The sequence below is a fragment of the Metabacillus herbersteinensis genome, from assembly GCF_042433335.1.
Lineage (GTDB): Bacteria > Bacillota > Bacilli > Bacillales > Bacillaceae > Metabacillus > Metabacillus herbersteinensis.
On the sequence record NZ_JBHLVO010000014.1, the window covers coordinates 1 to 115,343 of the forward strand.

At 36.9% G+C, this 115,343-nt stretch carries 100 protein-coding genes, 3 pseudogenes and 1 riboswitch; of the genes and pseudogenes, 29 read left to right on the forward strand and 74 right to left on the reverse strand.

The genetic code is table 11. The annotated features are described in order from the left end of the window. The 10 genes from sstT to ACFFIX_RS15765 form a co-directional block, all read right to left on the reverse strand. Positions 1-1,055: serine/threonine transporter SstT (gene sstT / locus ACFFIX_RS15720; RefSeq protein ID WP_378935607.1), on the reverse strand; the 1,055-nt coding region annotated here is incomplete at its 3' end. A gap of 638 nt (positions 1,056-1,693) precedes the next feature. Beyond that, a complete protein-coding gene (locus ACFFIX_RS15725; RefSeq protein WP_378935608.1) occupies positions 1,694-3,919 on the reverse strand; it encodes an alpha-galactosidase in 2,226 nt (741 codons plus the stop codon). 86 nt (positions 3,920-4,005) lie between these two features. After that, on the reverse strand, positions 4,006-7,050 hold the full coding sequence (gene lacZ / locus ACFFIX_RS15730) for a beta-galactosidase, LacZ type (RefSeq protein WP_378935790.1): 3,045 nt from the start codon (positions 7,048-7,050) through the stop codon (positions 4,006-4,008). Between the two features lie 279 nt (positions 7,051-7,329). Further along, positions 7,330-8,154, reverse strand: a complete 825-nt coding sequence (locus ACFFIX_RS15735; protein ID WP_378935610.1) for a carbohydrate ABC transporter permease — start codon at positions 8,152-8,154, stop codon at positions 7,330-7,332. Further along, a complete protein-coding gene (locus ACFFIX_RS15740) occupies positions 8,147-9,070 on the reverse strand; it encodes a carbohydrate ABC transporter permease (protein WP_378935612.1) in 924 nt (307 codons plus the stop codon). The genes ACFFIX_RS15735 and ACFFIX_RS15740 overlap by 8 nt, the downstream gene beginning before the upstream one ends. Before the next feature lie 152 nt (positions 9,071-9,222). Continuing rightward, positions 9,223-10,518 (reverse strand): ABC transporter substrate-binding protein, encoded by a 1,296-nt coding sequence (locus ACFFIX_RS15745; RefSeq protein WP_378935614.1) that lies wholly within the window; start codon positions 10,516-10,518, stop codon positions 9,223-9,225. 420 nt (positions 10,519-10,938) lie between these two features. Beyond that, complete coding sequence (locus tag ACFFIX_RS15750; protein ID WP_378935616.1) at positions 10,939-12,705, reverse strand: sensor histidine kinase; 1,767 nt, start codon at positions 12,703-12,705, stop codon at positions 10,939-10,941. 15 nt (positions 12,706-12,720) lie between these two features. Then, the gene (locus ACFFIX_RS15755) at positions 12,721-14,280 is read right to left on the reverse strand and encodes a response regulator transcription factor (RefSeq protein ID WP_378935618.1); all 1,560 of its coding nucleotides are present in this window, start codon (positions 14,278-14,280) and stop codon (positions 12,721-12,723) included. 404 nt (positions 14,281-14,684) lie between these two features. Then, a complete protein-coding gene (locus ACFFIX_RS15760) occupies positions 14,685-15,251 on the reverse strand; it encodes a DUF4256 domain-containing protein (RefSeq protein ID WP_378935620.1) in 567 nt (188 codons plus the stop codon). A gap of 53 nt (positions 15,252-15,304) precedes the next feature. Then, positions 15,305-16,288, reverse strand: a complete 984-nt coding sequence (locus tag ACFFIX_RS15765) for a tRNA dihydrouridine synthase (protein WP_378935622.1) — start codon at positions 16,286-16,288, stop codon at positions 15,305-15,307. A gap of 122 nt (positions 16,289-16,410) precedes the next feature. Between ACFFIX_RS15765 and ACFFIX_RS15770 the strand changes: the two genes are divergently transcribed. Together ACFFIX_RS15770 and ACFFIX_RS15775 are read left to right on the forward strand one after the other, a co-directional pair. Then, complete coding sequence (locus tag ACFFIX_RS15770) at positions 16,411-16,647, forward strand: IS3 family transposase (RefSeq protein ID WP_378935624.1); 237 nt, start codon at positions 16,411-16,413, stop codon at positions 16,645-16,647. Continuing rightward, positions 16,647-16,958 carry a DDE-type integrase/transposase/recombinase gene (locus ACFFIX_RS15775; protein ID WP_378935626.1) on the forward strand — a complete coding sequence of 104 codons (312 nt, stop codon included), beginning with the start codon at positions 16,647-16,649 and terminating at the stop codon, positions 16,956-16,958. Before ACFFIX_RS15770 ends, ACFFIX_RS15775 begins: the two co-directional genes overlap by 1 nt. A 143-nt stretch (positions 16,959-17,101) precedes the next feature. Here the strand turns inward: ACFFIX_RS15775 and ACFFIX_RS15780 are convergent, their stop codons facing one another. From ACFFIX_RS15780 to ACFFIX_RS15815, 8 genes are all read right to left on the reverse strand, one after another. Continuing rightward, positions 17,102-18,586: a glutamate synthase subunit beta gene (locus ACFFIX_RS15780; protein WP_378935628.1), complete on the reverse strand. Its 1,485-nt coding sequence runs from the start codon at positions 18,584-18,586 to the stop codon at positions 17,102-17,104. A gap of 3 nt (positions 18,587-18,589) precedes the next feature. Then, the gene (gene gltB, locus ACFFIX_RS15785) at positions 18,590-23,185 is read right to left on the reverse strand and encodes a glutamate synthase large subunit (RefSeq protein WP_378935630.1); all 4,596 of its coding nucleotides are present in this window, start codon (positions 23,183-23,185) and stop codon (positions 18,590-18,592) included. Between the two features lie 381 nt (positions 23,186-23,566). Beyond that, complete coding sequence (gene rlmD, locus ACFFIX_RS15790; RefSeq protein WP_378935632.1) at positions 23,567-24,964, reverse strand: 23S rRNA (uracil(1939)-C(5))-methyltransferase RlmD; 1,398 nt, start codon at positions 24,962-24,964, stop codon at positions 23,567-23,569. A gap of 15 nt (positions 24,965-24,979) precedes the next feature. Next, positions 24,980-25,849, reverse strand: coding sequence for a DNA-3-methyladenine glycosylase family protein (locus ACFFIX_RS15795; RefSeq protein WP_378935634.1), 870 nt, complete (start codon positions 25,847-25,849; stop codon positions 24,980-24,982). Between the two features lie 183 nt (positions 25,850-26,032). Next, the gene (locus ACFFIX_RS15800) at positions 26,033-26,212 is read right to left on the reverse strand and encodes a hypothetical protein (RefSeq protein WP_378935636.1); all 180 of its coding nucleotides are present in this window, start codon (positions 26,210-26,212) and stop codon (positions 26,033-26,035) included. A gap of 22 nt (positions 26,213-26,234) precedes the next feature. Further along, positions 26,235-27,035, reverse strand: coding sequence for a delta-lactam-biosynthetic de-N-acetylase (gene pdaA / locus ACFFIX_RS15805; protein ID WP_378935638.1), 801 nt, complete (start codon positions 27,033-27,035; stop codon positions 26,235-26,237). Between the two features lie 109 nt (positions 27,036-27,144). Beyond that, positions 27,145-28,680 carry a fumarate hydratase gene (locus ACFFIX_RS15810; RefSeq protein ID WP_378935640.1) on the reverse strand — a complete coding sequence of 512 codons (1,536 nt, stop codon included), beginning with the start codon at positions 28,678-28,680 and terminating at the stop codon, positions 27,145-27,147. A gap of 156 nt (positions 28,681-28,836) precedes the next feature. Further along, complete coding sequence (locus tag ACFFIX_RS15815) at positions 28,837-29,022, reverse strand: SE1561 family protein (protein ID WP_378935642.1); 186 nt, start codon at positions 29,020-29,022, stop codon at positions 28,837-28,839. 140 nt (positions 29,023-29,162) lie between these two features. Here ACFFIX_RS15815 and yfkAB point away from each other — a divergent pair, with 140 nt between their 5' ends. Both yfkAB and ACFFIX_RS15825 read left to right on the forward strand, forming a co-directional pair. Then, a complete protein-coding gene (yfkAB, locus tag ACFFIX_RS15820) occupies positions 29,163-30,284 on the forward strand; it encodes a radical SAM/CxCxxxxC motif protein YfkAB (protein WP_378935644.1) in 1,122 nt (373 codons plus the stop codon). A 15-nt stretch (positions 30,285-30,299) separates the two neighbouring features. Further along, positions 30,300-31,151 carry a mechanosensitive ion channel family protein gene (locus ACFFIX_RS15825; RefSeq protein ID WP_378935646.1) on the forward strand — a complete coding sequence of 284 codons (852 nt, stop codon included), beginning with the start codon at positions 30,300-30,302 and terminating at the stop codon, positions 31,149-31,151. Between the two features lie 18 nt (positions 31,152-31,169). On the opposite strand, the gene ACFFIX_RS15830 is transcribed toward ACFFIX_RS15825, so the two are convergent. The 3 genes from ACFFIX_RS15830 to cax all read right to left on the reverse strand — a co-directional run bounded on the left by ACFFIX_RS15830 (position 31,170) and on the right by cax (position 34,030). Beyond that, positions 31,170-31,964 (reverse strand): YfkD famly protein, encoded by a 795-nt coding sequence (locus ACFFIX_RS15830; protein ID WP_378935648.1) that lies wholly within the window; start codon positions 31,962-31,964, stop codon positions 31,170-31,172. Positions 31,965-32,035: 71 nt separating this feature from the next. Beyond that, entirely contained in the window at positions 32,036-32,641 is a 606-nt protein-coding gene (locus tag ACFFIX_RS15835; RefSeq protein ID WP_378935650.1) for a YczE/YyaS/YitT family protein, read from the reverse strand. Between the two features lie 285 nt (positions 32,642-32,926). After that, positions 32,927-34,030 (reverse strand): calcium/proton exchanger, encoded by a 1,104-nt coding sequence (cax, locus tag ACFFIX_RS15840; protein WP_378935652.1) that lies wholly within the window; start codon positions 34,028-34,030, stop codon positions 32,927-32,929. A gap of 139 nt (positions 34,031-34,169) precedes the next feature. On the opposite strand from cax, the gene ACFFIX_RS15845 reads away from it, so the two are divergent. Beyond that, on the forward strand, positions 34,170-34,598 hold the full coding sequence (locus ACFFIX_RS15845) for a pyridoxamine 5'-phosphate oxidase family protein (RefSeq protein WP_378935792.1): 429 nt from the start codon (positions 34,170-34,172) through the stop codon (positions 34,596-34,598). 43 nt (positions 34,599-34,641) lie between these two features. On the opposite strand, the gene ACFFIX_RS15850 is transcribed toward ACFFIX_RS15845, so the two are convergent. After that, positions 34,642-35,025, reverse strand: coding sequence for an OsmC family protein (locus ACFFIX_RS15850; protein ID WP_378935653.1), 384 nt, complete (start codon positions 35,023-35,025; stop codon positions 34,642-34,644). 178 nt (positions 35,026-35,203) lie between these two features. On the opposite strand from ACFFIX_RS15850, the gene ACFFIX_RS15855 reads away from it, so the two are divergent. Both ACFFIX_RS15855 and ACFFIX_RS15860 read left to right on the forward strand, forming a co-directional pair. Then, positions 35,204-36,394 (forward strand): MFS transporter, encoded by a 1,191-nt coding sequence (locus tag ACFFIX_RS15855; RefSeq protein WP_378935794.1) that lies wholly within the window; start codon positions 35,204-35,206, stop codon positions 36,392-36,394. A gap of 152 nt (positions 36,395-36,546) precedes the next feature. Beyond that, positions 36,547-36,696: a BH0509 family protein gene (locus ACFFIX_RS15860; RefSeq protein WP_378935654.1), complete on the forward strand. Its 150-nt coding sequence runs from the start codon at positions 36,547-36,549 to the stop codon at positions 36,694-36,696. 346 nt (positions 36,697-37,042) lie between these two features. On the opposite strand, the gene ACFFIX_RS15865 is transcribed toward ACFFIX_RS15860, so the two are convergent. Together ACFFIX_RS15865 and ACFFIX_RS15870 are read right to left on the reverse strand one after the other, a co-directional pair. Continuing rightward, the gene (locus tag ACFFIX_RS15865; RefSeq protein ID WP_378935656.1) at positions 37,043-37,900 is read right to left on the reverse strand and encodes a YihY/virulence factor BrkB family protein; all 858 of its coding nucleotides are present in this window, start codon (positions 37,898-37,900) and stop codon (positions 37,043-37,045) included. Positions 37,901-38,071: 171 nt separating this feature from the next. Then, positions 38,072-38,440, reverse strand: coding sequence for a YtxH domain-containing protein (locus tag ACFFIX_RS15870; RefSeq protein ID WP_378935658.1), 369 nt, complete (start codon positions 38,438-38,440; stop codon positions 38,072-38,074). A 255-nt stretch (positions 38,441-38,695) separates the two neighbouring features. Here ACFFIX_RS15870 and ACFFIX_RS15875 point away from each other — a divergent pair, with 255 nt between their 5' ends. Both ACFFIX_RS15875 and ACFFIX_RS15880 read left to right on the forward strand, forming a co-directional pair. Beyond that, positions 38,696-38,923 (forward strand): DUF1128 domain-containing protein, encoded by a 228-nt coding sequence (locus tag ACFFIX_RS15875; protein WP_378935660.1) that lies wholly within the window; start codon positions 38,696-38,698, stop codon positions 38,921-38,923. A 64-nt stretch (positions 38,924-38,987) separates the two neighbouring features. Next, a complete protein-coding gene (locus ACFFIX_RS15880; RefSeq protein WP_378935662.1) occupies positions 38,988-39,131 on the forward strand; it encodes a hypothetical protein in 144 nt (47 codons plus the stop codon). A gap of 88 nt (positions 39,132-39,219) precedes the next feature. Here ACFFIX_RS15880 and ACFFIX_RS15885 read toward each other — a convergent pair. Continuing rightward, a pseudogene (locus ACFFIX_RS15885) lies at positions 39,220-39,528 on the reverse strand (DJ-1/PfpI family protein); the annotation flags it as partial. A 208-nt stretch (positions 39,529-39,736) separates the two neighbouring features. Further along, positions 39,737-40,687, reverse strand: coding sequence for an alpha/beta hydrolase (locus ACFFIX_RS15890; RefSeq protein WP_378935664.1), 951 nt, complete (start codon positions 40,685-40,687; stop codon positions 39,737-39,739). A 292-nt stretch (positions 40,688-40,979) separates the two neighbouring features. Here ACFFIX_RS15890 and ACFFIX_RS15895 point away from each other — a divergent pair, with 292 nt between their 5' ends. Further along, complete coding sequence (locus ACFFIX_RS15895; RefSeq protein ID WP_512700170.1) at positions 40,980-45,146, forward strand: bifunctional 2',3'-cyclic-nucleotide 2'-phosphodiesterase/3'-nucleotidase; 4,167 nt, start codon at positions 40,980-40,982, stop codon at positions 45,144-45,146. A 38-nt stretch (positions 45,147-45,184) separates the two neighbouring features. Here the strand turns inward: ACFFIX_RS15895 and treR are convergent, their stop codons facing one another. The 5 genes from treR to nagE form a co-directional block, all read right to left on the reverse strand. Next, positions 45,185-45,901, reverse strand: a complete 717-nt coding sequence (gene treR / locus ACFFIX_RS15900; RefSeq protein WP_378935666.1) for a trehalose operon repressor — start codon at positions 45,899-45,901, stop codon at positions 45,185-45,187. Between the two features lie 21 nt (positions 45,902-45,922). Continuing rightward, a complete protein-coding gene (treC, locus tag ACFFIX_RS15905; protein ID WP_378935668.1) occupies positions 45,923-47,617 on the reverse strand; it encodes an alpha,alpha-phosphotrehalase in 1,695 nt (564 codons plus the stop codon). A gap of 95 nt (positions 47,618-47,712) precedes the next feature. Then, entirely contained in the window at positions 47,713-49,119 is a 1,407-nt protein-coding gene (gene treP / locus ACFFIX_RS15910) for a PTS system trehalose-specific EIIBC component (RefSeq protein ID WP_378935670.1), read from the reverse strand. A 750-nt stretch (positions 49,120-49,869) separates the two neighbouring features. Beyond that, positions 49,870-50,241 carry a DnaJ family domain-containing protein gene (locus ACFFIX_RS15915; RefSeq protein WP_378935672.1) on the reverse strand — a complete coding sequence of 124 codons (372 nt, stop codon included), beginning with the start codon at positions 50,239-50,241 and terminating at the stop codon, positions 49,870-49,872. A 125-nt stretch (positions 50,242-50,366) separates the two neighbouring features. Continuing rightward, positions 50,367-51,719: an N-acetylglucosamine-specific PTS transporter subunit IIBC gene (nagE, locus tag ACFFIX_RS15920; protein WP_378935674.1), complete on the reverse strand. Its 1,353-nt coding sequence runs from the start codon at positions 51,717-51,719 to the stop codon at positions 50,367-50,369. A 237-nt stretch (positions 51,720-51,956) separates the two neighbouring features. Here nagE and ACFFIX_RS15925 point away from each other — a divergent pair, with 237 nt between their 5' ends. The 4 genes from ACFFIX_RS15925 (at position 51,957) to ACFFIX_RS15940 (ending at position 55,845) form a co-directional block, all read left to right on the forward strand. Next, positions 51,957-52,370: a hypothetical protein gene (locus ACFFIX_RS15925; protein ID WP_378935676.1), complete on the forward strand. Its 414-nt coding sequence runs from the start codon at positions 51,957-51,959 to the stop codon at positions 52,368-52,370. 116 nt (positions 52,371-52,486) lie between these two features. Continuing rightward, on the forward strand, positions 52,487-53,767 hold the full coding sequence (locus tag ACFFIX_RS15930; RefSeq protein WP_378935678.1) for an MDR family MFS transporter: 1,281 nt from the start codon (positions 52,487-52,489) through the stop codon (positions 53,765-53,767). A 323-nt stretch (positions 53,768-54,090) separates the two neighbouring features. Further along, positions 54,091-55,116 (forward strand): NADPH-dependent curcumin/dihydrocurcumin reductase, encoded by a 1,026-nt coding sequence (gene curA / locus ACFFIX_RS15935; RefSeq protein ID WP_378935680.1) that lies wholly within the window; start codon positions 54,091-54,093, stop codon positions 55,114-55,116. 228 nt (positions 55,117-55,344) lie between these two features. Next, positions 55,345-55,845: a hypothetical protein gene (locus ACFFIX_RS15940; RefSeq protein WP_378935682.1), complete on the forward strand. Its 501-nt coding sequence runs from the start codon at positions 55,345-55,347 to the stop codon at positions 55,843-55,845. 101 nt (positions 55,846-55,946) lie between these two features. Here ACFFIX_RS15940 and ACFFIX_RS15945 read toward each other — a convergent pair whose 3' ends face one another. Beyond that, positions 55,947-57,848 (reverse strand): ABC-F family ATP-binding cassette domain-containing protein, encoded by a 1,902-nt coding sequence (locus ACFFIX_RS15945; RefSeq protein ID WP_378935684.1) that lies wholly within the window; start codon positions 57,846-57,848, stop codon positions 55,947-55,949. A 151-nt stretch (positions 57,849-57,999) separates the two neighbouring features. On the opposite strand from ACFFIX_RS15945, the gene ACFFIX_RS15950 reads away from it, so the two are divergent. Continuing rightward, the gene (locus tag ACFFIX_RS15950; protein ID WP_378935686.1) at positions 58,000-58,206 is read left to right on the forward strand and encodes a YczO family protein; all 207 of its coding nucleotides are present in this window, start codon (positions 58,000-58,002) and stop codon (positions 58,204-58,206) included. A gap of 396 nt (positions 58,207-58,602) precedes the next feature. On the opposite strand, the pseudogene ACFFIX_RS15955 reads toward ACFFIX_RS15950, so the two are convergent. Next, positions 58,603-58,869 (reverse strand): annotated as a pseudogene (locus tag ACFFIX_RS15955) (flavodoxin family protein); the annotation flags it as partial. 105 nt (positions 58,870-58,974) lie between these two features. Here ACFFIX_RS15955 and ACFFIX_RS15960 point away from each other — a divergent pair. The 3 genes from ACFFIX_RS15960 to ACFFIX_RS15970 are packed head-to-tail and all read left to right on the forward strand — an operon-like array spanning position 58,975 to position 62,193. Then, a complete protein-coding gene (locus ACFFIX_RS15960; protein WP_378935688.1) occupies positions 58,975-59,358 on the forward strand; it encodes a GntR family transcriptional regulator in 384 nt (127 codons plus the stop codon). Beyond that, the gene (locus ACFFIX_RS15965) at positions 59,355-60,257 is read left to right on the forward strand and encodes an ABC transporter ATP-binding protein (protein WP_378935690.1); all 903 of its coding nucleotides are present in this window, start codon (positions 59,355-59,357) and stop codon (positions 60,255-60,257) included. Before ACFFIX_RS15960 ends, ACFFIX_RS15965 begins: the two co-directional genes overlap by 4 nt. After that, positions 60,232-62,193 (forward strand): DUF6449 domain-containing protein, encoded by a 1,962-nt coding sequence (locus ACFFIX_RS15970; protein ID WP_378935692.1) that lies wholly within the window; start codon positions 60,232-60,234, stop codon positions 62,191-62,193. Before ACFFIX_RS15965 ends, ACFFIX_RS15970 begins: the two co-directional genes overlap by 26 nt. A 232-nt stretch (positions 62,194-62,425) precedes the next feature. Here the strand turns inward: ACFFIX_RS15970 and ACFFIX_RS15975 are convergent, their stop codons facing one another. From ACFFIX_RS15975 to ACFFIX_RS15990, 4 genes are all read right to left on the reverse strand, one after another. Then, positions 62,426-63,688, reverse strand: a complete 1,263-nt coding sequence (locus ACFFIX_RS15975; protein WP_378935694.1) for an ATP-binding protein — start codon at positions 63,686-63,688, stop codon at positions 62,426-62,428. A gap of 321 nt (positions 63,689-64,009) precedes the next feature. Next, positions 64,010-65,206 (reverse strand): class I SAM-dependent rRNA methyltransferase, encoded by a 1,197-nt coding sequence (locus ACFFIX_RS15980; RefSeq protein WP_378935696.1) that lies wholly within the window; start codon positions 65,204-65,206, stop codon positions 64,010-64,012. Positions 65,207-65,583: 377 nt separating this feature from the next. Then, positions 65,584-67,038, reverse strand: coding sequence for an alanine/glycine:cation symporter family protein (locus ACFFIX_RS15985; RefSeq protein ID WP_378935698.1), 1,455 nt, complete (start codon positions 67,036-67,038; stop codon positions 65,584-65,586). 203 nt (positions 67,039-67,241) lie between these two features. Continuing rightward, positions 67,242-68,633, reverse strand: a complete 1,392-nt coding sequence (locus ACFFIX_RS15990) for a tetratricopeptide repeat protein (RefSeq protein WP_378935700.1) — start codon at positions 68,631-68,633, stop codon at positions 67,242-67,244. 281 nt (positions 68,634-68,914) lie between these two features. Here ACFFIX_RS15990 and ACFFIX_RS15995 point away from each other — a divergent pair, with 281 nt between their 5' ends. Continuing rightward, the gene (locus ACFFIX_RS15995) at positions 68,915-69,286 is read left to right on the forward strand and encodes a DUF5367 family protein (RefSeq protein WP_378935702.1); all 372 of its coding nucleotides are present in this window, start codon (positions 68,915-68,917) and stop codon (positions 69,284-69,286) included. Positions 69,287-69,394: 108 nt separating this feature from the next. Here ACFFIX_RS15995 and ACFFIX_RS16000 read toward each other — a convergent pair whose 3' ends face one another. The 15 genes and pseudogenes from ACFFIX_RS16000 to ACFFIX_RS16065 form a co-directional block, all read right to left on the reverse strand. After that, positions 69,395-71,179, reverse strand: a complete 1,785-nt coding sequence (locus ACFFIX_RS16000) for a sensor histidine kinase (protein ID WP_378935704.1) — start codon at positions 71,177-71,179, stop codon at positions 69,395-69,397. Positions 71,180-71,214: 35 nt separating this feature from the next. Continuing rightward, a complete protein-coding gene (locus ACFFIX_RS16005; protein ID WP_378935706.1) occupies positions 71,215-72,216 on the reverse strand; it encodes a BMP family ABC transporter substrate-binding protein in 1,002 nt (333 codons plus the stop codon). A gap of 523 nt (positions 72,217-72,739) precedes the next feature. Beyond that, a complete protein-coding gene (locus ACFFIX_RS16010; protein WP_378935708.1) occupies positions 72,740-73,408 on the reverse strand; it encodes a DUF4352 domain-containing protein in 669 nt (222 codons plus the stop codon). Positions 73,409-73,489: 81 nt separating this feature from the next. After that, positions 73,490-74,878 carry an alkaline phosphatase gene (locus ACFFIX_RS16015; RefSeq protein WP_378935710.1) on the reverse strand — a complete coding sequence of 463 codons (1,389 nt, stop codon included), beginning with the start codon at positions 74,876-74,878 and terminating at the stop codon, positions 73,490-73,492. Positions 74,879-75,173: 295 nt separating this feature from the next. Continuing rightward, the gene (locus ACFFIX_RS16020; RefSeq protein WP_378935712.1) at positions 75,174-75,413 is read right to left on the reverse strand and encodes an excisionase family DNA-binding protein; all 240 of its coding nucleotides are present in this window, start codon (positions 75,411-75,413) and stop codon (positions 75,174-75,176) included. A gap of 194 nt (positions 75,414-75,607) precedes the next feature. Next, positions 75,608-77,077 (reverse strand): glycoside hydrolase family 32 protein, encoded by a 1,470-nt coding sequence (locus ACFFIX_RS16025; protein WP_378935714.1) that lies wholly within the window; start codon positions 77,075-77,077, stop codon positions 75,608-75,610. A gap of 69 nt (positions 77,078-77,146) precedes the next feature. Next, a complete protein-coding gene (locus ACFFIX_RS16030) occupies positions 77,147-78,577 on the reverse strand; it encodes a sucrose-specific PTS transporter subunit IIBC (protein ID WP_378935716.1) in 1,431 nt (476 codons plus the stop codon). A gap of 119 nt (positions 78,578-78,696) precedes the next feature. Next, the gene (locus ACFFIX_RS16035) at positions 78,697-79,680 is read right to left on the reverse strand and encodes a LacI family DNA-binding transcriptional regulator (RefSeq protein ID WP_378935718.1); all 984 of its coding nucleotides are present in this window, start codon (positions 79,678-79,680) and stop codon (positions 78,697-78,699) included. Between the two features lie 63 nt (positions 79,681-79,743). Next, complete coding sequence (locus ACFFIX_RS16040) at positions 79,744-80,250, reverse strand: ferritin (protein WP_378935720.1); 507 nt, start codon at positions 80,248-80,250, stop codon at positions 79,744-79,746. 327 nt (positions 80,251-80,577) lie between these two features. Further along, the gene (gene kynA / locus ACFFIX_RS16045) at positions 80,578-81,423 is read right to left on the reverse strand and encodes a tryptophan 2,3-dioxygenase (protein WP_378935722.1); all 846 of its coding nucleotides are present in this window, start codon (positions 81,421-81,423) and stop codon (positions 80,578-80,580) included. Between the two features lie 31 nt (positions 81,424-81,454). After that, a complete protein-coding gene (gene kynB, locus ACFFIX_RS16050; RefSeq protein WP_378935724.1) occupies positions 81,455-82,093 on the reverse strand; it encodes an arylformamidase in 639 nt (212 codons plus the stop codon). Positions 82,094-82,096: 3 nt separating this feature from the next. Continuing rightward, positions 82,097-83,382 (reverse strand): annotated as a pseudogene (kynU, locus tag ACFFIX_RS16055) (kynureninase). 166 nt (positions 83,383-83,548) lie between these two features. Further along, positions 83,549-83,698, reverse strand: a complete 150-nt coding sequence (locus ACFFIX_RS28005) for an LPxTATN C-terminal sorting signal domain (protein ID WP_512700171.1) — start codon at positions 83,696-83,698, stop codon at positions 83,549-83,551. A gap of 246 nt (positions 83,699-83,944) precedes the next feature. Continuing rightward, a complete protein-coding gene (locus ACFFIX_RS16060; RefSeq protein WP_378935726.1) occupies positions 83,945-84,541 on the reverse strand; it encodes a DNA-3-methyladenine glycosylase in 597 nt (198 codons plus the stop codon). Then, on the reverse strand, positions 84,538-85,668 hold the full coding sequence (locus tag ACFFIX_RS16065; protein WP_378935728.1) for an NAD(P)/FAD-dependent oxidoreductase: 1,131 nt from the start codon (positions 85,666-85,668) through the stop codon (positions 84,538-84,540). The genes ACFFIX_RS16060 and ACFFIX_RS16065 overlap by 4 nt, the downstream gene beginning before the upstream one ends. A 143-nt stretch (positions 85,669-85,811) precedes the next feature. Here ACFFIX_RS16065 and ACFFIX_RS16070 point away from each other — a divergent pair, with 143 nt between their 5' ends. From ACFFIX_RS16070 to ACFFIX_RS16100, 7 genes are all read left to right on the forward strand, one after another. Next, positions 85,812-86,135 (forward strand): MGMT family protein, encoded by a 324-nt coding sequence (locus tag ACFFIX_RS16070; RefSeq protein ID WP_378935730.1) that lies wholly within the window; start codon positions 85,812-85,814, stop codon positions 86,133-86,135. 198 nt (positions 86,136-86,333) lie between these two features. Beyond that, on the forward strand, positions 86,334-87,056 hold the full coding sequence (locus ACFFIX_RS16075) for an ABC transporter ATP-binding protein (RefSeq protein WP_378935732.1): 723 nt from the start codon (positions 86,334-86,336) through the stop codon (positions 87,054-87,056). Then, positions 87,053-88,081 (forward strand): ABC transporter permease, encoded by a 1,029-nt coding sequence (locus ACFFIX_RS16080; protein ID WP_378935734.1) that lies wholly within the window; start codon positions 87,053-87,055, stop codon positions 88,079-88,081. Before ACFFIX_RS16075 ends, ACFFIX_RS16080 begins: the two co-directional genes overlap by 4 nt. A 33-nt stretch (positions 88,082-88,114) precedes the next feature. Next, positions 88,115-88,771 carry a TetR/AcrR family transcriptional regulator gene (locus ACFFIX_RS16085; protein WP_378935736.1) on the forward strand — a complete coding sequence of 219 codons (657 nt, stop codon included), beginning with the start codon at positions 88,115-88,117 and terminating at the stop codon, positions 88,769-88,771. Positions 88,772-89,023: 252 nt separating this feature from the next. Then, the gene (locus ACFFIX_RS16090; RefSeq protein WP_378935738.1) at positions 89,024-89,740 is read left to right on the forward strand and encodes a pseudouridine synthase; all 717 of its coding nucleotides are present in this window, start codon (positions 89,024-89,026) and stop codon (positions 89,738-89,740) included. Between the two features lie 123 nt (positions 89,741-89,863). Then, on the forward strand, positions 89,864-90,037 hold the full coding sequence (locus tag ACFFIX_RS16095) for a DUF3934 family protein (RefSeq protein WP_378935740.1): 174 nt from the start codon (positions 89,864-89,866) through the stop codon (positions 90,035-90,037). A 622-nt stretch (positions 90,038-90,659) separates the two neighbouring features. Beyond that, positions 90,660-92,096, forward strand: coding sequence for a carbon starvation CstA family protein (locus ACFFIX_RS16100; protein WP_378935742.1), 1,437 nt, complete (start codon positions 90,660-90,662; stop codon positions 92,094-92,096). Positions 92,097-92,196: 100 nt separating this feature from the next. On the opposite strand, the gene ACFFIX_RS16105 is transcribed toward ACFFIX_RS16100, so the two are convergent. The 8 genes from ACFFIX_RS16105 to ACFFIX_RS16140 form a co-directional block, all read right to left on the reverse strand. Beyond that, a complete protein-coding gene (locus ACFFIX_RS16105; protein WP_378935744.1) occupies positions 92,197-92,517 on the reverse strand; it encodes a hypothetical protein in 321 nt (106 codons plus the stop codon). Between the two features lie 184 nt (positions 92,518-92,701). Further along, entirely contained in the window at positions 92,702-93,745 is a 1,044-nt protein-coding gene (gene mnmH, locus ACFFIX_RS16110) for a tRNA 2-selenouridine(34) synthase MnmH (RefSeq protein WP_378935746.1), read from the reverse strand. A 501-nt stretch (positions 93,746-94,246) separates the two neighbouring features. Further along, entirely contained in the window at positions 94,247-94,966 is a 720-nt protein-coding gene (locus ACFFIX_RS16115; RefSeq protein ID WP_378935748.1) for a sulfite exporter TauE/SafE family protein, read from the reverse strand. A gap of 97 nt (positions 94,967-95,063) precedes the next feature. Next, positions 95,064-95,849 (reverse strand): 2-keto-4-pentenoate hydratase, encoded by a 786-nt coding sequence (locus ACFFIX_RS16120; protein ID WP_378935801.1) that lies wholly within the window; start codon positions 95,847-95,849, stop codon positions 95,064-95,066. A gap of 16 nt (positions 95,850-95,865) precedes the next feature. Next, complete coding sequence (gene thmT, locus ACFFIX_RS16125) at positions 95,866-96,051, reverse strand: 2-hydroxymuconate tautomerase (RefSeq protein WP_378935750.1); 186 nt, start codon at positions 96,049-96,051, stop codon at positions 95,866-95,868. Between the two features lie 91 nt (positions 96,052-96,142). After that, positions 96,143-96,571, reverse strand: coding sequence for a DoxX family protein (locus ACFFIX_RS16130; RefSeq protein WP_378935752.1), 429 nt, complete (start codon positions 96,569-96,571; stop codon positions 96,143-96,145). Between the two features lie 66 nt (positions 96,572-96,637). After that, positions 96,638-97,420, reverse strand: coding sequence for a dioxygenase family protein (locus ACFFIX_RS16135; RefSeq protein ID WP_378935754.1), 783 nt, complete (start codon positions 97,418-97,420; stop codon positions 96,638-96,640). A gap of 28 nt (positions 97,421-97,448) precedes the next feature. Further along, the gene (locus ACFFIX_RS16140) at positions 97,449-98,081 is read right to left on the reverse strand and encodes an alpha/beta hydrolase (protein ID WP_378935756.1); all 633 of its coding nucleotides are present in this window, start codon (positions 98,079-98,081) and stop codon (positions 97,449-97,451) included. Positions 98,082-98,384: 303 nt separating this feature from the next. On the opposite strand from ACFFIX_RS16140, the gene ACFFIX_RS16145 reads away from it, so the two are divergent. Then, on the forward strand, positions 98,385-98,924 hold the full coding sequence (locus ACFFIX_RS16145) for a cupin domain-containing protein (RefSeq protein WP_378935803.1): 540 nt from the start codon (positions 98,385-98,387) through the stop codon (positions 98,922-98,924). 539 nt (positions 98,925-99,463) lie between these two features. Here ACFFIX_RS16145 and ACFFIX_RS16150 read toward each other — a convergent pair. From ACFFIX_RS16150 to ACFFIX_RS16215, 14 genes are all read right to left on the reverse strand, one after another. After that, positions 99,464-100,159 carry an ankyrin repeat domain-containing protein gene (locus ACFFIX_RS16150; RefSeq protein WP_378935758.1) on the reverse strand — a complete coding sequence of 232 codons (696 nt, stop codon included), beginning with the start codon at positions 100,157-100,159 and terminating at the stop codon, positions 99,464-99,466. A 39-nt stretch (positions 100,160-100,198) separates the two neighbouring features. Further along, on the reverse strand, positions 100,199-100,888 hold the full coding sequence (locus ACFFIX_RS16155; RefSeq protein WP_378935805.1) for a response regulator transcription factor: 690 nt from the start codon (positions 100,886-100,888) through the stop codon (positions 100,199-100,201). Between the two features lie 10 nt (positions 100,889-100,898). After that, positions 100,899-102,359: a sensor histidine kinase gene (locus ACFFIX_RS16160; RefSeq protein ID WP_378935760.1), complete on the reverse strand. Its 1,461-nt coding sequence runs from the start codon at positions 102,357-102,359 to the stop codon at positions 100,899-100,901. A 229-nt stretch (positions 102,360-102,588) separates the two neighbouring features. After that, positions 102,589-103,566, reverse strand: coding sequence for a DUF4822 domain-containing protein (locus tag ACFFIX_RS16165; protein WP_378935762.1), 978 nt, complete (start codon positions 103,564-103,566; stop codon positions 102,589-102,591). A 385-nt stretch (positions 103,567-103,951) separates the two neighbouring features. Next, positions 103,952-104,827: a MetQ/NlpA family ABC transporter substrate-binding protein gene (locus ACFFIX_RS16170; RefSeq protein WP_378935764.1), complete on the reverse strand. Its 876-nt coding sequence runs from the start codon at positions 104,825-104,827 to the stop codon at positions 103,952-103,954. A 21-nt stretch (positions 104,828-104,848) separates the two neighbouring features. After that, positions 104,849-105,499, reverse strand: coding sequence for a methionine ABC transporter permease (locus ACFFIX_RS16175; RefSeq protein WP_378935807.1), 651 nt, complete (start codon positions 105,497-105,499; stop codon positions 104,849-104,851). 13 nt (positions 105,500-105,512) lie between these two features. Further along, positions 105,513-106,535, reverse strand: a complete 1,023-nt coding sequence (locus ACFFIX_RS16180) for a methionine ABC transporter ATP-binding protein (RefSeq protein ID WP_378935766.1) — start codon at positions 106,533-106,535, stop codon at positions 105,513-105,515. 224 nt (positions 106,536-106,759) lie between these two features. Next, positions 106,760-106,872, reverse strand: a riboswitch (SAM riboswitch). 399 nt (positions 106,873-107,271) lie between these two features. Then, a complete protein-coding gene (csaA, locus tag ACFFIX_RS16185; RefSeq protein ID WP_378935768.1) occupies positions 107,272-107,604 on the reverse strand; it encodes a chaperone CsaA in 333 nt (110 codons plus the stop codon). 36 nt (positions 107,605-107,640) lie between these two features. Beyond that, on the reverse strand, positions 107,641-108,537 hold the full coding sequence (locus tag ACFFIX_RS16190) for an EamA family transporter (protein ID WP_378935770.1): 897 nt from the start codon (positions 108,535-108,537) through the stop codon (positions 107,641-107,643). Between the two features lie 93 nt (positions 108,538-108,630). Next, positions 108,631-109,332: an AraC family transcriptional regulator gene (locus tag ACFFIX_RS16195; RefSeq protein ID WP_378935772.1), complete on the reverse strand. Its 702-nt coding sequence runs from the start codon at positions 109,330-109,332 to the stop codon at positions 108,631-108,633. 279 nt (positions 109,333-109,611) lie between these two features. Further along, positions 109,612-110,580: a DnaD domain protein gene (locus tag ACFFIX_RS16200; protein ID WP_378935774.1), complete on the reverse strand. Its 969-nt coding sequence runs from the start codon at positions 110,578-110,580 to the stop codon at positions 109,612-109,614. A 432-nt stretch (positions 110,581-111,012) separates the two neighbouring features. After that, complete coding sequence (locus ACFFIX_RS16205) at positions 111,013-111,897, reverse strand: DMT family transporter (RefSeq protein WP_378935776.1); 885 nt, start codon at positions 111,895-111,897, stop codon at positions 111,013-111,015. 515 nt (positions 111,898-112,412) lie between these two features. Then, complete coding sequence (locus tag ACFFIX_RS16210) at positions 112,413-112,934, reverse strand: NUDIX hydrolase (RefSeq protein ID WP_378935778.1); 522 nt, start codon at positions 112,932-112,934, stop codon at positions 112,413-112,415. A 338-nt stretch (positions 112,935-113,272) separates the two neighbouring features. Further along, positions 113,273-114,235 carry a helix-turn-helix transcriptional regulator gene (locus ACFFIX_RS16215; protein ID WP_378935780.1) on the reverse strand — a complete coding sequence of 321 codons (963 nt, stop codon included), beginning with the start codon at positions 114,233-114,235 and terminating at the stop codon, positions 113,273-113,275. 111 nt (positions 114,236-114,346) lie between these two features. Here ACFFIX_RS16215 and ACFFIX_RS16220 point away from each other — a divergent pair, with 111 nt between their 5' ends. After that, the gene (locus ACFFIX_RS16220; protein ID WP_378935782.1) at positions 114,347-114,826 is read left to right on the forward strand and encodes a GyrI-like domain-containing protein; all 480 of its coding nucleotides are present in this window, start codon (positions 114,347-114,349) and stop codon (positions 114,824-114,826) included. Between the two features lie 88 nt (positions 114,827-114,914). Continuing rightward, positions 114,915-115,337, forward strand: coding sequence for a DoxX family protein (locus ACFFIX_RS16225; protein WP_378935784.1), 423 nt, complete (start codon positions 114,915-114,917; stop codon positions 115,335-115,337). Positions 115,338-115,343: the final 6 nt, after the last annotated feature.

Genomic DNA, 115,343 nt, shown 5'->3' on the forward strand with positions numbered 1-115,343 from the left:
CTGCATGCTAGAGGAATCAATAATAGTGAGCCACCAGCAACCCCTGAGGCACCGCAAGCGCATATAGCTGACAATACGCTGAGAATTATGGCTGTAGGGATGTCCACTTGAATGCCTAGTGTATGAACCGCGGCAAGCGTCAAAATAGAAATAGTAACCGCAGCACCAGCCATATTGACGGTTGCGCCTAATGGAATAGATACAGAATAGGTATCTTTATCTAAACCTAGTTTTTCGCATAATTTCATATTTACAGGAATGTTTGCAGCGGAGCTACGTGTAAAGAATGCTGTAATACCGCTTTCCTTTATGCACTTGAATACAAGTGGGTATGGGTTCTGACGTAAGCTTGAGAACACAATGATTGGGTTGACAACAAGAGCCACAAAGAGCATACATCCAATCAAAACGGCAAGTAATTTTCCATAACTTAGTAAAGACTCAATTCCATTTGTTGTAATAGACTCGATCACTAGACCCATAATACCTAATGGCGCGAACTTTATTACCCATGTAACCATTTTGTTTATTGCATCTGAAAAATTGGAAATCAACGTTTTTGTCGTATCAGATGCATTTCTTAAAGCCAAACCAAGGAGTATTGCCCAAGCTAAAATACCAATATAGTTAGCATTATTAATTGCATTAACAGGGTTATCGACAACGTTCAACAGTAATGTTTTAAGAACATCAACAACACCGCCAGGAGCCGCCAAATCCTCAACACCCTTGGTAAGTGTGATACTTACAGGAAAAATAAAGCTTACAATTACGGCAATTAATCCAGCTAAAAACGTTCCTAAAAGGTATAGGAAGATAATGGATTTCATATTCGTTTGGTGACCACTTTTGTGCTGCGCGATGGCCGACATAACCAAGAAGAATACCAAAACAGGTGCAATTGCTTTTAAAGCACCTACAAATAAAGAGCCTAAAATGGTAACAGATTTGGCAGCTTCCGGAATCGATACAGCCATGATAATACCAATAATCAAACCAATAGATATTTGTTTTACCAGACTTATTTGATTCCACTTTTTCATTAGATTTTTCATAGATATTTCCCCACTAGTTTAAGATAAAATTGCAACATTGCTAATATCGGGCTATTCATTTCTCATAACCCTGCAATAGAATTAAGTCTATTACAAATAGATAAGATCGAAGTTAAATAATTAATAATAAATCATCCATCGGAGAAATAAATTATCCAGAAACTATTTAATTAGAACTGACCGCTATTAGATGAACCTTTGGAGAGACTCTGAAAGAGCATCGAAGGAGAGAATCGAAACCAAACTGGGGTTGGGTAACATAACTAATAAACCACCTTCATCACATTCCACTCTATAAACACAACTGTCTTCCGATTAATAGTATTATAATGATTTTTTTGATATTTTACAATATTATTATTACTATTAAGAAATATCGGAATTATTAAAATATTAACATATATCATAGGACAATCACAATACATATCGACAATCTCTTCGTGAGCGATTACTATTTCAAATAAATTTATTCCCAGGAACATAGGAGTTTAATGAATTCATGTACATCTCCATGAATCATGCTTGCTTAACTAAAAGGAAAAAGCAGTGCTTTGATTTCTCAAAAACACTGCCCGTTTTCTTACTCGAATTTTTCGACAAATATCGGGTGGCACCACTAACACGGGATCATCGATTCACTAAGCTTTTCCTATTAAATGAAATACAACAGATTGATAGTCTCCCCCACGCTCTGCAAGGGAGGCGTTTACTCCGTTAAACTCAGTTGGCAATGGTAATCCACGGTATACTAACTCATCACCGTAATATATTCCTTCACCATTCACTTCATAAAGTTGGTCTTCATTTAGCCCTTTTAATTGAAGAACTTGTTGTTTCTTTGGATTAGCTGTCGCTAGTACTTTATACCAGCCTACTAATGCTTCTTTTTTGTCCTTTGACACAATCATCCATGCGGTTTCATTACTTTCAAAAGGACTCTGAAGTCGATAAAACTCTCCATCTCGAACTAAATGACGGATATTTTTATAAAACTGAACTTGTAATTTTATTACCTCTCGCTCATCTTCACTTAATTCAAGTGGGTTAAGTTCATAACCAAATGTCCCAAAATAAGCTGTATTTGCTCTTGTTTCAATTGGCGTTTTTCTTAGTGTTTGATGATTTGGAACAGCAGATACGTGTGAACCCATACTATAAATCGGATACACTAGTGACGTGCCATACTGAATCTTCAAACGCTCTACCGCATCGGTGTCATCACTTGTCCATGCTTGCGCTGCATAATAGAACATGCCTGGGTCGAATCTACCACCACCACCTGCACAAGATTCAAATAATACATTGGGAAATTCATGTGTGAGTCTCTCATATAAATCATAAACACCTAAAATGTAGCGATGGTAAAATTCACCTTGCTGATCCATTGGAAGTGCTGCTGAATAAGCGTCAGTAATATTACGATTCATATCCCACTTAATATAAGAAAGCTTTGTTTTACGGATAATCCCAGCCATTTTTTCATACATATAATCCACAACTTCTCGTCGTGAGAAATCAAGTACTAATTGGTTTCGACCATATACTAGGTGTTCTCCTTGTCTTCCAACAGCCCATTCAGGATATTTATTATATAGTTCACTCACAGGATTAATCATTTCTGGTTCAAACCATAAACCAAATTTCATGTCTAGTTGTTTTAATTTTTCTGCTAATGATTCTAAACCATTTGGAAGCTTTTCTTCATCTTCAAACCAATCTCCTAAAGAAGACGTATCATCATTTCTTTTCCCAAACCAACCATCGTCTAACACGAATAACTCAATACCTAGTTCCTTCGCACTTTTCGCGATGTTTACAAGCTTTTCTTCATTAAAATCAAAATACGTTGCTTCCCAGTTGTTTATTAATATTGGACGATCTTCTTTTTTCCAAGGATCACGAATTAAATGGTGACGATATAACTCATGATAAGCTTGACTCATTCCATTCAAGCCCTCATTTGAATAAACCATGACAACCTCTGGAGTTTGAAAGCTTTCTAGATTTGATAGTTTCCAATGAAAGTGATGGGGGTGAATTCCCATCATCACTCTCGATGTTTCGTAGTGATCGACTTGGACTTGCGCTAGAAAATTGCTACTATAAACAAAATTAAATCCGTACACCTCGTTTTCGTGCTCTGTTGTATCTTTTCTTTTTAAAGCGATAAAAGGATTATCATGATGTGAACTTGCTCCTCTAATACTAGAAATAGAAGAGATACCCTGAACAAGCTGTCGTTCTTTTATATGCCTTTCCCTCGACCATGTTCCAGATAAGTGAACCATTTTATAGTCAGCATTAGGGAGATCGATAGATGCGCTCATTAATTTTTTAATAGAAAGTGTGTTGTCACCAACATTTTTTATCGATACATTACGTGAAATAACTGGATAATGATGAAAGATTGTATAAGATAACACGATGTTTGCACCAATCTTGCTATCTTCTAACGTAATGAGAATGGTAGTTGCTTCTTCCTCATTTGCATATGTTGCTGGAAGTCCCTTCAGCTTCGGCTTACCTTTTATTACATCATATCCTTGATAGGTAAATTCATTTCCTATCCTTCCCTCACTTGTTTCAACTTCAATCGCCGCTTCACGGAAATCCCCTTTTCCTGCTACTGGAAACTCTTGTCGTGTAGTTTCTAATGAGAAGGCCGGATCATCTTGATAGTAGTGACAGCTTGCTGCTGTAGGAATATCATTTACTTGAAAATGCGAAAAATCTTCACGGTGCCGAATCGCCTTACCAAAATAAAGTTGCCCTAGATTACCGTTTTTTAAAACTTGAAAAATATAACTGATCTTGCCATTTGTTAAGTGAAATTGTTTGTTTTGATCATTTATATGAATAGTCAATGTATCCAACTCCTTAAACATGTATTAAGTATTGTTTAAAAAAGCAAAGAGCTTGAATAGATTTCAAGCTCTTTTCTCCTTATCAATTAACAGCCCTCACGTTGAATGATGAACTCAAATTCCATATCCGTATTAGCTTTTAGTAAATGTTCATCATGAACAGGTGCACCCCAACTGTCATCACCACCAACACCCATTTGCTTTCCAGCTACTGTTATAACTGAATAATGAACATTTGGTAGCTCATAATGATGATAAGCATTTTCGAGTTCAAAAGCAGTGTATGGAGAAACATTACACTCGATCGGTTTATCTTTAGATGAAATCGTTAATCCTTGGGCATTTGTGCTTGTTATAGTCACACGGCGTACTCCTGTGCGATTACCAGATTCTTGAGGGTTTAAATAGCCTGATAGATTTTCTTTTACCGTGTTCTTAAAGATACCGAGTCGAGCTCCCATCGATCGATCGGAATAGTTCTCTTCTGGTCCCATTGCATACCATTTCAGTTGATCATATGTTGCTGGAACCTTGAAAGATATAGCGAATATTGGCAATTGTGGTAATCCTTCTGCTCCATGATATAACGACTTAACATGGATACTTCCATTAGGATAAACAGTATAGCTCGTTTTCACTTCAACCTTTTCATTAATTGAAAACTTGTAGGAGAATGCTACTTTTACAGAATCTGTGTCTTCTGTTATCTCAATAGCCGTACACTTACGGGCTAAACTCGCTGATAACCAACAACCTGATTGAAATGCTTGTGCATAGCCTCGATCATTATCGGTTGTCGCTCTCCAAAACAACGGTGCAGGCGGAAAAGCGATCATTTCTTTCCCAGAGTAGTTTAGAGATACTAGACTACCTACTTGCTTTGAGAACATGATACTAAAGTCTCTACCATGTACACCAATATTCACATCACCTTTTACTACCCTTAACTCGCAATTAGCAGTAAACGGCGTTAATTCACCTAACTTTTTTTCATATACATATTGTCCAAAAGCAACTTCATGTCCTGCATCTGCCCACATTGTCTTTTCTTTTAGAAGATAAGCAACATGCACACAATACTCACCTGATTTGTTCATATCATCAGGTGACCAATCAAATTCAATTCGTTGTTCACTTTGTGGTGAAACATCTACTTGTAATGTTTTTTGATTACACTCTTCACCTTCTAGGAAAAGGGTGTATCTTAACTCATACTCAGATGTATCTTTAAACAAGTGATTGTTTTTTATTGTTACTCCTGCTTGATCCGCTTCCAGCTTAATATTTTGATATAAATATTTCACTTCCTGCATTTTCGGTGAAAGCTTACGATCTGCATAGACAATTCCATTCGTACAAAAACCATAATCTGTTGGTCGATCGCCGAAATCTCCACCATACGCTAAAAACTCATTTCCGTAACTGTCCTCTTTTACAAGAGACTGATCAATATAGTCCCAAATAAATCCACCTTGATACATCGGGTATTTATCTTCTAACTCTGTATAATAATTCATTCCACCTAAAGAATTCCCCATTGCATGCATGTACTCACAGCTAATATACGGTTTTTCAGGATTATTCGTTAAATATTCCTCTATATCTGCCGGTTTTGCATACATTCGACTTTCCATATCACTCGTGTCATTATAATGACGGTCATAGAAAACACCTTCATAATGAACAAGTCTACTAGTATCAACAGATTTGAAGTATTTCGTAACATTTAAAATGACTTCACCTGCATAGGATTCATTTCCGCAAGACCAAATCAAGATTGATGGATGATTTTTATCTCTTTCAAACATCGACTTCGCACGGTCTAAAACAATTTCTTGCCATTCTGGTTTGTTACCTGGAATATTCCAAGACGGGTCAACAGCACCCATTTTCTGCCAAGAACCATGTGTTTCTAAATTCATTTCATCAATTACATATATTCCATATTCATCACATAATTCATACCAATAGCTTTGGTTAGGATAATGTGATGTACGAACTGCATTAATATTATGTTGCTTTAATGTTTCGATATCCCAAAGCATATCTTCCTTCGAAATTGCACGACCTGTTCGACAGTTAAATTCATGGCGATTTACACCTTTGAAGATAATCCGTTCACCATTTAATTTCATCACTTTATCCACTAGCTCAAATCGTCTAAATCCAACTTTCTGTGGAACAACCTCAACGATATCCCCTGATTCATTAATAAGCTGAATATATAGTTTGTATAAATAAGGGTTTTCTGAACTCCATAATTCAGGGTTTTCCACTTTCATCGTAAATGTTGGCTTGTTATCATCAATTACAACACTTGTTGTTTCTACAACTTGATGAGTACCGTCTACCAATTCTGCGATTACTTTTGATCCGCTGGAAACAGCAGATAGGAGTTTAAGATCAACTTTAAGTGTTCCCTTTGTATATGTTTCATCCAATTCTGCATGAACATATGTATCATACACATGCATCTTAGGCACTGTATAAAGATATACATCACGGAAGATGCCTGAGAAGCGCCAGAAATCCTGATCTTCTAACCAGCTACCAGTACTTCTTTGATACACTTCAACTGCTAACTTATTTTCCCCTTCTTGCAAAAACGGAGTAAGCTCAAACTCAGCCGGTGTAAAGCTGTCTTCGCTATATCCAACGAACTTGCCATTTAACCACACATAAAAAGCTGATTCAACACCTTGAAAAGAAAGATAAACAGGGTTTTCTTTCATATTGTCAGGAACGTGAAAGAACTTCACATAGCTTCCCACAGGGTTATGATCCGTAGGGATTTCCGGAGGACGAATGTCGTTATGACCATCCCAAGGATACATTGTGTTCACATACTGAGGCTTTCCATATCCTTGCAATTGAATATGACCTGGAACGATAATATCATTCCAACTATCACATTCATAATCTAGTTGGTAAAAAGGTTCCGGTCGATTAGTAGGATTAATCGCATAATGAAACTTCCAATTTCCGTTCAAATTATGTCTCATTTTCATAGGAGCGGCTTTTTTTGCCTCTTCCATTGTCTCGTAATATACGTGACTAGAGTGTGCAAGAAGTCGATTTACTGCAAATACATTTACGTCTGTTAGCCAATTTATATTAGGATTCAGTGTCATCATTATCACCCTTCCTCTCTAACTATTTTAAAATTTAAGCTCTATTCTAAATGATTGTTGTTTCTTAAATAGGAGTTTTGTGAAAGCAACCCGCTGACTATTTAGTTGATTGGAGCGTAAGGTGCGAGCCTCCTGCGGGAGGAGCGGGACAGGTGAGACCCCGCAGGCGCAGAGCGCCGAGGAGGCTCACCGCCCGCCCCGCGGAAAGCGAGCAACCTGGAGCGCAAATCAACCAACCATTCCTCACTTTGTTAAATAGAAACAAAGTTCACGAATTTATTACTTTACAGAACCCATCATACCTGCAACGAAATGCTTCTGCATAATGAAGAAAATAAGTGCAGCTGGTAAAGTAGCAATGACGATTGCAGTCATAATGACTCCAAAGTCAGGTGCATAGCTTGAGCCTAGGTTTGAAATAAGCAATGGAATCGTCTGATTTTCTGGAGATTGCAAGACAACTAGTGGCCATAAATAGTTGTTCCAGCTAGCCATAAATGTAATGATCGCCGCTGCTGCGTATGTTGTTTTCATTGTAGGTACGTAAATTCTAAAGAATACACCTAATTCACTTAATCCATCAATTCGACCAGCTTCTAGAATATCCTTTGGAAACATCTTAGTGCTCTGACGGAAGAAAAAGATAAGAAAAGCTGTAGTTAGAGTTGGTAAAACAGCTGATGTTAACGTATCAATCCCTAAAAACGGAACTGTTTGTGAAATCGTTCCAAACATACGGAATAAAGGAACCATTAACGCTGCAAATGGAATCATCATTGAAAGAAGTAGGATATTAAATACAACATCTTTTGTTTTACTTTTGAAAATCTCAAAACCATAACCTGCTAATGAAGCGATTAACAACGATAAAACAGTTGTTGAGAGTGAAATCTTTGCTGAATTAATTAAGGCCGGTACAATGTCTACTGTATTTAATAGATTTTTAAGATTCTCTACAAAATGACTCCCTGGTAATAGTCTTCCCTGTGTCACATCAACCGACTTATTTGTTGCAGAAACAATCATCCACAAGAACGGGAAGATGGAAATAATGCTAGCGATAATTAATACACCGTAACTGAACAAGCCTTTAAAATTAAGCATTTCGATCACCTGCCACTTTGAACTGAATAATAGAGAAGATGACAATCATAATTACAATTGCATACGACACGGTTGCAGCATACCCAAAGTCTGGTGTGTATTTAAATGAAAGGTTATAAATATATTGCGAAATTGTCATGGTTGAATTTCCAGGACCACCTTTTGTAATATTCATAACTTCATCAAACAACTGAAGCGTTCCAATTGTAGATGTAATTGACGTAAAAAGAATAATCGGTTTTAACATTGGAATCGTAATCTTAAAAAATTGTTGAACTGGTGACGCTCCATCCATTTTCGCAGCTTCATAAATTGAATGATCAATATTTTGAAGTGCAGATAGATAGAAGATCATATTATATCCAGTCCACCTCCATGTAATCGCAATAACGATCGTCAACTTTGCCCAGAATGGATCTGTCAGCCATTGAATAGGTTCAGCAATAAAAGAAAGTTTCATTAACATCATATTAATAATGCCGTCTGCACCGAATAAATACTTAAAAATAACTGAATATGCAACAAGAGATGTCACACACGGTAAGAAGATTGCCGTACGGAAAAATCCTTTAAACTTTAATCGTTTGTCATTTAATAATACAGATAAGAATAAAGCTAATAGAATCATCACCGGTACTTGGATGATTAAATAAATAACTGTATTCTTCACTACTGTAATAAAAGTAGGGTCCTTGAATAATCGTGCGTAATTATCTAATCCAGTAAACGTCAAATTAGTACCGGTACCGGATTGGAAAGACATGATCAGCGCTTGGACCATTGGAAAAAAGTAAAACAAGCAGATTAATACCGAAGCTAATGTTATAAACGACCAGCCGATTAACGTCGCTTTATTAAAAGGTTTCTTATTCGTATAAGAAACCGGTATGTTCTCATTCGTTTTTGCTGATATCATATCAAGTCAACTCCTTAACTTGTCAGAATAAGATAAGAGCCTTGAAATCTCAGTTCTGCTTCTAATAAGTTATCCTTATATACAGAAGCAGATGAGTTTCCAAGGCTTAGCTTCTCATATTAAATAGATGAGAAGCTTGTTAGGAAAGGCTCTTATTGAAGTTGTGCTTCCGCTTGTTGTTGAGCATCTTCTAGCACTTGATCCAGATCCTTACCATTAAGGTAGTTTTGCATCTCAACAATCAAAATATCTTCAATAGCATAAGTATGCAAACCGTAATTGACTTGTGGAATTTCCGTTACCCATTGTGAGAAATCAGAGATAATTTCTTGCCCTGCAAAGAACTCATCGGCTGCTTTATATGCTTCTCCTTCAGCTGCAGGAATGTACGTGCCAATTGCTCCAATCTCCGTTACTAAATCTTGATAGAAATCAACGTTTGATCCGTATGTTTTTGCTAAGAAGTCTGTAGCTTCTTCTTTTCCATCAACATCAAGAACATACCATGAGCTTCCACCTAAGTTAGAATAATTTACAGAATTCTCTACATCCGGAAGTTTAGGTTGTGGTACAACCGCCCATTTTCCTGATTGTGACGCTTCTGCCTTAATTGATGGAGTAATCCAGTTTCCAGTTGGAGCGGATGCTACATCTCCACTATTAAATCCTGCTAAAAATTGACTCCAGTCAGAGATTGGCTTCACAAGATCAGCGTCCAACAATGATTTATATATTTCAAAAGACTTCTTAAGCGCTTCATTACCAGCAATAAATGGTGTGACTCCATCTTCTTCTAAGTACCAAGCACCACTAGATTGAATCATCATACGAATTAGACCTAGATCATTTGGATCAAGCGACAACATTTGCTTTCCAGTTGCTTCTTTTACTTTCTTTCCAATTTCAATGTATTCATTCCAGTCAATACCTTCTAAATCATCAAGTGTATAGCCTGCTTCTTCTAAATAATCCGTTCTTACGTAAAAGCCTGTTACGCCTGTATCAAACGGTAAACCATAGTTTTTACCATCTAAGCTAGTTGGTGCAATTTTATATGGAGCAAATTCTTCAGCGTTAAAAGATCCTGTAATTTCGTGGAAAGAATCCGGATAAGCTTGAAGGAAACTTTGTGCACGATAGTCTTCAATTAACACGATATTTGGTAATCCCTTTGTAGTCCCAGAGCTTAAACTTGTATTTAATTTTTGGATAATATCTGCTTGAGCATTTTCTACTATCTTAATTTCTAAATCTGGATTTTCAGCTTGATAAGCCTCTTTCGCTAAATTCATTGCTTTAATATTAAAGTTAGGGTCCCATGCCCAAATTGTAATTTCTTTTGAACCTGATGATTCATTTGAATCTGATTCTACTGTCTCATTAGATCCAGAAGAACATGCAGCCAAAATCACCATGCAAGCCATCATTAGTGCGAGTAGCTTTTTCATAAAAATACCCCCATATTTTTGTTTTTTTGTAAGCGTTATCTTCCTGCAACTTCTATGTTAGCATCTATATTCAGCTTTTCTTTAGGACAATATTTTTATAAACTTGTGATATTTTTATAAAATGTATTCGCTTACAATTAACTTGGGTTGTATTTTCTTTAGATACTTGTAATTTTTTTAGGGTGTTTTCGTAAACTTTGTTGCTATTTAACCAAAAGAGGAGTGGTTGATTTGCGCTCCAGGATGCTCGCTTTCCGCGGAGCGGGCGGTGAGCATCCTCGGCGCACTGCGCCTGCGGGGTCTCACCTGTCCCGCTTCTCCCGCAAGAGTCTCGCACCTTCCGCTCCAATCAACTACTTAGTCAGCGGGTTGCATTCACAAAACTCCTATTTAAGAAACAACAATCATTTAGAATATTTATCATTCAGTGATTGGGAGTATAATTTTCACCTTAGTACCTTCACCTAATCCACTATGAATGGTGACACCGTATTGATTCCCGTACAATATTTGAATTCTCTCATCCACATTTCTCACACCAATTCCGGTAAAATGCTGGTGCTTACGTTTTGTTTTTGGAAGTTTACTAGAGGATACCTCCATACCATCGCCATTATCCATTACTTCACATATTAATGTTCCTTTTTCTTTCCAAACCATGACATTGATAAACCCGGACGTTTTATTATTAAATCCATGAAAAAAAGAATTCTCAATAAAGGGCTGTAAAATAAGTTTAGGAATTTGCTCTTGTAAACAATCTGGTGCAAGTAAATAATTTACCTTGATTCTGTCACCGTATCTTTTTTGATTAATTAAGACGTAGTTTTTCAAGTTGTTTATTTCTTGTTCAACTGAAATTGTTTCACTAACATTTCCAATTGTATTCTGTAACAAAGAGATCAAGGAGTTGATTGTTTCTTCCGCCTCCCCTTTTCCACCTTGTTGAATCATAAACTTAATAGATGTAAGTGTATTGTATAGAAAATGTGGATTGATTTGCTGTTGCAAGGCTGCAAGTTCCGCATTTCGTTTTTGTTTTTGAGAAAGAACAAGTTTCTCTAAATAATCATGTAGCTCGTCAAGCATCGAATTAAACGCTTTGCCGATTTGCCTTGTCTCATAAGTGCCAGTTACCAAGACATATTGATCGAAATTATATTTTGAGGCATCCGAAATCTGCTTTACTAATGTAGATAATGAATTTGTCATTCGTCTAGAAATCAGAAACACAATAATAAGTGCAACAACGACTATGCCAATACAAATCAAAACAATTTGCTTTTTATTAATTAAGTCACCAATTGCCGACTTTTTATCGATTAGATTAAAGAGATAGATATCAAGGGAAGGAATATATTCCATTAAAATGATGTTCTCTGTTCCCATGAAGTCTTCAATAATATAGTTATCATCTGTTTTCTCATTTTCTTTTGCATAGTGCAAAAGATCCTCAGCTTCTTCCCCAATTAGTTCCACTTTATTACTTGAAACAATCGTGCCTGTTTTGTTGAGAATGAAGACATTGTTACCCGTACTCGTATAACTGCTATAAAATTTTCTGAACTCACTCTCATGAATAGCAAAATACATCATTCCGTAAATACTCCCTGAAATCCTTTCCATTAATGGTTTTGAAGCGACAATAAACCCGGCATCTCCAGCCATTTCTGTAAATTGATTTCGTTGGTCGTATTGATAAATCAACCTTTTAGGCTCTGTTAATGAATTTTCAGTGATGACATGCTCCTTTAACTCTTCATCAGAAATAGGCCAGTATGTCCGATTTGTAGCATAGCTCATTCCATTAACACCGGTAACAATTATTTCCGTCTCAAACGCATTCACAAATGATTTCGTTCGTTTCATTTGCTCACTCAATTGATAATATGATCGCATTTTTTGCGCATTTGTTTGTTCCTCAGTCATGATTCTCCTAATCGTTCCACTTTGTAAAATGTTATTTGATGCCAGAACAATAGAGTAATTATATGATTCAAAACTATCTTTAATTTGATTCATTACTTTGGCATTTGTAATGCTGAACTTATCAATAAAAAAATTCTCAGACATACGAAATGTTGTCCATGTAATAATGACTGAGACGGTAATAATACTTATCACACTTATAAGAAACATAATCGCGAACAACCCATTATGCTTAAAATGATTTTGAAAACATTTCATTCTGAATCACACCGCTTATTTCAATTTTTGTTTTCTTCTATACTGACTAGGAGATAATCCTTTTAGCTTTTTAAAGACCTTGCAAAAATAACTATGATCAGAGTAACCTACGATCTCACTTATTTCAGCTATAGGAATAGAACGATTAATTAAAAGCTTCGCAGCTTCTTCAATACGAATTTTATTCAAATATTCATTAAATCCACCTTGGTTATGTGAAGCAAAATAACTAGATAAGTAGGAAGGATTAAAATGAAAATGGTTTGCCACTCCCGTCAAGTTTAAGGCTTCAGCATAATTCTCTTCAATATAATCAAGCATCAATTGGAAGTTAGAATGTCCTGTATGAGTTTTCTTCGTTAAAATAATCTGCTGAGCTTTCTCTATAAAGCGATGCAATTGTTCAACAACATCATTTGCCGTTTTAGAGAGGTCGATTGAATTGAAATAATTGAATTTCTCATTCTCTAATTTCTTAACATCATACTCCATATTGCTTAACAGAATGGTGATATTAAAAATCACATTTCCAAAAAAAGATTTATATTCAAAGATATCAGTTGTAAAAGATTTTGATAAAGCCGTTATATGATCCTCTAAATAACCGAATGCTGACTCAAAACGCTCATGTTTAAAATCATTTGTAAACTTGTCCAAATTAAAGGAAGCAATTGGTGGTACATCAATTGCTAAATTCTCTTCTGTCATGATTTTAGATTGTGGGTGATAAAAACGATACTGCAGCATTTTCTTAATCACTTCATTGTATTTAATGCCTATTTGAGAAAAGCTTGAAAATTCATCACAAATAAGCGCAGCAATATGATGATCCAGTTTCAATAATTCATGAGCCAGACTATAACACTTTACTAGTTCATCGCCCTTTCCATTAACTAGGAATACGCTTACATTGTCTTCGATTTTAAAACTTTGTAAGACTAAATCCTCCAACTCCAAATGAGCACCAAACAAGGTTTCCATTCTCTTACCTAAAGAATCCATTACTTTTGCATCAATTATCGGAAGGTATCTTGCATCAACAGCTACTAAGCAGAAAGCATCATAAGGAAAAGTGTGTGAAATTAAATCTTCATCATAGTTCACGTCATATCCTGATACAAACTTTTCAATCATATGACCAATATTTATTGTAAGGCTAGCTTCTGCATTAGTTGATTGTAATGACGGTATTCTACTTGCTGCAGTCGTTAACACATTAAGTAGCGTTTCAGCATCAAGTTTCGGTTTTAGAATATAATCCACAGCCCCACTTTGGAATGTTGATCTCACATATTCAAATTCTCCGAAACTACTTAAGATAATGATTTGAATATGTGGATACTTGCTTTTCACAATCCGCGTTAGTTCTTCACCGTCCATTATTGGCATCACAATATCGGTTAAAACAATATGTGGCTTTGTTAACTCGATTAATTCAAGAGCCTCTTGACCATTCGATGCTTCTCCAACAATTTGAAAACCTTCTTGCTCCCATTGCACATAGTGTTTAATCCCTTGCCTTATTAATTGCTCATCATCCACAATTAAAATTCTACATCCTTCACCAGATTTCAAAACAATCCCCCCCAGGTGTTTTGTAAACTTGACACGTACCGATTAATCTTTTATCTTTCATTATACACTTCAATAATAAGTGAATACTAGTGCCTGGTGTACCTTGGGAAATTCCACTCTTTCTATTCTGAATCTTTTATAACGACTAAAAGATTTAGTTTTATTTCTTAAAAAAAATGCTGTCACCACCGAGTTATGTCGATTCGTTTTCGACAAAGATCGGGTGGTGACAGCGGGTTAATTGGGATGCTATCTTGCTTTACGCTAATGTTAAATTCAAGTAATGTTTATATGCCTAAACTCCAATATTTATTCTGTTAAAACTCGATAGTTGAAGAATGAAAATAAAGCCTTTCCCAAAGGTGATCCGTTCTCAAATTCAAATTTAGCTGTCTGTGCAAAATTTAGACCCTTAGCGAGCCACGGAAACCTCTGGCAGCATAGTAGGATTCTGCTCCATTGTGGTACACAAAGACAGTGTCGTAGCGACGATCACAAAAGATTGCCCCGCCATGTCTTCTAATATTAGCAGGTGTTTTCACCCAGCTCGATGTTTTCATATCGAAATTTCCAAGGTTCTGCAACTCCCGGTATTGTTCTTCCGTTAAAAGCTCAATACCCATGTCAGCAGCCATATCAATAGCGTTATTTTCTGGTTTATGTTTTTTCCTTGACTCAAGCGCTTCACGGTCGTAACAAACACTTCTGCGACCTTTAGGACTCTCCGCTGAACAGTCATAAAAAATGTATTCGTCCTTCTTCTCGTCATGACCAACAACATCCGGTTCACCCTCAGTTCTTTCCATTTCACCTAGCGACCACAGTTTTTCAGGATTAGCTTTCAGCTTTGCTTGGACTTTAGCCCATTCAATCCCTTTATGGCGGTTCATGTTTTTCTCAAAACGGGCTTTCAATGCTCTTAGTAACTCTTCACTTTGTTCTAGTGATAACTCCTTGTTACTGTTTGTCATATTTGTTACCTCCTACTTTTTACTGGTGAAATAAAGTGCTTGTCCCCGTCCCATCAACATTCTTTTCCAAACCTATCAAGCAATGCACGCACTTCATCTGTTGATTTCGTGTTCATCAATTGATTTCTTAATTCACTAGCTCCACGGAATCCTTTGACATAAATTTTGAAAAAGCGATGAAGCCCTGTGATTGAACGTGGTAGTGCTTCCGCATATTGATCTTGAAGATCAAGCTGCAGTCTTAAAAGATCAAGGTATTCTTTACTGCTATGCTCTTTTGGCTCTTTTTCAAAAGCAAAGGGATTTTTAAAAATACCTCGACCGATCATAACGCCATCAATACCATACTGTTCAGCAAGTTGCAGCCCAGTTTGACGGTCAGGAATGTCTCCATTGATTGTTAGTAGCGTATTTGGTGCGATACGGTCACGTAATTTTTTGATTTCCGGAATTAGCTCCCAATGCGCATCTACTTGGCTCATTTCCTTTCTTGTCCGTAAATGAATAGAAAGGTTCGCAATATCCTGTTTTAAAATATGCGTTAGCCACTCCTCCCACTCATTTACATCCTTATCGCCAAGTCGTGTTTTCACGCTGACAGGCAGTCCGCCCGCTTTTGCTGCTTGAATAAGTTCTGCCGCAACGTCTGGACGTAGAATAAGACCACTACCTTTCCCTCTCGATGCCACATTCGGTACAGGGCAGCCCATATTAATATCGATGCCTTTAAATCCTAGCTCTGCCATGCCAATACTCATTTGACGGAAATATTCGGGATTATCCCCCCAAATATGTGCCACCATTGGCTGTTCATCTTCTGTAAAAATCAAACGGCCACGCACACTTTTCATGCCCTCTGGATGACAATAGCTATCCGAGTTTGTAAACTCTGTGAAAAATACATCCGGTCGACCGGCTTCACTTACTACGTGACGAAAAACAACATCTGTCACATCTTCCATTGGTGCAAGCACAAAAAATGGTCGTGGTAAATCACGCCAAAAGTTATCTATCATTTCAAACTCAAATCCTCTCACTATGGATACAACTTTAAACTCTCGGTCAAAAAATATAAAGCCAAATGTTCCAATTCTTATACACTTATATCATGCTTAATAACTTATTATCAAACACAAGTATATTTAGACATTTATAATTTGTGCAAAACTATTTTTTGAGAAAGGAGTACTCAATAGTTCTTTTATGCCGTGTACTAAGAGTATCCAAAAGTGGATACTATGCTCATTATAAGCGTCCAACACACCAGGCACCCAAGCAAGACCGCAAGCTTTTAACGCAGATTAAACGGATTTATTCTCTTCATAAAGGAACCTATGGCGCTAAAAGAATTTCTCAAAAGCTAAAAGCGAAGGGACAGATCGTAAAAAATAAATAATGAGTGAAGCCAATATAAAGACAGTAGTAAGACGCCCAAAAACAACAAAAGAATCTAAAGGACAATCTGCCAGTTATGTTTATGAAAATCTGTTAAAACGCAATTTTTTCGCCAGCAAACCGAACCAAAAATGGGTTACGGATATGACTGAAATTCAGATTGGCCAAGATAAATTCTATCTATCTGTGATAATGGACTTATTTAACCGTGAAATTATTGCTTTTAAATTAAGCTCCAGCCCAAATTTAGAGTTAATTAAGGCAACTCTTGAAGCTGCACGAAAAAAGAAAAAGTTGAAAACACTCAAGTAAGTTACCAAAGTGCAGTTTAAACTGTCGTATTTTAACCGTGTCTAATCTTTTGGGGCTTGACCACAGGCACTTTTTTAATTTAACAGTTACATTCTTGCATACTAAAAACCTCACACAGCTAAACTGTATGAGGTGCTATTGCCTTAAGGTAAATTAGTTTCACCCATTAAATATCTGTCACATTCCCTTGCAGCCTCTCGACCTTCATTAATGGCCCAGACAATCAGACTTTGGCCTCTACGCATATCCCCTGCAGCAAAAACACCTTCGATGTTTGTTTTATATTTTCCATACTCAGCCTTCACATTTGAGCGTTCATCTGTTTCAACATTAATTTTTTGAAGGAAACTTTGCTCTGGACCACTAAATCCGATCGCAAGTAATACTAACTGAGCGGGCCATATTTTTTTGGTTCCTTGAATTTCTTTTCGAATTCGGTGACCATTTTCATCAGTTGTGGTTTCCACGTTAATAGTATGAACCTCTTTGACATGACCATTTTCATCACCAACAAACTTTTTCGTCATCACTGCATAGGCACGAGGGTCCTTTCCAAAGACAGCAGCCGCTTCTTTTTGACCATATTCGACTCGATGAATTACCGGCCATTGTGGCCAAGGATTATCATCAGCTCGAAGGTCATCCTTTTTCCCATAAATATCAAACTGTGTTAAGCTTTTGCATTTATGTCTAACGGAAGTTGCCAAACAATCGACACCTGTATCCCCACCACCAATAACAACAACATCTTTATCTGTTGCTGATATATAATTGCCATTCTCAAGGTTAGAGTCTAATAAACTTTTTGTATTAGCATGAAGAAAGTCCATTGCGTAGTGGACCCCCTTTAACTCTCTCCCTTCTACGTTTAAATCACGATGCTTCGTTGCACCACCACAAAGAACGACCGCATCAAATTGTGATTGTAGCTTAGAAATTGGATAATCCTTGCCCACTTCTGTACTCGTGATAAACGTAATACCTTCTGCTTTAAGAAGATTTACTCGTCGTTCAACAGTAGCATAAGGAAGCTTCATTTCAGGTATCCCATACGTTAAAAGACCTCCAGCACGATCATGACGTTCAAAAACAGTAACATGATGTCCTGCTTTATTAAGTTGGGCAGCGCAAGCCAAACCTGCTGGACCAGAGCCAACAACTGCCACCTTTTTATCAGTTCGGATTTCTGGAAGCTCCGGTTTCACCCACCCTTCTTTAAAGCCTTTCCTAATTATTTCTAACTCTATTGACCGGATTGCAACCGGTGGCTCATTAATCCCAAGAACGCAAGCTCCTTCACATGGAGCCGGACAAGCCAATCCTGTAAATTCAGGAAAGTTATTCATTTTATGTTCTCGTTTCAGAGCTTCTTCCCATTGCCCTTGAAAAACTAAATCATTCCACTCCGGTATTAAGTGATAGACGGGGCAACCAGAAGTCATCCCCTTTATTATCGTACCTGTATGACAGGTTGGAATCCCACAATCCATGCAACGAGCACCTTGTTGTTTTAATTCATTTTCATCAAGAGGTAACGTATAAACGTCCCAATCATCCGTTCGTGTTACAGGGTCACGTTCGGGCCTTGGTTGACGTTCATAGTCCATAAAACCAGTTGGTTTTCCCATCGTTCACCCTCCATCTTTCATCAAATTCACAGCTTTTTTGCTTTCTTCAAATGCAAGAAGTGCTGCTTTATGTTCACTTAACCCACTTGCCTGTAAGTGTTTTATTCTCTCTTGCATTTCTGAATAGTCTTTTGGAATTACTCGTACAAATTTCTTGCTCATTTCTGTCCAGCTATCTATCACGACTTTCCCATATGGACTATTCGTGTAATAAACATGTTTTTCAATCAATTGATAGACTGCTTGGAGTTCTGCCTTATCTTGAATTGAATCGAGATACACTTGTTCTTGATTACATTTCGCTAAGAAATTCTTTGTCTTTGTTACATCCAATACATACGAAACTCCACCTGACATACCAGCTGCGAAGTTTTTCCCTGTTTGTCCTAATACAATGACTGTCCCACCTGTCATGTATTCACAACCATGGTCTCCAACACCTTCTACAACAACATTTGCACCACTGTTTCTCACACAAAATCGTTCTCCTGCAATTCCATTAATATATGCTTCTCCTGCAGTTGCTCCGTAAAATGAAACGTTTCCGACAATGATATTCTTTTCTGGGATAAACGTACTTTTTCGAGAAGGGTGAACGATGATTTTCCCACCTGATAATCCCTTACCGATAAAATCATTTGCATCTCCAACAAGCGTCATTGTTAATCCAGGTGGAATAAACGCACCAAAGCTTTGCCCAGCCGAGCCTTTAAAAGTAAGGCGAATGGTATCCTCGGGTAATCCCTTTGCACCATACCGTTTCGTAATTTCACTTCCAAGCATCGTCCCTGCAACTCGATTAATGTTCCGTATCGATAAAGTTGCCTCTACTGGTTCCTGCTTTTCAATTGCCTCTTTACATAACGGGATTAACTCTTGTTTGTCTAATGTTTTATCGAGTCCGTGAACTTGTTCAACTGTTGCATAACGACTGACATTTTCAGGTACATCTGGTTGATAGAGAAGCGCTGATAAGTCAATACCCTTTGTTTTCCAATGAGTAATGGCTTTATTTACCTCTAGAACATCAGTCCTTCCAATCATGTCATTTATTGTCCGGAACCCGAGTTCTGCCATGAATTCTCTCACTTCCATTGCAATGAATCTCATAAAATTGGCAACATGCTCAGGTTCACCAGTAAACTTTTTTCGTAACTCTGGGTTTTGTGTTGCAATCCCCACTGGACACGTATCAAGGTGACAAACTCGCATTAAAATACATCCCAATACAACTAACGGTGCTGTCGAAAATCCAAATTCCTCAGCACCGAGTAATGAAGCAATTACAACATCTCGACCTGTCATCATTTTCCCATCTGTTTCCACTACGATCCGATCACGCAAACGATTAAGGAGCAATGTTTGATGTGTTTCTGCCAGACCAATTTCCCATGGTAACCCAGCATGTTTCAAGCTTGTCCTAGGTGCTGCTCCAGTTCCTCCGTCATATCCACTGATAAGAACAAGATCTGCTCTCCCTTTGGCCACACCCGCTGCAATTGTTCCTACACCAACTTCTGATACGAGTTTGACACTAACTCGGGCAGATGGATTTGCATTTTTTAAGTTAAAAATTAATTCAGCTAAATCTTCAATTGAATAGATATCATGGTGTGGCGGCGGAGAAATCAAACCAACACCTGGTGTTGATCCTCTTACCTCTGCAATCCATGGATACACTTTTTTCCCTGGAAGATGCCCCCCTTCTCCTGGTTTTGCACCTTGAGCAACTTTAATTTGGATCTCATCGGCGTTAACAAGATAATGACTATTAACTCCGAATCGACCAGAAGCAACTTGTTTAATGGCACTACGCCGTAAATGACCATTTGGATCAGGTGTAAATCTGTTAGGGTCTTCTCCCCCTTCTCCAGAGTTACTTTTTGCACCAATTTTATTCATTGCAATGGCAAGTGATTCGTGGGCTTCACTACTTATTGAGCCGTAAGACATAGCGCCAGTTTTAAACCTTTTACAAATTTCTTCAATTGACTCCACTTCATCTATCGGTATCGCATCTCGTTTTTTAAAGGATAGCAAGCCACGAATGGATTGAAGATTGTGCTTAGTATCTGTCAGTAATCTCGAATAGTCTTTAAAAAGCTGATAGTTATTTGTTCGGCAAGCTTGTTGCAACAAATGAATAGTCCGAGGATTGTATTGATGATCTTCCCCATCATGGCGCCACTGAAAATCATCACCAGATTCTAATGTCTTCTCCACACCTCTCGCCCGGACAAATGCTCTTTTATGCCTCATCATAACCTCTTCGGCAATAATACCTAACCCTATTCCGCCTATTCGCGACGCAGTTTGAGTAAAGTATTTCTCAATCACGTCCTTATCAATCCCGATCGCCTCAAAGATTTGTGCACCACGATAACTTTGAATGGTCGAAATACCCATTTTCGACATTACCTTAATGATTCCATCTGTTGCTGCCTTTCGGTATACTTCAATAGCATCTATGACCTGCATCTCACGTATATCATCACTTTCAATCAAACCACTAAGTGATTCAAATGCCAAATAAGGATGAATCGCTTCTGCTCCAAAACCAAGTAATGCTGCGAAATGATGGACCTCCCTAGCTTCTGCAGATTCAATTATGATGCTTACCTTCGACCGCGTTCCATTTCGAATAAGGTGATGATGCAAACCTGAAACTGCTAGTAAGGCTGGTAACGCTGCATACTCGGCATTGACTCCACGATCAGATAAAACGAGTAATGAAGACCCATTATCAATCGCGATATCAGCTTTTGAAAATAGGTCGTCTAAAATCTGTTCAAAATTAGGCGTTTCAATGGAAAATTTTATAGATAGTGTTTCGCACTTAAAGCTAGATCGATAAAGCTTGTCTAGCTGACTATTCGTTAAAATCGGAGTATGAATTTGAATTTGTTTACAGCTCTCAGGCTCGGGTTTAATAAGGTTTTTTTCTGGTCCAATTGTTGTTACAACTGAAGTAATGATTTCCTCTCGAATCGCATCAATTGGTGGATTTGTTACTTGCGCAAAAAGCTGTTTGAAATAATTGTAAAGTAGCTGTGGTTTTTTAGATAAAAAAGCAAGTGGCGAATCATACCCCATAGAACCAACAGGATCTTTCCCGTCCGTTACCATAGGCTTCAATATTTTATTGAGCTCTTCGTTTGTATACCCAAATGCGAGTTGTTGTTTCATTCGTTCATCTGCTTTTAAAATTTGGTTGCGACTGCTTGTTTCTGGTAGGTCATCTATACGAACTAAATGCTCAGTTAACCAATCTTTATACGGATGTTCAGACGAGATTCCCCTTTTTATTTCTTCATCTGGAATAATTTCACCCTTCTCTAAATCGATAAGGAGCATTTTCCCAGGGTGAAGCCTTTCTTTATATTCAATATCATCAGCAAAAATATCTAAAGCGCCAACTTCAGAACCCAATATGATCATTCCGTCTTTTGTTACATAGTATCTTGCAGGCCGTAGTCCATTTCTGTCAAGACATGCCCCTATTTGTTTACCATCAGTAAATACAACGGCTGCAGGCCCATCCCATGGTTCCATTAAACAGCTATGGAATTCATAGAATGATTTCTTTTCTTCATCCATTGTCACATCATTAGCCCATGGCTCGGGGATCATCATCATTGCTGTATGAGCTAGTGAACGTCCAGAAAGGTGTAGAAATTCAAAACAATTATCAAACATCGATGAATCACTGCCATCCGTATCGATTACCGGAAATAGCTTTTGATAATCCTCATTAGAAAATAATTCAGATTCACACTGTGGCTCTCTAGTTTGCATCCATTTAACATTTCCTTTTATTGTATTAAATTCCCCATTATGTATCGTAAATCGATTTGGATGGGATCTTTCCCAACTAGGAAATGTATTCGTACTAAAGCGTGAGTGAACAAGAGCTAACGCTGACTTAAAGTCGCGATGATTCAAGTCAATATAAAAGGAATCGAGTTGTTCTGGAATTAACATACCTTTATACACAATTGTTCTTGTTGATAAACTACAAATATAAATACCTTCTTGATGTTCATTATCAGAATGGGGCACATCATTTTCTAATCGCTTTCTGATCACAAATAATTTTCTTTCAAAATCATTCTGGTCAATGAGATCATTGGAAGGGGCAACAAACATTTGGCGAATAAAGGGTTTTGATTTTTTTGCCATGTCACCGACAAAAGAATCATTGACTGGAACGGTCCTCCAGCCTAGAAAGGTCTGTCCTTCTTCTTCAATTATGAACTTGACTAGTTTTTGGGTTTCTTTTCTAATTTCTGGGTCCTTAGGTAAAAAGACCATACCAATCCCGTATCCCCCTGCTTCAGGGAGTTCAATATTTTCCTTTTCACATTGTTTCTGAAAAAAGGTATGTGGAATTTGCGTCAAAATACCTGCTCCATCCCCGGTACTCGTGTCTGCTGATTGTCCACCTCTGTGTTCTAAATTGCATAAAATCGTAATAGCATGTTCAACTATGTCATGTGACTTTTTCCCATTAATATTAGCGACCATGCCGATCCCGCAGGCTTCATGTTCATATTCAGGCAGATATAAACCTTGTGCAATCGGATATCCGTGCTTTTTCATGACAACATCCCTTCTTATAAAATTAGGCCTTTTCCATGATGAGGTAGTACCAGTTATATACAACTGCTCCAATACCAATAATATACTCATATATCCCCATCAATACTGAAATCATGTTGGTAATGTTAATACCTTTTCATAAAAATAGTGTATACATTCCACTTCCATTTAATCCTAATTCAAATAAAAGTCGTGCATGTCAAAACCCGAGTTACACCCGAAACTTTTTTCTACCCATTTTGGAAGATGAAGAATAATTAATAGAAGAAAACCACTATACCAGCACATTTGGTATAGTGGTTTCTTATTTTTTGTAATTCAACTAACTCTTCAAAAAAAGAGCATTCCTAGACGAAAAGACTCACTCACTGTTACATCCTATTATTTATCTTTTCTTACAAGTAGTGAACAGCACTCAACATGTGCAGTATGCGGAAACATATCCACCGGCTGAATATACTCTACCTTATATTCTTTAGACAAATAATCAATATCCTTCGCTAGAGTAGAAGGATTACATGAAACATAAATAAATTTCTTAGGCTTCACCTTTTTAATCGTGTCTAGCAAAGTGCTGTCACACCCCGTTCGTGGCGGATCGACAACAACTACATCTGGGCGCCAACCTTCTTTGACCCATTTAGGTAGCCACTTCTCAGCGGTTCCGGTTACATAGGTTGCGTTTTTGAATCCGTGCTTTTTGGCATTTTTTTGAGCGTCTTTGATTGCTGCTTCAATTGTGTCCATGCCCCGGAGTTCGCTTGCTCCTTTTGAGAGCCATAAACCGATTGTACCGACGCCACAATAGGCATCGACTACTTTTTCAGATCCTGTTAAGTTGGCTGCTTTTTTTACTTCATCATAAAGCTTCACCGTTTGAACAGGATTGAGTTGGAAAAAGGCTCTTGCTGATAGCTCAAATTCTAAGTCGCCAAGCGTTTCTTGAATGACTTCCTCTCCCTCTAAATGAATGGTTTTTTCACCAAAGATTAGCGAGGTGTTGTTGCCATTGATGTTTTGAACGAGTGATTTCACTTCTGGTAAACGTTTTTGGATTTCTGCTATGATAAGTTTTTTCCTTGGCAGTTCTTCTTGAGTTGTAATGAGTACAACTTGGACTTCGCCAGATTGAAAGCCAGCTCGCGTTACGATTGTACGAACGATTCCCTTTCTTTTTCGCTCATTATAGACGGACACCTTGAAGTCTTCGAGAATTTGTTTAACTGTTTCTGTTACTTTATTTGTTAGTGGGTGTTGAACGAGACAGTTTTGGATTGGTATCAGCTGATGAGAGTCTAATCCATATAGCCCAGCTATTACACTTCCATTTTTCACGCCGACCTGGAACTGACTTTTGTTCCGGTAATTCCATGGATCTTCCATTCCGATTGTGTCTCGAATGTCGAGTTGATCAATCTTCAGTTTCGTGTGTCTTTCAAGTGATTGAATGACGATGTCTCTCTTTTCCTTTAGCTGTTGGTCATAGGATAAATGCTGCAGCTGACAGCCACCACATTGCTCATAAATTGGACAAGGTGCTTTGACTCGAAAAGGCGATGCTTTACGAACCTTTTTAACTTTTCCTTCTGCAAATTTCGGTGATATTTTTGTCGCTTCAACGACCACTTCTTCCCCTGGTAATGCACCCGGGACAAAGACTACTTGTCTTTTGAAATAGCCTACTCCCTCTCCATTAATTCCTAGCCTTTTTATTGTAAGGGGGAAAGTTTGTCCCGCTGTAATTGTCACTGAGTTACTTTGGTTATTTTGTTGCTTCACGTAAAACGCTCCATTCTATTCAATGCTTCTCCATAAGTACAGAGATGCGTAGCTCAAATAAGGTTCCCATTCTTTGCTGTAGTCCGCCATCTCATCTTGGGTTGGTTTTTTTTCTAAGTTAAAATGTTTCTTCAGTGCATTTTGGATGCCTATGTCTGCCTTTGGAAAAAGATTAGGACGACCTAATCCAAATAAAAGCAGGTTCTGAACAGTCCAAGGTCCGACGCCTCGTATCTTGATGAGCTTTTTTAAAATTTCTTCATCAGAGAGACTCGGAAGCTCGTTAAAATTAAGTGTTCCTTCTACAATCATTTTTGATGTATCAATAGCATACTCTGCTTTTCGACCACTAAATTGTAGGGCACGTAAATCATCATAGCTCAATGCAGCGACGATTTCCGGTTTCGGATAAAACCACACGCCATCTAGCTCAAAACCGTATGTTTGCACAAACCGCTTTGTTAACGTATGAGCAAATGACAGATTCAATTGCTGATGAACAATACACTTCATTAAACAGCTGTAAAGATCAAAATCCAATACAAGCGGAGTACCTTCGTGTTCTTTAAAAACCTCCGCAATGTTGCTCAGTTCAAAGTGATTGCTAATCACAGATAGAGAAAAGTCCCACTGGAAAATTCGTCTGATTTCACCTAGCCCGAACTCTTTTTGAGTATCAGCTTTTCCTGAGATCTCAAAGGTAGGCTTAGCTTTTGTTCCTGTTGCCTTAACTGTTACCACAAACGGTTGGTTCTCTTTATCATACAAGGGGACAGCAATCTCTCTCGCTTCCATATTGATAGCATTTAATGGATCATTGCTTAACCGATCTAATATCCGATCAAAGTCATAAGGAGGTTCAACTTCTACCGTTTCTCTCCACATTCTTCTCATCCTTTAGTGTTTGTTTATCTTTTTATTATAGCATGTAGGGTTTTGAATATAAAAAATGAGGAATTGAGTGGTGTTGAAAAGTGATTAATTAAAATTTGCTGTTTTTGAACAACATTACTTAGCATTAGTTTCGTAAACTTGTTCGAATTCACTAAATTAACAGAAATTACTTCCTTAAATGATGCTTAAACTCCTCTTTTTCATTTTTATAAGCGAATTCTCCATTTCTATAAGCCAATTTTCTACCTCTAAATTCACCAATTCAATAATCCAATTTCCCACTTCTATAAGCCAATCGACAAAAAACGACACATTTCCGCAAGGAAACTTTGCTTTCTTCCATACCTCTGCCACACAAAAAAACCCTTTGATCCAGTCAAAGGGAAATTAAATAGGGATGATCCAACATTCTTTCAACCATTAGATCATCTAAGCTTTTAAACACATAGCCTTGTTTCTGCAGCTCGACAATTGCATGATCAAGGGCTTCGGCATTGTCTTTAGAAACAGTGTGTAGCAACATAATCGAGCCAGGGTGGATTTGCTTCATAATATTTTCGTACGAGTAGCTCCATCCCCTTTGTGCGTCGATTTTCCAATCCACAAAGGCTAGTGACCAAAAGACAGTTGTATAGCCCAGTTCCTTTGATTTAGCCAGAACACGTTCACTGAAAATCCCTCTAGGTGGTCGCAGATAACTCATGCCTTTTTGTCCTGTTAACTCTTCAACCTTTATGCGGACAGATTCTAGCTCCTCTTTTAAGTCCTCGTCACTTTGTTTTGTTAAATCTGGGTGATACCAAGAGTGATTACCAACAATATGGCCCTCTTTCACCATTCTTTTTACCAAATCAGCTTGAGAGTTTAAATAATGACCAGTCACGAAAAATGTAGCAGGGACTTTTCTATTTTTCAAGACATCTAGGACCTGAGGTGTATAGCCATTTTCATAACCATTATCAAATGTTAAATAAATTTCCTTTTTTGAGGTGTCTCCTAAATAAAATGAACCATGCTTCGCCAGTATTTCATCAAGCTTTTCCCCTGCTGATGCTGGCTCATGATTTCTGCTTTTTTTAAATCCCCAGCTCAATGGTTGATTGGATTCAGCCTGCACAGTTCCAATCGAAATAAAAAAAAGACAAAAAAGACTCAGGTAAATGGACCATTTTTTCATCGTATACTCTCCTCATGACATTCATTGTACTTAGTGTTTATTTTGAGAGAATTTCCATACTGAGAAAAAATACCAAAAAGCCAGCACAACTAGATGTGCCGGCTTTTCTTTATTTAAAAACTGGTTCTTTAAATTGTGCAAGCTTTTCAAGGGAAGACTGTTCTACATCTGCATGCAAGCTGTTTCCATGAGAATCCATTGTCACGACTGCAGTAAAGCCTTCAACCTTTAAGTGCCACATTGCTTCTGGAATACCAAATTGCATAAGATCTACACCTTCAACTGATTTGATGCAGTCAGCATAGTATTGAGCAGCTCCACCAATTGCATTTAGGTAAACGCCACCATGCTCTTTAAGGGCTTGTAACGTTTTTGGACCCATGCCGCCTTTCCCAATAACAGCACGAATTCCGAAGCGCTTCATGATATCCCCTTGATATGGCTCCTCACGTATACTTGTGGTTGGACCGGCCGCTTTAACATGCCAATTTCCATCCTCGTCTTTTAACATAACTGGACCACAATGGTAGATGACTTGACCATTTAAGTCAATTGGCGCTTCATTTTCTGATAAATATTTATGAATTGCATCACGACCTGTATAGATCATACCGTTAATTCTAACGACGTCCCCTACTTTTAAGTCGCGGATTTTTTCCTCCGTAATTGGTGCTTCAAGGATGATTTCTCTTGGTGCAGCAGTTTCAGTTGTTGCTGCTACCTCGTCCTCAGGGAATACGACTGTTTCTCCATCCTTGTATAACCATTCGTTAATTGCGCCACTTGCTGAATCAATTTTAATCCCAAGACGGCGATACGCCCAGCAGTTATAAGCAACAGACACGAAGAAGCTTGCTGGGATACGGTTGATTACTCCAACTTTACAACCTAGTAAAGTTGTCTCGCCGCCAAAACCCATTGTTCCGATTCCAAGCTCATTGGCATGCTTCATTACATAGTCCTCAAGCTGACGTAACTCCTCGCGTTCATTCACGTCGTCAACTGTTCTAAATAGCTGATCCTTGGCGACTTCATAGCCACTTGTCCGGTCTCCACCTATGCCAACCCCGATAAAACCTGCACTACAGCCTTGTCCTTGCGCTTGGTAGACAGAATGCATAATGCACTTTCTTATGCCATCAAGATCACGCCCAGCTTTTCCTATACCATCAAGCTCACACGGTAGGCTATATTGGATGTTTTTATTTTCACAGCCGCCGCCTTTTAAAATGAGACGAACATCAATGTAGTCATTTTCCCATTGTTCAAATTTGATAACAGGAGTACCGTCCCCTAGGTTATCTCCACTGTTATCTCCTGATAATGAATCAACTGAGTTTGGACGGAGTTTTCCGTCTTTTGTTGCTTGTGCGATTGCACGTTTAATTTCTTTTTTCATATATAGCTGATTTGCTCCTACTGGAACCTTGAGCTTAAATGTTGGTAGTCCCGTATCCTGACAGATTGGTGAAATATTTTCATCGGCCATTTTTATATTCTCTGTAATCGTTGCAAGTGATAATGCAGAACGTGTTCCAGCGTTTTCTTTTAATTTTGCAGCTGCAATTGCTCGACGTACATCGTTTGGTAGCTTTGTTGATGTTTCTACGATTAAGTCATACATGCTCTGAAAGAATTTCTCCAATTTGTTTCTCCCCTTTATAATAAGAACTTTCCGGCTTTTTCCTCAAATTTCATTATACTCTCTTGATTTTTACTTGAAAAGAAGTTTCTAAGCGCTTTCAGATTCTACGAAAAAAAACCACTGCCCCAAAAGGTTGGCAATGGCCTACATATATTCTTAATGTTTATCTTTCTTAAATTGTTCTTGTTTCATTTCTAAATCATCTAGCATTTGGATGAGTCGATCAACGTCTTCAACGTCTGTGGATTCAGGGTCAATTGAATCGATCACCTCTAGAAACATATTTAGTCTAGCTTTTAAATAAGTTAATTGTGAGTCTTTATCATGAACGGCATTACCCATTGTAATTCTCTCCTCTTGTTAAAAATATGTGTGTATTTATAGTAGCGGATTCTTCATTTTTTGACAACATTCTACAAAGTCATGATAACATGGGTTGTTGGTGTTAGAATATCTTCTATGTTAATAAAGGAGTTTTTTTTATGAATTCTACAAAAGTAAAACAGCCTATAAGCACGGCATATGATCCGTGGGAAGCTTACTTAGATATAAAACAGTACGGGAAAATGACGTTAACAAACGTGGAGTTTACGACAACCACATTGTGTAATATGCGTTGTGAGCATTGTGCTGTCGGGTATACACTTCAGCCAAAGGATCCAAATGCGTTGCCACTCACTCTATTACTAAACAGATTAGATGAAGTTCCTACTCTACGTTCATTGAGTATTACGGGTGGAGAACCGATGCTTTCATTAAAATCGGTAGAACAATACGTGGTCCCTCTTTTAAAGTATGCCCATGAACGGGGTGTACGTACACAAATCAATTCGAATTTAACACTAGATCTTAACCGCTATGAAAAAATCATTCCTTACTTAGATGTTTTACATATTTCTCACAACTGGGGAACGCTAGAGGAATTTGTGGGAACAGGATTTGCGATGATGGAGAGGAAGCCTACTGAAAAACAGCGTTCTGTTCTTTTTGAACGAATGATAGAGAATAGCCGAGCACTAGTCGATGCGGGTGTAATGGTTTCAGCGGAAACGATGTTAAATAAACGCACACTTCCTTATATTGAATCGATTCATAAACAGATTGTAAACGAGATGAAGTGTCAACGTCACGAGATTCACCCAATGTACTCCAGTGATTTTGCAAGTAGTTTAGAGACGCTAACTTTGAGTGAGATCCGTGAAGCCATTGATCATTTGTTAACAATTAGAGATGAAGATGTTTGGATGCTGTTTGGAACGCTACCCTTTTATGCTTGTACGGATTCGAAGGAAGACCTAGAGCTAATTAAACGCTTAAGAGCGAGCAAAAACGTGACTGTGCGCAATGACCCAGATGGTCGCTCGAGATTGAATGTAAATATTTTTAATGGAGAAATCATTGTCACTGATTTTGGTGACGCACCTTCTTTAGGAAATATTCAACAACATTCCCTTCAATCAGCTTACGAAAAATGGAACGAGTCCAAGCTGGCTAAGCAGTTAAATTGTCATTGTTCTTCTGTACAATGTCTAGGACCGAACATTCTCGTTAAAAATAGTTATTATCCAAGTACTGACTTTACAACTCGGAAAGCAAATCTGTAATAAAAGGTGACGTTTATGGAACAATTGACTAAACTAATGGACACTAAAGCTTTCGATATCATACTAGTCGCAATCGTATTGTGGTTAAGTATCATGCTAATTAATAAGCTTCTCCAGAAATTTTTTCAACGAACCGATTTCATTGAAGATCGCAAAGAAAAAACGATCCAAAGTATGTTACGTTCCTTGCTAAGATATGTGGCCACAATTGGATTTATTTTATATGTAATTTCGCTTTTTGTTGATGACTTTGGAAGAATACTTGCTGGAGCTGGTGTTGCTGGAATTATCATTGGTTTTGGTGCCCAAAGCCTCATTCGGGATATTTTAGCAGGGATGTTCTTAATTTATGAAAGGCAAATTCATCAAGGAGATTTTATCACGATTAATAATATATTTAACGGTACCGTTGAAGAAATTGGACTGCGTTCTTTGAAGGTTCGTGAGTGGAGCGGCAAGCTATTAACGATCAGCAACGGGGAAATTAAACAAATTCAAAACTATAATATTGATCGAATGCGGGTAATTGAACGAGTTGTCATCAGCTTTAGAGAAAATCCTGAGAGAGTATGGGCTGCACTTCAAAAAGTCTGTGATAACCTTAATGAACAATATGGTCAATGTTTAAAAAAAGATTCTGCCGATTGTGTAATTGAGCCTTTTCAGATTTTCGGGATGACGTCGTTAAATGCTGGTTTTCGTGGCTATGAGTATACGATAACAGCTCTGGTTGACGATCTTTTGTATTGGGATACGGGAAAAGAGGCTAGAAGAGTTATTGCACAGGTTCTTTATGATGAGGGAATTGGACTTGCTGAAGAGTTGGTGTATTTCAATGGAAATGAAAAAAGCGAAACCGTTAGATAACCCGGGTTCGCTTCTTTGTTACCTCGGTCGATCCGATGTATGAAAGCCAAACGAAGCGTGGTCTTGAACCGGAATCCATGCACCAATTCCTTGCGAAGTAACATTTTTAACCACGATTTTCTTTTTGTTGCCTTTTAATACGAGGTAAACCTCACCATATGTGACCTTCCCTTTTTCACTTACAGCAGGAGCATACGCATATAAGTAGCCCAATTTTGTTGCTGGGATGTTATACACTTGATCTTTTTTCGTTCCTGCACCGATAATTGTTTCAAAAGACAATGGTAAATTGGTTTTTTTCATTGCTGTTAGTAGCATCAACTTTTTGACATGATCTGAGTAAGCAATGTCTGCTGTTAATCCACCTTTTACCTGCTTTTGAGATTCTTGCTTGTAAGAGATCTGTAGAGGTGCTTTCCCACCACGGTTATCCTGATAATTTGTATTAATTTTTTGATATTCCCAGTTTGTTGATGTTTCGCTTGATTCATAATTCAGAGCCCACTGTCCCAAAAAGATCGTTGCTCGATAGCCTAGTGCTAATGGCGATTCTGATACAGATGATTCGTTTAACAAACGGATCAAATCAGGATTTTCTATTGGCACGTCAGAAGCGTCTAGCAATTCCTGTGCTAATTCACTCGGCTGTAAGTACGGAAGATCTTGAGTAGGATTTGGGTAGGTGTTGTCTTTTGAGATTTCCATGACTGAGCTTGGGATCTTCGGTTGAATGTCTTTTGTATTTGCAAAAGCTGACCCTGAAAAACTAATTGATAAAAGCAAAACGAGAGAAATGAGCAAACCTTTTTTCATTCTCTATACCCCTTTCACATGCTTTATGAATAGTGTTTTCAAGTGGTATAGAGTTTATCCAAACTTTTTTATTATTTACTGCTCCATCTTTCAAGCAATTTTGCAACAGGTACATGAAACAACTGAATTAGTGGGCCAATTGAAAATGTGATAAGAATTGTCCCCACTCCAATCGGACCTTTCAGTAAAAAAGCAAATAGTAAAGCGCTTAGCTCTCCAATGGTTTTTGCCGTCATTAATTTAATTGAAAAGCGTTCATGTAAAACAATCATTAATTGATCAATAGGATTTGCAGGGAATTTTGTTTGCAAATACATTGCAACACCCACTGCAATTGCTAAAATGCCAACAACAAGGACTAAGAATTTCATAGATAATGAATCGAGAACAAGGTTTTTAAAGATGAATAGTAACCAAAAGTCAACCGAAAAACCGATTAATACAATCGTGATTACTGCAAAATAGATCGGTCTGTGTTTCGAAATAAATGCATTCACAAATATGAGGGTAAGTCCGATTAAGATGACCCAGCTACCTACTGTTAGTCCAAATGATTCTGCTAATCCCACGTTCAAAGCATCCCACGCACCAGCCCCGATGTCTGCTTTAATTGTAAGCGTGGCACCAAATCCAATAAAAAATAAACCCACCATATAAAATAAAAGTCTTATTTTCATTATGTAATGTATTCCCCTCTTAGTTTGTCCTACTCATTATATGATTGTTTGGACAGTTAAAAAACACTATTTTTGATAAGAGGTGGATTTAAGCTTAATTTTTTTTAAAAAATAAACTAACTGAATATTTACATTTATCAAAAAACAAGCTATGATAAGTATATCAAAAGAGTAATTCCTACTCCCTGATAGCTTGTCATTTTGCTTATAAATGACTGTTTCGTCCTACTCAAATATGTAAAGACTCTGTGGTGGTGCGCAGAGTCTATTTTTTTTAAACAATTGTTAAAGTAAATAAAAACCAATTCCCATAATTAAATAGGCAGCTAACAGGATAGCACCCTCAAACCAATTGGTATCACCATCATTGGTAATCGAGATTGTTAGTAACACAGCTGTAACCATGGCAATCAGTTCTGGAATTGTAAATACCAAAGGCATCTTTTCTGTAAACATTAATGAAATAAGTACTAAGACTGGTGCTACAAACATAGCTATTTGTAGCGTTGACCCCACTGCGATTTCGACCGCGATATTCATTTTATTTTTGTATGCCATAACAATTGCCGATGCATGCTCTGCGGCATTACCCACGATGGCAACAATAATAACCCCAATAAATAGCTCACTCCATCCAAATCTCTCCCCAACACTTTCAAAGGTATGAACGAGATTCTCAGAAACATAAGCAACTGCTATAGTAGCAAGGATTAAAACAATCATAGCGAATTTTGCAGACCATTCAGGTTTTTCATGTTCATCCACTACATCTGTTTCGTGCTGGTATACACCACGATGGGTAACAAGTCTAAAGAAAAGAGCTGCTAAATAAAGAGCAATTAATATAACCGAAATCCCAATACTGAGTGACAATGTCTGTTCCTCTGCCATTTCCATTGAAAATACTTCGGGGATAACGAATCCAACAATGACCGCAAACATAAGTAAACCCGAGTTATGCCTCGCATCATAAACGTTAAATTCCTGTCGTTTAAATTTAAGTCCACCAACAAAGAAGCTTAGACCCGCTACTAGGAGAAGGTTGCCTAACACAGAACCGGTTAATGAAGCTAGAACGACTCCGACTAATCCAGCCTTTAATGCAAAAATGGAGATAATTAGTTCAACTGCATTTCCAAATGTAGCATTTAAAAGGCCCCCAACCCTTGGACCAGCCACAATTGCTAAACTTTCTGTTGCTCTACCCATAAATCCTGCTAAGGCAACAATGGTGATACAGTAAATAACAAACATTAAAACATATGGCCAGTGCATTAGGCTACCAATAACCGAGAGTGGAACTCCAATTACAACTACAAGAAAAAATAAACGATTGAGCAAATGATTCACCAATCCTTTCAAGTTAATTACCAGTTTAATCCATTCCATTATAATCCTCTTACGTTTAAGTGGGAAGTATATCCATACCATTTCCTTAAAAATCACGTATGAAACTAGCTGTTTAATACCAAATTAACTTTGATAAAGCGTAAGCCTAAGGGAGAAAGGCTAGGTGCGAAGGAAAGGAGTGTCCACTTTGACTGATTCAATCAAAAACACGGTAATAAAGATGTTAAATGAGCACAAAATTGGAACCTTATCGACGATTAGACAAAATAAACCCTACTCCCGATTTATGTTATTCTTCCACGTTGATTTGATTTTATATACCGCAACAAATAAACAAACTCACAAAGTAGAAGACATTAAAGAAAATCCAAACGTTCACATTTTATTAGGATATGAAGGTAAAGGCTGGCAGGATGCATATGTAGAAATAGAGGGAACTTCCTCTATAGAAGAATCTAAGGAATTAAAAGAACGTTTTTGGAGCCAACAATTAAAAGAATGGATAAATGGCGCAGACGATTCAAATTACTTACTATTAAAAATTACTCCAGACTCAATTCGTTATTATGAGAAAGCTGGCAGTGAGCCACAAGTTTTAAATTTATAGAAAAAATCCTGTTCATGACTCTAAAATGAACAGGATTTTTCACTTATAAAACTAATTCAAACGTTTCGGCAATCTCGATGCTATCTTTTACAGACTGCACCATCGGACAGTTTTTACGGGCAATCTCAATCGATTGTTCAATTTTTCTCTCGTCTAAATTTGCACCTTTTATAAGATAATGAATGTAGATTTTCTCAATCCGATTCGCCTCTTGCTCATTGCGATCGACTTTCGTTTGAATCGTAAGGTCCTCAATTTCAATCCTTTTCTTTGCTAGTATTTTTCTTAATACACCTCCACTGCATACTGCAATAGAAGAAACCATTAATTGATACGGTCGAAATCCATACTCTTCATCACCCGCTATATGAAGTTCACCGTATTCAACTGTCGTTTGAAATCCTACTTCTTTCATCTTAAATTCCATAAACCTTCACCCACCTTTTTTTCATTGTAATGGAACATGAAACGACTGAAAAGAATATCTACTTTGTTTTTCTTGTTTTCATATAGAAATCGTTGTAACATTCAGAGTGGAAAATGGAATAAAAATATGAAGTTGTCTTTTTATAATGTCAGAAAATGAACCGAGGTTAAATACTCAAATGAAAAAAGAAAATGGACGATTTTGGATACTAGTTAGCATCGTTGCGATCTCCGGCTTTAGCCAAGGTATGTTACTCCCTCTAATTGCAATTATTTTTGAGAATGACGGGCTTTCTTCTTCATTAAATGGATTAAATGCAACAGCATTATATATTGGAATATTACTTGTTTCACCCTTTATGGAGCAACCCCTTCGGAAGTATGGCTACAAACCTGTTATCATTTTTGGAGGTTTACTTGTTCTTTTATCATTAGGATTATTTCCGCTTTGGAAGTCATTTTGGTTTTGGTTTGTACTGCGTCTATTAATTGGAATTGGCGATCACGCCTTACACTTTGGTACACAAACTTGGATTACCTCGTTTTCTCCTGAAAATAAACGCGGTCGTAATATATCGTTGTATGGCTTATTTTTCGGAATCGGCTTTGCAGCAGGGCCTTTAATGACCCCTTTAGTCACAATTAACGAAGCCCTTCCATTCCTTTTATCATCCGTGCTTTGCCTAATTGGCTGGGTATTTCTATTTTTATTAAAAAATGACTTTCCAGAACAAACCATTGAAATGAATTCGTTTAAACAGACATTGAAACGGTTTTCAACTGCATGGAAATATGCCTGGGTCGCATTTTTACCTCCGTTAGGCTATGGTTTTTTAGAATCTTCAATAAACGGGAGCTTTCCAGTTTACGGCTTAAGAATAGGAATGGATGTAACAAGTGTATCTATTTTGTTATCCTCATTTGCAGTAGGCGGCATCGTAACCCAGCTTCCACTCGGAATAATGAGTGATAAATTCGGTCGAAAAAACATTCTTATAATTATTTTAACGTTAGGATTTTTCAGTTTTTCAGTCGCAAGCTTGCTTGAAGACTTTTTCTTTGCATTAACACTGTGTTTGTTCCTAGCTGGAATGTCCGTTGGCTCTACCTTCTCACTAGGAATAAGCTATATGACTGATTTGATGCCAAGGAATCTGCTTCCTACTGGAAATCTTTTATGTGGAATTGCCTTTAGCATCGGGAGCTTAGCAGGGCCATATCTTGGTGGATTGTTCATTGAATACGTTGAACATGTAAGCTACTTTATCGTCATAAGTGTAATTTTGTTTATGATTTTAGTCGCAGTTGTTTCCTTCCGAAGTCAACCAGTTTCATCCTCATCAAAGACATCCTATGATCAGAGCTTTTGATACATTAAAATGTGCGCTGAAAAAATTTCAGCGCACATTTTTATATTTTCAAAAAAAAGTTTAAAAATAGATTGAACATTTTGTATTATCTGTTATATAATACAATTAATAAAAATAAACTGTACCATAACAAAAAAAGGGAGCTGGCTAAAATGATGAACAGACAAGAACGGAAAAACATGATTGAATTTATTGAAATGACGAAAGAGATTGACAAAGAAACACTCATGTATATGACAGATGCTGATGTAGAACATATTTATGTAAGTGCTTATAATCACTACATTCAGTTAGCGGAATGATAAAAAACAAAGGCTGACTTCATTGAAGTCAGCCTTTGTTAATAACAAATTTATATAATCTTTAAACCAAGTGTGCATTTCTGAATCCAGCTTCGACGCACAGAACTGCTAGTGCAGTCATGGTGATTGACGTCGCTGTTTTTATTAATGGTACCCGTTTTGTCCATTTGCACTGCCGCTCGTTTTATGTTTAGGCTTGCTTTTAGAGTTTTGCTTGTTATGGCTTCCGCCTTTTTTCGTGTTTTTTGACATATTATATTCCCCCGCTTTCATCCAATTGAAGACATTGCCTTCACTATTACTTTTCCACATTTGCAGGGTCACTATGAGGAAAATTACTGGTAAATCATTTCGCTACTTTTCTTTTGTACAACAGTGCATTTAATTCTCCACCAAGCATAATTACCATACCTGAAATATAGAACCAAATCATTAACACAATAATACCGCCTAAGCTTCCGTACGTTGCAGTATAATTTCCGAAGCTACTTACGTAATAAGAAAAGGCTAGAGACACAGCAATCCAACCAACAGTTGCAAAGATTGAGCCGGCTAAGCAATCTTTTATATGTAATCTTTTATTAGGTGCTACAAAATAAAGAGAAGTAAATACGATAAACAAAATAATCCCACTTACTAACCAACGAGCTGTATTCCAAGCCGTTAGAAACTGTTCTGACAAACCGAACGTTGAAAAAATAAACAAACCGATTTCTTTACCAAATACAGGTAGTAACAGCGCAACTAAAATAACAAAAACCATAGCAACTGTTAACAAGATCGCCATTCCTCTTGCCACGATAAACGATCGACTTTCTTCTACTTCATATGCACGGTTAAACGATCGAACAATCGCATTGATTCCATTTGATGCTGACCAAAGGGTGGCAATAATACCGAACGATAACAAACCACCGTTATGATGGTTTAATATTTGAGCTAGATTTGATTCAATCAGTTGACTTGATTCCCCTGGGGCATATTGCCTAATTACGCCTAGCACAGCATCCTGGGAGAGGGGTAAATATCCAATTAATGTGATCAAGAAGATAAGAAATGGAAAAAGCGATAGTAGAAAAAAGTAAGCCAAACCCGCAGATAGCCCTGCCACTTCATCATCCGCAAAACGATGCAACAATTCTTTTAAAAAGGACCCTTTTTTATAATAATTTTTTTCATATGCTTCGTGGTTTTTTCCTAGCATAGCATTGCAACACCTCACGATTTTGTTCTACACCAGAATTTATATAATTCTTCCAGCGCCTAGCCCCGACGCACAGGACGTGCTAGTGCAGTCATGGCGATTGACGTCGCGTTCTTGGCTGCCTCGAGGTCATAAGTCAATTCTAAATTGAAGGCAAAGACCACCTTCTATTTAGAATCGCCTTATGCTTGTCGGGGCTGAACAAGGCGCTTGCGCTTTTTTTTTTGGTAGAAATCTTTCTTTTGTTTCTTGAATCATGTCAATTACTTGAGGAGTAGTTTCTTTCAATTCATTCATTTTTTCATTTAAGAATGATAGATCTTCTGAGATTTCTTGTACTGTTTCTTTCGTAGCATCCACCTTTTTCTTAAGATCATCAGATAGTTTTGATGGATGCTGACAGTAATCCTTCACCCGATCTGTCACGCATTTCCCTTGTTCAAGAACTTCCTGGCGAGTTTGCTTATGAAACATAGAGACTACAGCTCCTACAGCGGCTCCAATTAACATCCCTTGTAAAAGTTTATTCTCATTATCCATTACAGCTTGCCCCCTTAAATTTTATGTTGTTTTTATTCACTTAATTAAAATTTTATAAGCTACCCTAATAGTTATTACTGTTAGCATATTCTCCTCATTGAATTGTTACCCTTTTTTTATAAGGAAAAAACTATAATGAATAACAATTTATTTCCATTTAATAATTTTTCACATCAACATATAAGCCAATTCATATCATAGGTAAAAAAAGTGGTACAATATTAAAAAGTGCATTTATGAAAGGATGAGCCCTAGATGAATTTAACGGAGAAATCTACTGAAAACGTTGAATACATGATTGAACAAATAAAAGAAAAGCTACGAGTATTGAACTTCGGTGCAATCAAGGCTTCACACTTTGATGAAGAAATGTATGAAGAGCTCAAGGAACTTTATGAGCTTGTTATGAAAAAAAAATCCTTCAGTCCAAATGAAATGCAAGCCATTGCTGAAGAACTCGGGAACCTTCGAAAAGGGAAGTAAACAAATACATTCTGTCACCCTTCTTTTCTGCATATATGTGTAGTAAAGGAGGGTGATTTTTTTAATGTTAGCATGGTGGTTAACAACGTTCGTTCTATTTTCATTCCTAATAGCCATGATTGTTTTCGTTTACTTTACCATTAAAGGAGCAGTTAACACAGAGGATGCTTACAGAATTGACCCGTTGCCTGATGATGAACAAAAATAAAAAGCGCTAGCGCCTTGTTCAGCCCCGACAAGCATAAGACGATTATAAATAGAAGGTGTTCTTTGCCTTCAATTTATAATCGTCTTATGACCTCGAGGGCAGTCTTTTTATCATCCATAAATCGTTTTGCAAAAGAAACAAATTTTTCATCTACTCTTAATTGATCGGGTGAAAAACCTCCCGGGATAAACAATGCGTCATAGTCATCTGCATTAGCTTCATCGATTGCTAAATCAACAGTAACAGTAGCTTGTCCTTGTTTCCCTTTTACTGTATTCCCTTTTTCCTTTTCAATGACCGTTAAGGTATGTCCAGCTTCCTCAAAAGACTTTGCCGGGTCTGTGTACTCGGAATCCTCCAATAAATCCGTAACAACAACTGCTATTTTCTTTGACATAACTGTTCAAAACCTCCTAGACAATTTGCTTACACAGTTGTTGTACCCGGAATGTGGTTAATTAAACAATGTAGGAGGTTGCGAACGATGCAATTATCTCAGTTCTCGTGCAATTAACTCGATTCTCGTGCAATTATCTTGATTCTCGTGCATATATCACAATTATCGTGCATAAAACTCAATTCCCGTGCAATTACCTCCCCTAATCTCATCCTCCAAGCTCAATCTTCCTTCCATCTCCATCTCCTCTAACGATTAGTTCAATTTCTTTTATAAATTCAATGACTTTTGTTTCATATCCTTTCGGGTCAGCTAAGAAAGCTTGGGCATGACCTGCTTTTGGAACAAGATAGAGTTCCTTCTGACCTTTTTTTCGTTTAAACATATCTACTGTCATTTGAAGAGGAATAAAGTCATCCTCTTGACCGTGGATGAACAGGATTGGAGTTCGCGTTTTCTCTAAACCTCTTATTGGGGATATCTCAGTAAAGTCCCAACCAAAGCGGAGTCGTGTAATAAAGCTAGTTAAGTAGATGAGCGGATAAATATTTAATTTAAAATCAAGCAATAAGCGCAGCTTTAAGAGTGATGTTAAATCACTAAATGCACAATCTGCAATGCAGAATGAAACACGGCTATCTTTGTTGACGTACTGCAATGCTGAGGCCGCACCTAACGATTCCCCCAATAGTCCGATAAACATACCGGATCCGAATCTTTCTTCTATATAATCGACCCAGGCCTTTAGATCATCTTTTTCGTAGAAGCCAAAAGATGTATGACTCCCTCCACTTAATCCATGAAACCTATGGTCACATAATAAAACGCTGAATCCTCTTTTTTGGAACATTTCAACATATTTAAAACTACCGAACAATGACCATGTAATTCCATGTGCAATAATCATGATCTTTTTACTACCATCTTGAGGGAAAAACATTCCATGAATTTTATATCCATGATAAGAGTCGATGAACCACTCTTGTTTTTCCTTTTGCTCGAATACATGTGCATCAATTTCACCGCTTTCAATACTACGCCTGTATGTTTCTTCATATTGTACTTTTCTGGGGAAAAGGATGAGATTACTGAAGAAATAAGCAATAGCAATACACAGCAAAAGAATAATAATTGAGACAATCAGAAGCAGAAATAACATATATTCACCTTCTTATCTGGGCTTTTGAAATATTATATTGCGAACCCAATCAAAACGTGAACCACATCTAAAAACGCATCCTAAAAAACTCATTTACTAGGGGTGCTTTTTGTTTTTCCGCCCATTTTAGAAGATGCATTTATAATGCAATCGCTGTCGATAATAGTCACATACAAGCACAATCGGTGAAAAAATTTACATAATTTTAACAATATCCCCTAAATCTGTCGAAGATAATTTACAAAATAGTTATACTATTAAAAAGTATCTAAAAATAGAAAGGTGGATTTTTGTGAGGAGAAAAACAACCAAAACTGTTCAAAAGGCCTTAAACATTCTTACTGCATTACTCATCTTAGTAACCTTACTTCCTATGTCATCCACAACAGCAGCTGAGCCTGCAATCATTGATCTTAAACTTCTAGAAACAACAGACCTGCACGCACACATTATGGATTACGACTACTACAGTGACGCATCTACAACAAATTATGGACTTGTCAGAACAGCAGAGCTTATAAACAAACATAGAGCAGAATCAAAGAATACTCTTCTGGTTGATAACGGTGATACGATTCAAGGGAACCCGCTTGGTGAATTTATATCCAAAAACATGGCAACTGAGCAGAGCCCAATTATTAAAGCAATGAACACACTAAATTATGATGCTGGTACCGTTGGAAATCATGAGTTTAATTATGGACTTGATTTCTTAGCTAACACAACAGCAGGTGCTAACTTTCCTTTTTTGAATGCAAACGTCCTTAATATGGATGGAAGCTATTATTTTGAGCCTTATAAGATTGTCGACAAGGTATTTATTGATAAAAATGGAAAAGAGCATACTGTAAAGGTTGGTTTCACAGGCTTTGTAACACCGCAGATCAACATCTGGGACAAAAAGCATCTCGAAGGAAAAGTTAAAACAGAAGACATCGTCGAGTCTGCTCAAAAAGTGATTCCTGAAATGAAGGAAAACGGAGCAGATCTAATTATTGTTCTTTCTCATAGTGGAATTGAAACTTCCTCACAGCCTAAGGGCGCTGAAAATATGGTTTACGACTTGGCATTGAACGTACCTAACATTGATGCAATTGTTTCGGGTCATCAGCACGGAATTTTCCCTGGTGATGCTCGCTTTAACAATGTAGATAAAATTGACAATGTTAACGGGACAATCAATGGGGTACCTGTTGTCATGGCGAAAAACTGGGGTAGTCACCTTGGTGTCATTGACATGGATTTAACAAATGAGAGTGGCGATTGGGAAGTAAAATCGTCTAAATCGACGGTAGAATCAATTAGTACAGTTACAACTAGGAACACAGTAATAGAAAATGCAATCTCTCAAACACATAATTCAACAGTAAATTACGTCAGAAAGCCAGTTGGGAAAACAGAAGCTCCAATTAATAGCTTTTTTGCGTTAGTTAAGGATGATCCATCCATACAAATTGTTACAGATGCACAGAAATGGTACGCAGAAAATGCAATGAAGGACACGGAATACAAAGATCTACCGATTCTATCAGCGGGTGCTCCCTTTAAAGCTGGCGGACGAAATGGATCGGACTACTACACGAATATTCCAAAAGGTGATCTTGCCATTAAAAATATAGGTGACCTCTACCTTTACGACAATACCGTACAAATTGTAAAGCTTACGGGATCTCAGGTAAAAGATTGGCTTGAAATGTCTGCAGGACAGTTTAATACCATGAATCCTAGCAGCTCAGAAAAACAACCAATCATTAACAGTGAATTCCCATCTTATAATTTTGATGTGATTGATGGAGTCACTTATGAAATTGATTTAACACAGCCTCCTAAGTACGACACAAAAGGTACCATTAAAAACGAAGCGGCTAGCCGAATTAAAAATCTTCAGTTTGAAGGAAAAGCGATTAACTCAAATCAAGAGTTTTTAGTTGCAACGAACAACTACAGAGCTTCTGGTGGTGGGAATTTCCCACATATGAAGCCAGAGAATATTGTTTTTATGGCTCCTGATGAAAACAGACAAGCCCTTATGCAGTATATTTTAGATAAAAAAACAATCAATCCTTCTGCAGATAATAACTGGGCATTTACTTCAATTAACGCTGACGTGAAAGCAACATTTATGACGTCTCAAAAAGCGAAGGAATTTGCTGATGACTCTGTTCAATTTAGCGAAGATGCTGCAGATGGCTACGCTGAATATCTTGTCTCATTTGGCGATGCACAGCCAGTGCAACCCTCAGACAGCTGGGAACTAACAATCATGCATACGAATGACACGCACGCCCACTTAGACGACGTTGCACGGAGAGTTACAGCAGTAAAGGATGTAAGAGCAGATGCAGAAAACAGCCTTTTACTAGATGCTGGAGATGTCTTTTCAGGAGATCTATATTTTACACGTTGGAATGGACAAGCTGATCTTGAATTCATGAACATGATGGGCTATGACGCCATGACACTAGGAAATCATGAATTTGATAAAGGCCCTTCTGTTCTGAAAGAATTCATTGAAAAGGCATCGTTCCCTATCGTAAGCTCGAATATTACCTTTAGTAAAGATAAAGATTTAAGTGGACTTGTAAAAGAACCGATGACTTTTAGTCAGGACACTACAAATCAACCTGGGATTTACCCATATATCTTAAAAGAGATTAACGGGGAAAAAGTAGCAATCTTCGGTTTAACTACTGAAGACACAGTTGAGGCATCAAGCCCTGGTAAAGATGTTGTTTTTAATAGTGCAGTGGAATCTGCACGCAAGACAGTTGATATGATTACTAAACAAGAAAATGTTAATAAAATTATTGCTTTAACACACTTAGGTTATGACCGTGATCTAGAGCTTGCAGAAGCTGTTGAAGGTATTGATATTATTGTTGGTGGTCATTCTCATACTACTGTCGACCAGCTTAAAGTAGTAGAAGCTGACCCAACACCTACAATCGTTGCACAAGCAAAAGAATATGGAGAATTCCTTGGTCGATTGGATATTGTATTTGATAAAAATGGTTTAATTATTCCTAGTCAATCTACAAGCATGCTGTTGCCAATCAATGAGGACGTTCCCGAAGACCCACAAGCAAAAATAATACTAGACGATTACAAAGCTGAAATTGAATCATTCAAAAACATCGTTGTTGGAAAAACAGAAGTGGCTTTAAATGGAGAGCGTGACGATGTTCGTACAAAAGAAACGAATTTAGGAAACTTAATTGCGGATGGTATGCTAGCTAAAGCAAAAGAAACAAAAGGAGCTACACTAGCTATAACTAATGGCGGTGGAATACGTACTTCAATTGACCAAGGTGATATCACGCTTGGTGAAGTTTTAGAAGTTATGCCTTTTGGAAACACATTGTTTGTTCTTGATCTTACCGGTGAACAGATTGTGAGAGCACTAGAAAATGGTGTGAAGGAGGTTGAGAGCGTGAAAGGTGCCTTCCCACAGGTAGCTGGTATGAAGTATAGCTTCTCTTCATCAAGGCAGCCTGGAGAACGTATTCTTAACGTAACCGTACAAAATGAGGATGGAACCTACTCACCAATTGACTCAGGCAAAACCTACCGCGTTGCAACGAACGGTTTTATGGGTAGTGGTGGCGATGGCTACGACGTCTTTACAGAGGCAAGCTATGCAGAAGATTTATACATTGTCGATTATGACGTTTTCACTGAATACTTAACAGAAAATGGTCCAGTAAACCCTAAAGTAGAGGGTAGAATTACGCACGTTTTCGAACCAACTATTACAATTGATGAAGATAATAAAGCTAATGTAACATTTGATGAGACTTTTGAAAGCTATCTTCAACATACAAATGAAGTGATTGTTGATTTATCAAAAGCAGTAGATGCTAATGAAACTGAAATTCATTTAACCAAAGAACAAATTCAACTTTTGAAAAATCACAAAAATCCGTACATCACTCTTTATAATGGTAAGGTAGGAATGAAGTTACCTCTTTCAAACCTTGAAGAGCTAGACACCGTAATTAACATGGCTAGAACTGAAGCCATTCAAGGTGCATTAACAGATGTTTATGACTTCACGATTACACAAGATGAAAAAGCGGTCACAACCTTTAAAGATCAAGTAACGCTAATGTTTGCATACGTTGCAGAAAATGAAACAACTCCATCTGTTTACTTTGTAAACCGAGAGAATGCAGAATACACAAAAGTAGAAGGCAGCTATGAAGCGAACATCGTGTATGGCTCAGTTGATCATTTTAGTGAGTATACTGTAATGGAAGATAAGGAAATTGCCGTTCCAGAAGAACAGGAAAAAGAACTGCCTGTTTCAGGTGACGGAGGAAATACATCTGGTAATAATGGACTATCGTTACCAGACACTGCTACTGGAATGTACAACCTCTTACTAATTGGTCTCCTCTTATTAATTGTTGGACTTTCAGTTTATATTTACCAACGCTTTAAAATGTATAAGCAAGCATAAAGAAAAGCGTGCTCACTTGGGCACGCTTTTCTTATAAATTAATGTCCTCTTCTAGCAAAATCAACAAAGCGAAACTTATCTAATCGATGGCGTGATTCTGTATATTGAAAAAGACTTGTGTCGTCTAAGTACACATAGTTTTTTACGACGACGATATGTTGAAAGTCTTCAAGATCTAAATATTGCTGATCTTCTTCGGTACAGTTTTCAACAACGATTTCTTTTTTTGCAAAACTAATCTTTAAGTTTAAGTCGTTTTCTAAATATTGGAAGATGGAATCCTCGCAAATTTCCTTTGTGAGTAATGGAACATGCTTTTTCAAAAGGAAATCCTTGTCTAGAATAATCTTTTCTCCTTCAATTTGCCTAGCACGAATCACTCTCCAAATCTCATCCTTGGAAGAGATATTTAGCTGCTTTTTTATAAAAGAGTCAGGTCGTACTAAGCCAAATTCATGAACAATTGTCTGTGAAGGTTGTCCCATAGTTTTAGATAATTCCTTAAAACTAACTAGACCCGATACTGGGAAACTAAATTTACGAACATCTAAAACAATCGAGCCCTTCCCTTTTACCTTTTGAATAAATCCATTTTGGGAAAGGAGATTTAATGCTTTTCGAATCGTTTCTCTGGATGTTTCATATTGTTCAGAAAGGACATTTTCCGATGGGATTTTCTCGTGAGGCTTTAACTCCCCACTTTTTATTTGTTTACATAGTTCATTATATATTGCTAAAAATTTATTAGATTTCAACTGTCATCACCATCATATATTTTACCATGTTTTGTTCAAGTGATAAACGACTGATTCATATGGACGTAATTGTGAGGACTTAAAATCTGCCTCCGAGTCACTATAGTTTGATAATATTATGCTGCTTGTGTAGCCTTCTACCTCAATACTTTCTGGCAATTGGAACTGTGTTTCTCTTCCATAAAAATTATTGACCACTAGCAATTTCTCATTGTCACCATTTCGGATGTACGCGAATAGCTCCGGGTGATCGTCGAGGATCAATTGGTAATCACCTGTTGTAATGATTTCGTATTCTTTGCGGAGTTTAATTAATTGTTGATAATGATTAAAGACAGAATCCTTTTCCGCTAGAGCTTGCTTCGCATTGATATCATTATAGTTTGATGCAACAGGTATCCAAGGTGTACCTTCTGTAAACCCAGCATGTACCGAATTATCCCATTGGACTGGTGTACGAGAATTATCACGAGATTTACTTTTTAAAATCTCAATAATTTCTTCCTCGCTTTTCCCGTTTTCTTTTAAGATAGTGTACATGTTTAATGACTCTACGTCTCGATATTGGTCAATGGACTCAAATTTAGGATTAGTCATCCCAAACTCTTCGCCTTGATAAATATAAGGAGTTCCTTGCATCATATGAACGGTTGTTGCAAGCATTTTAGCAGATTCATGGTGATATTCCTCGTCATTTCCATATCGAGAAACAATTCGCGGCTGATCGTGATTACACCAAAACAGTGCATTCCAGCCTCCACCCTTGTGCATTTCAACCTGCCACTTAGTCAAAATTTGCTTTAACGCTTGAAAGTCAAAATCAGCAAGTGCCCATTTCTCTCCATTTGGATAATCAACTTTTAAGTGATGAAAGTTGAACGTCATGCTTAACTCATTACGTTCTGGATGTGTGTATTTTATACAATGATCAATTGTTGTTGAAGACATCTCTCCAACCGTCATGATGTCATACTTTGAAAAGACTTCGTTGTTTATTTCATTCATATATTCATGGACGCGTGGTCCGTCTGTGTAAAACTTGCGTCCATCTCCTGGTGCAACAGAGCCATCATCATCAGGAAAGCGTTGATCTTTTGATATTAAATTAATAACATCTAAACGGAATCCATCGACTCCTTTTGTGAACCAATAGTGCATCATATCGTAGATTTCATTGCGTACTTGTTCATTTTCCCAGTTTAAATCAGCTTGTGTGACATCAAAAAGATGTAAATAATATTGACCTGTCTTCTCATCTAATTGCCATGCAGAACCACCAAATTTTGAATCCCAATTCGTCGGCTCAGATCCATCTTCTTTCGGGTCTTTCCAAATGTAGTAATCGCGATAAGAGTTATCCTTTGATTTCAGGGCTTCTTGAAACCATTGATGTTCTGTTGATGTATGATTCACTACAATGTCCATGATGATTTTCAGATCACGTTTGTGGGCTTCTTCTAACAGTCTGTCGAAGTCCTCCATTGTGCCATACTCTTCATGTACTTTTAGATAATTACTTATGTCATAGCCATTGTCCTTTTGTGGAGATTGATAGATCGGTGTCAACCAGATAACATCGACACCTAGATTCTTTAAATAATCTAGTTTCTCAATAATCCCTTGAATATCACCGACACCATTTCCTGTTGTATCATTAAAGCTCTTCGGATAGATTTGATAAACTGCTGACTTTTTCCACCAAGATTGTTGACTCAATTAAAAAACACCACCCATGTTAAATTTAAAAATTAGCAGCAATAGGGACTGCGCTGGCATGTCCCTATTGCTACAGGCATACTCTGCCCTTTTATTTATTGTTGTTTTTTCATTTTCGCAAACACGTATGTTAATACAAACGGAACAACGATAACGATTGCCATCCCAATGAAGAATGCTGGCCAGAACTCTGAGCTAATTGACAAGAATCCTGGTAAGCCACCAACACCAATTGAGAAGGCTTTAACACCTTGCGTCATGATGAATAATCCAGCAATCGCTGAACTAATAATTGCTGCGATAAACGGATATCTAAAGCGCAAATTAACTCCAAACATCGCTGGCTCTGTAATACCTAAGTAAGCAGAGATAGCAGATGTTAAGGAAAGGCCCTTTTGCTTTTCATCTTTTAAGATAAACATCATCGCTAGAGCTGCAGATCCTTGTGCAATGTTAGAGAGTGCAAGCATCGGCCATAAGAACGTACCCCCTGCATTTGCAAGCTGCAAATCAACTGCAAGGAATGTGTGATGCATACCTGTTACAACAAGTAATGCATACAATCCACCATATAAAAATCCACCAAGTGCAGCGAAGTTAGCAAAAAGAGTAATAACTCCGTCTGTTAAAAGATTTCCTAAGAAAAACGTGACAGGTCCAATTAAGATAAATGATGCAAAACCAGTAACTAGTAGCGTTACTGGTGGAACGATTAACAACTGAATTCCATCTGGAACACGTTTTGTTAAAAACTTTTCAATCACGGCTAGCAAATATGAAGCAACAAGGATTGGTAGTACTTGTCCTTGATACCCAATTTTCTCAATCTCAAGTCCAAATAAATTCCATACCGGCACTTCTCCCGCTGCCTGTGCAGCTCCGTATCCCCAAGCATTCAATAAATCCGGATGCACAAGCATTAAACCTAAAACAATCCCGAGGAGTGGACTTCCGCCAAAGCGATTAACCGCAGACCAACCAATCAAGCCTGGAAGGAAAACGAAGGCGGTATTGGCAATTAAGTTTATAATATTTGCTAAATCAGCCCACTGTGGATAAGCCGTAACAATTGAATCTTCCATGAAGATTCCTGGACCTGTTAAAATGTTGTTGATTCCCATTAGTAAACCAGCGGTAACAATTGCAGGTAGGATTGGAATGAAGATGTCAGCTAATGTTTTAATTGCACGTTGCAATGGATTAAGATTACTTTCTGATGCTTTTTTCACATCATCTTTCGAAGACTCACCAATTCCAGTTTGCTCGACCATTTCTTTGTAAACCTTATTAACAGTTCCTTGGCCAATAACAACTTGGAATTGTCCATTTGTTGCAAAAGATCCCTTAACAAGATCAATGCTTTCTAACTTTTCCTTGTCTACTTTGCTTTCATCATGTAGCGCAAAACGTAAACGAGTCACACAGTGTGTCGCAGCAGAGATATTTTCTTTTCCCCCAACCGCTTCCACAATCTGACGTGCAGCTTCTTTATTTGTACTCATAAATAACCCTCCCGTAATCGTTTTCATTTATAACGTAAGATTAGAATAAAGACCAGTAAGTTTACTATTTGTATAACTGGACATCTTATCCAATTAATATTTTTAAAAATACGCTTACATTCTGGACGTATTCAGAACCTGTATATACATGTTATAGATACATAGTAAACCTGTATATACAAGATGTCAACAGAAATGTTTTCGCTTACATTTTTTTCATATAACAAGATAACTGCTCAGAAAATTAAACAATACGTCTGTTTAAATACAACCATAGCTTGCCTACAGCAGGACAAGCGAAATAATCTAAGGAATAGATCTGTTACGAATTCGTGGCAGGTCTGTTTTTTTGTGGAGACTGATAAATTTGTGCTTGACTGATAAATTGGAAATTTAGACTGATAAAATGTTGTATTAGACCGATAAAATGTTCACTCGCACTGATAAATCTGCAGATTAGACAGATAAGTTGCCATTAGCAAAGTAATTAGAAAAATTCACAGTAATTTGCAAAAAGAATGGCGGGTTTTGAACGTAGCAAGCAATTGTTTATCCTCTAAGTTTTCTTGCTCAAAAGGATACCTCCTCATTTTAGGACCTCAGACTTTTTAATCAAGATCACCGAACTTTTAGGCCAATTTATAAAAGCGAATCCCTAGACAACATTTTAGGAACATTAACTCATTAAAAAAATAGACAACCCTTTTCAGAGTTGCCGTAAATTTTATATTGTTAAATTCAATGTTAGAATTATTTCAGTCGATCAAGTGCCCTTTCCTTATAAAAAGAAGATGCGGGTGAACTAAATGCTTTTCGTTTACTAAAAAATGTTTCTAGACGAAGTTGCTTTTCGCTTCTTACCTTTTTCAAGCGTTCTTTTTCCCCTTCATCATAACAAGCTTCAATTAGGTCATCAATTGTCATTAATTCTTTTTTCAATTGGACATCTTCATTTGCCATACCAGCATTTTTCAACACTTTGTATGCGATACGGAGCTCCTCTGGGATGTGAGACAAATCCTCAAGTTGGAGTGGTTTTCCTTGACCAGGCAGATTGTTCAATTCTCCATCCTCAATTGCTTTGCGAATTTTATTCTCTGAAACGATTGATACAAAATCCATAGAAACACCATCCTCTCTTATATACCTATTATATAGCCACTTCTTAGAGGGAATCGGAGTATATATAACAATTTATGGAACAAAAAAAAGAAGAGGAATAGTCTCCTACTCCTCTTCTCAACGTATTATAGTAGCCTTTTTATATCATCTGCGACAAATTCAACATTTGTTCCTACAATAACTTGAACTGCAGTGCCACCGACTTTTATTACTCCTTTGGCTCCAGCTCGTTTTAATGCTGCTTCATTAACTTGGGATGAATCTTTTAAGTTTAAGCGTAAACGAGTTGCGCAGTTGTCAACACCTGTAATATTTTCTTTTCCACCTAATGCTGAGATATAAGCTTCAGCGACTCCATCGCCTGTTGGTGCAACTTGATCTTCTAACAGTTCATCATCTTCTCGACCCGGTGTTTTAAGTTTTAAGGCTTTAATTAAGAAATAGAAGATAATGAAGTATAGAACACCATATATTAAACCCACAAGTAACAATAACAATGGCTTTTCTGCGATGTTAAAGTTTAATAGATAATCAATTCCCCCTGCAGAGAAGGTGAAGCCATCTCGGATTCCTAAGGTTGTAGTAAGCCACATTGAAAAACCAGTTAGAAATGCGTGAACCACATATAATAATGGTGACAAGAACATAAATGAAAACTCAATTGGTTCTGTGATTCCAGTTACAAATGATGTTAAAGCAAGACCTGCAAGCATCCCGGTAACTGCTTTTCTTTTTTCCGGCTTTGCAGCAGCGATCATTGCAAAAGCGGCCGCCGGTAAACCAAACATCATAACCGGGAAGAAACCAGTCATGTAAAGCCCAGCTGATGGATCTCCTGCAAAGAAACGAGCAATATCTCCAGTTTTTCCTCCAAACTCACCGAATTGGAACCAGAATAAATTATTTAATACATGGTGTAGTCCTAAAGGAATGAGTAATCGGTTAAAGAAACCGAATAGTCCTGAACCGAATGCACCTAGACCAATAATCCATTCACCCAAATTGTTAATAGCACTTTGAATTGGTGGCCAACCGAAGCCTGCTATTCCTGCAAGAATAACCATTACTACTGCTGTAATAATTGGCACGAAGCGACGACCACTGAAAAACCCAAGCCATTCTGGTAATTTTATATTATGGAATCGATTATAAAGCAATCCTGCAATAATACCTGCAATAATTCCACCGAGAGCACCCATATTAATATCTGCATTGATCGCTTTGGCACCCTCTGTTAATACAAAGTACCCAATCGCACCTGATAACGCTGCAGCTCCATTGTTATCCTTCGCAAATCCCATTGCTACACCGATTGCGAAAATGATCGCAAGGTTTGCGAATACTGCATTACCCGCAGCAGCTATAAAAGGAATATCTAATAAGTCCGGCTGACCAAAACGAAGCAATAAACCTGCAGCAGGTAGTACGGCAATTGGAAGCATTAATGCTTTTCCAATTCGTTGTAAAAATGCTAGCATACAAAATCCCCCATTTCTATTTTATCAATTTTAATATATGAGTAACCGCTTTCATATATACTAAAATAGCACAAATTGGTCTAGTTGTATAGTTATCTATAGTTTCTTTTTTATCTTTAGTTTATAAGTCCTTGATTATAAAACATAAGACAGGAACGTACATTCTTTTTTTGGAGTTCTATTTATCTACCCCGCTCCATAAAATTTATTGATGATAATGCGAAATGGGGAGATTAAATGGTAAACAGGGAATCTAATTTGAATGAGTTTTCTGAAAGAACAATAGCTCGCTATCACCAAGTTAATAAACTTGTTAAGGAGCTTGAAAATGAGTTAAATGAATTAAAGAATAGTATCCATGCTCATTTTGATTTAGTGTGTGGAAAAAATGAAAAAGGTGAATTACAACTAGGACAATTTAAGATTCAAAGACAAATTCGTCGATCCGAATCCTATCATGACGAGAAAATGATTCCTAAACTCGAAGAATTAAACTTAACTGATTGTATTGAATTAGTGAAAAAACCTGATAAGCAAAAGATAGAGGCAGCCGTTACCCTTGGATTGCTCAAAAATGAAGATATTGAAGAATGTATTGTTAAGAGGATTTCACAAGCAATTATTGTAAAAGAAACATCAAATAAGTCATGACATCCCCTCTTTAACGGCGACGTTATTATGGAAATCTATTGAACTATCATTCTTGTATTTCTCTTTTTCCAATTGTATGATGGATACGGTAGAATACTTGAATTGGGGTAGACAACATGAGGATACGGGATTGGGATCATAATTTAAAAATTCGCTTATTTGGCGAAGCAATGATGAATATTACTTTTTGGATGTTTTTTCCGTTTTTAACGATATATTTTGCAGATGCCTTTGGAAAGGGAAAAGCTGGCTTGCTACTCGTTTTTTCCCAAGTTTTTTCTGTATTAGCAAACTTAATGGGTGGATATTGTGCGGACCGTTTTGGAAGAAAAAAGATGATGGTCTTGTCATCACTAGGACAAGGTCTTGCTTTTATCGTTTTTGCATTTTCTGATTCGCAGTGGATGCAATTACCTGTCCTTGGCTTTATCTGCTTTACTTTAGCAGGTGTTTTCGGGTCCTTTTATTGGCCGGCGAGTCAAGCGATGGTAGCAGATGTTGTTGATGAAAAAGACAGAAGTAGTGTATTTGCTGTTTTTTATACCTCAATAAACATTGCAGTCGTATTCGGACCAATACTTGGGGCTATTTTTTATGTTCATTATCGTTTTCAATTGCTACTTGTTGCTGGACTTATATGTATGGTATTAGCGCTTATTTTAGCAGTGTGGACACGCGAAACCGCTCCTGTTTTTAAGGCAATGGAGACAAACGGTACAGAAAAGTGGTACGACTTCTTAATTACCCAGGTTCGAGAATACCGAATTATCTTTAAGGACTTAACCTTTTTACTGTATATCATAGCTGGAGTACTCGCAGCTCAAACCTTCATGCAGCTAGATATGCTTTTTCCAGTTTATATTACTGAAGTCATTCATAACCAAACTGTGCTTGCATTGGGAGATTGGTCGTTTTCTGTTTCTGGAGAGCAGGCATTTGGACTAATACTTTCTGAAAATGGTTTACTTGTTGCACTGTTTACAATTGTTGTGACAAAATGGATGACAACGTATAAAGAACGAAATGTATTTGTTCTATCTTCTGGATTATATGCAATTGCAATCGTACTATTTGGTCTAACAGGTTCGATTTGGGGATTGATTTTTGCAATGGCGTTGTTCACTTTTGCTGAATTAATGACTGCCGGAATTTCTCAAAACTTTGTTTCAAAAATTGCACCTGAACACATGCGTGGTCAATACTTTGCAGCAGCAAGTCTTCGCTTCACTATTGGTCGGACGATTGCACCGTTTGCGATTCCTATGTCTTTATGGTTCGGGTATACTTGGACGTTTATCATATTAGGGCTATTAGCTGTTTTGAGTGCTGTGCTTTATTATGTCATGTTTCAGATGTACGAGAAGAAGCAAGTTGTTCAGGGAGCTCAAGTTGGCTAACGTAACTAGATAAAATAATAGAGAGAGCTGATTTCACGATGTCGGCTCTCTCTTTTTCGTTAAACAAACGTTTAATTAAATAAGATATATTAAATATTTTCAGTGAAACACTTTTATGGGACTCTTAATTTCCTGGCCATTTCTTCACCTACAGCTGTTCACGATAAAAAGGCACTTTAGAGACGTGGTCTTCTTAGAATAGTTATCTATCTTTAATTCTCTTCAATCTTTGACCATCACTAAGTGACGTGTTACGTTTAATAGAGTACGATTTACCACCAATATTTAACAGAATCTCATTTTAATTTTAAGGAGGATTTTTCATGAAAAAAGAGACAAACAAACAAATTTCACTTGCAAAAAGACCACAAGGACTACCAAATTTAGAGGACTTTAACTTTAAAGAAGGAGTGTTTCCGACACCAGTTTCTGGTGAAGTAGTAGTTAAAACGTTGTATTTGTCAGTGGATCCTTATATGCGTGGCCGTATGCAGGACGCAAAATCATACGTTGCTCCTTATCAATTAAATGAAGTGATTACTGGTGGTGTCATTGGTGAAGTTGTTGAATCTCGTTCAACTGAATTTCAAGAAGGAGATGTTGTCATCGGCATGTTAGGATGGCAAGAATACTCTGTCGCATCTGCAGCAGAGCTTCGAAGAATTGACCCTAATTTAGCTCCAATCAGCACTCACCTTGGTGTACTCGGCATGCCTGGATTAACAGCTTACCTTGGCCTACTTGAAATCGGTAAACCAAAAGAAGGTGAAACTGTCGTCGTATCGGGCGCTGCAGGTGCAGTTGGCTCAATTGTAGGTCAAATAGCAAAACTCCACGGAGCACGTGTCGTAGGAATTGCAGGAACTGAAGAAAAAATTGATTACTTACTAAATGAGCTTGGGTTCGATGCAGCAGTTAATTATAAAACAACAACTAATTTACGCCACGATCTTAAGGATGCATGTCCAAATGGTGTAGATGTTTATTTTGATAATGTAGGTGGAGAAGTTTCGGATGCAGTTTATCCACTTCTTAATACATTTGCACGAATTCCACAATGTGGCGCAATTTCCTCTTATAACAAAGAAGGCAAAGATGTTGGTCCACGTATACAATCATACTTAATTAAATCAAGCGCTCTCGTACAAGGATTTGTTGTTTCGAATTATGCAAGTCAATTTGGTGAAGCGGCTAGACAATTAGGGAAATGGTTAGCTGAAGGCAACTTGAAGTATGAAGAAACGATTGTAGAAGGCTTTGAAAACATTCCGAATGCCTTTTTAGGATTATTTGAGGGTAGTAATCTTGGGAAAATGCTTGTGAAGGTAGCTGAACCTAGCCACTCTTAGGTTTTAATAGAATGATAAAAAAGATAGGTATCCTGTGTTTCTAAGGATACTTTTTTGTCTGGTCGATAAGTGTTCAGGGGATTCTATATCTCTCGGACACTTTTTTTGTGTATTTATTTCCAAATTTATATTTCTCCTTAGAACTCGTTATAATCGCTTAAAATCGGGGTACAAGGTAAAAGGTAACAAGAAATTAGTCAGTATACCGATCTTAGGAGGGTTATAAACTTGTTTGGATTTGATGACTTTTTAAAGTTTATACAGGCTTTCTTTATCATCTTTCCAGCGGTTACATTACTTCACGTGTTAGGTCACATCTTTTTTGCTAAGATCTTTGGTGGAAAAGAAATCAAGGTTGTCATCGGCTGTGGAAAAAGGCTTTTTTCAATCGGATTTGTTGAAATTAGAAAGTATTATTTTTGGTATGGTGGGTGTGAATACAATCACTTAACCTTTGATAACAGATTAAGCCACTCACTTATTTTTCTCGGAGGCTCTCTTTTTAATTTAGTGAGCATCTTCATTGTTAATCAGCTAATTTGGCAGCAAATCCTTGAACCTTCTATCTTTTGGCATCAGTTTATTTACTTTTCTTTTTATTTTATCTTCTTTGCCCTGCTTCCGATGGAGTACGAAAACGGATCGCCAAGCGATGGCAAAGCCCTTTATCGGTTGATTCGTAATAAGGATGTTGACAAGTCCTCCTCCGATTGTCAAGGAAGGAGATAAGTAAAGACTTGCCAATTATAAGTTCATCTCACCACTGTTTGTAGTAATTTCGATAAGGAAAAAGCCCAAGCCCCCATATACGCGGCTTGGACTTCACAGAGCTATTTTCCTTCTTCAATCTCTTCCACCAAAATTGAGAGTTCAGTCCAGCGGTCCATTGTTTTTTCTAACTCTATGTCGACCTGCTGTTGCTCCTTGAAGAATTCTTGCACTTTGCCTAGGTCACTTCCAGCTCCTGCGATTTCGTTTTCAAGTTGCTCTTTTCTTTCCTCGAGTTGTGTAATTTTATCCTCGATGGAATCCCATTCTTGTTGCTCTTTGTAAGAAAGTTTTTTGCGCGATTCTTTTTTTACTATCGTCTTCTCTGCGACTGCAGACTTCTCTTGTTCTTTATGTGCTAGTTCTTTTCTTTTTGCTTCTTCCATATGGTCTGTATAACTGCCCTGGAAACGATAGATCTGACCATTTCCTTCAAAAACGAGTAGCTGTTCGATCACGCGGTCTAAAAAATAACGATCATGTGAAACCGTAATGACGACGCCAGGAAATTGATCTAAGTAATCCTCCAAAATACCAAGAGTTTGAGTATCTAGATCATTGGTCGGCTCATCTAAAAACAGTACGTTTGGTTCTCCCATCAAAACTCGTAACAGATACAAACGTCTCCGCTCGCCACCTGAGAGCTTTCGGATGTATGTCCATTGCATCGAACGTGGAAATAAAAACCTCTCTAGCATTTGTTCGGCTGTGATGACTTCATCATTAACTGTATGAACAATTTCCGCTACCTCTTTAATGTACTCAATTACACGAAGATTTTCGTCCATCTCATCCTGCTCTTGTGTGTAGAAACCAATCTTCACTGTTGTCCCAACTTCAATTATTCCCGCATCTGGCTTTACTCTACCTGCGATAATATTTAACAACGTTGATTTCCCACTACCATTTGGTCCAATAATCCCAAGGCGTTCCCCTGGCACGACTAAGTAATCAAGATGATCAATGAGCTTTTTTTCACCAAAAGACTTAGTAATTCCCTCAAGTTCGATTACTTTCTTCCCTAGACGTGTTGAGCCTATAGCAAAGTCTAGATCACCTTTAGCTGCAGGACCCTTTTGCTCTTGTAGATCTTCTACTCGTCCTATATGTGCTTTTTGTTTTGTAGCTCTAGCTTTTGCTCCACGGCGAAGCCAAGCTAGCTCTCGACGTAATAAGTTTTGTCTTTTCGTTTCTGATTGTTCAGCTTGTAGCTCGCGTTCTGCCTTTTTTTCGAGAAATATTTCATAATTTCCTTCATACGTATAAATCTGACCTTGATCAAGCTCGTATATTCGATTTGTCATTCGATTTAAGAAATACCGATCATGTGTGACGACCATGATTGACCCTCTATATTGAGACAAATAGCTTTCAAGCCATTCAATCGTTTCATTGTCTAAATGGTTTGTTGGCTCATCTAAAATCAATAAGTCTGCTGGCTGGATTAATGCTTTTGCGATCGCGACACGTTTTTTTTGCCCACCTGACAAATGCTTAACTGCTTTCGTAAAATCAGTTATACCTAAGCGAGTGAGGATTGTTTTTGCAACCGTATTAGCTTCCCATGCGTCATTTTCATCCATCTTTTGCTGCACACGAATTAAGTTGGTTTGTTTCTGCTCGTTCATTGGATCTAGCTCAAGTTCTTGCAGTGTAACTTCATACTCCCTCATCAACTTCATGATTACGGAGTCTCCATAATAGATCTGATCTAAAACAGTCAAGTCTTCATCAAGGTGAGGCTGCTGTGGTAGAAACTCGACTTGTAGGTGATTAGCATGACTAATTTCACCTTCTTCAACACTCTCCATCCCTGCTAGCACCTTAAGTAACGTTGACTTCCCGGTTCCATTTACACCAATTAACCCAATTCGTTGTTTCTCCGCAATGCTAAATGAAATATGATCAAAAAGAACCTTTTCACCATATGTTTTATATAAATTTTCTACTGAAATAATACTCATACCATTTATCAATCCTTATAACTTTTATTGTTAGGTCTTATTTTATAGCAAAAGAGAGTGTAGAGCTAATTAAACCTTCAAGATGTGATAAGTTTCATCCAATGTCCTTTAAGGTATAGATAAGAAACTAGGGTAAATGAGGTGAGATCGTATGACTGAAGAAAAAAACAATACTAAAAAAGAAAAAAGAGACCATCCCGAACAATACCCAACAGACAAGGTGAGCTTATTTGATCGCTTTGAAGATGAACAAAATGTCGATCCGATTCCAATGGAAGATTTGAAGATTGAAAAGCGTGATGAGAAAAAAAACCATAAAACGAAGGATGATTCGTCTAGTGAGAGGAAGTATGATTGACGATTTTAATTGAATGAATTGTTTGGCTCCTTATATAAAGGAGCTTTTTTCTATTTAATGATCATTTTTTCACTTCAATTTTGATTTTTTTATGATTATGTATCGTTATATAGGATTTCCGTCTAAAATTCATAGATTATTTGCCGGGAAGAAGCTTTATCTTCGAAAATAGTAATTGTATCTCCGAAAAGTAGGGTTTTTATCTTCGAAAAGTAGGGGTTTATTTTCGGAATTTTCATTTTATTGACGTTTCGACGAATTTCCACCTTGTTCGACAGTTCGTTCAACGCATTCTAAAACTTCTATTGGTAAACGATAAAAAAACTGGTGTTCCGCTCAGGCCGGACACCAGTTACTTCGTATGGAACACACATTTTGCATCACTCTGAGTTTCCCTCAGGCAGGAATCGGGTGTTTCTTCAGCATCCGTGCAAAGTGCAGCAGATTATAGCTCATCACATTTACATTTTTATTCGTAAAATCGCTATCTTGTCCTGCTTCGATGTAAGAAGGACCTGGTCCCGCTTCCCCTACCCAATATGCATCGACATTTGGTGGGACGGTAAACCCGATGTGCTGTAAACTATATAGAATCGAGCGTGCGGATTCTTTTCCTCCATCTTCATTACCTGTGACGACAACTCCACGTTCTTTCCGATAAAAATATATCTTTACAATTTTTAGGTATAAAAGTAAAATAACAACTGTATTAATCTTATTAATACAGTTAACACAGTATAAACAATTCCACATGTAAGGGGGGCAGCCATGTTTCAATTAGATGTTAGAAGTCGCAAGCCAATTTACGAGCAGCTAGTAGACAAAATTAAAGAAGCCATTATTCATAAAATATTAAAGCCTGATGAACAGCTTCCATCTGTGCGAATGCTATCGAGCGAGTTAACGGTAAATCCCAATACGATTCAAAGGGCCTATCGAGAGCTTGAACAACAAGGCTACCTCTACTCCATAAAGGGAAAAGGAAACTTCGTTGCACAGATTGAGCAAATGCCCGCTAATTTAGCATTTGATGAGTTGAAGACTGATTTGCAGAAATTAATTGCAGAAGCTATTTATCTTGGCTTAACAAAAGAAGATTTACTTCATATCTATCAGGAAGCGATGATACAAACAAGGGGTGAAAAAAATTGATTACTGTAAAAAACCTATCTAAAACGTACCAAAAAGAACATGCAGTCGAAAATCTTTCTCTTTCAGTGAAAAAGGGCTCCATTTATGGATTGCTTGGGTCAAACGGAGCTGGGAAAACATCACTTTTAAAAATGATTGCTGGAATTCTCCGTCCAAATTCAGGGGATATCTTGATTGATAGTGCTGTGGCTTACGAAAATATAGAGGTAAAAAAACGTGTAGTCTTTATTCCAGATGCACTCTACTTTTATCCCCAAGCAACGGTAAAACAAATGGCTCAATATTATAAGCACTTTTATCCTAATTGGAATCAAGCACGCTTTCAGCAACTGGAAGAGGTGTTTAACATCGAGCCAAATCGTAAAGTGCATCGCTTATCAAAAGGGATGAAAAGGCAAGTAGCTTTCTGGCTTGCACTATCCGCGATGCCCGATATTCTTATCTTGGATGAACCGATTGATGGCTTGGATCCTGTGATGAGACAAAAAATAAAGAATCTCCTTTTTCAAGAAGTTGCAGAACGCGAATTGACCGTTTTAATTTCTTCTCATAATCTGCGAGAAATTGAGGATTTATGTGATCATGTTGGCATCATGCATAATGGGAAATTGCTTATTGAAAAAGACTTGGATGACTTAAAATCGGATACCCATAAAGTTCAGCTAGCTTTGGCAGACCCAACCCATGAAGAGCATTTATTAAATAAACTTACGATTCTACATAAGGAAAAACGAGGTAGTATTACGTTACTAATTGTCCGGGGTAGTGAAGGTGAAATTGAAAAGGCTGTCGCTACTACGAAACTACTAATCTTTGACCTTTTACCACTTACATTAGAAGAAATTTTCATTTACGAAATGGGAGGTGTTGGCTATGAAATCGAAAATATCCTTCTTTAATTTGGGGTTAGTTCAACAAATTTTTAGGCAGCATGGCTGGATTGGTTCATTATATTTAGTTGTCCTCATGTTCGCTTTGCCCTTACAACTTTTAATCATCTCATCGAAGAAAAACGAATATCTTCTTACCGAAATCAGTAACCTTTTATCATTCAGTATTAATGTTCAAGCGATGTTTTTGTTCACGTTGCCCGTTTTAGCAGGAGTTTTCCTGTTTCGTTATTTGCAGGTTGAGCTTTCAGTTGATATGATTCACAGTTTACCAATTAAAAGAGAGACTCTTTATGTGCATCACTTGTTAAGTGGACTCGTCATGCTAATTGTCCCAATTTGGCTAACAGCTTTCGTTACACATCTCGTGATACAAACGAACGGGCTAGTTCCCCACTTTTCATTAGCAGATCTTTATAACTGGGGATTAATCATGACGTTATTTACTGCCTTTTTCTTTTCGTTTACGGTAGTTGTTGGTATGGCGACTGGAATGTCCATTGTTCAAGGAATTTTCACTTACGTCTTACTTCTTTTACCTTTTGGATTATACGAGTTACTAAACATCCACCTTAGGAAATTTTTGTTTGGTTTTTCAATCAATTACTTTAGTACGAGCACTGTAGAAGATTTAACACCATTTACCCGTTTCCCTACTATAGGCACAGAGTTTCTCTCTTTCTGGGAAACAATTATTTATCTCGTTCTTATATTCGTATTACTTTTCATTGGCTTTCTTTTTTATAAGCGACGAAGTTTAGAAATGGCTACTGAAGCACTTGCATTTCCATTTCTACGCCCACTCTTTCAATATGGATTAACATTTTCTGCGATGTTACTAGCTGGAGCTTACTTTGACAATGAACCAACTGAACAAGTAGGCTGGCTTATTTTCGGATATAGTAGTGGGGCAATCATTGGTTACTTTATATCAGAAATGGTAATGAAAAAATCATGGAGAGTATTCCATCCTAAGGCTTTTATTGGCTTAACAAGCTACACAGCTGTCATTCTTGTTCTTTTCACAATCATTCAGCTTGATGTATTTGGATATGAAACGAAGCTCCCGAAAGTGGCACATATTGAAGGTGTTTATTTTGGAAAAGGCTATGAAATGCTAAATAACCGGGTTGAGAATCAGGGAAAGTATTCGGAAGATAAATTATATATACAAGATGTACATGATCTGCATGAAAACATAGTGAAGGAGAAGGTTCTTCTTGAATCTATTTCAAAAATGGACACTGAGCCGCTTTCCTTTAGCTATATCATGAACAATGGTACAAAAGTTGTCCGAGAGTATCAAGTACCAACTAAGGTACTTGAGGCGTCACTAAAACCCGTAATGGAGTCTGAGCATTATAAGAAAAAGCATTTGCAAATTGTTAAGGAAAAAACGGAAAGTATTACCATCCATCCTACCGGCTTACAATCAGGGACAATATCAATTTTCGATCCAGCTGAAATAAATGAGTTAAGAACGATTTTACAAAAAGAGTTGTACTCGCAATCGTATGAAGAAATGGTCGACACACGAAGTCCCTGGGCACAGCTAGAGTTTTTTTATAGTTCACCAGATCAACACTTAAACAGTATGAGTTATGATTGGAAAAAAACGTACGAAGAGCTTGAAGCATGGTTAGATCGAAAAGGCTACCTTGAAAAAGCTCGTTTGTTCCCTGAACAACTGCAGTATGTTGAGGTAGCGAAAGCCGAGAATCTGTCGGATGATCGTTATCCAGACCCTGAACAACGCTTCAAATCAAGACCAAATCAAGTGAAGATTGAAGACAAGGAACAGATTACTATAGCACTTACACAATTTAGTGAATATAGCACATATGCAAGTTACTACGTTAAAATGAAAACAAAAGCCGGCAATGATATTTATGGCGTTTATACCGATGAAACAGTGCCAGCAGAGATTGCAAGTATGCTCAAATAAAAAAAGCGCAAGCGCCTTGTTCAGCCTCAGGCATGCATAAGGCGATTCTAAATAGAAGGCGTTCTTTGCCTTCAATTTAGAATTGACTTATGACCTCGAGGGGCTCGGCGCTGGAGCTGGATTCAGAAACGCATTCCATGTAAAAAATTTATACTTTCTTATCTAATAAAAAAATGGAGACTCCTTGGTGGGGTCTCCATTTTCATTATTAGTGAGTTTTGCAATAAAAAATTCACCCTAATTTTCTAACCTTAAAAACAGGAAGTGAAAGCCTTACCTCGGTCCCTATCCCAGGCTTACTTTTATAGAGAACCTTTCCATTCATCGTTTCAATAATTCGCAGCGACACACTAGTTCCGATTCCTGTTCCTTTATCTTTTGTTGAATAAAATAACGTACCAATTCTTGACAGCTGGTCCGTCGTCATCCCTTTTCCTGTATCAGTGATATAGATAAACGCTTGGTTTTCTAAAAATTTCGAATGTACGGTCACACTTCCTCCAGAAGGAGTGGCCTCAATCGCATTTTTTATAATATTTACAAGAGCTTGTTTCAGCTGATTTTTATCTGTTTTAAGGTACATACTGTTTTCTAATTCAGTGTCTAAATTGACCCCCTGCTTTAAAGCAAGTGGATTTAGGAGGAGAATGATATCAGACAGGGCATCAGCTAGTCTAAATTCTTCAATCTTTGTAAACTGGGGCTTGGCAAAGTTTAAATAATCACTAATTATGTGTTCTGCTCTGCCAAGTTCGCTGAGCACAAGAGTAAGGTATTCAACATTTTTCCCTTTCTCCTGCTGCTGCATGAGCTGAAGAAAGCCTTTTACAACTGTAAGCGGATTACGAACTTCATGAGCAAGAGATGCCGCTAATTCACCCAGGGTATTTACCTTTTCAGCCCGTTGAATTTCCTGCTTCATTAACCTTTTTTCAATAATTGCTTCATGTAGCATCGCTGCAAATCCAATTCCTACTACATGAAGAGATCCGAATACGAAGACATAAAATAAGATCTCGGTACTATTTTCTGACGATGAATTATGAATCAACATAAATGATATTAATATAAATAGTTGCACTAACGCTGGCCAAAATCCTATTAATACCGCGATCCTAATCCTTATCTTGGCGCTAAAACTCCAGAATTTTTTTTGAAAAAGAAATGGAATAATTGCTGCAAGAATTGCACTCGCATAACCAAAAAACAATGCATCTCCACCGATATAGGTTCTGGTTGCAACAATAACTGCAAAAACAATTAGTCCAGCCCTAGGACCTCCATAGAGAATCGACATAACGAGAGGAACATAACGAAAGTCCCAATAAAGCCCATAACTAAAATAAGGAAAAATCATACAAAGAAAAGCTGCAAACCCTTGTAAAATGCCAATTAAATACGGTGATTTGCCAATTCGCCTATCAACTAGAACTGTATAAATGAGGACAGGTACAAGTATAATTAGGACATGCAAAAGAAGTTTTTCTGCCAACATCAGACTATCCCCAATACATATGTGTATAACAAAAGCGCAAGCGCCTTGGTCAGCCTCAGCCATGCATAAGGCGATTCTAAATAGAAGGCGGTCTTTGCATTCAATTTAGAATTGACTTATGACCTCGAGGCAGTCAAGAACGCGACGTCAATCGCCATGACTGCACTTGCACGTCCTGTGCGTCGGTACTAGGCGCTTTAGCTGGATGTCGAAACGCACAATTTTTACTTAACGTTTATACTTTTCTGTTTCTATTAGGAATAATACGACAGAAAACGACCTTTTCCTTCATACTTTACCTCTATTTTAATAATAAATTTATTATTTTAGTTTCTTTACAAACAAAACCTTTAAATAATCGCCTTCTTTGTATTCAGGGATTGTCTTAAAGTCATCCGGTAGAGAAAATTCTTCTACTATTTTATAGCTGCAATTACTTTCTTTAAATGCTGTTTCGACAAAGGACTTGAATTTTTTCATTGAAAAGGTGCTGCAGTTCGTAGAGGCGACGATTAGTCCATTGTCCTCTGTGATTACGATTGTATCCTTTAGTAGATTTGTGTAGTCTTTAGCCGCGCTAAAGGTGAACTTCTTCGACCTAGCGAAACTCGGTGGATCAAGAATGACCATATCGAACTTCAATTTTTTTCGACCTGCATATTTAAAATAATTAAAAACATCTTCAACGATAATATCCTGTGCCTGATGATCAATGTCATTAACAGAAAACTGCTCAATAGTTTTACTCAAGCTCCGTTTCGCTAGGTCTACACTCGTCGTTTTCAACGCTCCACCTAGAGCAGCAAATACTGAAAAAGCACCTGTATAAGAAAACATATTTAACACGGTTTTTCCGTTCGCATAGTGATCTCTAATCGTACGCCTTACCTCACGTTGATCGAGAAAAACACCCACCATCGCTCCGTCATCTAGGTAGACAGAAAAGTTAACCCCGTTTTCTTTAACGATGATTGGAAAGTCTCCTCTTTCACCGCATACAAAATCATCTTCTTCGATATATTGTCCTGTTGTATCAAATCGTTTTTTCTGATAGATTGCTTTGAACTTAACGAGTTTTTCAAGGGCATCAATGATCTGTTTTTTGAATGTATAAATTCCTTCGCTGTACCAATTGATTAAATAGTAACCATTAAAATAATCAATCGTGAAGCCACCAATCCCATCGCCTTCCCCATTAAACACTCTATATGCCGTGGTGTCTGAGCTCTTAAATAGCTTTTCTCTTAATTGCAATGCATCTGCTAGCTTTTTTGCAAAAAATTCACTGTTGATTTGTTCGTTTTCATTTCGGCTAAGAATCCAACCATAGCCTTTGTTTTGTTTACCAAAGTACCCACGTGCAATAAAAGTATGTTTATCATCTACAAGATTAAAGAGCATACCTTCTTCTCGTAGATCATTACTATTAATTATTGATTCTTTTGAAATAAGTGGATAGCCACTTTTGTATGTTTTTATGAAATTAGTCTTTATCTTTATGGTTTGTTCAGGTTTCATTTTTTCATCCTATCCTCTTACGATTTCTTAACCATTTTAGTCACAAATTAAATAATTTACTCCACTTTATGGGCTGCGGGGTATCAATACATGACAGTATAACAGATTGCTTGGCAACAATCGCTGTTTATAGGTGGTTTTTAGGGTGACGTACTCCCGGACTTTGGATTTTTTCCTGTGGTTATAGGTTTTATCTTCGAAAATAGCAGTTTTATCTTCGGAATTTTCATTTTATCGACGTTTCGACAAATCACGACCTTCTTCGACAGTACGATCATTGGGCAAGCAATGGCGCGAGAACCTCATCTCCGCATGCCCATCTGGGGGATAAAAAAAAGAAAGAAGCCCAATGCTTCCTTCCCTAACAGTATCACTAGTTATGACGCCTGATCTTGATCCTTTTTGTATTCCTTCACCCAATAATCGGCATTCTTAATTCCGAGAGCTTCAGGATCGAACACTGGATCAAGTCCTTGCTTTTTCTGATTTTCGTAATCTTTGAGAGTTTTGAGTGCTGGCTTAGCGAGCATCAGGATGGCAATTAAATTGAGCCAAACCATTAACCCTAATCCAACGTCTCCTAGCGCCCATGCAAGACCTGCAGTTTTAACAGCTCCGTAGTAAGTAGTTCCTAACAAAACTAGCTTTAAAATAAACATTGGCCATTTACTAGATCTTCCTTTTGTTAAATAGGCAATATTCGTTTCTGCGATATAGTAGTAAGCCATAATTGTTGTAAAGGCAAAGAAGAATAATGAAACGGCAACAAAACCTGCACCAAAGCCAGGAAGAACCGACTCAATTGCAGCTTGAGTGTAACCCGGACCTGCTTCAACTCCCGGTAAACCACTGATGATAAATGAACCGTCTGCTCTTTCAGTGTTATACATTCCTGTGAATAGAATCATGAATGCTGTAGCTGAGCATACAAACAATGTGTCAATGTACACAGAGAAAGCTTGAACCAAACCTTGTTTAGCAGGGTGAGAAACTTCTGCTGCTGCTGCTGCATGGGGACCTGTACCTTGACCTGCTTCATTTGAGTATATTCCGCGTTTTACTCCCCATGAAATTGCCAAACCAACGATACCACCAAAAGCAGAGTCCAAAGCAAATGCACTTCTGAAGATTAGCCCTAAAACCGCTGGTAACTCCGAAATATTTGCAATCACAATGATTAAAGAAACAAGAATATAACCAATTGCCATAAATGGTACTACGTATTGAGCAACTGTGGCAATACGTTTAACGCCACCAAAAATAATAACTGCTAATAATATTACGAGAATGATACCAGTAATCGTTGTGCTCATTCCAAAAGCGTTATCTAATCCAGCGGCAATCGAGTTAGATTGAATACCTGGCATTAGTACACTCATTGCTAATAGTGCTGAGACAGCAAAAAGAATTGCAAACCATTTTATACCTATTCCTTTTTCAATGTAGTATGCAGGACCCCCGCGATACTGGCCGTCTTGCTTTTCTTTATAAATTTGCGCTAATGTTGATTCTATAAACGCACTCGATGCACCGATAAACGCAATTGCCCACATCCAAAAGACAGCACCAGGACCACCAAATGCAATTGCAGTAGCTGTACCTGCAATATTCCCAGTTCCAACCCTACCTGATAAGGCGATTGCTAAAGCTTGAAAGGATGATACTCCTGCTTTTGAGCTTTTACCTTCAAACATTAATCGAACCATTTCTTTAATATGACGTACCTGTAAAAAACGAGTTAAAATAGAAAAAAGTAGACCAACACCCAGACAAATATAAATGACTGGCGTACTCCATAAAATACTGTTCAAGCTACTTACGAATTGCTCCAATAGAATTCCTCCTTGCTTGAAATTTCAGAATTTTCTTTCTGTTGAAAATTATAAATTAGGTGTCCAATAAATACAATCTTTTTTCTTATATTAAAAATAATAAACAGGCATTTTTCTGCAAATAAAAAAAATCCTTAACCCAAAGATTATGGTTAAAGATTTCTAATCGTGCCTATCGATCTTACTTATTTCCCCTAAAAAAATCAACCAGATATCTTCCTCATGGATGAGTATATATACTTATAATTAGCCGACTCTTCGACCATTCCTAATTCGAGGTAGACTTTCGTTAACCATTGAACAGGCTCAGGATCTCTCGGATTCATTTCCATTTCCCAGTTGAAACAGTCAATTGCATGCTGATGCTGCTGTAACCTGTGATACATCTTCCCTAGTGTAAGCTGCTGATCAGGATCGTCTTTGATTGTTTTCATCTCCTGAATTGTTTTTAAAATTGGTAAGCTCTCATCGAATTGAAATAACGGCTGTAACCAGTCATGCACATCTGTTAGTTCAGCTTTATTCAAAAATTTGGGTATGAAGCTGTAAAGAATTTCCTCAATGTTTTTAAGCTTTTGTTCATTCTGTAGATACGTACTAAGGTTTTCTAATTCAATTTGCTCGACTTGCAATGTATCCTTTTCAAGCATGTTTAATAGTTGCCCATGTATAGAAACGTTAGAAGTTTCTGTTCGGTCATCAATTAAAACATTGATTGCATCTTCATATCTTGCTTGGTTTTCTAGTAATTTCACCAGTTCTGTCTGAAGCTTTGTACTTTGTATTGATAGGTTGCTTAGCATGTAAATGCGATCTTGTTCTGAAAAACGAGCAGAGATTAATTTAATAAAGGCGGGAAATTGTTGTTCTGTTGGAATTGTTCCGTTGGTAATTTGATCAATATAGATGGCGATAACATCCATCCATCTATACTCTTGGGCTAGCGTGGTTTGAAGGTTTGAAAAATACGGATCATTTGCCCTTTTTTTAAAGGACATAATTTCAGCATACAGGGGATCATTTGCTTGGAGTGTAGGATCGTTTAAATCGTAGAGTATCTTATGTTTTGAGTACTCTAGAGAATTAGAAAGTTCAAGCATTGTATTCTTTGAATCGAACAATCGTACAATCATGAGGATTTGAAAAGCAAGTCGATATTGACCATTTCTTCTATAATCATAAAAGAATTTTTTCATCACTTCGTTTATTTTGTCCTTTGATAGAAATGAATCAAAAAATGATAGGATGAGCGCTACTTCTTGTTGAGAATATTGTTTTAAAAGTGCTTTAAATACAAGGTTTGTCGATTTAAATTGGAATACTTGGTCTTTGCGAAGGAATCCGTCAATAAGGGGGTGCGGGGAAGTGAATACAATGCCATGTTTAAAAGCTTTGCTAAGATGGGAATTCTTCTTCATTTTTATCTCTTTGCCTGTGAGAAACTGATCTTTGTAAAAAAACAGATAAACCGTTTCTTGACTTTCATTCATCAGTTCAACAATTTTCATTCTATGGTATATGGCCATTCGCTTGACCTCTAAATGTATAGGTTGACCTTCTGAGTTAACCGTTACTTTTTGAACTTGTCCGCTCATTTTAACCCCTCCACATTCTGTTTTCTTCATTAGAATTAAATTGCTACTAAGTTCATCTTAACACGACAGCTCATAAGATGGAAATCAGTACATCTTGAGACGTTCCCGTCACTTCTTGCAGGGATTAAACTACTTCCCATGATATTTTGGTCATTTTCTCAAAATACGCAATAACAATAATAACCCCCGCTATTCTTTACATAAAATTTACCATTGGTAAGCAGGTAGTAACTAATATATAACGAATAATTTACCTTAAATCCAATTTAGAGGTGATTTTTATGATAAATGTAGTCTGGGGCTTTTTATTATGGATTTCAGCGACAATGTTTTTTCGTTTCTTCGGGCAAATGTTTCTAATCCCTGGGAATGTTCTTTTATTGCTTATTACCTTTATTATGGCAATACCTTTGATTATACTAGCTACGTATCCTTACTATTATTTGAGGAAGATACCAAAATCAAAACGCCTAATATCATCTGTCCAAATTTCTCTTCCAGGAATGATTTTAGATATATTTAGTATTATTTATTTTAACAAGGTGTTTTCAAACTTACATAATGATTCATTACCTTTTTTCGCTGCTTGGTTACTGTGGGCCTATAGCTTGATATTAATTTCAGGTTTTTCAATAAAAATCAAATCCAACTAATGCTAGATATTCTATGATGATTGGGTAGCTAAATCAGAGTCTAATTTGATATTTAATTGTTGTTTTGAACCTTAAAACTGAACCCGACATATATACACCGTCGGCATCTCACCTCTCATTAATAGGCAATGACATCTTAAAAGTGGTACCTTTTTCTGAGCTTGAAACTAACTCGATACTCCCGCGATGGTTTTCGATGATGCGTTGAACGATTGTTAATCCTAATCCAGTTCCACCTTCTTTGGAGCTTAGAAAAGGATCATAAATTGATTGCTTGATTTCAATAGGTATCCCGGTTCCATTATCACTTATGAAAATATGATAATAGTCATCTTCAATTTTTGACTTGATTGAAATGTGACCTTTATGCTTCAAGGCTTCAATACAATTTCGGATCAGATTGTGAAAAACCTGCTTCATTTGCTTAACATCTACATTTAAAGGCACCTGGTCAAGATCGATTGTGAAATCTATCTTTTTATTTGAAGATTGAATAATAAGTGGCAATATGTCTTTTGTAATGTCTTCCATCAAGGTTTTTCTAACAATAGGAGCCCCAGGCCTTGATAAGAGCAGCATGTCTTCAATAATGGAGTTTATTCGCTCAATTTCCTTCATAACCAATGGTAGATGATATTTGCTTAGCTCCTCATCTGTAATAGATTGATTCATTAGTGAAAGAAAACCATGTATCACTGCTAAAGGATTTCTAATCTCATGCGCTGCACCTGCAGCCATTTCTCCTACAAATGCAAGTTTTTGAGAATGATGAATTCTTTTTTCTAAAGAGTCCGTTTCTGTAATATCAATAAAATAAAAGATTCGGCCGATTACTTCATTTGATTGGTCGAATAATTGTGTCTGTGAGACTAGTAGATGCTTATCTTCAAAAGGGACCTTTACGTTTTGACAAATCACTTTTGAATTAAATATTTCCCAGAATGACTGATTTTCACCGCTTGCTCTATGTATTTCAATCCCCTGTTCATTTTCTATTTTTAATAACGTTTTCGCTGCCGTGTTTATCGAGAAATTCGCTGAGTTATCAATTGTGATAATTCCAGCAGGGAGTGAATCGAGAATTTGCTCACGATAGATTTTATCATTTATAATTGTATAAAATGAGTCTTTTAAACGAAGTGACATTTCATTAATTGAGGTTGTTAATGAATTTAACTCCAGCTGATTTGTGTTAGGTATCCTAAGCCCATAACTTCCTGTAGCGATGTCATCTACTTTATCGATCATGTTTTCAATCGGCTTTGTTAAATTAGCGCTAATCCGAAAAGAAAAATAGATAGATAATCCAATTGCGCCCGCCGTTAAGAGAAGGAGTAACCAAAGTGACTCTTTAATTATTACTGGAAATTTACGAGAATGAGCGGATAGGGAGGAGAAAACCTCTTCTTCACGAGCGTCTAGATCTTTCTTTATTTCATCTAAATGTGGTTGATATTCACTTTCGATATATCTCCTTGCAGCCTCTTTATCTCCATATAAAAGTAGACCTTGTACATTGTTCATAATCTTAAAATCTAGAAGTTCAATGCTAGTTTGAACATTTTCTAGTGATTTAGGCGGTAAAGTTAGTTCTTCATCTAGAGACTTATAATCTTCTAGCTTATACGTATAATACCGCTCAATAAAGTTGCAACAAAAATCATCCGCTACATATGTTTTAACCAGATATTCTTTCGTATTTAACTCTTCTTCCCAATAAGAAAGCCATACAAGCTCAGGAATGTTATTATCTTCTATCTTTTGACTGACTGTACTCATTTCATCAATTGACTGAACAAGAATAAGTGAAAACCCGCTTAATAATAGAGTAATTAAAAGAAGGATCGTTAATATCTTCGTTCTAAATGATAGTTTATGAGTGTACCTTTTCACTACACGATCTCCTCTCTTAATTACAATTGTGAAAATTAAAAAGGGAAATCACCACGATGAAACCTATTGATTTCTGATTGTATCATTTCTTTTTCTTCTTCTGTATACATTGGCCCAAATGGCGCTAGCTTGTAGACTCCATCACTCTCATTTAACATTACTTTTCCTGATGGAATTCCCTCTGCGCTAAAAAAGTCCTTCATGATCGACACATAGGCTTGTGGAACATCGTTAACGACACTAGTCAAAACGTGATCCTTACCCATATAGGATTGATCATCGAGATAACCAATCACATAAACATTATGGCTTTTTGCAATGTTAATAACTTCTCTGTTGTAGGCATTACCTTTTGTATAAACAACGTCAACGCCCTCGCTGATTAACTCATTCATTAATTGTATTGCTTTTTTGCCATCGTCCCTACTATTAACGACTTTATAGTAAAACTCTGCGTTTGGATTATAATGTTTTATACCTTTTTCAAATTCAGGATTTTTTTCTCTTGCTTCAAAAGCATCAAGTAATGCGACTTTGTTGCTTTCCGTTTTTAGAGAAGCTGATAGCGCAGCAAAATATTCAATTTGACCTTGATCAAAGGTATATACGGTTTGATTCGAATGTTTCGCATCCCCGTGTAATGTCACAAAGTGAACATCTGGATGTTTTGGTGCCATTGATGTGAACACTTCTGAAAACTCTCGGCCATGTCCAATGATAATTTCACTACCTCTAGTAATGGATTCTTCAACAGTGCTCTGCATAAGCTTTTCTGTAGCGATTTCACTATATAATTTAACGGTTAGCGGAAATTGCTCCTCTATTTTAAGCTGTCCTTTGTAGGCAAGACTGCCCCAGCTTTGATCCACAATAACATCTGACGTTAAAATCGACACCTTTGTTGTATTGACCTGAGAAGCAGCATCTGTCTGAGTTAAAATGTCGTTAGCCTTGAATCCAATCGTCACTAAAACAACAGTAACAACAATCATTGTTATAAATGATATAAATCTCAACTGTTTCGATTGTTGTTGCATTACATACACCCCTTAAAATATATAAAAATACCTAGTCCGATTATAACGAATAAGGGACTCTTTATATAGGTAAATCTTCTTTATTCGACATATTTCAGCATTGGTGATGGGAACTCTATTATCTGTCTACTAATTGATTGAGTGAAAAAACTTTTCTACATAAGGAAAGCTAAAGGTAAACAATTTATTGGATAAGCTGTCGTTTGTAGTCAAATTAGTATGATTATAGTCTATTTTGGTCAAACTTTGTAGGAATTTGTGTTGTTTCATTTAAGCATAAAGACGGTAATACACTAGTAAATAAGGAAAGATAGGAGGAGATTATATGAAAATCAGAGTGAAAAGCTGGAGAATGCTAACTTTACAGGATAAACTATTTATTTTAAAAGCGGTTAGTCATCGCTCACAATTCTTAAACTTTTAAAAAATCCTTCACCACTTGGGTAAAGGATTTTTTTGCTAAAGTCAATCTGCATTTGAAGCATCTAGGGAATTTATACTCCGAAGGCTCCTATTAGCATCTTTAGAATTCAATGTTAATCTTTTTTGATTTTTCTTTTACCTTTTCATCTTGACCAAATACATCACTAGTTGTTATATCAATTGATTTCATGTCCGATTTCTCAACAATAAAACCGAGATTTCCTAGTTTTTTTTCATTTGCTCCTAGCTTCCCATTTAATTCTTCGAGGTAAATGTCATCTTCCCAAACTTTTTGCTCACCCGTACTTGTCTCAAGAATAGCTACTGGTGCAAAATTAATTTCCTCATTAGATGTGTTCTTTATTTCTACAAATACTTTCACAAAGTCAAACTCCTGATCGTGAGTATAGGTATGAAAGAAATCAATCATACTATAATCTGGCTTTGTATGAAGAACCTTTACGTCTTTAATCGTCATTTCAACTGGACCAATCTTAACCGTTTCGTTCATATTCTTAATCGCCTTTAAAGTAGCCTCTCCCTTTTCATCAGTAACTGAATCCCCAACCTTTTGTAAGGATTGATCATTCGTTACTTGGGGGTTAAGAACATACTCATCATAGTGATTTTGTTGAACACTAGTTTCTTCCTCAGCTTCCGTCTTAGTTGAGTCAGAGTTTTTACCTGAAGCAACATTCACAAGTTGATTATTTGAGCATCCGAGTAGAAGTAGAGTTAATAGTAAAAAAAGCAAAAATTGTTTTTTCAAGAAAACACCCTCCATTACTAGAGTAAAGAAGTACCCGTTGTCGGATAAAAAACAACGGGTATTTCTAAATCTTTTTTTTATTTATTTATCGTTGATAACTGTTTTGTTTTTTCCCTTTTCTAGTAAGTCAAAGATAACTTTAGCAAATTCAGTATTGTCGATTTGCCCAGCAAAACGTTCACTTGCTGGTCCGAATGTATAGACAGGTACGTCCTCACCCGTGTGTCCGCCCGTTGTCCAGCCAGTGTTTGAACGGGTGTTGAAAATACTTTCAATAGCAGTATCAATGTCACTAACTTTTTTATTTACTGATGCATCTTTAACAGCTTGAATTTCTTTTGATGTTAATTCAAGATCAATATATTTTTTCAACGTTTCTTCTACATTAGCACCCTTCGCAATTTCTGATGCCATAAAATCAGGTGTGCGTTTTGCTGCACTTATTGGAGCGCCAAACCAGTTGTAAATGCCATTAGCCCCAATAGAATATCCACCAGTTGAGTGATCAGCAGTTGCTATCACTAACGTATGCTTGTCTTTCTTTGCAAATTCAATTGCTGCGTTAAATGCCTTTTCAAAGTCTTCCATTTCGCTCATTGCACCAACGATGTCATTGTCATGACCAGCCCAGTCAACCTGACTTCCTTCTACCATCAGGAAAAAACCATCTTTATTTTTGTTTAAACGATCAATTGCAGATGTTGTCATATCCTCTAATGAAGGAATATCTTCTGTACGGTCAATCATTTTTGGTAAACCACGTTCAGCAAATAAGCCTAGAACTTGTCCACTCTTATCTTTCATCATTTCTTCGCGGTTTGTTACATAACTATATCCGTCTTTTTTAAACTCTTCAGTTAGATTACGATCTTTACGGATGAACAAATCAGTGCCTCCACCCAGAAGTACATCTACTTTGTGTTCTCCGTTTATCATTTCTTCGTAATAATCATCAGCTATAGCATTCATGTTTTGACGGCTAACGTCATGCGAGCCGAATGACGCTGGTGTTGCATGGGTAATTTCAGAGGTTGCAACAAGTCCGGTAGCTTTCCCCTGTTCTTTCGCAGCCTCCAACACAGTTTTCACTTCTGATTCATCATTATCAACCGCAATTGCATTATTATATGTTTTAATACCAGCTGACATCGCTGTCGCAGCAGATGCAGAGTCTGTAATATTTTGCTCAGGATCTTCCGGATATGTCATTTGTTGCCCTACAAGATAAGGGTCAAAGCCCGTTGGATCTACAAATTTAGTAGAAGGATCGTCCTTCAAATAACGGTATGCAGATGTGTATGATACACCCATGCCATCCCCGATAAGGAATATCACGTTTTTAATTTCTGGATTATTTTTAGAATTATTTTTTGCTTCAGCTGTAGTGGATATTCCTGATAAACTAGCAACTGCTACAGAAGAAACGAGTGCGAAAGGTAAAAGCTTCTTTTTGATTTTATGATTAAGCATTTGTTTTTCCCTCCTAATTTTTGTACGCAAGCTCTATTATATTTTGCTAGTTTTAAGCTTCTTTAAAGAAAAGATATTAATTTAGTAAAATCCAAAAATAGTCAGTTATTACTATATCGATTCAGCTTTCGGAGTAATTTTTGAATATATTGGTAGTTTAATTACGCAATTAATGAAAAAATCCCTATTTACTAGAGAGATTCAAATACAATCTAGTAGATAGGGATTAGTTCGTTGCTTTATTTTAGATTTACATTACATTTACAAATTTAATCTAAAGGACATATTTGACCGACTAATCCTCATCTTTTACATCAATATCCTCAGGTATCGGCTCGTTTTGAAACTCTGCTAACTGTTTCTTGTAATTCTCAAGTTGTTTAGTAAATTCATTAAACTGTTCTTTGTATATTAAAAATTGCTCTCCATCATGAACAGCACGGATTCTTTTTTGATGAATGAGGTTTTTTATATACGATTCTGGCATAGAAAGATACTCTGATGCTTCATTTATTGTAAGGTACAAGTTTACCATCCTTTGAATGTTTTTAGATTGTCACGAAAAAGAACTGAACTAGCTTTATAGAACATTTTAACAGAAGCTATAAGCAAAAACCGAGTCTATCAACTATGTGCTTCAAAAAAAAGAGCCTGGGGAGAGTTATACTTCCTCCCTGCAGGCTAATTACTTTCCACCATTTAGTGTTCTAAGTCATATAACTTCCCCTCCTAATAATCCCACTTTTGAATATCGAAAGTCGCAATGCCATTCTTAGCAAAAAAACGAATTTGATCACAATCAACTTCTGGAAAAATACGTGAAGTAAAGACCTCTTCACCATTGTTAACAAATAGTTCTACAGACGATGTATCAACAAATATGTGCAAGAATAGTTTGTCAGTGTCAAGATGGCATGCCCTTGTAGAACCAAACTCACTACCCACTTCTTTTCCGGAATTGCTTCGGTCTAAGACTAGCTTTTTATGAGTTGAGTTATAGCTAATTACTGTTTTTTTCGTTTCATTTGCTCGTAACTCTATTCCAAACTCTTCTGAATTAAAGCTAGAAATTTCACAAACCATTTCATACGAAGTTCCTCTTAATTCATTAAAAGACTTAACTTCGTTTTCAAGGACTGCTGCAACCTGATGCTCATTTTTACGGAGAAGTTCTAATTTTTTCACTGGCTGTTGAATGAGTTTTCCGTTCTCCACCGTTAATACTCTAGGTACAGTTAAACAGTGCGCCCAACCATTTTCGTCTGTAGGATAGTCAATTTCAGGTAATCCCATCCAGCCAACAAGAATACGGCTGCCGTCTGGAGCGAGCGTTGTTTGAGGTGCATAAAAATCAAATCCTCTGTCCAATTCATGAAAATCCCCGTGCTCAAATTGGCGTTCTGGAAGGGTTAACTTTCTACCAATTAGGTAGCCAGATTGGTAGATATTACGATAGAGATCACCTTTTGCTTCAATTCCTTGCGGTGAGAATATAAAAATTCCATTATCGTTCTGTTCAAAGTAATCAGGGCATTCCCACATATAGCCAAAGTCATTAAGACTTGTTTGAAGTTCACCTTCAAGCTTCCAGTCCACTAAGTTTAAAGAACTGTATATTACAGCACAACCGGTCTCATTTTGACGTTGTGCACCAATCACAGTATAAAAGGTTTCACCTTGCTTCCAAACCTTTGGGTCACGGAAATGATCTGTGTACCCATTTGGAACATCAGAAATCACTGGCTGTTCTAATTTGGTGATTTTGTCTGTTTGATCCATGATTGCTATACATTGATAGGGGTGTCTTGTCCAATTTTCATCTCGAGTATTCCCAGTGTACATCATAAATAACTTACCATCATGTTCTATGGCGCTACCCGAGTATGCTCCATGACTGTCGTAAAAATGATCTGGTTCGATACCTATTCCAGCATCTTCCCAATTAACAAGATCCTTAGATTTCACATGATACCAGTACTTTAAACCATGTACAGGACCTAAAGGAAACCATTGATAAAATAAATGATAAAAACCATTGTAGTATGAAAATCCGTTAGGGTCATTTAGCAATCCTGTTTTAGGTTGAATGTGAAAGCTTTGTCTCCACGGACACGCGTTAACTCTCATCGCTAAAGCCTCGATGTTCTCAGCACTCTCTTCATCGACTCGACGGTATCTTTGTTCTCTAGTCCATTCCATTGCTTCTACTCCTTAAAATGAACGTAGGAGAATCAACTGTTGATTCCCCTTCGTTTTGTTTTCGTACTATTAATTAGCCTTTTGCTTTTTAGCATCACGTTTTCCAAGTACAATTGTGACCGCGAAAGCCACCGCAAAGGAAATGGCCATTCCTAGAATGTAGAATGGAATTGTGCCTGGCTTGATTGAGATGATTCCTGGAAGACCAGCCGCACCCATTGCAATTGCTTTTACTTTAAACAATGTTACAAATCCAGCACCTGCTGCAGAACCAACGATTGCACCAATAAATGGATATTTTAGTTTCAAATTCACTCCAAACATTGCAGGCTCAGTGATTCCGAGCAATGCTGAGATACCCGCTGCAGATGCTGTACCTTTTACTTTTGCATCTCTTGTAAGAAGAAGAACAGCAAGAGTTGCTGCACCCTGACTCACATTGGACATTGCTGCAATCGGGAAAAGGAAAGATCCACCTGTTTTTGCAATATCTGCAAGTAACTGTGTTTCAACAGCAATAAAGCTATGATGCATACCCGTAATAACAATTGGTGCATATATTAGACCAAATAAGGCTCCACCAACTACGCCCGTTGTATCATATAGAAATACTAGACCGTCAGTTAGGATATTACCTGCACTACGAGTTAAAGGACCTACTAAAATAAATGTTAGTACTCCTGTAATAAATAACGAAAATAAAGGTGTTACCAAGTTATCGAGAAAAGAAGGGACTCTTCTTCTTAAGAATGTTTCAATTTTAGCAAGGATAAATGAAGCGACCAAAACAGGAAGAACGGTACCTTGATACCCAACCTTTTCAATCTCAAAGTTAAAAATTCTCCAGACTGGCACTTCGCCATTAGCGACCGCAGCTGCATATCCGTAGCCGTTTAACAAGTCCGGGTGAACCATGAGCATCCCTAGTGCTGCCCCAAGATATGGATTACCACCAAATCTCTGGGTAGCTGAGAAACCGATTAAAATTGGTAAAAAGACAAAGGCAGCATTTGCAAAGGTATTAATAAGTGCAGCTAAATCTGCTATGTTTGGATAGGCTGAAATTAAAGATTGACCTTCAATAAAGAAATCTTCAGCTGTTAATAAGTTGTTTATTCCCATTAATAAACCACCAGCAACGATCGCTGGGATAATCGGGATGAAGATATCTGATAGCATCTTCACAAACTGTTGAAGAGGATTTAGCTTCTTTGAACCTGCCTTGCTAACGTCCTTTGTAGACATCTCGCCTAAGCCTGTTAATCTAGCAAACTCTTTGTAAACTTCATTCACAGTGCCCGATCCTAAAATAATTTGGAACTGACCACCCGTAGAGAACGTTCCTTTGACAACATCCATCTCTTCAAGCTGATCTTTGTTCACTTTTTCCTCATCGTCTAATACTAATCGTAATCTTGTTGCACAATGTGCAGCAGCAGATACGTTTTCTTTTCCGCCAATTGCGGTTAGAAGATCCTGTGCTATTTTTTTATAATCCATCGTGATCTCTCCCTTATTTGCAAATTTCGGAACCGGTTCCAAATATAAATAAAAAAATATTTTAAATTTGGAATCGGTTCCAAAACAGTTGTTGGAACCGGTTTCAATTGATTATAAAATCAATCGATTAATTTGTCAACGCTTTCTCTTTCAATAATTTTATAAGTGGAAAGAGTAATCTTACTCAGCTGTTCCCCGTTAATGAGCTGGACCATATTTTTAGCAGATATTTTTCCAGCTTCTTTATAGTGGAACTTAGCAGTGGTAATACCTGGGTAGGTGATTTTCGTAATATCGTAACCACCAAATCCAGTGATGGAAAGATCGCGCGGGACACTGAGTCCTCTCATATTCGCTGCCTTTAATGCGCCGAGAGCAATATTATCCGTTGCACAAAAAATTAACGATGGATGATATTCCTCGATTATTTCTGGCACTTTTTTTATCGCATCTTCAATCTTGAAGCTCGTTTCAAAAAACGCAACCTCACAACCGGGTTGTTCTGACACAGCCTTTCGAAAACCTTCCTTTCGTTTAATTCCAACTGCTATATCCTTTTCAGAAACGCCTAAATAAGCAATTTTCCGATGACCCTTTTTAAGTACATTTTTACCCAACTCATAGGATGCCTCAAAGTCATCGTGAATTAAGCTGTGATACTGATCATGCTGCTGTCCGACCAACATAATTGGAATTTTCACAGCTTCAAACGCTTCTAAATGGCTATCGGTAATTTCCGTGGCCATCAAGATAATTCCATCTACCTTTTGTTTTGCTAAGCTATAAATGTACTCAATCTCCCGGTCCAAACTCTGACTCGTGTTTGAAATGACTAGCTGAAAATTCATGTCTAGCAGTTGTTTATCAATCCCAATTAGAGTTTGTGATGTTGCATATGAATCCAAACGAGGAACAATTGTCCCAATCATATTTGTTCTTTTCGCCTTTAAGCTTTGAGCAAATTTATTCGGTGAATACCCAGTCTCCTTAATGACGCTTTCAATCTTTTTCCTAGTTGCCTCACCTATTGATCCACCATTTAAATAACGAGAAACCGTACTCTTCGCCACACCCGCTATTTTTGCAATATCTGCTATATTCATTTCCTTCAACTCCAAAAGATGCCTGCCCTCCAATTTTACATATGCAGGCAGGCACGAAAATAACTATTCTCCACCTGGTGTAAACGTGCGTTTTCCAAGTTCACTTTCTAGCATGAAAAATGCATTACTATCTTTGTCGATACGCTTTAGCTTTTGAATTAAACTGTCAAACAACGCCTCTTCTTCTACTTGTTCCTCTATGAACCAGTTTAGAAAGGTCATTGTTGCGTGTTCTCGCTCATCTAATGCGATATCTGCAAGCTTGTAAATACGGCGAGTAACCTCTTTTTCGTGATGCAGTCCTTTTTCGAATACATCAAGCACTGAAGTGAATTCGTTATTAGGAGTTGGGTAGCCTTCAACAGTTACACGCTCTCCCATATCGTTTATAAAATTATAAAATTTCATTGCATGAAAACGTTCCTCGTCAGCTTGTACTAAAAAGAAGTTTGCAAACCCATCCAAACTCTCTGCTGAACAATATGCTGCCATTGCTAAATAAGCATGTGCTGAATAAAACTCATAATTCATTTGTTCATTTAAACCTTTTATTAATTTTTCACTGATCATTGTTCATCCCTCCTACCTTAATATTCTGAAGTATATCATATCCAAAAGAATTAACTGTATTCCTTACACTCAACCCTCCAGATACATTATTTTCCCGTTTTTCATAATTTCACTCTTCAATTCTATAGGCACACCTTCAAGCTTGATAAAGTCAAGAAAAAGCAGAGTATCCAACTCTTCTTCTAGGCAAAAGACAAGACTGTCCATACTTTTACTGTCATTGATGGAGCGACAAAAGCCAATTCAAGATCTGCTTTCTCCTTGTAGTCTCCATTTGCTCTTGAACGAAAAAAATGATTTTGTTTACGTTTTATTATTACTGACCCCTTATAACTCCGTGCGAATATCCCACAACTCTGGAAAAAACCTTTGGTCTAGCACTTTTCTTAAATAGTTCACTCCAGATGACCCTCCCGTTCCACTTTTGAATCCGATAATACGTTCAACTGTTTTCATATGTCGAAAACGCCACTGCTGAAGCCAGTCTTCGATATCTACTAGTTTTTCGGCTAACTCGTATAAGTCCCAATATTGATCGACGTTTTTATAGACTGCTAACCATGCTTCATGTACTGATTCATCTTCCACATACGGCTTGGAATAGTCTCTATCCACTACAGCCGGATTAATTGGAAACCCAGCTTTCACCAATGCTTTAATTGATACATCATATAACCCTGGAGCTATGAAAGCTTTTTTCAACTCGCTGTGGAGACCAGCATCTTTTTCATAGATTTTTAAAACATGAGGCGTTTTATAACCCAGCGCAAATTCAATCATGCGATATTGATAGGATTGAAATCCAGAGGCTTGACCTAACGAATCTCTGAATTCCATATACTCTGAAGGAGTTAATGTCGAAAGTACATCCCATGCACTAATAATCTGTGATTGAGTTTTAGATACTCTTGCTAATCGTTTAAATGCAGTTGAAAGTTCTTCTTGTTCAATACATACAATTGCTGAGTTTACCTCGTGTAGAATAAGCTTCATCCATAACTCACTCACTTGATGAATAATGATAAAAAGCATCTCATCGTGATGATCAGACAATCTTTGTTGTCCTGATAAAATCTTATCTAATTGTAAGTATTCACCATAAGTCATGTCGTTTGAAAAATCGGTGTGAATATTTTTTTCTGATTCCGTTGGGTTAAATTGATCGTTACTCATTCATAAACCCTCCTTGATGTTTCGTTCTTGTTTATATTGGTTTTATCACGGCGCGAACAGGGCTCCCATCTGCCTCTTGAATAGGTAGTGGGAGTGCGATTAGTTCATAATCACCTGGTGTTACAGAGTCCAACATAATATTTTCAAGTATATTTATTCCATGCAAAAAGAGTGCATGGTGCGTTTCCATGTCTTTACTATCAAGCGGATCAACAGAGGGAGCATCTATTCCTATTAAGCGAATTCCTTTTTCGTGCAAAAAGCTTGCACTGTCTGCAGTTAGATGAGGGATTTTATCAGGAAACACCTCAGCATTATTAGGAAGTGCTGTTCGTAACAAAAGACGAGTGACACCTTCTAAATCAAAGTTACTTAAACTTTCACGATCAATTTTTTCATATTGGGAAACATCTATCACTCTAGCTGGTCCAATAAACAGATTGATGTCTAAATCTAGAACCTTGGGACCGTTATCTATAAAATGAAAAGGGGCATCAATATGGGTACCTGTATGCAAACTCGTCGTTATTTTTCCGATATTGACTGATCCTGTTTGCTCTTTTGAGAAAGCAACTTCATAGGAGAATGGAGTATCTCCTGGCCAATGACCAACCGTTGAGTTTAATGGTTGGGAAATATCAATCCAGTTATCTTTATTGGTCGTTTTCATGTTTTATGCGACAACTCCACGTTTATTTTCAAATTTTTTATATTGTTCTTCTTTCATGATTGTTCTTAGCTTTTGAATCGTTTTCCAGACATCTTCAAATGAGTTATACAACGCAACTGGAGCTAATCGAATTCCACTTGGTGAACGAAAGTCTGGTGTGATTCCTTGTTCTTTAAGTGCTTTACAGATTCTTGCTGCTTCGGGGTGCTCTAAGAATATATGACCACCACGCTGTTGATCATTGAGCGGATTACAGAATGTGAACCCATAATCCTTTAGCTCATGGTTGATAAGTTCGATCATATAGCTTGTAAGTTGTAATGATTTTTCCCGGATTTTCTCGATGCCTATTTCATTAAATAGTGTAAGTGAACCAATTAATGGCGCAACACTTAATATATGTGGCGTTCCTACCTGGTAAGCCCCCGCATGGTCTGCTGCAATTAACTCATGCTCCATATCAAATTGATTAGCCTTGTTGGAGCTAAACCAGCCTGCAAGTCCTGGTGATTTCCCAAAATGACGTTGATTTACATAGAGTGCACCGACCGCTCCAGGTCCACCGTTTAAATGCTTATAGGTACACCAAAAAGCAAAGTCCACACCCCATTCACTTAATTTATGAGGAACTGACCCGACAGAATGACAAAGATCAAAGCCGATTAGTATATTGCGTTTATGCGCCTCTTTCGTTAATCTTTCCATATCTAGGACTTGGCCGCTTCTATAGAGAACTCCAGATAAAACAATGATTGCGATTTCCTCAGTCATCGCCTCAATAATATCCTCTTCTCTTAACGTATGACCGTCTGTGCTCACCACTTTTACAAGGTGTTCCTCCGGGTCATACCCTTTAAGCTTTAGTTGACTTTGCAAAGCATAGATATCTGTTGGGAACGTAATGTCATCCGCAAGAATTTTTGTTTTTTACCAGTAGGTTCATAAAAAGTGGATACTAACTGATGTAGATTCGAGGTGGTGGAACCGGTTGCAATTACTTCATTGGGTTCTGCTCCTACCAAAGCCGCCAACTGCTCACCTAACGATTCAGATAAATAGAACCATGGATGCTCTCCATCTGTCCACCCGTCAATTCCAAGGTGCTTCCAGGATTCTACTATGTTAAGAATGGCTTGCTCAGATCTTTTTGAAAGAAGACCTAATGAGTTTCCGTCGAGGTAGATGCTACCTTCCTTTATATAAAATTCGTTTCGATAGGATGCAAGTTCGTCTTTTTGATCTAAGGTTTGTGCATATTCGAGTGTATACTTATCGTTTGGTTCACTCATGGTATCCGCCCCTTTCGCTAACAGAAATTTACCTTTGTATAAAAAAAGTATAGTTTACGAGTTGTAATGATGTCTAGCTTTGTAATGTGTTCATGTAGGTTGGGATGATATCTGTAAAAATAAATAGTAGCAGAATACCAATATTGGCTTCTGCTCCTAGCTTCTCTTAAAAACTTTGATTTGACTTCAATCTTTTTCGGTGAATGACAAATGCAGAAATACCGAATAAAAGTAGTAAGCTACCAATTGTTAAGTAATTAAATGATGATGTTGCAGTGTCTAAGAAGTTGATTGTTGGATTTCTTTTTATCTTCAGTGACTACAACTTTTACTTCTTGCTCTTCTTTTTCAACAACTGGTTTTACTACTTCTTCTTCAACCGTCGGTTCCTCTTCAACTACTGGATGCTAAAGTTAGTCAAAAAACGACTTATTTAATGCAGAAGTAAAGAAGCAGGGACATGAGTGATTTCCTACTTCATATATATGAATTCGATATATCGATCAATTTAAGCCCTTTCCGAACTATTGCTTCCAGTCCCTCGACTCATCATCCTGAATATCTATCTCGAAACAAACCGATTCCCCGTAACCCAAAATCTCCATGGATAATCCTTTGCTTCCCCAGAGTTGTCAATCCCAATTCTTTTCCCACGAGAAATCTCCATTGGCTTATACCCTTCTGCTATAAAAAGTGGTGGCTGAAAAAAAGGGCGGCCGTAATCCTCCTTAGTAATCCCTAATGCTTTCGTTAGTTTACCTGGTCCATTTGTAAGATTCTTAGGATCACTAACAGGTCTTCTTTTATTCATCAAATCAATCCCTGAAAAGGGTTCAACAGCTCGTATAAGAATGGCTTCAGGATTATCTATTACACCACTAACCACATTGACCAGACAATGTGTATGCATCGAATAGGTATATACATAGCCAGCTTCTCCAAACATGATTTCTGTTCGTTTTGTTCTTCGGTTTCCGTAACTGTGAGCGGCACGATCAGCAGGACCCATATACGCCTCTGTTTCCACGATATATCCTGATGAAATACCTTCCTCTGTTTCATTTATTAACAAACAACCGAGTAGCTTTTCAGCTAATTCAAGGGTTGGGAGGTGAAAATATTCGACCGGTAAGGGAATATGGATGCGATCTGGTGTCATTTCTCGTCCTCCATCTCAATAGCCCCCGCTAAATCATAGCTACTTAGATCAAGCTCAGTATCCTTATTTAGTGCTAGCTTCGCAAGTTCAGAGCCAAGAAAAGGACCACTGGTTAAACCAGAAGCTCCTAACCCATTCGCAAGCAAAAGTCCTTTATAGTTGGGCACAGCACCTATTACAGGTAAAAACCCTGGTGTAAACGGTCGAAAGCCCACTCTTGTTTCGATCATTGTGCTATTCGTTAAACCAGGAGCAACTCCCAATGCCTTCCCCATCACCTCATTGATACCGCCAGCTGTCACACGGTAATCCAGCCCTGCTTCATCTTCATGTGTCGCTCCCACAACAACTCGTCCGTCTTCAAAAGCAAGAATGTACTGATCATTAGGCGGCATCACGACAGGCCACTCGCTTGTATCTGTATTCTGTATTTCTAGGTGAACGATTTGTGCCTTTTGTGATGAGACTAAAAAATTCACACCTAGAGGCTTTAAAAGATCTTTTGTCCAAACGCCTCCTGTTACGATTACTTGATCAGCGATTAAAGTTTCATTCTTCAGTTGAATTCCAATCACTCTGTTGCCTTTATGAACTAGTTGAGCATCACCTTGAAGAAAAATAGCCCCTTTCTTAATCGCAGAACGAACTAAAGCATTACGTAACGCTCTGCCATTTACACGCGCTCCTCCACTTACATGAACTGAACCGTATTCCTCCGAGAGCGGTGGGAATAGCTTCTTAGTTTCAGAAGGTGATAAAATTGTGATATCTCCAATTTCAGGTGCATCCTCTCGGCGTTTCCGAGCACGTTCTGCCATTTTTTCCAGCTTATTTTCATCTATATGAAGACTAAGTGCTCCGACTCGGCTATAGCCTGTTTCGGTTTCACCGTCTTCTTTCAATTTCTCTATTAATTCAGGATAGTATCTGGCTCCAGCCTTGACGAGCTGATACCATGCCTTGTTTCGTCGTTGTGAAAGCCATGGGCACACGATTCCCGCTGCAGCGTCTGTGGCCTGTCCAAGGTCCTTGCGATCAACCAATGTAACGTGTGCACCTGCTTTTGCAAGGTGATAAGCAGTTGACGCACCGAGAATACCTGCACCAATGATAATGAACTTTTGCATTTGAACACCTTTTTCGTTTTATTGGTTATCTGTTCATTTTACAGGACAATTGAGGTGCGCTCAATTATATGGAAGTTTTTTGCCGTAGATGTAGTCGTTGTTTATAATAATGAATGGAGTAATTAACATAGGAGGAAATCAGAATGACACCCTTTACCGAAAAAGTGATTAAAATCATTCAAAAGATCCCATCTGGGAAAGTGATGACATACGGTCAAATCGCTAGACTAGCAGGTAGTCCAAGGGCAGCTAGACAAGTCGTTCGTATCCTCCACTCAACGAGTGAAAAGTATCGACTCCCTTGGCATAGAGTCATCAATTCAAAGGGTGAAATTGGCTTTAGAGATGAAGAATTATTTCTTGTTCAAAAAATGTCACTTGAAAGTGAGGGAATTGAGTTTGTAGGCCAGAATTGTATTCGACTTGAAATCTATCTGTATCAACCTAATGATGAAAACACCTTGTAACACATGAAAAAATAATCCTATCACTCCACATTTTCAAATACATACCTCTACCATTATTCTAAGCTATACCTCGACGCCCATAAACGAAACTTGAAAAAATTTTTAAAAATTAAATGAGTGAGTACTCACTTTACAATAACTCGCATAAATTATAATATAAAAGTGAGTGATCACTCACTAACTTAAAGAGGTGAATAGATGGGCACCAAAGTTGTCATTAACGATGTTTCAAAATCCTTTGGTACAAAGACCGTTTTAAGGAATATCTCCTTGCAAATTTCTCAATCAGAAATCTTCGGTCTATTGGGTCCGTCCGGAGCGGGTAAGACGACTTTGGTAAAATGTATCGCTGGAATTGATGAAGCTAGCACTGGTTCTGTAACTATTTTTGGAGGAAAAATGCCAAGTCTAGCTGTGATGAAAGAGATTGGATATATGACACAATCTGATGCTTTGTATGAGGAATTAACAGCACTTGAAAATCTTAATTTTTTTGCAGCAATATACGGATTGAAGGGAACGAAGAAAAAAGAGCGAATCACCTCTGTTATGCGGCTCGTGAATCTTGAAAAAGAGTTAAAACAAAAAGTTGGAGAGTATTCGGGTGGGATGAAGCGAAGACTTTCGCTGGCGATTTCTCTCCTACATGAACCGAAGATCATCATTTTAGATGAACCTACAGTGGGTATCGATCCTGTTCTAAGACAGTCCATTTGGATGGAACTTGAGCGACTTAGCAAAGCAGGTACGACTGTCATCGTAACAACTCACGTAATGGATGAGGCAGAAAAATGTCACCGACTTGGAATGATACGCGATGGAGATCTGATTGCATTAGGTACTCCAAAAGAATTAAAAAAGAATATTCACGCTGAGAACATTGAAGAAGTCTTCATCCATTATGGAGGTGTGAAGAAATGAGAATAAAAGCCATAGTCGTTCGAATCATGCGCCAATTCTTTCGTGACAAAAGAACAATGGCCTTAATGATCTTTGCACCGATGTTTGTACTCTTTATGATGTCACTAGTGTTTAACGGATCTGATTACGAGCCTAAGATTGCTTTAACAGATAATGTACCTGATCCCATTTTAACTTTGCTGCAAGAGTCTGAAAGTAGTATTTCTATTTTAAGGCTTCATGAAGCAGAACAAGCTCTTTCAAAAGGTGAGTACGATGCCCTCATCGACTTAAAAGATCAAAAGCTATCTGTTCGTTTAGAAGGAAGTGATCCTACTGCCAACAGAGCGGTCATGGTGGTCTTACAAGAGTCATTCGATGCGGATACACAACAAGCAGAAAAGCTGGAACCATCATTTGATTATCTTCATGGCTCTGAAACGCTTGAGTCGTTTGACTATATGGGCCCAGTTCTAATTGGTGTATTTATTTTCTTTTTCGTATTCTTGATCGCAGGTGTATCATTTCTTCGTGAAAGGTCAAAAGGAACATTGGAAAGAATGCTGTCTACTCCTTTAAAACGCTCTGAAATTGTTCTGGGCTACATTATTGGGTTTGGATTTTTCACATCCATTCAAGCATCAATTATTTCATGGTTTTCCATTGAGATTCTAGATATGTGGATGGTTGGTTCGATTGGATATGTGTTGCTCGTAACTCTCTTATTAGCTATGGTGGCGTTAACGCTTGGTATTTTGTTATCTACTTTTGCTCATAACGAGCTACAGGTCGTCCAATTTATTCCGATTGTCATTGTTCCACAGATTTTTCTATCAGGGCTATTTTCTCTAGACGCTTTGCATCCGAGTTTAAAGATAGTAAGCTACTTTTTGCCATTAACGTACGGAGCCAACGCCTTAAAAGATATTATGCTTAGAGGTGCGGGCTGGGGATCAATAAGTAATGATATATTCGTACTTTTGGGATTTTCCCTTCTCTTTATGTTACTCAATATTGTAGCGCTAAGAAAGCATAGAAGGATATAATAGGGCTAGTAGGTACGAAGGAGTTGACAATCGTTGAGCAATGACGACTTGTTAAAGCAACTATTGCCCGAAAATGAGCAATCTAAACTAACGGATAAGCAAAGAAAGATACTAGAAAGCGCAATTGAGGTTTTTGCTGAAAAAGGCTTTGCTGCTACCTCTACAAATGAAATTGCCAAAAGAGCTGGAGTTGCAGAAGGAACGATTTTTCGCCACTACAAGACGAAGAAGGAATTATTAGCAGCAGTCGTTACCCCCCTTCTATCCAAAATGGTTGCTCCTTTTCTTTTAAAAGACTTTAAACGAGACGTTTTTGAGAAAGAATACGCAAGCTACAGTGACTTTTTAAGAAAATTAATTGAAAATAGACTGAAATTCGCACGGAGTCATGTTCAATTACTTAAAATACTAGTTCAAGAAATCGCTTTTCAGCCAGAATTTAAAGCAGCCTATATAGAAATTTTCCAGGAGAATATATTTCCTCTCTTTAAGAGCGTAGTCACCTACTTTAAGGAAAAGGGCGAATTAAAGGATATCCCTGAAGAGACAATTATTAGACTCACGATTTCTACAATTGTTAGCACAATTGTAACGAGAATTATTATCTTGAATGATCAATCGCTCGATGAAGAAGAGTATGTTAATGAAACAATTCATTTTATGATGAATGGCTTGGGGTCAAAATCATAATAGAAGTCGGATTCCAGAACTTGGGTCCGGTTTTTTCATTTTAAATCCTCTCCCTTTAACTTTTAAAACTTAGTTTTTCCCTCACAATTTTACTTTTAATAAATTCTATCTAAAATCACAATTTTCCGTGATATTGCAACCCTCTATTAAAATATTGTATGCTTAAGAGTAGACGATCAACCAATTGCCACTTAAGGTTAGTTTGATATGAAGATTTGCTTTATGGTTACTTGAAAATTTCAATATAAGGACGTGGTTAACCTGCGTATTAATAAATTTATTAGCGAATCTGGAAAAGCCTCTAGACGCGGAGCAGATCAGTTAATTAAAGATAGAAGAGTCACAATTAACGGGAAGATTGCGACGGTGGGTAGCCAAGTTGAGCCAGGAGATGATGTTCGAGTAAGTGGAGATCAAATCAGAATGGCAAGAAATCATGTCTACATCGCCTTGAATAAGCCAGTGGGCATTACTAGTACTTCTGAAAAAGGTGTGAAGGGAAACATTATTGATCTTGTTAATCATCCCTTGAGAGTTAGTCATATTGGTCGACTTGATAAAGAATCAGAGGGCTTAATCCTCCTTACAAATGACGGAGATATTGTAAATGAAATACTTCGTCCTGAAAACAAGCATGAAAAAGAGTATACTGTATCAGTAGACAAGCCCATTACTCCCGCTTTTCTAAAGCAAATGTCAGAAGGAGTAAAAATCTTAGATACCAAAACACTGCCCTGTGAAGTCGAACAGCTTTCAAAATTTGATTTCAAAATTATCTTAACACAAGGATTGAATCGACAAATTCGCCGAATGTGTGCAGAGCTAGGATACGAAGTGTATCGACTACAGCGAACACGAATCATGAATATTCAATTGAACAATCTTCCGGTTGGACAATGGAGAGATCTATCAAAGAAAGAAAAAAATCAACTTTTCTCAGAATTGAATTATGAGCCAAAAGAATGGTAAAGAAAATAAAAAGAGGCAAAATAGTAAGAGTGAATAAAATAAGTGCCTGTCAGTGCGAGTTTAATTGTGGGTTCTCCATCAATTCTTTGTAATGACAGCCATATCTTATAATGGAGTGATTATTTGAGTAAAGCTAAGGGTAAAGGCGGAACAGGTAGAGGCACAGGCAAAAAGGGTTGGACCCGATGGAAAGTTGCTGCCAACAGAGCAAAAAGTGCCAAACCTTACACAAGTAAAGGCGTTAAAAGAGAAGATGAATCAAAGTCCACCAGCAGTAATAAAGAGGACAATTCCTAAATGTAAGCACTGCTTATGCAGGCTGGCTTCACAATTAGAAAATAGCTCACACATCAACGCTTGGGTATATTTATGACCCAAGCGTTTTACATATCCCTCGAATTCCATTTCTGCAGTACTTTATGAGAAAATTAGTATTAAGATATATATAAGTCACCGGAAACCACCTCGCACACGCTACAATTATGATCTTTTTTTCAATTTAGTCGTGATTTCTAAGAATATACATCGTTATATGCGGAATTCCCCGTCAAGGATTGTATTTTTTTACTATGGAGGTGTTTTATCTTCGAAATATTCATTTTATCGACGATTCGACAAAAAACTCTCTTTATCGACAGCTCTATTAACTCAATTCAAGTCTTCTACTAGGGTTTGAATACTTATGTTTCACCGCGTAAGAGCTATATTGAAGCTAGCTGAAATTCCAGCTAGTTTTTTTATTATTTTTTTATTGCTCAATTGAACCTACCTTCCAGTTCTAGATAATATTTCAAAAAAATTAAAATGCAGGCGTTTTATTTAACAGAATGTTATATTTTTTCTGAAAATGTGTTGTATTTATTACAATAAGTGTTAGAATATTTCATAATCGAGAGTCACTCCAAAGGGGGAAAACAATATGCTAACATTTTTTGCTGCACTCATTTTACTAGTTCTAGGGTACGTAGTTTATTCAAAGTTCGTTGAGCGTGTTTTTGTCATTGATGACAATACTACAACCCCAGCTTATACAAAAACCGATAATTTCGATTTTGTCCCAATGAGCTGGTGGAAGGGAAACTTAATTCAATTATTAAATATTGCTGGGCTAGGACCAATATATGGTGCGGTTGCGGGAGCATTGTATGGACCGGTTGCTTTTGTTTGGATCGTCATTGGCTGTATTTTTGCAGGTGGAGTTCATGACTATTTTTCAGGTATGTTGTCCTTACGACATAACGGTGCTCAATTTCCTTCTATTGTTGGTCGTTATTTAGGAAAGCATATTAAAGCATTTATTAATGTGTTTTCTCTTATATTAATGATTTTAGTTGCTGCAGCTTTTACTGCAGGACCTGCACAGCTTATTGCACAAATTACTCCACTTAGCTTCACAGTAGCATTACTAATTATCTTCGGTTATTTTGTCTTAGCTACTGTTTTGCCTATTAATCAAATTATCGGCAGGATTTACCCTTTACTCGGAGCAATCTTGCTTTTTATGGCTGTCGCAATTGCAGTTGCTTTATTATTTAGTGATAAACAAATTCCAAACCTTACATTTGAGAACCTTCACCCTGCTGATTTACCCGTTTGGCCACTACTTATGGTCACAATATCATGTGGTGCAATCTCTGGTTTTCACTGTACACAGAGTCCAATCGTTGCATGTACAATGAAAAAGGAATCTGATGGACGTAAGATTTTTTACGGCGCGATGGTTATTGAAGGTGTTATTGCACTAATTTGGGCTGCAGCTGGAATGGCCTTTTTCAACGGCACAGTTGGTTTAGGAGAAGCACTTGCTGCTGGAGGTCCATCAGGAGTTGTAAACGAAATCTCAACATCACTGTTAGGTACTTTTGGAGGTATCCTTGCAATTTTAGGAGTCATCATTTTGCCTATCACAACGGGTGATACCGCACTTCGTTCCTCAAGAATGATCCTAAGTGAAATTATTACAAAGGTTTATAGGATTGATACTAAAGTAAAAGTATTATTCGTTACACTTCTCGTTTCAGTACCTGCACTTTACCTTGCAACGATTGACTATACTTTTTTATGGAGATATGTAGGTTGGACAAACCAAGTTGTTGCTTCTGTTATGCTATGGACAGGAACGGTGTATTTATTAAAACATCATAAATTCCATTGGATTTGTGGAGTCCCCGCGATCTTTATGACAGGTGTCGTTTGCACGTATATTTTCTACGCGCCTGAAGGGCTGAACCTTCCCTATTCAGTCTCAAATGGTATTGGGTTCTGCTTAACAGCCATTGTTGTTTTATGGTACGTAAGCCAAATTATTAAATACCGTAAACTTAAACTTGAAGAGTCTGAAGCGAAAGTTGCTTAGATTTCTTTCATGAAACTTATTAATCGTTTAATTCAATTTCATATTTTTAAAAAAAAGAAGGATTAATCCGATTAGGAATAATCCTTCTTTTTTTTAATTATTATGCAATATCAACTTTACTACCCTTTAAATTATTATCCGGTTTTGAAGCATCAATCATAAGAAAAATAGCTGACAGTATATGCATAATCATTCCTACAAATGGAATCCACGCTACACAGGAAGTTATAATTCCTAAGACACTTCCAGTTGATGCTCCACCACTCTTTTTAGTAAGAACTAAAGTGATAATATGTAGTACTAACATAATGCCTAATGGTATCCATAAAAGACCTATAATAATTGCAGCACCTAAAACAGGAATACCTAAAATTGCTTCGAGAGCACCAGTAACCCACTTTAATATTCTTGATGGGGACATTTTCAAACACCTCCTCTTTAGTAATTTATCAAATTAAAGTATTTCCGTATAAATATATCACTATTTTCCTAACTTGTCTTAAATTCACAGGATTTTATACCCAAAAGCATAACTGTAATTACCAAAAAATAGTTTATACCTAATAAAATAGTCCTGTTAGATACGTTTAGTTTTACTCTATTTTTTAAGATAGAGTGAAGGCACTCTTGAGGAGCCGCCCAACTGCTTCGACCGCTTCATCGACATCGTTCGCTTGTATTGTTATTCTTTGGTTTTCTGAATACTGTTTTGTTGTGTGTACGTACCTTGGATCATAATAAAATTCCAGTAACAAGAGTACGGCTGAGTCGTAATTACATGATTTCAAGTCAGCTTCAATCTGTGCGGCAATTGGTGTATGGATGTGCTTCTTGATTTTACAGAAGGCATTTACACATTCCTCATGGTGGTCCCATGGACGATACTCCTCTAGAATATGACGCACTCTCTCCTCCATAGGCATCTCAATGAAAATATGAGTTCCATACGCCTTTTTCTCCATCACAAAATCTGGAATCAACAGTTTTCCTATTCGCTTACTTTCAGCCTCTAATAAAATAAATGGCGAAGAATGCAACCGCTCGATATCCTGAACAAGAAGGGCTTCAAACGTTTTCTGGTTTTGTGAAACTAAACCAATTTGACCAAAGATCGATCCCCTATGATTGGCCAAGCCTTCCAAATCAAGAGTCGGATATCCCTCTTTTTCGAGACGCTTTAGAATGGCGGTCTTCCCTGTACCTGTTCCACCATTTAAGACGTATGCTTTAGGCTTAATTTCCACTTTCTCTAGTGTTTGAATAACCCAATGGCGATAAGAACGAACTCCACCTTGCAAGCGGAAAGTTTTGATTCCCATTAAGTCGAGTACAGTTGCTGTTGTTTTACTTCGCATTCCTCCGCGCCAACAAAAAACCACCTTGTCCCCTTCAATTTGGTTAAATTGCTTAATAAATTCTGGTAGTTTAGCAGCAACTATTTCCAAACCTCGATCCTTTGCTGACTGAACACTCACTCGCTTATAAAGCGTTCCAACTTCTGCTCTTTCTATATCATCAAACAACGGAATATTAAAGCTACCTGGTATCGTCATCTCTTGATACTCAGAAGGTGATCGGACATCAATTAAGGAAAACTTGCTTTTATCCTGACTATGCAGTAATTCATCAATCTTTAGATCCTTGAACAATGCAATTCCACCTTTTCATCCAATTTCTTCGCTTACCTAGGAAGCTTGGATAACTTATCACTATAACGTTCTTCATTAAATGGAACTTTATTTTTCATAATATCATATATTTCTTTAACGAATACTGTATATACCATCTATCATAACTAATCGTATTTGTTTTCAAACGTGTGTTCACTAGTGGTGGGCAGAATTTTTTATCAAACTCTTCCATATAATTTAAAAAAGCAATATAATTTACAGACAATCTTACTAACTACTAAGTTTGCTTTTTAAGATGGAAGGTGATGCTGAATTAAGGAACTAGTTGGGAGCTGCACAAAATGCGGGAAGGATGTTTTCTGCTTAGAAGGATTTTTAAATGGTTTTAAAGACACAGAAGGTAATTTAATTTGTTTTGATTGTGATGAGGATCATCTACCCTCTTAAAGTTTGCCTGTTAAAGACTTCTTTGCACTGTAGTAATTAATAACTTCCAAGAAGACAGGCATGTGTACCCGATTATAATCTCCAACTTTCAATAAGCATGTAAACCCCTGTAAACAATAAGATCAAATATGTAAATTTCCGAAAGAGATTCTGGTTAATCCTTTTAAATAAAAGTTGACCCACATACAAGCCTAAGAATACAAGTGGTAAAGCAACACCGCTTGAAATCCAGATGGTTTTAGTTGTGCCCGCAAAAATAATTTGGATGATCAAACTCATAAAATAGATATATAAATAGAAGGCTAGGGTGGTACCTCGTAACTTTTCTTTTGGTGTATCTGTTCCTGAAAAATAAAGCAATAAAGGAGGTCCAGGCATACCTATACTACTTGTAAGAGAACCTGACAGTCCACCAACAACCATATCCTTGCTCTTAGACTGATTGATATGAAACTTAAGCATTAACATAATTGTTAATGCCAGGATAGTAAGACTTATTCCTACCTTCAATTTAGTTAGATCTACTAGTAGAAAGATCATAATCCCAAGTGGTAGACCAGCAACACTACCAAGCATAAACCTTTTTAAAATTCCAAAATCAATATCCTTTCGAACCTTAGTAATCAAAGCACAAGAAATAACTAGAGATAAGATTATATTAATTTGAATTGCTTCAGTTGGTTTAAATATCAAAAGGAGAAAGGGGGTGGCCAAAATTGAAAAACCAAACCCTGTGCTAGTTTGGAGTATGGAGGCCACCAAAATGATGAATAGAAAGATAAATGTGTCCAAGGAATCACCTGCTTTTTTCCGTACGTATTAGTTAAATACAAGTCTAACATATTTAATTATTATTAACTTCAGCCTTCACATTTCGTGACACATAGTCTCATCTAACATTAAATGAAATATCACCCATTCCATCATAGTTTGAAATGACATGATCTCCTTTTGTTAACAAGATCGCTTCTGTAATTCCGCCAGTTAAGATGATGGAGCCTTTAGGTATTTTTCCCTTTCCATGGCTAAAAAGCATGTTCGCTAACATGGCTACTGAGTTTGCTGGGTTGCCTAATACGGCAGCACTCGTGCCATTTGCTTTTAACTCCCCGTTTATTATTAATGTTACCCGAATCTTTTCAAGGTCGAATTCTTTAGGATCGAAAACTTTGTCTCCAAAAACTACCCTAGAAGCAGATGTATTATCTGCAATCACGTCAGGAAGTTTAAATTTGAAATTCTCATACCTGCTATCAATGATTTCAAAAACAGGTAGAATCCCTTTCGTTTTTGCAAGCACTTCCGCCCCTGTTATCGCTGGACCCTCAATATCTTCTGCGAGAATAAAGGCGATTTCAGCCTCTATTTTCGGATGAATAAATTCCTCCATTACAATTTCGCCTTTATCCGGTACCAACATATAGTCGAAGACAGTACCGTAAATTGGTTCATCGACATTCATTTGCTTCATCTTGGCTTCACTGGTTATTCCCATTTTGAAAGCAATGATCTCATGCCCCTGACTCTTTTTCATTTTGATCAGTTCATCCTGAACTACATAACCCATTGATAAATCGAAGTCAGGAAATTTATCGGTAATACAAGAAACGGCATATTGATTTTCTTCCGCTTTTATTAATAACTCAGCTAACTCTCTGTAGTCAATCAAGAAAATCCCCCTATTCCCTTTCTTATTTTTCACTTTTTAATTTATCCCCTACTGCATAATAATTTTTAGGTACTTCGTTAACGTAAACACGAATTGTAGATAAAGGAGCCCCAAGTGATTCGTGAACAGTACTTGCTACATTTCGAATGCATTGTTCAACTATTTCTGGTTCTCTTCCTTCAAGTAGGGTAATTTGGATAATTGGCATCTTCTACCTCCTTTTTATTTTATTAAAAGAAAGCACTACTTCTAGAGAAGTAATGCTCACTTGGAATTTTATCTTTTAAAAAAATACATTATTAAGCTGCTTGATTGTTTTGGTTTTTATTACTCTGCCAATTAAGAATCAATTGATCGACAGCAAACATTTTACTGCCATTTATCGAAAGAAATACAGCAATCGCTAAGAAAGCTAAATCTAATTCATAACCAGCTGATTGTCCATCACCCATAAAGCCAGCTGCTAATTTCACTTTAAAAATAGCCCCAATCATTACTAGTGATAGTAAAACGGAAACAATTCTAGTACCTAATCCAATGATTAATGCGAATCCACCAACCATTTCGATTAATGCTACAACATAAGCTAGTCCCCCAGGTAGACCAATGCTATCAAACCATCCAACAATATTCTCAATTCCACCTTGGAATTTGGCTAACCCGTGTATAAAAAAACTAATTCCTAAAATTACTCTTAACATCAACGTACTTGCCTCAAATTTATTCATTTTATTTCCTCCAAATGATCAATTTTTTAAATTGCTTAATACTTGTATCGTTGGTAACAATGACTATCAACCAAATTGCCAAACGCTGTGACTTAGATTCCCATATCGATAGCTACGGTGTAATAACTTTGCTGTTTGTTGTTTATCTGCTGCACCCATTGCGTAGAATATCGGAACAAAATGCTCATTTCCATATGGCGGTACTGCAAGTTTAGCGGTAGATGCTAAAGAATCGTAGTTGTAAAGTGATGCTAGATCCCAATTTTCCAAATGACTTGATAACCATTCATCAAAATTCAGTGCCCAATCATCAACTTCCCCATTATCTTTGGCCCAATTCAACGCTCTGAGATTATGCACCGTTCCTCCACTGCCGATAATTAAAACGTCCTTCTCCCTTAATTCTGATAAAGATTTTCCGACCCTATACTGCTCCTCCGGAGAAAGCTGCGGATTGATTGACATCGAAATGACAGGGATTTCCGCATTTGGATACAGCAATCTTAGAACGACCCAGGCACCATGATCTAAACCACGTTTCGTATCAATTTCAAAAGAAACACCTTGGTTCTTGAACAGGTCCTGAATTTCTTTGGTTATCTCTTCATTTCCCTTTGCCGGATATTGAATGCGAAACAATTCTTCGGGAAATGCACCAAAATCATAGATCGTACTATACTCGTCGACGCTGCTTACTTTTTGTGTACTTGATTCCCAGTGAGCCGAAAATAAAACAATCGCTTTTGGTCTTGGCAATCCTTGACCTAAGTGACTTAAAAACTGAGTGTACTCATTGTTCTCAATGGCAATTAACGGTGCTCCATGAGCGATAAAAAAAGACGGAAGCATGAAATCATCTCCTTAAATGTTTAATTCTTTACTTTTCCAATGAATCGAGTAACCATTTCACGTAATCATCGTGATTTTGCACCGATACTGTATGTCCTTCTTGATACGTTTTAAACATTACGGTTGCACCCAACCCTTGAAAATACTCATTATTATCCTTGCCCCACTCATATGGCAACACTTGATCCATTTCCCCATGAGAAATAAATAAGGACATTTGATTGACTGATTTTACGTTATATTCATCCTTGACGAATGCAGGAATGTATCCACTTAGGGCAATAATACCCTTTATTCGATCCCCTAGTGTCAAACCAAGAGTCATTGAAAGAATAGCCCCTTGACTAAAGCCGAGTAAGTACAATTGACTTAAATCTAAAGGATATTGATCTGAAGCATAATCAATAAAGCTTCGAAGTTTACTAATAGCTTGATCAAACACCTCTCGATGAGGCTTCCCATATCCTTGAATCGTAAAGTAAGCGAATCCGGGAGGCTGTTCCAAATGACCACGAATACTGAAAATGTAAAATTGCTCTTCCAATCCATTTACCAACGACAGCATGTTTTGTTCATTACTCCCGATACCATGCATCACGAAAAGGGCAGGATACGTTTTATTTGGATCGATTTGTCGCGGTCGACGAAGCTCATATATCATTGGTGAATTCAACTTTCATCATCCCTTCTTGAAATATGGTTTAAACCTATTAACTAGTTGCATTTTATCTCAGCGTTATATATAAATTATGGATTTGAAAACAACCTTTTTGTTATCATATAAAAATAATAGATTCATATATAAAAACATCTAAGTAAAAAAAAGCGCTGAAATGATTTTTCGTGTTTTCTAATACGAATATTTATTATCTATAAGATAACAACCTCGTTGTAGATTGTCAACCATTCTTTTGCTAAGATAGAATTAAGTTTTTTATTAGGAAACTACATTGAGGTGGATAATTTGGAAATAGGCTCAAAAATTCGCGCAATACGAAATAGGAAAAAAATCACCATTGCTCAAATGTGTGAAGATACAGGACTTTCAAAAGGCTTTATCAGCAATATCGAAAACAATAACACCTCTCCATCCCTTAACACTTTGCAAACAATATCAAAATTTCTTGGAGTACCTCTACCCTATTTATTGTTAGAAAAGAAACAGCACATGAGAGTAGTTAGAAAAGCTGAAAGAACTTACTCTACTTTAAACAACCTGAAAATAGAGCATTTAACGTCCAAGGGTGGATTAAGAATGATGCTGGTCGAATTTCCTCCTGGTGCTTCAATGGGTGAAGCAATTGCCCATGAAGGAGAGGAATGTCATTTAGTGTTGGAGGGCAAAGTCCTTGCAGAACAGGGCGAAGATTCTATGATCATCGACGAAGGGGATTCCTTTAGTTGGAACGCAAGTGTACCACATTTCGTTAAAAATATAGGAGATGGGAAAGCAGTTGTTTTAATTTCCATCTATTCAGATACCGAACTTAATGACATTTTCTAAGCTCTGTTTATCCTCAACTTTTGTATCTAGTGTCTACCATTATTAAAAAGCGCAAGCGCCTTGTTCAGCCCCGACAAGCATAAGGCGATTCTAGGGTAGAAGGCGTTCTTTGCCTTCAATTTAGAATTGACTTATGACCTCGAGGGGCTAGGCGCTGGAGCTGGACTTGCGAAACGCAGACTTAATATCAAATTTTATACTTTCTATATGTCAAAAAAGAAATAGAAATAGTGACCATTAACGGTAACTATTTCTTTTTTTATTAATTCTTCTTTGATTTTACTTGTATATATATTTATTTTACTTCGATTTAACTTATTAAAAAGCTCATTTACTTGTGATACGGTTCACCGTATCACATCTAAATGAGGTTTTTTATGGTTTGTTGAACTCAACTTTTCGGCTCAATTTTTTAATTTATATTTGTTGGATTTAGATTAACCTTCTAAAACTACTTTTTTCCTGCTCTCTTAAATCCTTTAATATTCTTTTACTTGTAGCTGGTGAAAATCCACAAAGCCTCTCAACCCTAACTCACCTTATTTCGCTCCCACACTATGAAGTATTTCAATTATTTCAGTAAATCCTCTAGATTTTGCATGTTGAAGGGGAGTGACACCTTTTGAATCAGGGATATTCACATCTGCTCCATACTCAATTAATAATTTGATTGTTTCCTGTTGATCTTTTCCTCCGTCACTTAGAACAATTGCTTCCATTAATGCTGTCCAGCCAAGATTATTAACATGATTCACATCGATATCGGTATTCTCAAGAAGCTCTTTTACGACCTCAACATAACCATGTTCAGAAGCTGGAATTAGTGCTGTACCACCATATCTATTTAATAGTTTTGGATTAGCCTCAGCCACAATTGTGAGTTTCAATATTTCCAAATAACCTTCTGCTCCTGCATAAAGGAAAGGGTTATTTTCCATATCATCTTGAATATCTATATCTGCTCCTCTTTCAATTAACACTTTGACTGTTTCCGGACGATTGGCGTAAGCAGCAATCATAGCTGCGGTTCTTCCCTTATCACCAACGACATTTATGTCCATTCCTTCATTTATAAAATTTTCCATTTCAATGACCTGCCCTTTTTCAACAGCTTGAAAAAATTGCTCTTTCATTTGTTCCAATTTCCCTTCCGATGTACTGTCTTCTGACACTTCAGAGTTTTGACATCCAATCAAAAACAATGCGGTTATGACTAAGAATAAAGTTTTTTTCACTTACACCCTTTGACTCCCCTCATTAAATGATTTTCATATTTAGACAGAAAATCGGTACCCGGCACCCCACACCGTTTCAATAAATTGCGGATTTGCAGGTTCCATTTCAATTTTCCCACGAATCTTTCTGATATGGACAGTTACAGTTGTGATATCCCCCGCTAAGTCCAGTCCCCATATCAACTCAAATAGCTCCTCTTTACTAAAAACACGATTAGGATGTTTAGCAAGAAATGTTAGCAGCTCGAACTCTTTTGCAGTTAGATTCACTTCGTTATTATTTACATAAACTCTGCGTGATGTCTCTTCTATAGTTAATCCTCTTATACGTATTTCCTGTTTACCTACTTGCTTATTTCCACTCAATCGGTCATAACGAGCTAAATGTGCCTTAACCCTTGCAACAAGCTCACTTGGACTAAATGGCTTAATGACATAATCATCCGCTCCAAGTCCAAGGCCTCTAATCTTGTCGATATCTTCTTTCTTCGCTGATACGATTAAAATCGGAATTTCTTTAACAGCACGAACCTGCCGGCAAATCTCAAATCCATCTACGTGAGGTAACATTAGATCTAATATGATCAAATCGTATTCAATAGTAAGAGCTTGTTCAAGTCCCTCTCTTCCAGATTCAATTAATTCGACGTTAAAACCATTTATTTCAAGATAATCCCTTTGAAGTTCTCCAATGCTCGGGTCATCCTCAATAATCAAAATCTTTTTCAATTCACTCACCTCACTTTTTGGCATATTGAAGTGTAAAGAATATATTCGTTCCTTTTCGAATTTCACTTGTTGCCCAAATTTCTCCACCATGCTCACCAATAATTTGTTTGGCAATGGCTAATCCAAGTCCACTTCCACCTGTTGAGGTATTTCTGGCATTATCTTCGCGATAAAAGCGATCAAATAAATGAGGTAGAGCGGCAGGTTCAATCCCATTTCCGTTATCGCTTATTTCAATCTCGATATGCTTACCTCTGTTTGCTACTGAAAATCGTAAAATCTTTTCATTCTTTTTCATATGTTTTAAGGAATTTTGTATAATATTAACGAAAACCCGCTTTAATTTCTCTCTGTCTGCTATCACGAACTCATGGCTATCCAGATCAACATTGCTTTGTACTTTGATACCTTGTTCTTCAAAATCCCAGCTTAGTTCTTCAATAAAGTACTTGATGTAACGAACCATATCTATTTCTTCAAAATTAAATGGAATCTTTTTTAAATCTAGCTTTGAAAAAAGAAATAAATCATCGATTAGAGAATCCATATCTGATGCTCTCCTATAAATCGTTGAAAGATATTTGTCCTTTTTTTGAGGAGTATCAGCAACTCCGTCTCTAATCCCTTCTACATATCCTTTTATAGCCGTAATAGGTGTTTTTAAATCATGAGAAATATTTGAAATAAGTTCTTTTCGATTCTCTTCATATCTTAGCTGCAAATCTATTGATTCTTTTAACCTTTGACGCATTTCTTCATATGCCATACTTAATTGTCCAATCTCATCCTTTGTTCTTGCTGTCACTTTATAATTTAAGTTCCCATCCCTTATTTCTTCTGACGCAAGTTTCAATGAATACAAGGGTTTTACAATACTTCTCGTAACTAAGTAATGAAGAATACCATTCGTTATGATTAATAAAATAAGTAACACACCTATTAAAATAGGAAATAGATTCTTCGATAATGCTACATATGGACTAACTTTCTTAATAATAAAGATGCTGCCTTTTTCTTGATCAGCAAAATAAAAGTCAAATTTCACATAAGAGAAATAATATTTCCCGTAACTAATAGTATCCCTAACTTGAATATTTGAAGGCTCGAAGGCAGGGAGTTCGTCTGCACTTTTAATGGATATTAGCTTATCAGTCTTATAAATAATTTGAGTCCCTTTTCGGATAACAAGGGCAGATGGTACGTATTTTAACTTCTCATCAAATGATTTTAGAGAACTATTATCTAATAATCGATCTGGCTGTTTTTTTGCTAAATACTTCAAATCTAAAAATACATTCTCTTCTTGAGCTGTTATGGGTTTATGTGTGTAATGATTTGCGTATAAATGTTTAATACTACTTATATCTCCTGTAATAGCTAAAATCATTAACAATCCACAAATAATAAAAAGCCCTATGGTTACAACCAACATGGCTGTATAGGATAGTAACATTCTCAAACGGATTGACATGCAATCCCTCCTAAACAGTTAAAACTTCATGGTAAATTCAATAATTGACAGAGTAATAAAAAATAGTACTCCTTTGTAAAGAAATAAAAAAGCCGGTTTCGTAAAATAACAGATTTTCCAAAGAGTACTAATAAATGTATGGATAACTAACAAAGCCAAACTAAAAAGGGAACGGAGATTACCGTTCCTTGTTTACCTTCATGTTGTTCAGTCCTATAGGAAGTGAATATTATTTAGTGAATTTTAGCTTGAAATCACCATTATAAGGTATATGCTCAACGGTAATAGTTATTTCTTTTCCATCTTTATCTTTCCCCTTTCTTTTATAAGTGAATTTATTTTCATTAAGCTCTGTAAGCTCAAGAACTGCACCATACTTCATTCCATGTGAAACATGTGCTCTTATCTTATTTCCATGAACAACATCGTAATATCCATAATCGCCGCGACTTTGCCCTGTTTTTGCATCGAAAAATTCATATTTGTTTGTTTTGTTATCATATTTTGCAAGACTTAAGAAATTCGAATTATAGCTTGAAACATCATTACCTTGTTCATCTAACACTACCGTTCCCTGCCATAAGGTGCTAGATAAAACTTTATCTCCATCAACGTATGTCACTACTTCTCCTGTAGTACTTTCCAAAGTCTTATCTGGATCGGTAAAGGAAAGTTCTGTTTCATTATAAGGAATATGATCAACGAACACCTCTATGTCATTACCATTAGCATCTTTACCCATTCTTTTATAGGTGAACATATCTTTATTAAGTTCTGATATTTCAACAATAGCTTGATAGCCCATTGATTCTGAAATTAATACTCTAATCTTCCCATCATTAGTTATAAAGAAAGTTCCTTTGTCCCCACGACTTTCTTTTGTCGTTTTATCGAAAAATTCATATCTGGCTGTTTCATTGTCATATTTCGCAAGACCAATAAAGTTTGCGTTTTCTTTTGTTAAGTCATTTTTATTTTTATCATAGACTTTTGTTCCTTGCCAATTTGTTCTACTTAGAATCCTAGCCATTTCTTGCCCTGTGGTTACCTTATCATCCGATTTCTTTTCTAGCTTTGCGGTTTTAGGTTCATTTATTTCTGTTTTTTCCACTTTTGCAGCTTTTACTTTTTCGGTTAGTTCAGATTGACAGGCTGAAAGAATTAGAGCCATGCTTGCAATACATAATAACATTATTAGTTTCTTCATATTATTTCCTCCAAATTTTGTAGCATTTCTACTATTATCAATATAATTATTTACTAAATACTCTCGTCGACTTAATTACATTGTATCCTCTAATACTTAACTCCCTGGAAACAATGTCTTAACAAAGTATTAAAAGTTAATTAAATATTTATAGAAATACGATACGGTGCTTCTAGAAGGAAAAATAAAAAAATTTATTATAAATAAATGATCACGCAATCTTACAATAATGTCTAATAAAACCTCATTTACTTATGGTAAGGTTCACTTTACCTTAAGTAAAACAACATTAAAATGTATTCCTTTTCACTAATTTTTATTTAAAAGATGCCTGTCACCACCCTGTTATTAACATTCGGGCAGTGACAGGCACTGTGGTATAGTATTATTTTCCTTCTACAGGTTTCGTCCATGCATCTTTATAATTTAATAATTCGTCTAAAGACACAAATGTCGGGATCGAATTTCCTTTATATTCTTTCATAATAAAATCTTTCACTTCTTTTGATTGGTAAATTTCCACTAGTTTTTGCAGTTCAGGTCGATCAGCATCTCCCTTTTTAACTGCAATGATATTAATATAGGGTTTTGCAGTTTCACTTTCATGGAATAAAGCATCCTCTAACATAAGATCTGCTTCAACAGCAAAATTGTTATTAATGATCGATGCATCTACGTCATCTAAGAAACGCGGCGTATTTCCTGCAGACACAGCTTCAAATTTTAATTTTTTTGGATTGGTAGCAATTTTTTCTATAGAACCAATTCCTTCAAAATCCTCTGTTAAGGTAATCAGACCTGCTTCTTGAAGAAGCAACAATGCTCGACCAAAATTCGTACCTTCATTCGGAACTGCGATAGTAGCGCCATCTTTAATATCTTCAAGGTCAGTATATTTTTTAGAATAGAGACCCATAGGAGCAATTATAGTCGATCCAATAGCCTCTAACTCTAAATTTTGGTTAGTTACTGCCTCATCAAACCAAGAAATTGTCTGGAATGCATTCGCATCTATCTCCCCTTCGTTTAAAGAAACGTTTGGTAAGATATAATCACTAAACTTAACAAGCTCGATATCCAGTCCCTCTTCTTCTGCTATTCCAACAATGTAATCCCATATCCTAGTATCCCCACTACTTACGCCAACTTTAACTTTTTTTAGTTCATCTGAACCCTCTACGGATTCATCACTTCCATTTCCACAGGCCACTGCAAATGCAGCTAGCGCCAATACCAGTATTGATACTAAAATTTTCTTCATTTCCCTTACCCTCCATAGTTGTTATCTTCTTCTTATTTTTTTTGAAACAATATTCCCAGTAGATTGTAATAATTGAACAATGATAACAAGTGCTGCTACAGTTACAACCATTGTCATCGTATCAAACCTTTGATAGCCATATGATAAAGCTAGATCCCCTACACCACCTGCACCAACTGCACCAGCCATAGCCGAGGCTCCAACTAAACCGATTGTTGCAGTTGTAAAGGTAAGAATTAATGAACTAAGCCCCTCAGGAATCAAAAAGCGGTAAATAATTTGCCATGTCGTCGCTCCCATTGCCTGAGCCGCCTCTATGATTCCTTTATCCACTTCCAATAGAGAGTTTTCGACTAGACGTGCAATATAAGGAGCAGCATAAAAGACAAGAGGTACGATAGCGGCATTTGTACCGATTGCTGTTCCTACCATGAGCCTTGTAAAGGGAATGAGTGCAACGAGCAAAATAATGAATGGAACAGATCGTAAAATATTTATAACTGGATTCAAAATATTAAAAATCCATTTATTTTCTAAAACATGATCCTTCCTTGTAATAACAAGTAAAATGCCAAGCGGAAGTCCAATCAGTCCGGAAAATAACAGCGAAAGAGCCACCGTATAAAGTGTATCGCCAAAACCCGTTAACAATTGCTCTGCTGTTATCTCCATTCCCCAAAATGTGTTATCCATTTATCTTCACCTCCTGTACGAGGATATCCTCGTCTTTAATATATTGGAATGTCTTATCGATCTCTTTTTTGTCACCAGTCACTTCAATAATTAAATTTCCAAAAGGAGTTTCTTGAATCTCAGATATATTAGCTGATAGAACATTTAGATGAACATCATATTTTTTTGCAATTGTTGACAATAATGGCTTACCTGACGTTGATCCTACAAAATTAATTTTCCAAATTACCGGAGCATCCTTTTCATTATTTTTAATAAAGCTTTGTGGAACTTCATCATGGATAACCGTTCGCACAAAGTTTTTAGCTATATCTGTTTGTGGTTTAGAAAATACGTCAAGCACAGATCCTTGTTCGACGACCCTTCCACCTTCCATCACCGCTACCTTATTGCATATTTCCTTAATCACAGACATTTCATGTGTAATTAGTAAAATAGTAATGTTGTATTCATTATTGATTTTCTTTAAGAGCTGCAATACGGCACTCGTAGTTTGAGGATCCAATGCAGACGTTGCTTCATCACACAAAAGGACCGATGGATTAGTGGCCAACGCTCTTGCAATGCCAATCCTTTGCTTTTGACCCCCAGATAATTGCTCTGGATAATTCTTTGATTTGTTTGATAAGCCAACAAACTCCAATAGCTCTTCTACTCTTTGTTTGACTTCTTTACTGGGAGTTCCAGATAAAACGAGTGGCATAGCCACATTATCAAAAACAGTTTTGGAGTTTAGCAGATTAAAATGTTGAAAGATCATCCCAATTTTTTTCTTCTCTGCTCTCAATTCTTTCGGTTTTAAAGAGGTTAATGCCTTTCCTCCAACAAGAACCTGTCCTTCTGAAGGGCGCTCAAGGAGGTTGACTAACCGAATCAACGTACTTTTTCCGGCTCCACTATAACCGACGACACCGAAAATATCCCCTTTTTCAACTGTTAAATTAATTCCCTTCAACGCTTCGACAATTTGTTTCTTTGTTTCATATAATTTTTTAACATTTTGAAATTCAATCATAAAGTCCGCCCCCCATGTATTTTAAGTTAAAGAATTTATTTTCAGAGATGTATAACATAGAGGTTTGTTCAAAACTAAAGCTTGCTTGATTCCATTTGTCCAATTTACATTTTATAAGTCCTACTAAACGAAAAATGCCTCTTCCGTCATTAGACAGAAGAGGCATATACTTAGGCAAATAAATAAAAGAGTAAACTTTTAATTTAATTATCTCGTAAAGGCTCTTCTTATCTTTCAAACTTACGTCCGTTGGATTTAGCACAGTATTTTTACAAAAGGTAAAAACCCGCTGCCGAGGTATCATAGGGCCAAGTCCCTCCACATCTCTAGATAAGAAATTATATTTAATTTATGTTTTCCACTATATAATTTAATTCACTTAATGTCAAATTAATTCCGAACAATCTGAATTAACAATAATTGCTATCATAATTTACACGCCTTAAACTTTTTCAAAAAAGTATTCTAGAACACAAACTCAATTATCTATGTAAAAAACCTCTAAACTTAAAGTTGAAGTTTAGTAAAGAAGAACACATATTTCTATGTGATAAATTTTTGTTAAATATATCCAATTTAATCCTTAGCAACTACCTATAGTGATTTCTATTAGAGCATAGTAAGTAATGGTCAAATTTTATTCCACAGATATAAAAGCCTCATTTACTTATGATACGGTTATTCATCATTCATTGGTAAGTTAACTTTTTATTAAATACAATCACTTCAAATGTATTTATGAGATTCTTGTTCCATTCCTAATAAGTTCATCAGGCTTTAATAGAACAACATCCCCCTCTTCCGGAACCCCTCCTATTACCAATACCTCAGATTTAAACCCTGCAATACGCATGGGTGGAAAATTAACTACTCCTACCACTTGACGTCCACAAAGTTGTTCAGGAACGTATCTACGTGTAATTTGAGCGGAAGAATGTTTTATCCCAATCTCTTCTCCAAAGTCAATTTCTAGTTTTATAGCAGGTATTCTTGCTTCAGGAAAAGTTGTTGCATTGATGACCGTTCCTACACGAATATCTAGTTTTAGAAAGTCTTCAATTTTTGCCATACTGAGCTAACCACCTTTTTACAATTTTAATGTCACTCATTTCTGGACCATCCTAAGTTCCTTTTCACTACTAGAATTTTTAGACGACCATATTAATATTCCGATTCCTAGCATTAAGAGGAGAATCCCTAACCAAGAAATTATGTTTAAGTATTCGCCTAATATGAAAACTCCTAATAATGCTGCTGTTAATGGTTCTGCTAACGCAAGTGTAACTGCAGTTGATGAAGAGACATGGGTAAGACCTTTGGCAAAAAGTAAATATGCTATCCCAGTAGCCATAATACCAAGTTGAAGACTTACACTCACACCTCGAAAACTCATTACCCAAGACATATCAAAAACAAATAAAAATGGAGATAAACAGATTGCACTAAGAGTAAAAACAACTGCTACTACTGATAATGACGAATGGTTTTTAACCAAATTTCTACTTATAAGAGTATAACTAGCAAAGGATAACCCAGCCCCAAGAGCCATTATTATTCCAACAGAGTCTACATATACTGATTCTTTATTACCAAAGAGCATTAGACAACCTAAAATTGATAAGATTGTAGAGTACCACCATACTTTAGATGGACGAATTTTTAAATATAGCCATTCTATGAGACCGGATAAAATAGGTGCACTCCCAATTGCTACCACTGTCCCAATGGCTACTCCCGTAATCGAAACTGCCGAGAAAAATAATGGTTGATACAATGCCATACTTAAAGAAGCCAATATGGTTGTCTTGATTGGCCAATTTTTAAAGTTGAATTTCCCCATTATTAGAACTATTAATACTAAAAATATACCTCCTACCGCTAAGCGAGTAGCCCCAATAGCAATCGGGTGTGCTGTTTCCGGCGCAAGTGCCTGAGTTGTGCCCGTGGTCCCCCAAAGTACTGCTGCAAGTAATATTAAAAAAGGAGACAATTTCCGCTTCATTTTGCTCACCTCCAGAAAAAAAAATAAAAAGAATGTTCAAACTTATAATAGAAAATTTCTTGTGAATTTTCTTTACCAAGTTTAATATCCTTTTTATCCATTATTAAGATTTCTATATTTTTGTGGAGATATTCCCTCACAACTAACAAACCACCTTGTAAACGATGAAGAATTCTCAAAACCTAATTCCTCACTAATCTTCGACATGGACCATTCTGTTCCAATTACTAGATGTCTAGCCTCTCTCAAACGAAGTTCAGATATATAAATTTTTGGGCTTTTCCCGGTTTTTTTCTTAAACCATGCTGAATAATATACTGGATGGTAATGTTCTATTTTTGCTAAAGTTTCTAATCTAATTGGCTCCTTATAATGATTATGAATATAGTCAATAGAAGGAGGTTTAGAGATTTGAAGTTTGTTGGTCACATATCTAGTCAAATCTACCAAGGAGGATATGTTCTCGTTACTCTTCGCCTCTTCCAATAGCAAATAACGGATAGAAGCCCATTGTTTATCCAACCGCAAATACATGCTGCTTGTATCTTTTGGTAAATATTGCGTTGAAATATCTAAGATCAAAAATTCATTCCTGTCTATTGATCGATAGTTATGATCAAACCTTGGAGGAAGATAAAAACAGTAATCTGAGTTAAGATTTATCTCTTGCCACTTCGTTTGTATATCTAAGGAGCCTTGTAATGGAAATAGAAATTGGCCAAACTCATGTTGGTGAGATTTAAACTCCCTAGAATAGGACCTTTTCTCACAAGTTACTTGGTTGACACTTTCCATTTTACTCCCCCCTTAATCTTACTTTAAGATATATTATAATTCTAAACAAAGATGTAATAAAGAATTTAAATAAAGAGGGAGCAAGCATTGATTTAAATCTTGTTAATAAGAAGCGCCTGGTCACCGCCCGAAGTTTGTCGATTTATTTTCGACAAATTTTGGGTAGTGAGGCATGGGATCTTTAGTACTTCCCAGTTGTACAGCTTGAATGACGGTATCCCCTGAGTATGCACTCCGCCATCATCAAGCATCCTGATAACGCTTTTTAAGTAATTCTCATCAGTCTTCACCTGCCGTTAAATTAAGTTCAAATCCACTTGGAATCGATCTACCAGCCGGAAACGATTCGGTTATTTGCTTTTGCTTTGATACAGGCTTTTGGTTATCATGGTAGAAATCAATATCTTCAACAGTCAATAACGATTCATTTTCCCAGTTTTTTAAGATCCCAACAACATAGTTCAGCTTTCTCTTGTTATTGGCACAGGCAATCGTCATCGCTTTTAACAGCACATCTTTCGGCTGTAAAAAGCTAGAATAATCTAACCAAGATAACAGCTGCTGTTTACCATTCAGATTTGAAAAACCAAATCCATTGTTGTCCCAAAACTCAACAATTTCTTTCACATCTTTCGTTTTTTGATTTTGTGATTGATTCTCTTTATCTGGATTGATCTCTATATTGGGGTTAAAAGCTTTTTGTTGTTGTTTTTCTTTTTCTTTTTCTTTTTCTTTTTCTTTTTGTCCACGTATCGTAGAACGATGCAGCAACGTATCGTCAAATTCTTCACATTCATTATCTAGATATGGATCATTTTCATTTTCAGGCTCACAAAAAGATTCATAGAGGCTACGAATTTCCGGTTTTTGAATAGTTTCCGAAACATACCGAATAAGCGAGGTATCCTCGACTTCTTTTAATTCGGATAAAATACAATCCATGACCGGTTTCCCACCTTTATGCAGGTTCTCTTTGCCCCAGTTTTTAATGGCGAGCTCTCTTGTTTCAGGATTGTAACAAATCAACTTGTGATGACTGATGAATCGTTCCATTAACGAATGAACACTCTCAATCGAATAACCCAAATCAAAAGCCATTTGTTTTTTCGTAATTCGATAGATTCCAATTTGAGTCGTATGTGGATTCGTAAGAAGATAAAGGTAAAAATACTTATCCTCCGGGGTCATCTCTTCTGAAACAATCGGATTCTTCCAAAAATCAGTCCGCACCATTCGATATTTTGCCATCTTCCACCACTGCCCTTCTTCTAAGGAAATTCTTTTCATAGACTATATAGGGAAAAATGAGGTAGAGAGTAGCAAATGTTCATAAAAATATTGTGAATATTTTGCAGCAGTTGTTCATCTAATCAAAACAGAACCTTCCACACTAAATGGAAAGGTGCTGTATCTGTTTTTCAGAAAAAAAACGCACTTACTTATGATACGGTTCACCGTGACTTATCTAAATGAGGTTCAATAATTAGTGGTTTTTCTATTAGAGAGGAAGCTTATATTTATTGTATTTGAAAAAGAAATCCAGTAGATAATCATCAATTTTAAAATCTGTTATGGTCTGCTCTTAACATAGTTCACTTTCTCCGTCCACTCCGAGTAAATATTTTAAATAGTTCTTCTTATATTTAGGCTATGTTAAAGTTTTTTATGATTTAGGTCTTGTTAATTCGAAAGGCTATTTAGCTTTTTTTGTTGATACGTAGATAGTACTACTCCTCCCACTATAAATAGTGATCCTAAAATTTCTGCTCCAGTTATTGGTTTGTATAGCAATATCAATCCCATTATCATTGCTACAAAAGGTTCTAAATTAGATAATATTGAAGCCTTTGAAGCATCAACATGTCTAATGTTGTTATTCCAAATCAACGTTGCTATACCGTGTACAACAACGGCAGTTCCAATCAGAAAAGACCAATCCGACATCTTAGAGCTTATTTGTAAGGGAGTGTCTAGTAAAAAAGCAAAAGGAATCGACACAATCAAGCCTACAACATTTGAATATAAAGTAATGGTAAGTGGATCTACTCTATGAGAAAGAAGTCTCGTCATAATAATCATAATGGCGAATGTTATCATCGTTATAACTATCCATAATAGACCTTTATCGATATGCAAAGAAGATATATTGCCTTTTGCTACAACAAAATAAATACCAATGATTGCCACAATAGACCCCATCAACATCTGAATGGTTAATTTTTCTTTTAAAAAGATGGCAGCTAATACGCTAGTTAAAATAGGGGTAGTTGCCAAAATTAATGCAGATGTTGTTGGATCCGCTGTTTGTAATCCTACAAAAAAAGACCATTGGTTGATAAATACACCAATAACCCCTAGAAAAAATACCGCGAGTAAATCTGATTTATTAACTCGTAATAAGTGTTTTTTGTTAAAGGATAATCCAATTAAAAATAGTACAATAAACAAAAGTCTTAGCATGGTTAACAGAGCTGGGGAAAAATCTTGGACTAATATCTTTCCAAATACAAAATTGCTTCCCCACACCATGACACAAAACGTTAGCAAAGCATATGCTTTTAACATAGTTATCACCCTTCTAACTCCAAAATGCTAACTGTCCTATTTTATACTTACTAGGACTTTTCGTATACATTTTTGATTGGATGAATGAACTCGCTAAAATGTAGGTTGGGTCATGTTTAAAGGATTAAAACTAAGGAAGAGTATAGAATGCCCTATAAGAGCACCTCTCCTTTCAAAAATTTAAGGTACTTCAAACAATAATAAAGCTGTAACATACAATTATTATTCTTAATACTTGTTTGTTACAGCTTTTTATCGCTAAAGGTTATATCTCATATCCTCTAAAAAATTATTTGTCAGCCCATTGGAAATTTTCATTTCACATACATATTTGAGAAAACCTCATTTACTTATGATAAGGTTCACCGTAAGTGGTCTAAGTGAGGTTGTTATATATTATAGATATAAACGTTGTTAACAAACTATTTTTCAGGATTTGATTATAACTCCATATTTGAATTGACGATGTCTTTAGAAGAAATAGATGAGGTAATCAATATTGGTTTATCTCTATTCTATTGCCCTTGAATGGAGCCACGCTGCTTTCGGCCATCAAATAGTAATTGAATAAGGCTTTCATAATAAGGAATAAATTCTCCGTTTTTGATCATAGTCAAAATTTCTCCCTTGCTTGCCCATTTCACGTTTTGTACCTCCTCATACTGTAAAGTGAGCATATGTAACTGCACATTTTTTTCAATTAAATAAATGTCATCAAAGCCTTTTTCAAAGTTAATTGTTAAATGAGGTCGTATTTGCTGAAAATCTAATTTCAATCCAATCTCTTCATACAATTCTCTTTGTGCTGCAGTTTGACTTGTATCCCCAGCTATTGCGCTCCCTCCCACAGTAAGATCCCACATATTTGGCCATCCCTCTTTGAAGGGTTGCCTTTGTTGAATGAGCATGTCCCCATTTGAATTAAAAATGCATACATGAATAACTAAATGATTATCACCAGGTTGAAGCTCTTCTCCACGAACCCAAGTACGATCTGTTTTATTTCGATTTATATCATACACATCCCATAATTCCATGCAGTACCTCCATTGATCAGTTAATAAGTATATTTTAATAAATCCCACTTATTTCCTAAAGCTTTATTTACAAATTATCTAACTATATAAAACTTACAAGTGTTTTTACGAAAACAATTTTTGCTAATCATTTAGATTTATGTATAAATAATCGTTTTGAAATACTACATATGAATAAACAGTTAGAACATAAGCGTACTTAGATCTAACTGTTTATTCTTAAACCACATTTAATTATGATACAGTTCTTCCGCAACGCTCTAAATAAAGTTTACCCTTTGCTTACCAAAGATGAATTTACTATAAATTCAAATTATTCATTTTTTAACTTACGCTGCTTATGGGCAGTATAGAAATAACCTCTCTTGTAAATCTTCTAAGACTTCTTCTGGCACTTCCCTGACCTTGATATCCCCACCTAAGAAAAGTAGCCAATTTGTCATTTCGGTTAATTCTTCTAAATTATTAATATTGATAAAGGTCTTTAGAATTGCTGAGGTTTGGTAAGGATTCGTATAGGAAATGGATACTTTTAAAGGATGGTATTTTTTGAACTGAGCAATCGCCTTTGGACCAAGTTCAAGGACAAGGTTGATCACTTCTTCCTGCTTACTTAGTTTTTCTAAAATCTTTTTCCTACTAACTCTTTTTTTCGTAGGGTATGGTTTTACATCGGTGAGATTGTCTACAGGAAATATCTTATTCTGTTCTTCATTTAGGTCAAAGCCTTCAATTAGCCAGACGCTTTTTTCACGATAAAGGTGCAAGAGATAAATTGGATAAGACTTGATTACCTTCTTTTCTTTGATGGTAATCCATAAATAGCTATCCAAAAGAAGGGTTTGAAAAAGTTTTTCTACCATAGGATGAGGGAGGTCTGACAGTTCAAGTAGGTCGGGATTATTGGGGTTGGTCCCTTCAAAGAGCAAAATTTGATTTAAAAGAACGAGGGTCTCTTGCTGGTTTTCTGAGATGAGACCAAGTATTTTTTCAGCTAAAGACTGACGACTCTTTAGATAGGGGAGCTGTTGATTTCTTGTGGCCATAAAAGCAATAAAAAGAGCTTTGATCTCATTATTGGTAAAGTGAACATTGGGCAGAACAGAGTTGTTCATGACAAAATAACCCCCATCCCTTCCAACCTCTGCGACAAGCGGCATCCCCATAGCTTCAATTTCTCTGATATCCCGAATAGCTGTCGAACGAGAGATGTTAAATTCTCGCATGATTTCAGAAATTGTAAATTGGGCTCGGTTGTTGATATACCGCATAATGATATTAATCCGTTCAACTTTTTTCATCGGGTCCTCCTAAACAGTGTCACTTTTTGACATGATTTAAGGCTATTATATACCTATCAAGTGAAAATACATATCATTTGATAAATTTTAAAAAAGAGGAAGGTTTTGAAAATGGCAAATTATACTTTAGAAGAAAAAGAAAGCTTTATCGTTTTAGGTTTGGGAATTGAGCTTACGAGCGATTACACAGACTATGCTGGCATAAACAAGGAAAAATCAGACTTTTGGCAGTCAGTCAAACAAGATGGACGGCTTGACATGTTAAAAGCCCTAGCCACAAATGAATACATTTTCGTCGTTAACGAAGCCGTGAATAACAAGATGATGCATTATGCTGGTGTCATGACAGAAGGAACATTACCAGAAGCAACTAGAGTTATCCAATTTCCTAAGGGAGAATACCTCGTTGTTAAAGGGGAAGCGAATACAGATGAAGAGTTGAGTAACAAGCTAACTGGCATTGCCTTTGGAGAAGCCTTGCCAGAAGCAAATAATGTTGCCTATGTTGGTGGCCCAAATACAGCTGTTGTGATGGGGCAGCGAAACGGCTTAGTATTTGGTGAAATGTGGATTCCTGTTGTTAGGAAATAAAGGGAGGTGTCTATTTAGGAGTTGATCATTCGGAAAATTTGTAACATTCAATAAATTTTCACTTAAAACAATGATTAGAAGGGATCAAATGAGTAAGGTTATTGGTGCGGAAACAACCGCGAAGTTAGAAACCCAGCTCAAAGGAAAATTGATTGCATATTGGTCAGTCACATTACTACTCGCAGGATCGATTACGTTAAGTGGTATCGGGCAACTGATGCAATTGGGGGGAAACATTGAGTTAGTGACGAATATTGGTTACCCATTATACATCACGAATATTCTCGGGACTTGGAAAATACTTGGAGTCATCGCTATCGTCGTGCCACGCTTTCCTCGACTTAAAGAATGGGCTCACGCTGGTCTCTTCTTTTTAATGACTGGTGCGGCTTTGTCTCATGCGTTTGCTAACGATTATGGTGAATACGGGTTTCATGTTATCCTTCCTCTTTCATACGCTGCACTCAATATCGCTTCATGGGCGCTGCGTCCGAAGAGCCGCAAACTATAAAGAGGG

Coding starts and splice junctions, on each gene's coding strand:
- lacZ (WP_378935790.1), bottom strand. CDS start 7,050: ATGACACTGAATCCTAATATAAATTGGCTAACAGACGTAAATGTATTT.
- ACFFIX_RS15735 (WP_378935610.1), bottom strand. CDS start 8,154: ATGCTTAATTTTAAAGGCTTGTTCAGTTACGGTGTATTAATTATCGCT.
- ACFFIX_RS15740 (WP_378935612.1), bottom strand. CDS start 9,070: ATGATATCAGCAAAAACGAATGAGAACATACCGGTTTCTTATACGAAT.
- ACFFIX_RS15745 (WP_378935614.1), bottom strand. CDS start 10,518: ATGAAAAAGCTACTCGCACTAATGATGGCTTGCATGGTGATTTTGGCT.
- ACFFIX_RS15750 (WP_378935616.1), bottom strand. CDS start 12,705: ATGAAATGTTTTCAAAATCATTTTAAGCATAATGGGTTGTTCGCGATT.
- ACFFIX_RS15760 (WP_378935620.1), bottom strand. CDS start 15,251: ATGACAAACAGTAACAAGGAGTTATCACTAGAACAAAGTGAAGAGTTA.
- ACFFIX_RS15775 (WP_378935626.1), top strand. CDS start 16,647: ATGAGTGAAGCCAATATAAAGACAGTAGTAAGACGCCCAAAAACAACA.
- ACFFIX_RS15780 (WP_378935628.1), bottom strand. CDS start 18,586: ATGGGAAAACCAACTGGTTTTATGGACTATGAACGTCAACCAAGGCCC.
- gltB (WP_378935630.1), bottom strand. CDS start 23,185: ATGAAAAAGCACGGATATCCGATTGCACAAGGTTTATATCTGCCTGAA.
- ACFFIX_RS15795 (WP_378935634.1), bottom strand. CDS start 25,849: ATGTGGAGAGAAACGGTAGAAGTTGAACCTCCTTATGACTTTGATCGG.
- pdaA (WP_378935638.1), bottom strand. CDS start 27,035: ATGAAAAAATGGTCCATTTACCTGAGTCTTTTTTGTCTTTTTTTTATT.
- ACFFIX_RS15815 (WP_378935642.1), bottom strand. CDS start 29,022: ATGGGTAATGCCGTTCATGATAAAGACTCACAATTAACTTATTTAAAA.
- yfkAB (WP_378935644.1), top strand. CDS start 29,163: ATGAATTCTACAAAAGTAAAACAGCCTATAAGCACGGCATATGATCCG.
- ACFFIX_RS15825 (WP_378935646.1), top strand. CDS start 30,300: ATGGAACAATTGACTAAACTAATGGACACTAAAGCTTTCGATATCATA.
- ACFFIX_RS15830 (WP_378935648.1), bottom strand. CDS start 31,964: ATGAAAAAAGGTTTGCTCATTTCTCTCGTTTTGCTTTTATCAATTAGT.
- ACFFIX_RS15835 (WP_378935650.1), bottom strand. CDS start 32,641: ATGAAAATAAGACTTTTATTTTATATGGTGGGTTTATTTTTTATTGGA.
- cax (WP_378935652.1), bottom strand. CDS start 34,030: ATGGAATGGATTAAACTGGTAATTAACTTGAAAGGATTGGTGAATCAT.
- ACFFIX_RS15850 (WP_378935653.1), bottom strand. CDS start 35,025: ATGGAATTTAAGATGAAAGAAGTAGGATTTCAAACGACAGTTGAATAC.
- ACFFIX_RS15855 (WP_378935794.1), top strand. CDS start 35,204: ATGAAAAAAGAAAATGGACGATTTTGGATACTAGTTAGCATCGTTGCG.
- ACFFIX_RS15860 (WP_378935654.1), top strand. CDS start 36,547: ATGATGAACAGACAAGAACGGAAAAACATGATTGAATTTATTGAAATG.
- ACFFIX_RS15865 (WP_378935656.1), bottom strand. CDS start 37,900: ATGCTAGGAAAAAACCACGAAGCATATGAAAAAAATTATTATAAAAAA.
- ACFFIX_RS15870 (WP_378935658.1), bottom strand. CDS start 38,440: ATGGATAATGAGAATAAACTTTTACAAGGGATGTTAATTGGAGCCGCT.
- ACFFIX_RS15875 (WP_378935660.1), top strand. CDS start 38,696: ATGAATTTAACGGAGAAATCTACTGAAAACGTTGAATACATGATTGAA.
- ACFFIX_RS15880 (WP_378935662.1), top strand. CDS start 38,988: ATGTTAGCATGGTGGTTAACAACGTTCGTTCTATTTTCATTCCTAATA.
- ACFFIX_RS15890 (WP_378935664.1), bottom strand. CDS start 40,687: ATGTTATTTCTGCTTCTGATTGTCTCAATTATTATTCTTTTGCTGTGT.
- treP (WP_378935670.1), bottom strand. CDS start 49,119: ATGAGTACAAATAAAGAAGCTGCACGTCAGATTGTGGAAGCGGTTGGG.
- ACFFIX_RS15915 (WP_378935672.1), bottom strand. CDS start 50,241: ATGGATTTTGTATCAATCGTTTCAGAGAATAAAATTCGCAAAGCAATT.
- nagE (WP_378935674.1), bottom strand. CDS start 51,719: ATGCTAGCATTTTTACAACGAATTGGAAAAGCATTAATGCTTCCAATT.
- ACFFIX_RS15925 (WP_378935676.1), top strand. CDS start 51,957: ATGGTAAACAGGGAATCTAATTTGAATGAGTTTTCTGAAAGAACAATA.
- ACFFIX_RS15930 (WP_378935678.1), top strand. CDS start 52,487: ATGAGGATACGGGATTGGGATCATAATTTAAAAATTCGCTTATTTGGC.
- curA (WP_378935680.1), top strand. CDS start 54,091: ATGAAAAAAGAGACAAACAAACAAATTTCACTTGCAAAAAGACCACAA.
- ACFFIX_RS15945 (WP_378935684.1), bottom strand. CDS start 57,848: ATGAGTATTATTTCAGTAGAAAATTTATATAAAACATATGGTGAAAAG.
- ACFFIX_RS15950 (WP_378935686.1), top strand. CDS start 58,000: ATGACTGAAGAAAAAAACAATACTAAAAAAGAAAAAAGAGACCATCCC.
- ACFFIX_RS15960 (WP_378935688.1), top strand. CDS start 58,975: ATGTTTCAATTAGATGTTAGAAGTCGCAAGCCAATTTACGAGCAGCTA.
- ACFFIX_RS15970 (WP_378935692.1), top strand. CDS start 60,232: ATGAAATCGAAAATATCCTTCTTTAATTTGGGGTTAGTTCAACAAATT.
- ACFFIX_RS15975 (WP_378935694.1), bottom strand. CDS start 63,688: ATGTTGGCAGAAAAACTTCTTTTGCATGTCCTAATTATACTTGTACCT.
- ACFFIX_RS15980 (WP_378935696.1), bottom strand. CDS start 65,206: ATGAAACCTGAACAAACCATAAAGATAAAGACTAATTTCATAAAAACA.
- ACFFIX_RS15990 (WP_378935700.1), bottom strand. CDS start 68,633: ATGAGCGGACAAGTTCAAAAAGTAACGGTTAACTCAGAAGGTCAACCT.
- ACFFIX_RS15995 (WP_378935702.1), top strand. CDS start 68,915: ATGATAAATGTAGTCTGGGGCTTTTTATTATGGATTTCAGCGACAATG.
- ACFFIX_RS16005 (WP_378935706.1), bottom strand. CDS start 72,216: ATGCAACAACAATCGAAACAGTTGAGATTTATATCATTTATAACAATG.
- ACFFIX_RS16015 (WP_378935710.1), bottom strand. CDS start 74,878: ATGCTTAATCATAAAATCAAAAAGAAGCTTTTACCTTTCGCACTCGTT.
- ACFFIX_RS16020 (WP_378935712.1), bottom strand. CDS start 75,413: ATGGTAAACTTGTACCTTACAATAAATGAAGCATCAGAGTATCTTTCT.
- ACFFIX_RS16025 (WP_378935714.1), bottom strand. CDS start 77,077: ATGGAATGGACTAGAGAACAAAGATACCGTCGAGTCGATGAAGAGAGT.
- ACFFIX_RS16030 (WP_378935716.1), bottom strand. CDS start 78,577: ATGGATTATAAAAAAATAGCACAGGATCTTCTAACCGCAATTGGCGGA.
- ACFFIX_RS16035 (WP_378935718.1), bottom strand. CDS start 79,680: ATGAATATAGCAGATATTGCAAAAATAGCGGGTGTGGCGAAGAGTACG.
- ACFFIX_RS16040 (WP_378935720.1), bottom strand. CDS start 80,250: ATGATCAGTGAAAAATTAATAAAAGGTTTAAATGAACAAATGAATTAT.
- kynA (WP_378935722.1), bottom strand. CDS start 81,423: ATGAGTAACGATCAATTTAACCCAACGGAATCAGAAAAAAATATTCAC.
- kynB (WP_378935724.1), bottom strand. CDS start 82,093: ATGAAAACGACCAATAAAGATAACTGGATTGATATTTCCCAACCATTA.
- ACFFIX_RS16060 (WP_378935726.1), bottom strand. CDS start 84,541: ATGACACCAGATCGCATCCATATTCCCTTACCGGTCGAATATTTTCAC.
- ACFFIX_RS16065 (WP_378935728.1), bottom strand. CDS start 85,668: ATGCAAAAGTTCATTATCATTGGTGCAGGTATTCTCGGTGCGTCAACT.
- ACFFIX_RS16070 (WP_378935730.1), top strand. CDS start 85,812: ATGACACCCTTTACCGAAAAAGTGATTAAAATCATTCAAAAGATCCCA.
- ACFFIX_RS16075 (WP_378935732.1), top strand. CDS start 86,334: ATGGGCACCAAAGTTGTCATTAACGATGTTTCAAAATCCTTTGGTACA.
- ACFFIX_RS16080 (WP_378935734.1), top strand. CDS start 87,053: ATGAGAATAAAAGCCATAGTCGTTCGAATCATGCGCCAATTCTTTCGT.
- ACFFIX_RS16100 (WP_378935742.1), top strand. CDS start 90,660: ATGCTAACATTTTTTGCTGCACTCATTTTACTAGTTCTAGGGTACGTA.
- ACFFIX_RS16105 (WP_378935744.1), bottom strand. CDS start 92,517: ATGTCCCCATCAAGAATATTAAAGTGGGTTACTGGTGCTCTCGAAGCA.
- thmT (WP_378935750.1), bottom strand. CDS start 96,051: ATGCCAATTATCCAAATTACCCTACTTGAAGGAAGAGAACCAGAAATA.
- ACFFIX_RS16130 (WP_378935752.1), bottom strand. CDS start 96,571: ATGAATAAATTTGAGGCAAGTACGTTGATGTTAAGAGTAATTTTAGGA.
- ACFFIX_RS16135 (WP_378935754.1), bottom strand. CDS start 97,420: ATGCTTCCGTCTTTTTTTATCGCTCATGGAGCACCGTTAATTGCCATT.
- ACFFIX_RS16140 (WP_378935756.1), bottom strand. CDS start 98,081: ATGATATATGAGCTTCGTCGACCGCGACAAATCGATCCAAATAAAACG.
- ACFFIX_RS16160 (WP_378935760.1), bottom strand. CDS start 102,359: ATGTCAATCCGTTTGAGAATGTTACTATCCTATACAGCCATGTTGGTT.
- ACFFIX_RS16165 (WP_378935762.1), bottom strand. CDS start 103,566: ATGAAGAAACTAATAATGTTATTATGTATTGCAAGCATGGCTCTAATT.
- ACFFIX_RS16170 (WP_378935764.1), bottom strand. CDS start 104,827: ATGAAGAAAATTTTAGTATCAATACTGGTATTGGCGCTAGCTGCATTT.
- ACFFIX_RS16175 (WP_378935807.1), bottom strand. CDS start 105,499: ATGGAGATAACAGCAGAGCAATTGTTAACGGGTTTTGGCGATACACTT.
- ACFFIX_RS16180 (WP_378935766.1), bottom strand. CDS start 106,535: ATGATTGAATTTCAAAATGTTAAAAAATTATATGAAACAAAGAAACAA.
- csaA (WP_378935768.1), bottom strand. CDS start 107,604: ATGGCAAAAATTGAAGACTTTCTAAAACTAGATATTCGTGTAGGAACG.
- ACFFIX_RS16190 (WP_378935770.1), bottom strand. CDS start 108,537: ATGAAGCGGAAATTGTCTCCTTTTTTAATATTACTTGCAGCAGTACTT.
- ACFFIX_RS16195 (WP_378935772.1), bottom strand. CDS start 109,332: ATGGAAAGTGTCAACCAAGTAACTTGTGAGAAAAGGTCCTATTCTAGG.
- ACFFIX_RS16200 (WP_378935774.1), bottom strand. CDS start 110,580: ATGGCAAAATATCGAATGGTGCGGACTGATTTTTGGAAGAATCCGATT.
- ACFFIX_RS16205 (WP_378935776.1), bottom strand. CDS start 111,897: ATGTTAAAAGCATATGCTTTGCTAACGTTTTGTGTCATGGTGTGGGGA.
- ACFFIX_RS16210 (WP_378935778.1), bottom strand. CDS start 112,934: ATGGAATTATGGGATGTGTATGATATAAATCGAAATAAAACAGATCGT.
- ACFFIX_RS16215 (WP_378935780.1), bottom strand. CDS start 114,235: ATGAAAAAAGTTGAACGGATTAATATCATTATGCGGTATATCAACAAC.
- ACFFIX_RS16220 (WP_378935782.1), top strand. CDS start 114,347: ATGGCAAATTATACTTTAGAAGAAAAAGAAAGCTTTATCGTTTTAGGT.
- ACFFIX_RS16225 (WP_378935784.1), top strand. CDS start 114,915: ATGAGTAAGGTTATTGGTGCGGAAACAACCGCGAAGTTAGAAACCCAG.